Consider the following 113,373-nt stretch of genomic DNA (forward strand, 5'->3'; position numbering starts at 1 on the left):
CCATTATCTTGAACACTGCCCGGAATTTCTCGGAGTGAAAAGCGCTGTAAGGTTCAAGAATATGTCCAACGACCAGGAGTCATATGCACAGGTTACATCGCCGTCAGGCGTGAAGTCGGTGCAGAAGACATCCCGCGTCGACTGGGCGCTGTGTTTTGACTATGACGCGCTTTCCAAAAATTTTGAGATTAACCTGGAGGTCAACGCCGACCCCATCGACGAGCCTGACCCCATCGATATAGACACAACGGATAAAGAGACTCCTTACTGACATGAATGCACGACAGTTCTTTGACCTCGTGGTCGTGATGCGCGACCTGCAGCGCGAATATTCCCGCACAGGATGCCGCGACCGTAAGACTCTCCTTCTTGCCAAGGATGCGGAGCGGAAGGTTGACGAGGAGATTAAGCGCGTCAGGATCATCGAGAATGAGCGACGCGCTCCAAGGCTCGATATATGACCCATTGAAGACTACTATTTAGCATTAACCATAAAACCGAATCAAAAAATGAAACAGCAATCAATTACCCGAATCAACGGTGTCGACATCGTGACCGTTGAAGAGAATGGCGCAATCCTTGTGCCTATCAAGCCGATCTGCACAGCACTTGGCATCAACGCAAAGGCGCAAAGAGACAAGATCCATCAGGATGAAACTTTAGAGTCAGTTGGGGTGCTCAGCACCCCAACTGGAGCTGACGGAAAGCAGTATGAGATGTTCTGTTTGCCGTTGAAATACATTTTCGGATGGCTGTTTACCATACAGCCCGACCGCGTTGCACCTGATGCCCGTGAGGCTGTCATAAATTACCGCAGGGAATGCTATGACGTGCTTTATGATTATTTCTCCGGAGGCGCCAGGCGCCAGCAGGAGATGAACCTCATGGAGCAGGAACTGCTTGGAAGAAAGGAGTCACTGTTTTGTGAAATCAAGGATCATAAGGGGGCAATAGGGGCATGCAATAAGGCGATTGACAAAATTGACATTCAGCTTCGTCAACTGCAATCGGAAAGGCTGAATCCCCAGCCGTCTCTCTTTAATTGAGCATACTTAATACTAAAAAAATTGACATGGATAATTCAGATAAAATCAAGAGTGTAATAATAAGCGACGGCATGGAACAATACGCCGAGCATCTAAGCAATGAGCTGAAGGAAATGGATGGTTTCGTATTTATAGGAAGGCGAAAGGATGACAATCCCAAAGGGCGTTGGATGACTTCTTCCACAATGGCATGGGGACCCCAATTGGCTGAAGCTTTCGCTAATTTCATGTGTCTGTGCCCGCAATTTGCTCAGTCTGTCATTTTTGCCGTTCACAAATATCGCTCTATTCACAACTTAGGAGAAGTAACACTAAAGGGAGAGCGGAAGAAAGCGTATATTTCTTTGCCGATTACCGGCTACGACATAGAGGAGCGTAAGGCGGTTGCTGAAGCAGCCCGGCAGTTCATGAAAGAGGTAGGAGCCGAGGCTGTAACGCCCTTTGACATCTGCGACGACCCAAAACTGAACTATGCTCACTGCATGGGGCGAGACATAGAGGCATTGCTTGGATGCAAGTTTGCGGTGTTCCTGCCCGACTGGAGACAGTCGCGAGGGTGCCGTCTGGAGCACTATGCCGCCAAAATCTACGGCATAGCCACCATGGGCATCAATGACTACAGACTTATTAACCGTTTTTTTACCCGACAAATACAAGAAATCATGAAAGTAGACATCACAATCCAGTTGATTTGTTTTGTAATCAACATTGCCTTGGCAACGGGCGCTCTGATCTTTTTTCGCAAGGCTACAAAGCTAAAAGCACACGCTGAAAGACTTGCGTCAAGAATAAGCGAGCAGTTCAATGCTCTTTTCACGCTGCACGAGCGCACGGAGCGAATCCGGACTTTAAGACTTAGGAGAACGAGTCCCATACCGGAGTGCATTAAATTCGATTCAATTGAAAGGGCGCGTTTTATTGAAGCTGAGGAAATGGGCATGGTAAAGGAGCTCGTATTGGGTATGCGTAACTACGGACTAATAAAAATAGATTCAATCTCCGAAAAGGAAGATCCCTTTAGCAAACGAACCGTGTTAGATATGGAGATTTCAGTACAGGTGTTGCCTCCGGGATCAACATAACTTAATAGACTGCTTAACATAAGGAAACGAATATGAACCGCGAACAAAGACTTCAAAAGCTTATAGAATTAGTACAAGACGCCGTAGCTGAATATGTATATGAAACAAGCGACAGCGAGTTTTCAGCATTGATTTCAGTAAGTGCTTCATCGGGATGGACAAGCAGGCCCGAAATCAAAGAGTATGAAACCTATACAGAAGACAATGAAGAAGAAGAATAGATTAGCCATCATCGCAGCCGTCCTCTGCGCCGTGTGCCTGAGCGGATTTACCTACTCAAATAAAGAAGGCGGCAACATACCGACTGATTCAGAGCAGATGAGAATACTCCACTTTCATGGACACCGGTATGTCTGTTATCGCTTCTACGAAAAAGAAACACATTTTGCGGTAGTAAAGGGACATACTGCGATTGGCGGAGCTTCCATCACCCACGACCCCGACTGCCCGTGCCATAAGGAAGGAGGTGAGAGATGAGAACAATCAAATTCAGAGGCAAACGCATTGACAACGGTGAGTGGGTATATGGCTCACTCGCTGAAACCCACGGCAAACTGTTCATCGGCATTCCTACCGACCCCGGGATGGATTGGCGCAAAGTAGATTCTAAGACAGTAGGCCAATTCACAGGACTGCTCGACAAGAACGGCAAGGAGATCTACGAGGGGGATATTATTACAGCTGACCGCTATCCATTCTTCTCTGACGGCAAGCCTAACTATGTTGCAGTTGTAGAATGGAATGATTGTGGCTACGCAGCATTTTTCGAGTTACACAAAGATAGCGACGCACGAGGTATCAGCGTTGGTTGCCCTGTTATGGATTTTGATAGCGACAATGCTGCTGAATTTGAAATCATCGGCAACATCCACGACAACTCCGAACTGCTAAACGAGAAATAATATGGAAAAAAGAATTTGCTACTTCGGCACAAGAGGTAGAGCCGGACATTTCGCTTACCCGATAGTGGGGAGTTTCACGAGAGAGGAACTCAAATCTATTGACAAAATAGACAACCCGATGTACCATGAAGCGATGAAAGAAGACGGCTTCATTTACGGAACGCTTGATAACTTTATGTACTACGCAATTCCATGTAGTAAAGATGACAAGCGACCTGGGTGTATTTCTGCAATATTCGTAGAATTTGCAACAAGCTCAAACGACATTAGAGAAGCTATATTGAGTGATTGTGAACTCAGATGGCGGTTTGATAAAAGATACCCAAAAGAAGACGAGATATGAAAACCCCGACTGACCGACCGCAGAAAGCGAGGGAGTGTGAGGAGTGCAAGTACTATAAACACTCCGACAAATGCGGACTACATGCAGTGATAAAGGAATACAAGCATTCGTATGGACTTGCCCCTGCCCGATGCCGACTATTCCATGGCTATCATTGCCCCGACTTCACCCCGAAAACAAAAGAGAAATGACGGCATTATGAAAGCTAAACGAAAATCAGACGGCAAGATGATTGAGGTAGTCGAGGTTGACCTGATGGCTACCTATAGTGGAAAATTACTCTATTGGGATTATGAAAACGATGGCTTCTATTCCCCCTCCGAGCTCGACTTCAACGTTGACGAGGAAGAGACCATTGACGGATGGGTGGCGAGAAATAAGAATGGTGATTTATTCATATATACACACAAGCCTGAACGAAATTTCATTAAGTCTTATTGGATGGGCGAAATATCTGATATGACCCCCGACAACAATGTGTTCCCCTCCCTTACATGGGAGTCCGAACCTCTCGAAGTCACCATAACCATTAAACCGAAGAAGAAATGAAACACCTAATAACCATCCTTGCAGCCGTCCTCTGCGCCGTGTGCATGAGCGGATGCGAGGAACAAAGGACACAAGAACGGATTGATGCTGATATGGCATCACATATAACTGAGTTCAACTACAAAGGACATCGGTATATTCGCTATATCAGCGACGGAGTGAATAGTGCGGTTGGTGGCATCACCCACGACTCCGACTGCCCGTGCCATAAAAGGGACTGACGCATGGACAAGACTAAGATTTGCAAGGGATGCGGACAGGAGTTGCCGCTGGACGCTTTTTATTACAAGGGCTATGGGATATATTTCCCGCGCTGTAAGGAGTGCGAGAAAGCGAGACTCAGCAAATATTCCGGAGTAAAGAAGAAACGGAGGCAGGAACCGGAAAGGGAACTGGGATCTGCCTGCATCCGGGGGTATGTCCGCGGCAGCCTCCACCACCTTTACGAGGCGGCAATCATCAAATCCGGAAAACGATGACCGCCCCTGACAAGATACTGACTGCCGTGACCTGTGCCTTCGGTGTCGCCACTGCCGAGATTTCCGGGAAGAGTCGCCTCCGCCACATCACGGAGGCGCGGCAGGCGGCAATGCTGCTCATGCGCGATTTTGCCGGCATGACCCTGATGGAGATTGCCGCAGCGATGAACCGCACCCACCCTACGGTAATACACGGCATCGCCAATGCCCGGTTTCTTATCGGCATTGACATTCCGTTCACTGTTTGTTTCCATAAAGCGAGATGCTTGCTTGTATCCACTAATAAACTGCTTCATGAAAAAGAGATTTAGACTCAAGACCGTTGCCGGCGCATCACCGGTCTATATAGTGCAGGTGCGCCTCTTTTGGTTCTGGGTAGATGTCAAGCCATTCTATGACCCATGGGATCCGGACTATGCCGCCCTTTGTGCCACAGAGTTGCTTGACTTGCTCAGAGAGTAGATATTGTTGTTTCATTTTGACCGGGCGTGGTAGACCTTTCAGTCTGCCGCGCCTGCTTTTTTTGCCCGGAAACAGGGCATTTTTTTTGTTTTTCCGAAATTGCGGTGTTTTTAGAATGGGACATATTTTTAATCTACATTGTCTACATTATCAACATTCTTAATAATCAATAGGTTAAAGTGTAGTTTTGCTGTATACAAAAATCTACACTTGACTACACTTGCCCGGTTTCGGCAAAAAAATCTACAAAACTACTACAAAATCTACGCTATTTCTACACTTTTTCAATAAGTGTAGTTTTGTAAGTGTTTGAAAATCAAGCGTATTTTAAAAGTGTAGTCAGTGTAGACCATGTAGACGCCCACATGTGTGTCAACTTTTCGGAACAGAAAATATTTTTTTTACTGTCCGAAATGGCTAATTTTGTGTATAATCAATTATATATGAGTGACTTTGTTATATACGTGCCTCTTGAAAAGCACATCCGCCAATGGCTGACAGCCACTCTCGGCGACCCCGTCATGTTCCCGGCTTACTCCAATGAGAACGCCGTGATACGCTCTTTCACCATAAAGACACCCCCGGGAGTCACCCCTGTCGACAACCGCTCCGGTATGGTAGCCATCAGGCTCCCTGACTCCAGCTCGAAGCCGCCGGAGACCTACAATCATCTCGGTAAAAAGGGACAGATAGCCTTGCGCGAGGCTATCAAAGACCTTTTCATGCGCGCTCTCTGGAGCGACATCACGCCGCTCTGCGAGTCAAAGGTCGGGGTCAACAAGCTCATCGCTGCATGGTGTGAGTCCAAGGGCATTGACATTGATTCGGTCGAGACCGTGAGACAATGTTTCTATCGCCTCCGTAAACAATATGCCCAAAACGGTATAAACATAAAAAAGTTCAAATAAAAACAACCACAACCCCCTGTCTGATAACGGAATGACAACCAAGACGACACAGACAGACACAACCGCAAACAAATGAAACAGATTTTGCATAACATCATCCGTCTTGAGGCTGTCAGCCCTGATTCGCTGTCATCGGTGGTAATCGTGCCGTCGCGCGCTGCATTTGTGACTTCTGATGCAATACAAGGGACAGAACTCGACCTGGCGCGTCCGGCTTCTATCAGCCACACCACAAAGACAGTCGACCGTACAAAGGTACACTCCGTGAAGCTGTCAGCCTCTCTTACCGAGCATGTCGATGTGGACGGTCACCCGTCATGTTATATCGCCACTTCCGCCGACGGCTCGCAGTGGCTTATCGGCAACGCCTCCATGCCTTACCCGGTAAGCGACATCGAGGATGTCATGCCGTCACGCTACTCCGAGGCATCTGTGTGCAACCTCACTGTGGAGTGGACAGGCACCGTAGGGTTACTGCCTCTTGTATTCAATGGAGAAATCAAGCATATTATTTAGAAATCTATAGTATATATTTGGACTTATCCGATTTTTCACTATATTTGCACTGGTATTGAGCAAAACGCACTACGTAATTTCATCCGTGCATTTTGTAAAATGGTCTATTTTAGTTTAAAGGTGGTGCGCGTGCCGGCGCATCACTTTTTATAAAATCAGGATATTAGGATTATACATATGGCTTTATTGCAAATTATGGAGGCTGCTTGCCGTGAGGCAGGCAGCTCTTGTGTTTTTGTGCAATTTTTCTCCTGATAAATTTGCATATATGGAGCAAAAATGCTACCTTTGTACTGTTGTTAACAACAAGAGAACATTTATTTTTTTATGAAGTATTCTGAATTGGAGGCTGAATTGACAGCCGCAGGATGCAAGGTCGTCAGGAAGGGTGGAAATCACCTTATATGGCTTTCGCCGATAACGGGTAAAAAATTTCCACTTGGACATCACGGTGCTAAAGAAGTGCCGCCCTCGACCGTCAGAAGTGTCCGCCGACTTGCCGGGATTAAGAAGTCCTGACAGTCGCAACCAAGGAGATGAGCCGGGGGATTATCCCCCGCTCATTACTTCATAACTAAACCATGTGTCGATTGTTGTTAAGAATAAAGGAGGATTGCAAGCCTCCTTTTAACAAGACATTAATAATTTCATGACGATGAAAGCAAACATAATTTTCGAGATGGCTAAAGATGGCGGGTGCTCGTGTTTCATGCAGGAGGATGTTCCTGATTTCGGATTGACCGGATACGGGACAACCCCGCAGGAGGCGAAAGTCGACATGCTTCAGGCCTATGAGGAGATTAAAAGTATGCTCAGAGAAGAAGGTAAAACGCCGGTTGAGCTGGAGTTTGTTTATCATTACGACATGAAATCATTCTTCGAGTACTTTGATTTCCTTAATGTGTCCAAGGTTGCGCAACGCGCCGGAATCAATCCATCGCTTATGCGTAAATACACATCCGGAGTCGCCAATGCCGGCGAGGGTCAGTATCTGAAGCTTCAGAAGGCAATTCATTCAATGGCGCAGGAACTTGCTGCTGCAAACTTTTAAGCAAACCCGGCCCGTGAGGGTCTACTTCATAAAATAAATGTTCTGCCGTGTCCCTTGAGGCACGGCTTTTTTTTGCACCGATATATTGCACAATCAAAATCTTTGACGTAGCTTTGCAGTGCGAAAATCATATAAGCGCATGTCGCTTCCGTCGGGCATCGGTCAATTGTCCGGACATAAGTCAGGGCATTTTTTATGCCCTTTCCATACACAGCCATAGCGGCTGTCATATCCTTTACAATTATTTGTCCTTCGGGGCGATGCTTGTATGGTTTTCGCGAACGGGATATGACAGCCGTTTTTCTGTCTGATAACGCGAAAATCATACAAGCAATGAAACAGACGATTTCATTAAAGGCACCGGGCAGAGCCTTAAATCTCCCGAAAGTGACAGTCAGTGGCGCCACCCTGCGCCGGGTATCAACATTCGCAGCCACAGCCGGAACCGCCGGGGCATGGATATGCGCCATCGCCGACCGGCCCGTCGCCACATGTCTCTGCGCACTGCTCGTGACTGTGTGTGCAGCCGTCAATCACTCAAGCAAGGAAGGAGGCGAGATATGAAACTCACAGCGACTACATATCTTGAGCGCATAAACGAGATAGAGGACATGGTCAACGAAGGCAAGCTGCCGGCTCAAATGGGAATCCTTGCCGCCTCTCTCACAAACCACCGGCCCGACCCTAATCCGGAACCCGACAGCGAGAAGCTTTCGTCAGCCGACATTCGCGACCGTCTCGCACTGGTGTGCGACCTCACTCTCAATGAAATCGCGGAGGTCATGACCGCCCTCGGCTACAGGGTATATGTCGACCCCATCTCCGGAGCTGAGTGGGCTGTCAGGGAAAATGCCGGATAACTCTTTTCCAGGGACACATTTTTTTACATTTTTTTATATCACAGGACAGCCGCGCGCGATGCGTGGCTGTCTTTTTTTTGCCGTTTCATGCGCGATAATTTAGCGGTAATCTTAACGAAACGCAATGGATTACCAGCTTATTATCGACTATATGATTGGGCGTTGGGGCTACTCTAAGCAGTTTGTCCGCAACAATCTCGCGCCATTCAAAGGCAAGCACGTCGATGTCTTGATCTCTTCACCGGGAGGTGACCTCGACCATGCCCTCGACATCCGCCAGCAGTTCGCCGACCATGGCGACGTGACTGTACACATCACCGGCTTCACCGCATCTGCAGCTACAGTGATAGCGATGGGCGCGAAGCGTGTGTGCATGTCAAGATATGCGATGTTCAAGGTACACAAGTGTTCCAATTTCATTGACGTCTGGGGCAACTACAACGCCGATGAGATGCAGAAGCTTATCGAGGACCTCACCGAAAACAAGAAGGAAAATGACAAAATCGATGTCGTGCTCGCCAATCTCTATGCCACCCGCTGCAAAAAGAAGGTGTCTGACATCCTCGACATCCTTAAAGCCGACCGATGGCTCACAGCCCAAGAGGCGCTTGACCTCGGCTTTATCGATGAAATCAGGGAAGCCGACGCCAATGAGGTGACCTGGACCTCCTGCAGCGCCGACACCGCGCGAAAGCTTAACGCGCTCGGTCTCGGCGTCGAGGGGATCCCTTCAGCCGCAGTCACCGATGAAGAGAAGGCGTCACTGTGGGAGAAACTGAAGAAGTCGCTTTTCCATAGCGAGGGCAGCAAGGAAAACACAGCCGATAATCAGCAGGGACAATCCGAAACCCTAACCAACACTACCACTGAGATGAAGACAATCAAGCTCACAGCCGCAATGGCTGCCGTTCTTGCCGTGGAATCCATCGAGGCTGACGACAAGGGGACTGTCACCCTTTCCGAGGCTCAGGTCAATGACATCGCCTCAAAGCTTGAGGCCTTGACCGCCGATGTCACCGCAAAGGAAAATTCCATCAAGGAACTTCAAGAAAAAGTGGCTTCCCTGGAGAAGCTTCCCGCTGACAGCACCGATGACGTAAAGGATGACGGCTCGGAAGAAAAGCTTAACGCATCCGACATGTACAATTCCATAAAAGACATTCTCTGATTATGCCGCCTATCAACTGTACCGACCAGGATTTTCTCACCAGTGCGAGAAAATACCGCAAGGAGCTGCTCCGCCTGCCGGTTCTACGACTCCTTGATGTCCTTAAAAACAACTTTACGCTCCGTGCCGGTATCCGATTCGAGGAGAAGCTTTACTCGGTTGACGCCGACATGCAGTTCGGTCCCTACGACCCGAAACGCACCGAGGAACTCGGCGTTGACATCGCGGCCCGCACATTGAAGACTTTCTTCGGATCCGTGCGCCGCGAGTTCGACCCCAACCAGTTCTATAAGACCGTGCTCGGGTCCTCGATCACCAAGGGAGAGGCCCTGAAAAACGTGGAGGTGGCGCGACTTGTGCTGTCTATCCTCTCCGGCAAGCTCGGCGACCACATCGCGCGCGAGATGTTCACTGCGGTGCGCAAGGATGACGGCACAACCACCCATGACCTGTTCAACGGCTTTGACACCATCACCGCCACAGAGATAACCGATGGTAACCTCGCTGTGGAAAAGGGCAACCTTTTTGAGTTTACCGACGCCATCGACTCGACCAATGCGGTGGACCTTGTCAAGGCTTTCCTCCGCTCCGGCGACGACTTCCTGATGTCGCAGGAGGGTCTCAAGCTTTACATGCCGTATAAGGTATGGTATGACTACATGGACGACTACAAGATCACCACCGGAGCCATCTCCTACAACCAGTCTTACCGCCAGATCCATCCCGAGGGCTTTGAGAATGTCACTTTCGTGCCGATGTTCCAGAAGAAGGGCAGCGAGTTCCTTCAGCTCACCGACAAAAACAACATGCTTATCGGTGTCAACCAGACCGGCGAGGAGGAAAGCATCGTGGTCGAAAAGCATGACGTGGTGCTGCTCACTTTCTTCGCCACCATTTTCTTTGGCTGCGACTACGAGTCGATCGACCCCACTCGCCTGCTCGTAGGAAAGCTCAAACAAGTTGAACCCTAAAACACGGACCCGCAATGAAAAAGACTGACTGCTCCGCAAAGAGCCTGTATGAGTCGCTTCGATTCTGCCCCGGCGAGAACACCCTGCCAGGTCTTCGTCCCGAGGCTTACGCGATACCGAAGTCTCAGATACTGAAGTTCCCGAAGCGCAAGACCCCCGCCGATGCCGGTGCAAGCCTCGGCTCGCTCGTGACCTATGACGGTGATTTCACCCTCGCGGCCGACGCCAAGTTCTTTGCCGTCGACATTGTGACCACTGCCTCCAATCTGAAGGCGGAGTCACAGGGCGAATATCCCTCAAGCTCATTCCTCGTCTCCGTCACCCTCAAGTATGCGGGTGTCGATGAAGAGGCGACCGGATTCTGCATGATGGCTAACACTGACGACCTCGTGTATGTCGTGCGTCAGAAAAACGGCAAGTACCGCGTCATCGGCAACGATTTCGAGCGCACCACCACCAAGCCCTCCCAGGACTCCGGCATGGCTGTGACCGACGCCTCCGGAACCAACCTCGAGGTGTCGGTGACCGACAAGTCGCCCGCCCCGTTCTACACCGGAAAGCTCGTGACCGAAGACGGTGTCATCGACTGCTCGACAGGGCTTATCGAGGAAGCCGCCGGTGCCTGACCCTTATTTGACTGATAGTATTAATGTGAATCCGCGCGGCTGGCTGCATCTGACCATGTATGCCGCCGCGCTTTCTTCTTAAAAATGAATTTTATGGCTAATATTGACCAAAAACTCACAGCGGCTATACAGGAATGGCTCAACACGCCGCAGGAGTCGCGCGACATGGCTGCAGGCGCGGAGATGCTGCTGAAGCTTAACCGCAACATGGCGATGTACAACTCGGCAATGAGACGCCCGGAGAAATATGGTGACAAGGTCGCTTACGAGCTCAGGAAGTATCTCAACATACGTCTGCGCGGTATGGCTGTCAGCGACGTGGTGGACCTTGAGCGCCGCGTGATGCCACGCGTGGCTGAGACCCTTGCGGAACCTGCCCCGGACACTGTGCTGCCTGTCGACGCGGAACACCCCGAGGCTAAGGTGGCGCGCGGCAGACGCGCCGACCATGACTCGCTGCCCGCGGAGATACAGGCTCTTTACACCGACAACCTTGACCGTCGCCGTCGCGTCGACCTCCTGTTTAACGAAATCAAGGCTATGAGCCACATGCAGCCGTGTGACCGCTTTGAGAAGCTGCACATGCTCGACGAGACCGAGAGCGAATACCGCAAGGCGTGGGCGGCCTACGACTCTTATGTTGCCGGGGAACCTGTGCCGGTTCCGGACGCGGAGGTGAAAAAGCGCCTTTCGGCGGCACGTAAGACAATATCAAAATATCGCTCCGTTTATGAGAAGAGCGCCGGTGACCGCCGTGAAGCTGCAGTAGCCAAGGTGCGTGACGCGGCGATGACGGTGCTGCAGCTCGGCGGCGACTTCTCTGACGAGACCAGGTTTGCACTCAAGGAGATGGGTGTCTCGCTGTGATGGAGCGCGCCGGTGCCGTGGCGGCGTTGCTCAGACCGCTGTCTTCTGCCGCCTGTCAGACTTATTTCTGCGACTCCCTGCAGCTTGCCGACATCATCGAGTGGACTGTCATGCAGTGCGGGGTCTCAACGCTGTCTGTCTCCTCTTTCTCTGCCGGGGAGGAGTTCCTGCGGCGGCTGTGGCGGCTCCGTGACTCGGGGATGGTCGATGGCTGCACGCTCATCCTCGACGCAAGGGCGATGAAAAAGACCGGGCTGCTCTCTGCCTTTCTGGATGAAGTGACCGACCGCGTCTATGTCGCGCGCAATCACTCCAAGGTGGTGCTTGTCGAGGGCTCGCTGATGTCAGCGGCGATCGTGACCTCGCAGAACCTTACCAGAGGCAACCGCACGGAGGCGGGTATGGTCATTTCTGACCATGACGCCGTAGACGGGATCAGACGCGGCATGACCGAATTAATCAATAAATCAACTCTTATCAATGGAACTAACTCAGGAACAGATTGACCGGATACGTGAATACGCGTCAGACCTTACCCCGGTGCGAGACATCGCCGCGCTCATGGAGCTTGACGAAGACTCGCTGCGCGCCGAAATTGATTTTCCCGGCTCTGAGGTCGGGAAGGTGTATCGCAAGGCTGTGGCTGCTACAGCACTTGCCATACGCCGTCAGGAGATTCAGTTTGCCCGCATGGGGGCGCCGGCGGCGGTGCAGTCGGCTTCTGCCTATGTGGCTTCATTGCTTACCGATGTCTGAGTCATGGCACTGCCGAGAATCGCCGATGTCGCCCTCTCCCACCTGTTCACCCCCTACGAACGCATGCTGCAGGAAGGGGTGCCGGAGGTTACTGCCAACAGGATAATGAGGCTGCGCGCCGCCTATGACCACTGGCTCGCATTTCCGAAGAAGCGTGACCGCGAGATTATCGCGTTTCTCACTTCCCGCTACGGCGTGGCTTCTTCGACTGCCTATGAGGATCTTGCCATAGTCAAGAACCTGCTCGGCAATCTTCAGAAGTCATCCAAGGATTATAACCGTTACCTGGTGATACAGCGCCTTAACACGGCTTATGACCTCGCCTATGCCAAGGGGGACATTAAAAATATGATACTCGCCACCGACCGCCTCGCCAAATACACGCAGCTTGACAAGGAGGACGAGAGGGATGCCGACTGGGATGCAATCGTGCCGCAGCGTTTTATTTTCACCGACAACCCCGAGGTGCTCGGCTTCCGCCGCATGTCAAACGTCAAGGAGCGTAAGGCCGCGCTCATGAAGAAGTATTTCACCGAGGATGTGAAAGAAGTCGATTTTGAGGAGATTGACTTTGACCAGGAGTCCCTGTTTAAGCCTAACCATGTCAATGCCGATGGAACAGCCAAAGACCGACCAGCAGGTATATCTTAACGATGTGCAGCGCGACATCACCACTGTCGTACAGGCGAAAGACACCATACTCGTTGCCGGTCGCGCCTTCGGCAAGGGTCCCGTGCATGCTCTGTGGAACCTTCGCAACTTCCAGCGCATGCCTGGCTCTATCACCGGTATCGTGTCGGCTAACATCAAACGTGCGCTCACCAACACCCTCCCGTCGATGCTCGTGCACTGGGAGAGGTGGGGCTACAAGCGCAACCGCCACTGGTGTATCGGCATCAAGCCCCCTAAGGCTTGGGGATGGGGAAAGCCCATATTTCCGGTGCAGAACTTTGAGAATGTACTGTCGTTTTATAACGGCTCGGTCGGGTATATCATTTCCCAGGACCGGTCCGGCACATCCAATTCCCAAAGCTATGACGCCCTCGACTGCGACGAGGCAAAGTTTATTGACTTCGAGCAGTTCAAGGATGAGACGCTGCCGGCGCTGCGTGGCAACCGCCAGTATTTCGGCAAGCACTTCTTCCATCACTCGATGCTGATCACCTCCGACATGCCGGTGACCCGCAAGGGATCCTGGTTCCTGGACTACCGCGAGAAGTGTGACCCGGAGGTCATAGAGATGATAAGGACGCTCGCCTATGATATAGCACAGATGGAAAGGCGGTGCCGCGAGCTGCGTGCCAAGGGAGTGGAGCCATCCCGCTGCATCAAGGGTGAGCTACGCCGCATGCACCGCGAGCTGTGCCAGTTCCGCTCTGTGGCGGTGGACTACCGGGAGGTGTCATCGATTGAAAACCTGGAGGTGCTGGGCGAGGCGTTTATCAAGCAGCTCAAGCGTGACCTGCCCCCGCTGACGTTCCAGACTTCGGTGCTGTGCAAGCGCATCGGTCTGTCGCGCGACGGGTTCTATTCGTCTATGACCGAGAGCCATAAGTATTCCGCCACCAACTTCTCTTATCTCGACTCCCTGGAATATCAGTTTGACAAGATCAAGGAGCCGTCGTCGCTCATGGACGCCGATGTCGACCCGGCTCAGCCCTTGTGTGTCGCCTTCGACTTCAACGCCAATATCAACTGGCTGGTGACCGGACAGCCGCGCGGCAGGAAACTGCTCGTGCTGAAATCATTCTATGTCAAGTATGAGAGGAAGCTGCGTGAGCTCGTGGCTGACTTCTGCCAGTATTACCGCCACCACAAGAACAAGCGCGTGATTTTCTACTTCGACGCCACGGCAAAGCAGGGTAGCTATGCCGTCGACAACACTACCTTCATGACGGTTATAGCGTCGGCTTTCAGGCTTAACGGCTGGTCGGTGACCCTCAAGGACATCGGAAAGCCCATGATGCAGCCGGTGAAACACCTGCTCATCAACCGCATGTTTGCCGGGCAGGGCAAGCTCATGCCGATGATAAACCGCGAGAACAACGAAGACCTTATACTGTCCATACAGACAGCCGGTATATATAACGGGGGAAAGGACAAACGTGCCGAGAAGCTCGCCGAGTCCGACGAGTCTCCGCTGGAGCTCCGCACTGACGGTAGTGACGCCTTCGACACACTGTGCATCGGGTGTGAGAAGTACCCGGTGTCTAACTCTATGGTGTCGGTGGTCTCTTCTTTCTGACCCCGGAATTTTTATTACTGCCTTTTTTTGATTTGTTTTATTGGTTTATTAAGGTAAGGGGCATCTGCTGTGAAGCATGTGCCCTTTTGTTTTTCGGCAAAATCTTGAATACTCCTTTTTCAGGGCGACTTTTTTTAAAGAGAAAGCCCCTGCATGGCTCGTTATGCAGGGGCGGTGTAATCAAAACTAACGCCTTAATAAGACAGGCGGGTCGAGCCTATTATCCTTGACATGTCGGCAAGGGCATGATTGAATGTCTCAAGCTCTGCTTCGGTAAATCTTGCCTGCTTCCCGTTGACATCATTGCCGTTGATGCGCTGCGACAACCATGCGCGCGACTTATTGAAATAAGTGCGAGCTATATAACTGAGGTTTACCATCTCACATATAGAGCCGAGCTGCAGCTTCAATGTCTCCTCGTGCAGGTCGCTTATCTCGCCGCTTAGCCGCTCGATATTACTTGAGATAAACCTGTCAATGGCAGCGCTGTCTGCTTCAGTAGTTGCTTGTGCTTTTATGTCAGCCATCATCCTGTAGGCTTCCGGAGTTATGCCTTTGTCGATTAATGTCTGTAGTTCGTCAAGTCTCTGCATTATATCCATAGTGGTACTGTTTTATGCCCCGGTCGCCCGGGGCTTGATTAGTATTCATTCCTTTTCGAGTTCATTCAATATGCGCTCTATCTCGTTGATTCTGTCAAGCAGCTTGTCAAGCTCTCTTTGGTGTCTTACCGGCGAGGCTATCTTGAAAAATTCAAGTCTCGCCTTGGCTTCCATCTTCTTGTGGATGAGCATCTGAATTAATTCTCTTTTGTCCATAACGTTAGTTTTTGATTACAATACAAAGATAATAAACATTTCGTTATTGCGCAAGTTTTTGTCTGACTATTTTTGCATCGGGCTTATTTTTTTCTTGCACAATCAAAATCTTTGATGTAGATTTGCAGTGCTAAAACATCAACGGTGTTAGTCACCGCCGAGAGCATCGGTTAACTGCTCGACATAAGTCAGGGCTTTTTTTTATGCCCCTTTACATACGCAGCCTTATCGGCTGTCATATCCACAACTTTATCACGCTCCGGCGTGACCACTGTTGATGTTTTAGCGGACGGGATATGACAGCCGTTTTTCTGTCTAATAACATCTAATTAATCACGCTAAAACATCAACAGTATGAAACAGACGATTTCATTAAAGGCACCGGGCAGAGCCTTCAATCTCCCGAAAGTGACAGTCAGTGGCGCCACCCTGCGCCGGGTATCAACATTCGCAGCCGTAGCCGGAACTGCCGGGGCATGGATATGCGCCATCGCCGACCGACCCGTCGCCACATGTCTCTGCGCACTGCTCGTGACAGTGTGTGCAGCAGTAAATCACTCAAGCAAGGAAGGAGGCGAGATATGAAACTCACAGCGACCACATATCTTGAGCGCATAAACGAGATAGAGGACATGGTCAACGAAGGCAAGCTGCCGGCTCAAATGGGAATCCTTGCCGCCTCTCTCACAAACCATCGACCCGACCCTAATCCGGAACCCGACAGCGAGAAGCTTTCGTCAGCCGACATTCGCGACCGTCTCGCCCTGGTGTGCGACCTCAGCCTCAATGAAATCGCGGAGGTCATGACCGCCCTCGGCTACAGGGTATATGTCGACCCCATCTCCGGAGCTGAGTGGGCAGTCAGGGAAAATGCCGGATAACTCTTTTCCACGGACACATTTTTTTACATTTTTTTTATATCGTAGGACAGCCGCGCGCGATGCGTGGCTGTCTCCCTCTCACACTCACCCTCCATTACCACCTGGGCGGCTCGGATTACCGAGCCGCTTTTTTTTTGTGTCCACCTGTCGATGATGTTGACCGTGGGGCTGTCATATACCGCCTTTTTCGGGGTGGTAATCGGCGGTAATGCGTAGGGCGCCGTGGGGCTGTGCTTCGTCACATTCGGGCTTCGCCCGAAAATTTCGCCGGCTAAATGACTTATTCACAAGCCATTTAGCCGGAATGGAGCGGAAAAGCGTCGGAAAATGCCGCTTTTTGCCCGTAAAAACACAGGCGACATTCTTGTGCATCAGGTTTTTACGGGTCCCGGTGCCTGTTGTCTTTTTTCTCGGCTTCCCGCATGCCTAACTTCGGGCTATCTAATTGAATGATATGGCAACTACGCTCGTGACTAACATTGACAGCCTTGTTTTCCTCTCTGACCTGGAGGTGATACAGATGTCGTCCAACGAGACATCGGTCGCAGTGACCGTGTGTGACTCCCGACGACAGGCACTGTTCAGCACTGTGCTCTATCCCCACTCCAACGGGTCGGTGTCGCTGTTTGACATAGACAGGATTATTAAGAACTCACTGCGTGACTCAGCGACCGGCTCTTTCTCTATATGGGTCAACGGGGAGGCGATATGCTTCATGACCGTAATCCGCTCCGACGTGAAACTGTCACTCCCGGCTACGGAATGGGCACGGCGGAGATTCCTGACTGCGATGACAGGCGAACGTGACACCGCAGTCGGGCGGCTGGAGACGCTTTCCTGCTATAATCCGGACAGGCTGCCGTGTCGCGCCGACTGCCTGTACCTGTCGCCCGCCGGCAGGATTGTCGCCCGACAGGTAGCCATCGGCGCCACGGAGACCACAGGCGACGTGACCGAGTATGACGTGTCGCCGCGCCGATTTGTGCGCGACGGCTACGAGCTGGTGCACTTCACGGTGAGGGTCGGCGACATGGCGCAGGCATACCGCGTGATTGTGTCGCCTCCGCCACTTACCGGCGCTTTCCTTTTCCGGAACAACTTCAACTGCTGGGAGACCCTGCACTGTCATGGAGAGGTCACCGCCGACCCTCAGTATTCAAGGGTGACGGCTATGGTCAACGGCAGTTTTGAGGCTTACGACATCGGCGAGACCGACAAGCACGTGGCTTCGACAGGGGTCATGAGGTTCGGGGCGGAGTCGATAGCCCGCGACCTCGCGCGCTCCGGCTCGGTCTACCTGCTAAACCCCGACGGGACTCCGGGCGAGAGGGTCATCATCACCGACTGTTCTGTCGCCGACAGCAACGCCTATGACTTCACGCCGAGCTTCTCTTTCACCTACCGTCTCGCCCGCCGTGGCGCGTCGGACCTTGACGGTTTCAGGATATTTGACCACACTTTTGACCCGACATATGAATAAGAGACCCATAAAAATGATGCACTGGCTTGACGCCCTCGCCCTGCTGGAGTCGGGCGAGCCATGCGACCTGAAGGTGTGGAAGCTGTCGACCGGCGACATCATCGAATACCGCAGGGCGGTGTGCATCGGCTGGTCGTTCCGCCGCGGCACACACCGCATATTGACCTCGGCAAGCAACCTGCCGAGGGAGTTCCGTGACATAACACTTTTTGAGATAAATGGATACGAAATCATCAGGTAGCGCCGCATCAGGGCGCAGACAGGTCGAGACCGTGATTCTCGACTTCAAGGTAAATGACGCATCTGCCGGCGTGACCGACACCGCCGACGTGTTTGAGGAGGATTACCTGGTCCCGGAGGGGAAGGTGGTGCCCGGCTATCCGTCATTCAGGTACGTGCCTTTTGGAGGCTCCGACGACCTGCCCCACGAGATTCTAAGGCACATCGGCATGGACGAGGTGCTTTCCCAGAACCTCCTGTTTAACGTGCTGACAGCCTACGGCTCCGGCGTGGAATATACCGACCCGGAGACCAATCGTCCGACTAAAGACCCGGAGATATGCGGATTCATGCGAGCCAACTCGCTCAAGAGGTTTTATCTTGAGCAATGCACCGACATGAAGCACTTCTTTTTCTCGGTAGCCGTGATTGTCCTGAACAGGAAACGTGACCGGATTGTGCAGGTAAGGCACAAGGATGCCTGCTTCTGCCGCTTTGAGAAGGCTAACTCGTCGGGGAAGGTGTGCCACCTTTTCTATGCCAACTGGAACAGGACGAGGTCGCTCGGCAAGAAGGACGTGGAGATGCTTGAGTTGCTTGACGAGCGAGACCCGCTGGGCGACCTGCGCGTGAAGCTCGGGCTGGACTACGGTATTGACGGTGTCAGGAAGGTCAGGACGTCGGCTTACAAGTTTGCTGTGGTGATGCGGTTTCCCACACCCGGCAACCGCTATTACCCGATGCCCTACTATACGTCGCTGTTCCGGGGCGACTGGTTTGACATAAAGAGGCTTATCGGGAAGGGTAAAAAGGCGAAGATTCGCAACCATGCCGCCATAAGATACCAGGTGGAGGTGCATGCCGACTACTGGGAGCATATATGCGAGCGTGAGAATATAACCGACCCGGTGGAGAAGGAGGCGCGCATCAAGAAGGAGCAGGAGAACATACGCGACTTCGTGACCGGCATCCACAACTCGGGGAAGGTATGGATAACGGGGTATTATGTCGACGCCTACGGTCATGAGATTCATATGGTGAAAATCAGCGTCATCGACACCGGCAAGGAGGGCGGCGACTGGAGCGAGGACACCCAGGAGGCGTCAAACATGCTCTGCTACGGCACCAACATACATCCTAACCTCGTGGGCGCGGTGCCCGGAAAGTCGCAGAGCAACAACTCGGGTTCCGACAAGCGCGAGCTGTTCACGCTCAAACAGTCGCTTGAGACCGCCTTCCGCGACATGCTGCTCGGCGTGCATGAGCTTATAATATGGTTTAACGGGTGGCAGGATAAAGCGGCGCCGACTGTGCCCATGGTGCTGCTGACCACCCTTGACAAGGGCACTGACGCCAAGAGTGTCAATCCTAAGATTTCTTGAGTATGGATATTTCAATTGATTTTTTTCACAAGGTCTGTCCTGCGGCTGTCGAGCCGTCGGGCAAGATATTCAGGGCTGTCGCCGGCTTTTTTGAGGAGACATCCCGCCGGTGGCTCTCTATGGTGGGCCCGGGGCTGATGGCTGACATCATGTCACAGGAAGAGTATGGGGAGGTCGCAGACCTGATGAAGCGCTTTGTTTGCCTCCATTCGCTGTACCGCGCGGTGCCGCAGCTTGACCTGGTGCTGACCCCTACGGGCTTCGGGGTGGTCAGCAGCGACTCGATGGCGCCTGCAAGCGCGGAGCGTGTGCGCGCACTGAGGGATTCTCTCGCCCTCGAGGCGGGGATGGCGTTTGACGCCACGCTTGAGGCGCTGAGCCGCATCGAGAGGTGGAGGGCCTCCGAAACGGCACAACGCATGGTCTGGACGATGTTCCCCGGATGCCGTGACATCGCCGATATATCAGGCAAGCCGGTAAACATCGCCCTGAGGGGCGAGTGGATGCCGGAGATCAACGGCGCGGAGCGCGCTCTTGCCTGCCGCCTTTCTCCGGAGCTTATGCAGCGCCTCCGCGACGGGGTGAGGTGCGGTGACCTTTCCGATGCCGAGGCGGAGCTGCGGGGAATGATAAAGGGCTTTGTCCGCGCATGGGTGCGCCATGACGGGTCGGCAGACCGGATGGACTACAGGATCCTGGAATTTGTGGAATCGAGAATCGGGGAGTTTCCTGCCTATGCGGGCTCGCAGACTTTCCGGGCTAATCATTTTGAACGGTATGAGAACAAAAAAGATGACTCGTGTTTCTTTTTCGGACGGTGAGGTGCGCATCTCCCTGCCCCGCTGCTGGGAGGAGCTTACGCAGAGTGAGCTGGCGGCTGTGTACCGCGTCAAGGCTGCATGCTCGGAGACCGGGAGTGAGTCGGTGACGGCTCTCGCCTTCGCTGCGATTTCCGGAATGAAGGTGCTTTTCCGCCGTGACGGGAGATTTGCATGCAGGTTCCGGAGCGGCCGCCGCCGTGTCGACATATGGGTCTCGCCGGATCTGCTCGCCGAGCAGCTTGACCCGCTCGAGTTTATCAACGAGCCGGGGGCGGTGCCCGTGAGGCTCGACCGCATGCAGGGACGCGACGCAATCGACGCCCGGCTGCTCGGTGTGACATTTGGCTCCTATCTCAGGCTTGAGAACCTTTATCAGGGCTTCCTCGCCTCAAGGGATGCCGGGGTGCTTGCCGAGATTGCAGCCCTGCTCTACCCCGGAGGGGGATTTGACAGGCTTGAGGGCTACGAGCAGGTGAACGTGCTTAACTGGATGGTGCAGGTCAAAAACATGTTTGCCGCCGAGTTCCGTAACTTCTTCCGTCCCGCCGCCGGCTCTTCCGAGGTGTCGATGCTCGACGTGATGAACTGCGAGATACGCGCCCTCACCGGCGGGGATGTCACCAAGGAGGACATGATCCTGGAGATTGAATGTCGCCGCGCCCTGACGGAGCTTGACTTCCTCGCCCGTGAGGCGGAGGAACGGAAACGCGATCTTAAACGGAGCTGAACATGGACGCAAAAAACTATTTTGACGCGGAGACCTATTTCAGGGAGATGTGCGAGAGCAACCGTCTCGCCTCCGACTCCGGCTTTACCTTCTGTACCTGCTCGGGGCTGACGGCCCTGCAGGGCATGCTCGACGAGTTCCGCACGTCGAAGGCGTTTTTCTGCCTTGACGACACCAACGACGGCAACCTTTTCAGGGGACGCTCCGGCGGATGGTTCAAGAAGCGCACCTTCACGGTGTTTATCATGCACCTGTATGACTACAGCGACATGAGGTCCTATGCCTCGGCGCTGGGACTGTGCCGGACATTGTTCTCTCAGGTGATGTCGCGCCTTATCGTCGACGCCGACGACCCCGCCAACGAGCTCGTCTACCTCCACACGGAGAATGTGCTGTGTCGCGAGCTGGGGAAACATTCGCTTAACGGCTGCACGGGGCTATATTTCATGATAGATGTCTCGGAGCCTGTGGACCTGACTTATGACCGCTCGCTATGGCAGAAAAAGCCCTGATCACCGACCTCCACGCTTATTCGGAGGCGTGGACCGACAAGATGATAGAGATATGGCTGGAGAAGATCGAGCGCCGACGTATCGTCGACACCGGCGCGCTGCATGAGTCGTTCAGCTCTCAGGTGGGCTACCTGTCTACCGGGGCCACTATCGAGATGAAGTTTCTTGAGTACGGGCTGGCGCAGGAGTTCGGTGTCGGCAACGGGTACACCCGTGGCAACGGCGGCGACCTGCAGATACTCGACCCGGACTATCGCGAGGCCCACGGTCTTGACCGCAAGCGCCGCGCCGGGGCACGCTCCCATCCTAACATGACATCGGGAAAGCCGCGCTCCCGCCGCCCGTGGTTTAACGCAAAGTATCTCGCCTCTGTCAGAGCCATGGTCGAGGCTCTCGCCCGTATAGGGGGCGAGCACGCCGCAGCCTCCATCGCCGACTCGCTGTCGTCATCAATCGGGTCAGGCGACCTTTGATGTCTTTTTTCTGATGACTGTCTTTACCGATATTCGCTACTGTTATGGACAAGAATACTTTATACGCAAAGGCACGCAAAATCCGTGACGCGAGCCTGCTGAGAGAGAACACGGCAAGCCGTGTCGGCTCTATGTTTGTGGAAATCATTGACAACATCCCGGAGGTCGACCCCGCTGATGTCGCAGGGAAAGCCGACAAGGCGACGACGCTTGAGGGCTACGGCATCACTGACGCATACACGATGGAGGAGACGGAGATGCTGCTGAGCCTGGAAAGTCGCAGGTTAAGCGACGGACTCTCACCGGGCCTGGTGATGGAGTTTCACGGCTTCATGACCAGGGCGGAGCTGATGGCTGCCACTGCCGGCAAGCTTGACAGCTCCTTGAAATGGGACTTCTCGAAGGATTCAAGGATGAGAGTCTACTGGGTGGCTGACGCGCTTGACTACAGCGCGTCCTATCAGGAGGGCGGACAGTGGGCGCTCCACGACACGGTGAAAGACCTGTGGAACTACGGCAGTATCGGCACATACTGGCATTGCCGCTCCTCAAACCCGTGGACTTACATGCACGGCCCCGACTTCTACCGTCTTGAGAATCTTACCGAGGGGGCTGTCGGTGCCAACCACCGCCATGAGCTAAGATACATCGGCTCGCTTACATCAGGCTCGGGGGTGACGGCGTTTGCAGGGGTGGTGGAATATGACCACCTGTATTATCCCGACACGGAGACTGTCATCTCCGACCCTGACCGTATAATCTTTGTAAAGGACAATCCCGACCCTGACTATGACCCGATGGAGTTTAACGGCGGGTTCCTGGCTGAGAAAGACGGGGCGTGGTACACGCTCTGGGAAGACGCGGGACACGTCGGTGAGGCACAAAACGGGGTGTACCGCCCGGTGCAGGGACGGATTTATCTCGACACGTCGACATGCCGCCTGTATGTCGGTGACAGCGAATCAGGGCTGACGGCGGCTGACGCTTTCGCCCATGACGGGGTCGTGGAGCTGAAGCCCGTGGTCGCGGCAATCCGCTCGAGGGTGATAAACCACGAGCCGTCGCTGCTGCCGCCTGTGGCGGGAATCATGGACACTGTGCCTGACATTACGGAGGGTGAACCCCCGGTCTACGCCGCTATGTCGCCGCCGGAGGTGTGGGTCGTGCGCCCGACTGTGGATGTCAACGGCTATCAGACTGTCGGAACCAAGCCGCCCATGAACAAGATGCTCGCGGTCAAGTATCGCGGCATCAAGATAGGCGACACGGATGAAAAATGGGTCACCGGCGAGGAATGGCTGCGCGAGCGTGGCTACCTTAATGCCGAACGCTATATCATCAACGACTCGGTGTATGTCGTGAGGGCGACAACTGTGTCGGGCGACTCCGGGCTTGGCACGCTCGCAAAGACCCGCTATACATGGACGCTGCTCGGCAGCCTCTATCTTCCCGACGGGGGCGCCGTGGCGGCCCACAGGCTCGCGCCCGATGACTTCGAGACGGCTTTGCGCACTGCGCTCGCCTATGCCAAGGCTAACGGGCTGTCAACGGTGGACTGCACATGGTTCACCGGCGAGTGGCGCTGCAAGGAGCGGTTTATTGTGGATTTTCCGGTCAACATTCGTCTCGGAAACGTGACCGTGACGATGGAGGACACTCTGTTTTTCGACATCCGGAGCAACAACGTGAAGATACAGGGCGTGAACCGACAGACCGACAGGACAGTCAACGACAGCAACGCCACTGTGCTGGTGCTTGAGGGCGTCTCAAACCTTAGCACGGAGGGCTACCATATATATTCGCGTGGCAACAAGAACTGCCAGTACCGGGACATGGTGCTGAGAGGGACGCAGACCTCGTCGGGGCGGCAGTGTAACAACGCGTCATACCCTATCGACGGGACGGGCGGAATTTATATCGAGAAGGGGAATCCCGGCACTACAAGCTCCGGAAACACCATTAACGCCACCATCCTCGACAACCTGCTTATCGACGGGACCAAGGCTCATGCCATATATCTTGACACGCCTATCCTGTCGATGATACGCGACGTGCGTATCTCCTATGCCGGAGGGCACGGGGTGTTTATCTCCGGAGGCACATCGACCACGCTTGAATCGGTCTATGTGGCTTCGGCTCGTTATGCCGGGTTCTGCCTGCAGGGCATCACCTATTGCACCGTGTTCAACTCCGTGGCTGAGAACTGCGGCTGCGGATGGTGGCTGCGCTCGGTATTCAACACCTCGCTTTTCTCGCCGGGCGTCGAGACCACCTACAACTATGGTCTGAACCCCTGGGCTGGCGCCTACCGCGTGTCGAAACGCTACGGGCTCGCCGTGGACACCACCGCTGCCGACGGCACACCGGTTAGGATTACCGACGTGCCCGACGACAGCTGGGCGATGGGGTCGCGCAGCATCCACGCCCGCTCGCTCTTCTGCGGCTACGCATTTGTCATCACAGGAGGACGTAACGTGGACATATACTCGCCCTACTGTATCTCGATCGCAAACGAGCTGAGCCCGGCAAGCCCGCTGCTTGACGCGGTGAAAGACCAGCTCTGCCTGATGATGATACTCGGCAACAGCCGCGCGGTGAAGGTGTCAAACGCAATGTTTCAGGAGCGCAACACCTCGCCGATACCGGCGGCTATACGCCACGAGATAGAAATCGCCGCGGAGGCTTCGGGCATGGACCTGTCGTATAACCCCGACAGCTCGATGATGCCGTCATGGACGGCGATGAGCCCGGTGACCGACGACGAGACCAAGACCGCGCCGGTGCTGTGCCTGTCAAAGTCGGCGCTGGTGCATTGCGGCAACCGCTTTTACACCAACGTCCAGTTTCTGGGTAACATCGAGATTGGCGGGGCGGCGCAGATTGCCGGGCAGATTGTGACCGACACGGGCATCATCACGAAGGGTCCGATAATCAACTATGACGAGGCGGCGCTGAATCTTCAGTATGTCATAAGCCCCGACAGCTCCGAGATTGACTACTCCTACAACGGCACGGAGTTCCGCGTGGTGCCGAAAGCCACGTTTGCGCTCGACAACGTGACAGCCGACACAAGATTCTCCCTGCTTGTCGACGGCGTGGAGCTCGCTTCCACCACCGGCGGAAACGAGATGTCGTTCAAGCTGTCGAGCCCGGGCGCTCACAGTATCGTGCTGCATGCCGCTTACGGTGACAAGACAGCCGATACCGAGCCGCGCATTGTGACCGTCAGGGAACCGGCAAACCTGCCCATCGAGTTCCGGTCCACCACGATGCTGAAAGCGGAGGACAAGGCGGTCACGCTGCATATCACATACCGGGGCACATACCAGGTGACCGAGGCGGGTATCGCGTATTCAAGCAACAACCAGTCGCCCACGACTTCGCAGAACTCGCAGAAGCTCGCGTCGCTCGACCTCATTCAGGATTCGACCGACGGGCTGCTGCATAAATATACTATCGACCTGCCGAGAACCAACGCTTCGACAGTGCGGTACGTGCGCGGCTATGTGAGGGCGAAGGAGGATGCCGACGCGACATCCGCCTATGCCTACTACGACACCGCCGTCTACAAGGTGGTGGGTGACACGATAGAGAAGTTATAACCTTAGACTATACGGTTTATGAGACATTTAAAACAGGAATTTGACAAACTCACCTTTAAGGAGGTGCTTGTCTACACTATGGCTATAGTGTCAATGACGGCGGGGCTTGTGATGCTGTTTCTCTGCGTCTACATCCCGCCCGAGGGGCTGATTCATGAGTCGATTCTGACGGCGTTTGGCATCATATGCGTGTTCTCGGCTTCGCTGCTGGGAATTTCGATGCACTACGCCAGCGAGCTTGATCGGTTTAAAGAACAGGTGGGGCGGCAGATTGCCGAGCTCGCCACAGGGAAAGGAGGTGAACAATGAAGTATTTCTCTTTTCAGGAATTTGAGCGGAGCGAGACAGCCTACCGCCACGGCATCGACAACACGGCGCCGGAGAGCGCACGCAGGAACATCGCGGCGCTTGTCGACATGGTGCTTGACCCTCTGCGCGAGGCGTGGGGCAAGCCGATAACCGTGACATCGGGCTACCGGTGTCCGGAACTGAACAGGAGAGTCGGCGGAGTGTCCGGGTCGATGCACCTTACAGGATGTGCCGCCGACATATCCACCGGAAACGCGGTCGACAACCGCCGCCTGTATCAGCTCGTGCAAGACTTGAACCTGCCATACTTTGAGCTCATCGGCAAGAAGTATGATTTCAGATGGCTGCACATAAGCTACAACCCCGAAAGGGCTAAACGTAATCCGTCATGACGCGGTGCATATTGTTTGCCGCGCTGCTGGCGGCTGTGATATGCGGATGCACCCGCACGGTGTATGAGCCGGTGGAGACTGTCAGGACGGAGAAAGACGTGGTGACGCGATGGCTCACCGACACGGTGATACAGAATGACACCCGTTTTATCTTTGTCAAGGGAGACACGGTGATTGACTGGCGTGACCGATGGCGCGAGCGCACCAAAGAGGTGCATGACACTGTGTACGTCGAGCGCACTGACTCGGTGCCGGTACCCTATCCGGTGGAGCGTGAGCTGTCGCGATGGGAGCGCGTCAAGGTGGATTATGGCGGCTTCGCCCTGGGGCTTGTAGGCTCGGTGCTTGCCGTAGCAGTGATTTGGCTCGCGAAAAAATTTCGCAGATAAAAATTTTACGCCTATCTTTGCTGTCAAGGAGAGAAGGTTGCCCCGGTTGTCGCATGTGAGTGCGTCGCCGGGGCTTTTTCTTTACTGCCATCATTTTTTTGAAAAATAATCGCTTGTTTATTTGCTCACTACGAAAATTCGTAGTATATTTGTATTGTCAAATTAAACAAAGCAATACAATGAAACGACGAAGAAAAGAAAGAATTAGACTCTCTCAAAAAGAAGAAGAGCTGATAAGAGCAATCAGAAATTACCGACTCAGTTATCCCAACGGTTATCCGCAACTGCTCTACTTCATTCAGCAACTGGTCGACGAACTGACCGACCTGCCCTAAAAAATCACCAACCCTCCCTTGAAAAAGGGAGGGTACAAAACAATAAAAGTATGGAAACAATCATGCAAAACAAGACACTCGTCACAGATATGAGACAGAAGATGTCAGATATATTAATCGACATATCTTGGCGTGAAATCGCCCGTAACTATTTCGGAAAGTCAAGCTCATGGCTATACCATAAGCTTGATGGAATCGATGGCAACGGCGGTGTCGGGGGCTTTTCTCCTGAGGAGGCGCAACAGCTCAAAGGGGCGTTGTGCGACCTGTCAGCCCGTATCCGCAAGGCTGCCGACTCAATCTGATATGCCTTGTTTAATTTGACACTGTCCGCATCAAGGCGGCGGACACCGCTCACCCTCGCCATCTCGGCGGGGGTGACTTTTTATGTGTGATTCCGGTTGTCGCATGTGAGTGCGTCGCCGGTTTTTTATGGGCTGTGACATAAAAAATATTTTCCTATCATGTTTTTTGTGTAAATTATTTTGCTAAATAAAAATTTAGCATTATCTTTGTATCGTAAATCAAACGAGAGAACAATGAAATATAAAGAATTGCACAAATTACTCCGCAAGGCAGGATGCCGGGACACGGGTCGACAACGAGGCGGACATCCGCTGTGGTACTCCCCGATTACCGGAAACTACTTCAAGACAAGCAACCACGGCTCGGAAGAAGTCAAGTCAGGCACTTTGAAATCAATTCTCCGCGATGCCGGGATTAAGTAAACGGGAGGGGGTTTAGCCCCTCCCTTCCTGACAGGAAGAGACCAAATTTGTTTAACAATTCAGAGTATAGAGTATATTATATAGTATGAAAACAGTGAGAGTATTTATTGAAAGAGGCAAGGATGGCACTTATGGTGCATACATGCCCGATGACAATCATCTTGGCTGGGGCGTCCACGGCGACGGTGCTACTGCCAGTGACGCTATTGCAGAATTTAAAACCGAGTATGAGGACATGAAGTCTTTCTTCAAGGAAGAGGGAAAGCCTTTTGAAGAAGTGGAGTTTGCTTTCTCCTACGACCTTCCTTCATTCCTTGTCTATTACGCGGATTTAATCTCGTACAAAGGTCTTGCAAAACTCACGGGAATTTCTGCAGCACAGCTCTCGCAGTACATCTCCGGCTACCGTACACCGTCGGCCAGGACAACGGAAAAAATTCAGAATGCACTTCACGCATTCGGTAAAGAGCTAAGCCAGTTGCAGCTTGTTTGATTTACACTTTTACATTGTTCGCACTGGTTACACCCTCGCCATCACGGTGAGGGTGACTTTTTTTATAAAGAGAACGCCCGGCATCGGGGTGATGTCGGGCGTTCTCGGCGTCTTAAACTTAATGAGTTAAATTAATTGAGGTTTGGTGGATGATATTGCTTATCTCCTGAAGGGAGTCGGATAATATCCTGAGTTCTGAGTCGGTGAACGCCACCGGCTTGCCGTTGACCTTAGCCTGATTGATGCGCTGATAGAGCCATGTACGATCTTTGTCGAAATATTGTTTGGCAATCTGGGCGAGGTTAAGATAGGGTGCTGCATCGCCGAGTATAGACTTCACATCCACGTCGTGACGCTTACGTCTACGCAGCCCGTCTCGCAGCCGGGTCATCGCTTCCTTCTTCTCTTCCGGCGTATCTGCGAGGGCAAATGCCTTGTTCATGAGCGTGTCGGTCTCCTCTGCCGAGAGTGTCGGCTGGGCGATAATCTTATCGATGGCGTCTTGCAGTTCCTGTTTCATATCTTGTCGTTTTATATCATCAAAAAAAATGTCTTAATCGTTAGAGTACTTTAAGGAGTCCCGTGTTACCGGGACTCCAAAGCTGTCACTTCTCGGTTAACAGTAACGCGGCATACTCTCTGATGATTTCCTCCACGGTTTCCAAGAAGTCCGACTCGGTCATCCACCCCTCTTCAAGGAGTCTTTGCTCGTTTCGGAGATAGAACCTCAATTGGTTGAGTAATTCTATCCGGTCATTTAAACCTGTTAAAGTACTCATGTCGTTTAAGACAATGCAAATTTAATACTCTTTTGATTATTATGCAAGTTTTTCGACAATAAAAATTCGCTTTTGATTATTTTTTTTGTGCTGCTCTTGCACAATCCGATTCTTTGACGTAGATTTGCAGTGCTAAACTTAAACGAGCGTATATCGCTTCCGTCGGGCATCGGTCAATTGTCCGGACATAAGTCAGGGCTTTTTTTATGCCCTATACATACACAGCCATTACGGCTGTCATATCCAATAACATCTTTGTCCTTCGGGGCGACGCTTGTTTGAGTTTAGCGACGGGATATGACAGCCGTTTTTCTGTCTACAACGCTAAACTCAAACAAGCAATGAAAGCGATTTCATTAAAGGCACCGGGCAGAGCCTTAAATCTCCCGAAAGTGACAGTCAGTGGCGCCACCCTGCGCCGGGTATCAACATTCGCAGCCGCAGCCGGAACCGCCGGGGCATGGATATGCGCCATCGCCGACCGACCCGTCGCCACTTGCCTCTGCGCACTGCTCGTGACTGTGTGTGCAGCAGTCAATCACTCAAGCAAGGAAGGAGGCGAGATATGAAATATTTTGTGACCCTGAATATCCTGAAGTCGACCACCAAGCTCGGGCAGTTGCTTACCGACATCGTGGTCAAGCGCTATGACAACGCCCTAATTCTTGACGAAGAGGCTTCGTCAATCCCCCAATTCCTGGAGGAAAAGATTAAGGAATTGTGTGCCGCAAACCCGCGTCTGAAACCGATGGTGGTGCATGCCACCGGATTTACTGCCGATAAGCGTATGCTGCACCGCTGGGCTTCAGCACAAATTTTTGTATGCACTAAAGACGGGGACAAGGCATGGACCGACAACCGCCCTTTCACCATACAGCTTACCCCTGTATCGCATGACCGAACATCCTCCAAGGGCAACCGCCCCGGTGACTGCGGGGCGGAGGAACCATCATTATATCAATCCTCCGGAAGCGATGTATCGAAGAAGTAATCTATCATTAACACTACTGACACTTTTAAAATATGGAACTTAAAGCAACAACATATACAGAGAGAATCAACGAAATAGTCAATCTTGTCAACGAGGGGAAGCTGCCTGTGCAGATGGGAGTGCTTGCCGCCTCTCTTGTCAACGATCGACCCGACCCTAATCCCGATCCAGACAGTGAAAACCTCTCTTCCGCCGAGCTTCGCAACCGCGTGGGCGAGATGTGTGACATCTCTCTTAATGAAGTAGCCGAGGTGATGATGGCGCTCGGATACAGCCTCTTTATCGACCCTATATCCGGGCCGCTATGGGCGATTACCGGGGAACAAGCCGACTGATAAGCAAAGGACACATTTTTTTTACATTTTTATATCGAGGACAGCCGCGCGCGATGCGTGGCTGTCTTTTCCCTTACAAAATATTTGGATTTTTCACATAAAAGTGTTAAATTTGAACTGAACATAAATATTATCGACATGACACCCTTGATGACAACATTGCATTACGTGTTCCAATCCGACGGCACTCTGTTGTGGATTATAATACTTATGGGGGCAGCTATATTTGCATTTGCCGCAGTCATAATATGTGTGCGTGCAGTCAAATATATGATTATTGAACTATATGAAGGTATAAAATTCACTATAGAATATTGGCGCGATAAGGATGGAAGAAAAAGAGGGATGTATGATTAGCCACATGCACTAAATAGTTAACTTCAGTTTAATTATATTTAAGACAGTCGTGTGACTGTCTTTTTTTGTTTTTAACCGACCGGTAATTTAGCGATGATAAATTATCGTAACCATGTCACAGACAACACAAAGGAGAGCCGAGGTGACCATCGACCTCGACACCTCAGGCTCGGAAAGCAAGATTGACAAGCTGAAGGCGAAGGCGACCGAGCTGCGCAAGGCATTCGCCGACGCGACAAAGGCAGGCGACACCAAGGAGGTGAGCCGGCTTACCCGCGAGATAAACAAGACCAATTCGGAGATACGCCGTCTGCAGACCAATGCCGAACGCGTACGCGACGCCATGGTGTCGCTTGACAAGGCGACGCCGAAGCAGCTCCGGAACACAATCAAGATGATTAACGCGGAGCTTAACTCCGGACGCGTGGCGCGAGGCTCGCGCGAGTGGAACAACTACGTGAAGCAGCTGCAGCGCGCTCAGGCGGAGCTAAAGAAGGTAAATATCGAGATGGGAACAGTGTCCAAGTCGCAAGGGGGCATGCTTTCAAGCGTTGCCGGGGTGTTCACCAAATGGTGGGGAACCTATACAATATTGTCCGATACTATCAATCGCGTCAATACTAAACTTGCCGACCTGAAGAAAAGCTACACCGAGAAAGATGCCTCACAAAAAAATCTCAAGGCATTGACCGGCCTTGATGACGCAGATATCGACTGGCTCACGAAACAGGCTGAAAGGCTTTCCGTCGCCATGGACGAGACCGGGCTTCGTGTCACCCAATCGAGCAAGGAGATACTTGAGGCATACATGCTCGTCGGCTCAAACAAGCCGGAATTGCTCACCGACAAAGAGGCTCTTAACGCCGTCACAGTGGAGACCATGCGCCTGTCATCAGCGGCACAGATGGGGCTCAAACAGGCAGTTGACGCTACAACAACCGCACTTAATCAATATAGTGCCGGAGCCGACCAGGCGGCGAAATATGTGAATGTACTTGCCGCCGGCTCGAAATTCGGAGCTGCTAATGTGGAGCAACAAGCGGCGGCAATTCTTAAATCCGGTACTGCAGCGGCTTCCGCGGATGTGCCTATCGAGGAACTCGTCGGCTCTATAGAGACTCTTGGTGAGTTTGGCGTAAAGGGTGAGATTGCCGGCACGGGATTAAAGAAATTTTTCCTGACGCTCCAGACAGGAGCCGCCGACACCAACCCAAAGGTAGTGGGGCTCATGACCGCAGTCGACAACCTGAAAAAGAAAGTCGACGAGGCGGAGAGCAAGAGTGTCGGAGGGGGCGCGGCATTCCTTAAGAAAATGTTTGGCGAGGAGGGATTTTCCATCGCCTCCATCATCACGGCCAACACTGAGAAGCTGCGTGACTATACCGAGGCGGTGACCGGCACTTCCGTCGCGATGGAACAGGCGGCAATCAACTCCGACTCTCTCGCGGCAAAAAAAGCTCAGCTGAAAAACAAGATGGAGGAAGCAGGGAATGTGCTTATTGAGAAACTCAATCCCGCGCTGGAGATGCTCGTAAGCTGGCAGTCAAAGCTAATCGGGTCTTTGCCCGATGTCATTGATTTCATTGAAAAGAATAAGCGTGCATTGCTGACTTTGGCGGCAGCATATGCAGGCTATATCATCTATGTCAAGGGAGCGGCAGCCGCACATAGTTTACTCAACGGCATCACTAAAATTACCACAGCCCTAACCGCAACAGGGACTGCAGTAGTGAATCTTGCATCGTTTGCATGGAACACCTTTACAGGAAATACAATAAAGGCATCAATAGCAATGAAGGCGTTTAATGCCGCATGTGCATCAAACCCCGTAGGCGCGGTCATCGCGGTATTGACGACAGCTGCTATCGCTTTCGGAATGTATAAAGAGTCAGTCGACAAGACTACAAAAGAGCAGGAAGAACTGCGCCGGAAACAGGGGGAATACCGGCAGTCACTCCGTAAAGTCGCCGAAGACCACGAAAAGGCGGCACGCAAGGAAATCAAGAATATTGATGCTCTTGTCAATGCCGCCAAAGATGAAAACCGGTCTCGCAAGGAAAGGCTTGAAGCTGTCGAGTCCTTGAAAAGGCAGTACCACGACTATTTCGGGAAGCTGTCGACTGAGCAAATTATGGTCGGAGACACCAAGGACGCTTACGACAAGCTCGTGACCTCGATTCTTCAGGCTGCGAGGGTACGAGCCTATGCCGACAAAATCATAGAGAATGAAGATGCCGAATATGACCTCGACAAGAAAATCGCCGAAGCTGAAGCCCGCAGGGAAGAAATCAGGGAGCAGTCCCAGGCGTGGTATAAGACCCTGCAAGACTTGGAGTCTCAGGTAGATTGGGAAGGGTCGAGCATATCGAAAGAGGTGGCAAAAAAACAGGTCGAGGAACTTTCTAAACAAGAAAAGCAGATTCGACAAGAGATATCCGACCTCTATGACCAGCGCGCAGAAATTACCAAGGCTAACGAGGAGTTGAAGGAGCGCGGCGGTCTGTCTGACAAAGCTCTTGAGGACTCTCGCAAAACCAGTCTGACCGCCACGCCGACCGTGACCCCGCAGCTCGGCGAGACTGACAAGCAGCGCAAGGCGCGCGAGAAGGCTGAGCGCGAGGCCGAGCGGAAACGGAAGGAAGAACTAAAGAAGGCTCTCGATGAAGAGAAAGCCATCTATCAGAAGTCGGTGGCAGAGACCACGGCTCTTTACTCCACCGCCGGCATCGACTACCGCGAGTATCTTACACGCATGGCTGCTGCTGATGACGAGTATCTGAAAGGGCGCAAAAAGGTCTACACAGACCGCCATCAGGAAGAGAGTGCCGAATACGCATCACTTCTCCGGGAAGAGGAAGAGACAAAGAGGAAGCATGTCGAGTCGATGCGCAAGCTTGACATAAAGACTCTTGACCGCAACAGGGCTACCGCCGCCGACAACGCCACTTCCGATTTTTTCGACCCGCGCTCTGCGGCGTTTCAAAATCAGAAGGCACTTGACAAGCGTCTGCTCGATGCCGATGTCGAGTATCTTCAGGCAAAACTGAAGCTTTATGAAGAGGGGTCGGAGGAGTATCTGTCGGTAGAGGCGGAGCTTGAAAAACGACTTGCCGATGACCGTAACGCAAAGCGGAGGGAGACCGCCGAGGCTTACATGCAGTTTATCGAGCGTTTCGGCAAGTCGTCGGGGTCATTTCGCGAACAGGCCGAGATCGCCATCCTTGAAGAGCTACATAAACAAGGTCTTATCAGCGAGGAGCAATATCAGAAGGCGCTCGCGGAGATAAAGAAGAAGTATCGGAAGGAGGACAGGGAAAAGGCACGTGCCGAGGCATTTGACGCCAAGCGCAGCGACAAATGGGAGGAACTGCTTGACGGGGCATACACAAGCACCGGGGAGTTTGACCGTATCATCATGGATCTGTATCAGTCGTTTCACGACCTGTTTGACAATGTGACCTATGACAATGATTCTTTCTGGGAGCGTTTCCAAGGTGCCGCCACGTCATCGCTTGCCGCAGTGTCGGCGGGATTGAGCATGGCGACCTCCTACATGCAGGCATGTCAGGACGCGGAACTGGCGAAGATAGAGAGCCGCTATGACCGTGAGATAGAGGCGGCGGGCAACAACACCAGGAAGACCGCGAAACTGGAACGCCAGAAGGAGGAGGAGATTGCCCGAATAAAGAAAAGATACAATGACCGAGCCATGAAGATGGAGCTTGCCCAGGCTATCGCACAGACAGCGACCAATGCCCTCGGGGCTTACGGGGCTATGGTGGAGATCCCGGTAGTGGGGCCCGCACTGGCTGCCGCCGCCGCTGCCATGGCGATTGCCGCCGGAATGGTGCAGGTTGCCACCATCAAGAAGCAGCATGAGGCTCAGGCGGCAGGCTATTTCGCCGGAGGCTTCACCTCGCGTGACCCTGACAACCGCAGGGAGGTGGGCGTTGTGCATGCCAACGAGTTTGTAGCCAATCACAAGGCTGTGGCTAACCCCGCTATAGCGCCTGTGCTGCGGCTCATCGACCGCGCCCAGAGAAGTAACACTGTGGGCTCGCTTACAGCCGATGACGTGAGCCATGCCCTCGGCAGAAGCCCGGGGGTGAGCGCGAGAGGGGGCGGCTCTTCTCCCTCAGAGTCCGGGAATATGGGCGAGGCGCTCTCTAATCTATATGGCGTGACGGCAGCATCAAGGAAAGCTATCGACCGCCTGGCTGACCTGATCAGCGAAGGACTCCCCGCCTACATGGTGATGGATGGCGAGAATGGATTTGACCGCAAATACAGGAATTTTCAAAAGACAATCAAAAGGACAAAGGTATGACAGAACTTTCTATCAACGGGAAGCCGGTGGCGCTTAAAGAGGGACTTTCATTAAAGATTACGGTAGCCAACCCGTTTTTCACCGACTCCGACAGTTTCTCCTATGACTTTGAGATCCCGGTGACCGACGCCCGTAACTCCGACATCTTCGGGCAGCTCAACAGGATGGACTCAAACAAGGAGCCTGACGAATATGCGGCGCGGCTGACTGTGGACAATGTGGTGCTGCTCGACGGCAGCGCCGTTGTCACGGCTGTGACCGACTCTTCGGTCAAGGTGCAGCTGCTTGGCGACCGCACTGCCTATAACTACGAGTCGGCGACCGACGGTATATATGTCGACGAGCTCAGCCTGGGGGCAATACGCACGGAGGATGTCACCGCACCCGGGGCGGGCGGTTCCGGAGGAAACGGGTCATGGGGGTCGACCTCGGGTGACCGTAACCCGGGGTCGACCGGAGACACGGGCACAGACACGGCGCCGGAGGGTGTCACATATCATGACCCCGAGGGCAGATGGGTGCGCTATCCGGTGATGAACACCAACACCGACAGGATTGCCAACGACTACCTGTTTTATCAGGACAAGAGCGGCACGGTGCATTACGGCATGGTCAACGTCAGACCTGACCCGGCAGCTCACGAGACCGACTCCCGCATGTCATACAGGACTATTCAGCCTAAGCTGTGGTGGATATGCCAGCTCGTGGCGGAGGCCACGGGATGCACCCTGAGCAAGGAGGACAACGGGATGTACACCGACACGTTTTTACGCAAGATATTCATAGCAAACACCGTCCCTAACTGCCCCGTAGCATATGTCCTGCCTCACTGGACGGTAGCCGAGTTCTGGCAGTATGTGCGCGAGGCTTTCGGGGTGGTCGCGCATAAGTCGGGCGACACAATGAAGCTCGTGCCGCGGTCGGCATTTTATGCGGATGACTCCACCATCCAGTCCATAGGAAGGGTGATCGACGAGTATTCATGCGACATGGATGACGAGGAGGCTGCAGATGTGTCGACAAGCAATGTCGCTTTCGCCTCGTTCGAGCATGACCCCTGTGACCTGCTTGACAGCTCTGTGACAGAGGTCGCGAATATCGACGAGTCACACGCAAGCCTCATGGAGCTTCGCTTCTGGTGGAGCACGTTGTCAGACCAACAGAAAGCGGGATATAAAGGCACAATATTCAAATGCAGGGACGGAAGGGAATATATCTATTTCTCCGAACGGTTTGAACGCCCCGCCCTCGTGCAGGTCAACCAGTTTGCACCGCGTGTGACCGACTCCGGGCGCGATGCCTCCGAAATATCCCTGAAGTTCGTGCCATGCTCCTACCACGAACATCAGATCGATGTCGCCTGTTATGTCGACCAAAGGGGCGGAGGGTATTACGTATACGCCTCCGAAAAAGCGCCCGGCACTCACGACATCCTCGCGAGACCCGACCGGGACCAGTACAGGTATGTAGCCCCGAGCCTTGAGGACATCATCGACGGCGAGGACAGCGGACCGGAGACAAAGGACGATGTAGCCTACATCGCCCTCGAGGGCGGGATGGTGGCTGCCGTTGCCAAGGCGGGGGATGCCCCGGGGGAATGGCTGACGGTAGACTACCCGGACCCGTCGCTCCGCGAGCGGTGGATATGCTATGAAGGCGGGGATGTGAGCTGCGAACACCGGGGCGACTCACTGGGGCTGCTGCTGCACAAGGGCTCGCATAACCTCGGGGAAAACGCATTGGGAGGGCGTGTCTCCATTTACACCAAGGCGAAGATGTGCGTGAGGTTCATACAGGACACGATACCGGATCCTACGCATCTTTTCAATATCCGCAACAGGCTTTATGCGTGCGAGAGACTGGAGGTCACTGTCGATTCAGAGGGCAGACAGCCGGTGATTACAGGCTACTTCTTCCCGGCGTTCCTATAAGTCGCCGTGAAAGGTCTTGGTCTCTTCGCGTACCGGAAGGTCGCGCCCCTGGAGGTAATGATTTGTCGTGGAGATGTCGGAGTGGCGCGCCTGATCGCGGGCGACGACGATGCCGGCACTGTTGGCGAGGTCTCTGATGCCGGAGTCCTTCAGTGAGTAGAACTGATACTCGTCGCCCCATTTCAGCGCCTTTCGTATCTTCAGCCACCGGCGCCGGAACTGCTCGCTGCTGCCCTTGGTGGGACAGGTGCGCATCTGGTCGCCGAAGAGATACCAATCTCCGGGCTTGGTAAGCACACCAAGGTCGACCATGAGCCTGACGAGGTCGGCATTGAGCCCCACCTTACCGTCTCGCTTGTTCTTGCTGTTGGCGGCGGGGATGAAGACGGTCTGCTCCTTGACAGAGATGTCTTTAATCTTGACCGACACAAGTTCCTGGGGACGGATGAATGTGTAATATTCCATCCTGCACGCGAGCAGCATCATGGGGTCATTTTTCTCAAGATATTCACTCAGCCTCCGGAGCATGCGGCCGTCGAGCGGCTGCCGCTTCTTCGGGTCTTCCGGAATCGGCTTGATTTTCTCGACAGGGTTGCTGCTGCAATAGTCGCGCTCCATGAAGAACGCCATCAGCGATGAACACCATATGCGGTAGTTATTCCTGGTCCTTGCCGAGACCTCCTTGTCATAATAGAGAAAATCAAGGAACTCGGCGAAGAATCCCACGTCCATCTGATAGATGTATTTGGGCTTCAGTAAAAGCCCGTCCATATAGGACATCAGCTGATTAAGAAAAGATGTATAGCTTTTTTGTGTGCTGTATTTGGGGATTTTTTCAAGATATTTCCTGTATCTTTCAACTGCCCGCTCGATGGGGATATAGTTCCTGCTATCGTTTTCACCCACCCATGGCGACCATCCCTGGCGCAGCATCAACGTTATCCGCTCGATTAATTCAGAGGCGCGTCGCCGGCGGTCGGTAATCTTCTTTATGCCGTCAAGGTGATACTTCTTTCGCTTCATCCTACCCTCCGCAGGGTCATAGGAATTAAAATCAACATACCATTTTTTGCCGGTATGGAGCCTCGGGTAAGTGAACGGGAGAACCTCACTTCTAAAAGTCTTTTGTCTGTGTGCCGGGCACATTTTTTTTACATTCTTTAGCTACAAAGAATGTCGGTTCATACTATGCGGCAGCTCGCATTATGTCTACAATCTGTCTACGTCAAAAACATCAAATCCCCGCAACTCGATGAGCTACAGGGACTTGCGTTGTTTTGAGCGGAGAGGACGAGATTCGAACTCGTGGTAGGATTGCTCCTACGTCAGTTTAGCAAACTGGTGGTTTCAGCCACTCACCCACCTCTCCTTCAGCGTGGGTCATTTCTGACTTAGCGGTGCAAAGTTAGACATTACTTTTGATATTTGCAAACTTTTTTGAAACTTTTCTTTTGCAACATATTTTATGTCGGTGTCACGGAATAGGCAGCAACGCTGCGCATGAAGTCATGCAGAATTTACACATGCATGATACTGAATATTTTATATGCAGTTTTGTTTGATTTCAGTTGTGTTTATATACATTTTTCGTAACTTTACGTCATAACTCAAAATTCATCATCATATGCGTGACTATATTCTTATCGAGGACCTTGCCGCCGATGACCGACCGCGTGAAAAGGCGCTCCACAACGGCATCGGGTCGTTAAGCAACGCGGAGCTTATCGCCATTATTTTCGGGAATGGCATGAAGGGGAAGTCGGTACTTACCATGAGCCAGGAACTGATAGCACGCAATAACGGCAGGCTCTCCGACATAGCGCGCAAAAGTATCAGGGAAATCGTGAAAGAGAATCAAGGCATCGGTCCTGCAAAAGCGATATCTCTTGCGGCTGCAATAGAACTCGGGATGCGTTGTCAGGCGGAGCAACCGCCGGAGCGTACACGCATCACCGGAAGCAGCTCTGTCTACGACCTTATGAGAGCCAAGCTACAGCTGCTCAACCATGAGGAGTTCTGGATTGTGTTGCTATCGCGCTCAAATCTTGTCATTGACACTGTAAGGCTCAGTCAGGGCGGAAGTTCCGGCACAGTTGTCGACAACAAGCTGCTGTTCAAGAGGGTCCTTGAACAGGGCGACGTGGTGTCAGGGATAATCCTCGTACACAATCACCCGTCGGGCAACCTGCGTCCAAGCGTTGAGGATGACGCTTTGACCCGACGCATAAAAAGCGGTGGCGAGCTACTCGACATCAGAGTGCTCGACCACCTTATCATAAGCCCTACATCATATTACTCCTACAATGACGAAGGCAGGCTATAGTTCAACACAACACAGGCGCTTGCCATAGTCTTTTTGCGGTATCCATTATCAGTCCGATCTTGTCCCACTGATAATTCTCGGCAAGCGCAGTCATCTCGTCGCTGTGAAATCCACACCGCGGGCCAACACCGATTCTGTCTATATCGACATAATTAGCAGCGGCATAAACGCTTTCAACGAGTTTCTCAAGATTTTCCATCTGAGGATGATGAGAAGCGACAAGCCCGAGCACAACCTCGACACCTTCAGGCAGATACCTGAGCGGAGAGAAGTCATTGTCAAGAGTGATGTCAAACTCCAGTAAAAGCCGGTCAACATGGACGCCTGCAAACAAAAAAGGTGCTATCAGGTTGTAATCACCCGCGGGAACCCACGGGGAATGATGATTGCCACGACAAATATGGGCGGCGACAAACATGTCGCCGGGCAGACTGTCAATGACCCTGTTGTTTATATCAATCAGTCCTGCAATCTCGCTTTCTACATCAATACCGCTTATTATCTTGCGGTCAATGTAGTCGGGGTCGCAAAAGCGCCCCAAGGAATTGTCATCAAACTGCACATGACGACACCCGATGTCATACAGCGTCTTTACTGTCGCCACATAGGCATCCACTATATCGGCAGCCAATTCACTGTCAGATCCGTAATAATGGATTACATTCCCGTTATGAGACTTCAAGGTCACAAACAATTGCGACGGTGAAGGGAGTGTCTGCTTTACTGCTGCACCATGTGCCACTTCTTTCAAAAATCGGAAATGACTAAAAAACGGATGCGCGGGATTATACTTGACCTTACCCGATAAAAGCACTATATCGGTCAACACTTCCTGCGACTGATAAAGATGCCCTCCTCTGATATTTACCTTATCAATTCCGGCTAAACCGCAAAAGAAATCATTTGCCCAGTGCATGCGCCGGTATTCACCGTCAGTCACCACCGAGAGTCCCGCCTTTTTCTGACGGGCTACAAGTTCTGTCACACACTCATTTTCTACGGCACTCAGCTGTTGAGAATCTATTATCCCGGAGGCATGCCGTGCCCGTGCCTCCTTTAATCGTTCAGGCAGAATGAAACTGCCCACTACTTCGGCATGACTTGATGCCGACATGAATTTATGAAAAGCTTTTTCCATGACAAATATATGTGTTTGCCAATTGAAAAATATTTTCGCATCGCGTGCCTAACCCACGAGTTCACGCGACCTTTAAGAGAAGGCAGGTCTTCTGACTTATTCCGGAGCGGCAAACCCTTCCCAAATTGTCAATTCAGTGGATATGTATCACCGTCCTTTGATAGAACTTACAGCAGCGGGACTGTCCGGGATTTTCACCCGATTCCCTATTAATGCCTGTCGGGGCAACCTTTTCTGAGTGCAAAATTATACATTATGACAGAATGCCGAGCCTACAGACTGTAAAATTTAGTTAATGAAGCTTTAGGACTATTTGCCCGACAGGCGATAACAACATAGCCACAGGGGACGACGATCAGCCATCACCCCCTCTGTGACACAATATTACCGGCACGCAGCCGCGGCCGAATGAAGTATTTCAGATAGCGACGGATGGGCATGAATAGCCGAAGCCACATTATCGACAGTGACACCTGCCGACATGGCAAGCGCCGCCTCCTGAACAAGATCGGCGGCATGGCAGCCACATACATGACATCCGAGTATAAGCCGGCTGTCAACATCTACGATGAGCTTCAGCAAGCCGTCAGTGTCGCCCATCGCCTGCGCCTTGCCATTTGCCCGAAACAACGACTTGACAGCCTTATAGTTTAATCCCGACTCCTTGCAACGCTCTTCAGTAAGACCGACCATCGCACATTCAGGCAAAGTAAACGCGACAGCCGGCACAACCGACAGATTTATGTCATCGCCCATAACGGCGGCAGCCTGAGCCGAAGCCACATGGGCAAGCATCATGCGGGCATTCACATCACCGATTGCATAGATACCGGGGACAGTCGTAGCAAAAGTCTCATCAGTGACAATCGCTCCACGCTCCACGTTTATTCCGGCCGCCTCCACCCCTTCAGGTATAACAGGCCGGCGTCCGACAGCCATAAGCACCTCGGCGGCCTCTACCGTCGCAGCATTGCCTTTGACAGTATATTCCACCTTCTTGCCCGGAGCTATAGAAGTCACCTGCGCCCCGGTAATTATCTTCACTCCAAGACGCGACAAGGAACTGCGCAGACGCTTCGCTATGTCTTTGTCAAAGCCCGGCAATATCTCCTTGCAATACTCAATAACTGTCACATCAACTCCAAATGCCGACAGGATGCAGGCAAATTCCATGCCTATCACCCCACCCCCTATTATCACTATCGAAGCGGGAAGCTCCTTTAACTCAAGAATCGCGTCACTGTCTATGGCAAGATCGGCTCCGGGGATGTCAAGTGAGGCCGGAGACGAGCCGGTGGCTATAACGATACGCGGAGCGGCATAGACCTCCCCGTTTACCTCCACATGTCGTGAGTCGGTGAAGCGTGCCTCCCCTTCGACAATATGCGCCTTTGACAGCATCATCGCCACATTATCACGCAGCCCGTTAACAACCTGCTCTTTACGGTCTAAAACACGGTTATAGTCCAGCGAAAACGAACTCACATCAACCCCGAGGTCAGAGGCCGAACCTATAGCGCGCATAAGTGAGGCAGAGCTGCATAAAGCCTTTGTCGGTATGCAGCCACGGTTCAGGCATGTTCCTCCAAGGCGCTCCCGCTCAATAAGAGTGACCGAGAGACCGCGGCGCAGAGCCCCGGCGGCAACCTCCATGCCGCCGGGTCCGCTGCCTATCACTATTATATCACTGTTGTACATTATCAATCAACTCTTTATATGTCACTACCGGATGTAATGCCGCATTAGTGTCATCGGGATGACCTACCGGCGTATTGTGCGGCGCACTTTTCACCACGTCAGGCGACTCCGCAGCTTCACGCGCGATATCGTGCATCACTCTGATAAAATCGTCAAGCGTCTCCTTGCTCTCCGTTTCGGTCGGCTCAATCATGAGCGATTCATGAAACAGCAACGGGAAATATATAGTCGGCGCATGATAGCCGTGGTCAAGCAACCGCTTGGCTACATTCAACGTTGTCACTCCGCCGGACTTGTCGATAAGACCGTCAAACACAAATTCATGCTTGCACACTCCATCAACAGGAAGCAGATAGGCATCGCGCAATGACTCCTTGACATAATTGGCATTCAGCGTTGCGAGACGCCCCACCATGTCCAGTCCATCGCAGCCAAGCGAAAGAATATAGCTCAAAGCACGCACAGCCACTGCAAAATTGCCAAGCGTGCCCGTAACCTGACCGAGAGAACAATCGGAATAGCTGATGTCAAATGTCCCGTCATCTTTCTTGACCACTCGCGGATTTGGAAGCAGATGTTCAAGACCCTTCCTGACACCCACGGGACCGGCACCGGGACCGCCTCCGCCATGAGGCGTGGAGAAGGTCTTATGCAGATTTATATGCATCACGTCAAATCCCATGTCGCCCGGACGCGCCACGCCCACAAGCGGATTAAGATTGGCTCCGTCATAATACAGCAAAGCCCCTGCTTCATGCACAAGCGATGCAATCTCGGGTATATTGCGCTCAAAAATGCCAAGTGTGTTGGGATTGGTCATCATGACCGCAGCCACCGTATCGTCAAGCAAAGGGCGCAGGTCTTCGACATCGACAGTCCCGTCTTCACGGCTTTTCACCTCCACCACCTTCAGCCCGGCGACAGCCGCACTTGCCGGATTTGTGCCGTGGGCGGAATCAGGTACAATCACCTTCACACGCCGGTCATCGCCACGTCCGGCATGATAGGCACGTATCACCATCAGTCCCGTCAATTCACCATGAGCACCCGCGTAAGTATTCAGCGTAAACTCGCTCATGCCGCCAATCTCCGAAAGCGTCTGCTGAAGAGTATAATACAATTCCAGCACGCCCTGTACCGTAGCCGAAGGCTGATAAGGATGCAGCGAAGCGATTGTCTCGTCGGCAGCCATCTCCTCGTTAATCTTCGGATTATATTTCATCGTGCATGATCCGAGAGGATAAAAACCGGTGTCAACGCCAAAATTATTGGTACTCATGTTATTGTAATGCCTCACCACTGTAGGCTCGTCTACCTCGGGAAGTTCCGGTGCGGTCCGGCGCAACAGCACCTCCGGCAACTCATCGACCGAAGGAGTGCAGCCATTGGATGGCAAGCGGTAGCCTCCGCGTCCTTTTCGCGAAAGCTCAAATATCAATTTGCCGTAACATTCTCTATTCATAACAACCAGTTTACAATGATGACACAATCTCGATATAACGGTCAATATCACGGCGCGACTGCATCTCGGTCACCGCAATCATTATCTCATGTTCGCCAAGCTTCACCCCGGGGAGTATCCCTTCTGCCACGCAAGCCGCCATCACATCGTCAACCTTGTCGACGGTAGTCATGACAAACTCATTGAGATAAGGAGCGTCAGGATAACTTAGCGACATCTTGCCTGTAGCCTCAAGCTCTTTAGCAAGATAATGGGCGCCGGCATATCCCACCCTGTTTACCTCATCAAGCCCGCGCGCACCGAGCAAAGAGAGATAGACACTCACAAAGAGCGCCATCAGCCCCTGGTTGGAACAGATGTTGCTCGTCGCTTTCTCGCGCCTGATATGCTGTTCGCGCGCCTGCAGGGTCAGGACAAAGACTCTCTGTCCGCGGTCGTCGACGGTAGCGCCGACAATACGTCCCGGCATCTTGCGCATCAATGCCTTTGTCGCACACAGATAGCCCAGATAAGGACCTCCGAAATCAAGAGGCATTCCGAGCGACTGTGCATCGCCGGCTGCGATGTCGGCACCCCACTCTCCCGGCGATTTTATCGAGCCCAGAGCCGATGCAGGGGCGTTCATCACAAGAAGAGCCTTTGACTTGTGGACAGTGTCGGCAAGACCGGTGTAGTCTTCAAGAATACCGAGACGGTTTGGCGTGGCGACAATCACCCCTGCCACATCGCCTTCGGCAAGCATACGGTCAAGATGGTCACGCGATGTCACCCCGCCCGCCTCCGGCACCACGTCAAGGCGAATGCCGTGGTAACGCGCATAGGTGGCAAGCACAGCTTTCACCTGAGGAAGCACTGTGTCGGAGACAAGCACCCTGTCACGCTTGCGCGACGCAGCGACACACATGAGCATAGCCTCGGCTGTCGCCGTGGCACCGTCATACATTGACGCGTTTGAGACGTCAAGTCCGGTCAGCGATGTCATCATTGACTGGTATTCAAAGATATATTGCAGTGTCCCCTGAGAAATCTCCGGCTGATAAGGAGTGTAGGCGGTGAGAAATTCCGACCTTGACAATACGGATTTCACCACCGCCGGCGTATAATGGTCATAATATCCGGCTCCGGCAAAACATATCAGACGGCGATTGTTGTCGCTCAACGACTTGAAAAAGTCGCGCACCTCTTTCTCACTCATCTGCTCCGGAAGCTCATACCTGCGCTTGAGCAGCAATTCATCGGGGACATCAGCACACAGCTCGTCAAGCGACTTCAAGCCGCAAGCAGCGAGCATCTCCGCTATATCCTCCGGTGTATGGGGCAAATAACGATGTAGCATAGGCTGTCAGAATAAAGCGTTTATCCCTCACCTATCAATGACACAGCTCGCTGTAAGCGGCTTCATCAAGCAGGGCGTCAAGCTCGGCGGGGTCATCAATGCTCACCTTGATAATCCAGTTGACCATAGGATCCTTGTTCACAAGCCCTGGCTCGTCGACAAGCGCGGAGTTGACCTCTTCCACCTTTCCGGTCACAGGCGAGATAAGGTCGCTCGCCGCCTTCACGCTCTCGATTGCTCCGAAATCCTCACCTGCCGCCACATCGTCATCGACCTCGGGCATGTCAACATATACTACATTTCCAAGCTGTTTCTGGGCATACTCGGTGATGCCTATATAGCCTGATGTTCCTTCTACTCTTATATATTCGTGACTGGGAGAATAATAAATCTTGCTCATAGTTTAATATGAATTTAGGTTATTAATATTTTTTTACGCAGTTAACCGCGCATTAGTTTTTATAGCTCTTCTTATAGAATTTTTTATTCACGACGACGGCAGGAAACGTCTTGCGGCGTATTCTCACCAACAATGGAGTCCCGACAGCCGCATGTCCGGCGTCAATCAGGGCAAGCGCAAGGCTCTTGTCGATGGAAATCGCATGATAGCCCGTAGTGACGACCCCTACAGCCTCACCCGATTCATCGAGCACTTCATAGCCGTGGCGCGGAATCGCACGGTCAAGCAACTCTATACCGACAAGCTTACGGCTTACACCGGCAGCCTTCAGTGACTCGGTGGCATCCTTGCCTATAAACTCCTCTTTGTCAAGTTTCACAAAAACACCGAGTCCTGACTCAAGCGGCGAAATGTCATCGGCAAGCTCATTGCCATAAAGCGGCAATCCCACCTCAAATCGAAGAGTGTCACGACAACCAAGCCCACACGGCTCCACCTTTCCGCTGTCAATAAGCTTGTCCCAAAGACGGTTGATCAGGTCATGGGAGGCATATACCTCAAAACCGTCCTCACCCGTGTAACCGGTGCGGCTGACGATAACGCTCTCTCCGTCGATGTCAATAGTCTTAAACGTGTAAAACGCCAGTTCCCCGCAGTCGATGCCGAGTACTTCCGTCATCACCTCTTCTGACAGCGGACCCTGCACGGCAATCTCTCCGAGACAGTCGCTCATGTCGTCAATCATCACGTCGTAGCCTGCAGCGCAATCCTTTATCCACGCCACATCCTTGTCAATGTTGGAGGCATTGATCACGAGAAAGAAATCATCGTCATCGCGCTTGTAGACAAGAAGGTCGTCGACCACCCCGCCTACAGGATTGAGCATCATTCCATAAAAGCACTTTCCGGGAGCGCCTGTCGTGACATCATTTGTAAATATGTGATTGACAAACTTCTCCGCATCGGCTCCGGTCACCGAGACCTCACCCATGTGAGACACATCAAACACTCCGCAGGCATTGCGCACGGCATTATGCTCTTCTACAATCCCTTTATACTGTATCGGCATGACAAATCCGCCGAAAGGACTCATCTGTGCGCCGAGAGCCACATGCTTGTCATAGAGACATGTCCTTTTCTCATTATCCATTGTTATCAGGTATTATTAGGTTTATAAGTTGGTCACGGTCAATCGAGGCTATTACTTCAGGAGGATTGATGTCGCCAAGCGCCTCGTCAACTGCGTCGCGCGAATATCTAACTCCACGCAACGGCTCTATTATCTTCAGGTCGATATCGCCTACCGGGAAATAATCGCCGGCTATGTTAAGGTCAAGTATGCAGTCGCCTTTAAGCTCAATCTCAACAAGAAACTCACCGACACCCTCAAGCCTCACCGCGTGACGGCGTGAGTAGCGGGGATTCTTGCCATAAATCCAGCGGTCAGTATAATATTGCCTCGACATCTCCTCTATCCGCTCCACGTCATCGGCGCCGAGCGCGATTTCTCCGTCACATAATGTAGCCCTCACATATTGTTTGAACTCATCTATCGACATGTCGGTATATTCACGCAACACTGTTATATGGCTTTTCACCGAGTCCACTCCCTTCGACCTCAGTTTTGCACCCGACGGCGAGATTGCCGCCGACATGTGGGCAATATCCGTGTCATAAAGCATGGTACCGTGGACGATACTACGTCCCGGTATGTGGTAAAAAGCGTTTCCCGACACTTTACGTCCGCCAATGGTGACATCATTCCTGCCGCTGCTTCGGGCGTCAATTCCAAGTCCGCGAAGCATCTCCGCCACCCTGCCGGTATAGTCAGAGAAAGTAGTCACCACGTCATCGCCCGACACTATATAGCTGAACATTATATTATCCATGTCGGCATAGACACACCCGCCACCGCTCTTACGCCGGTAAAACTCTATACCGTGGTCGCGGCAGTATGACAGGTTCACTTCATTATCGATAAGCTGGTTTCGTCCAAAAATCACAGTGGGATTCACCTGCCACATGAAAAAAATCTCATCAGAGAAACGGCGGGCAACATATTCCTCCATCGTAAGATAAAACGGAAGAGGACGCACGTCATTATCCGGTAAGGAAACGTACTTCATTGAATCGTGTTTTCGTGGTTAATGTTAACTTTCCAAAGTTATATAATGTTTTTGACATTTTCAATTTTATCCGCCTGATTTTTCACCTCGATTTCAGCCGGCGCTTACTTAATGTTTTCATCGGTGACGGAATCTCTATATCCACCGATTTCATCGGCATCGGTAACGATTACGCCAAAAGTAACCATCAGGTGTCTTTTCAATTATTCAACCCATGATGTTATCGGCTCTGGTCGCCTTATAAATTTACCGTCTTCTTTCACATACCATATTACATCGCCGGTCCACCAGCTTGTCCTTCTCATTACTGCGATTAAATTGTCAGCATAGTGAATATTGGTAATAATCGGAAACGAGGTAAACCACCAATAACCACCCCAATGACCATAATCCACCGGAATATACTTCTTTAGTTTATTGACATTCTTCTTATTGATATTTCCTATCTTATCACCATTCTTTAATCCGCCTGCAAATGACGACAGTTTCTTGTTTATGTCCGGTGTCAGATACAGACCTCGCCACGGCAGAACAGGCGTCACGCTGTCAACATCATATTGTTCGTCTCTCAAATCTTCTATAAATTCCGGAAAACCATGGCAAAGTTTCGCCATCACGGTATCGACATCGAGGTAATACCTTTCAATTTCAATTGTCCGGGGTATTTATTCAGATTAGATGGCTTATTTATTATCAGTCAGTTTCATTTCTTTTTTGTGCTTCAACAAATTCCTGTTTGCCTGGAAAAGTCTGTGCTCCTAATACTCCGGGACTAAACTCGAAGACAGTTGAGTCATTATATACTATCAGGCATGGATCGGCGTTTATGCTGTCCTGCTGGTCATACGAGAGAGGGTGATTATAAAGACGATATGAGTACATTCCCATATTCATACGTCGGAATCGGATAGTTGAATACTCTGAATTGGGATAATTGTTGACATCTATCCCTATACAACCTAAGTAGTCCAAACGTTCTTTTAGTTTCTTCATTTCAAACTCGCCTAAAATATCGGATTGTGACACTTCGTCGTTATCAAATTCAAAAACCAGTCGTGTGCTGTCAGGCAGCATGTCGCGATAACGATCTACTGTATTCCACATCCAGAAAACAGGCTCTCCGTTGTAACATTCAGCCATAATGAAAGCATCGCATTTCATAGGTGGTCTATTAAGTAGATAAACTATACCCCCAAGCAGTAACAAATCGGCGATATGGAACCATAAAAGAATCTTGTCTGTTTTTGTGCGTCGCCTTACGGCCTTGACAAAAGAGTAAATCCAAAATCCGATAAGAGGAACTGTTACAAGGAATACGAAAATCAAGAACACAATGACACCGACCGCCCGAAAATCTTCTTTATCGGCAGATGCAATCAAAAACGCAAGCAACCAAACCGTGACAACTGCCACTGAAAGATACCGCATAAATCGGATGAATCGTTGTCGTTTATTTATCGGCTTACTTATTTCTTTATTCTCCATACTCAATGTTGCGGTTTAATGCGTATTCTTTGGCTTTCTCTTTATCAAACGAATCGTCAAGGGGGAGTATTGCCACGCCATCCTCTGTTGTTCCGCCATTATAGAAATCTCCGTAAATCACAATCGCCCCGATTGAGTCCAACGGGGTGAAGGATTTTGGATGAACAAACTTATATCGCTGTTTCTCTACTTCAAGCAGACCCTTCTTTTCATAAAGAATGGCACTGTCAAAGCCTATTATCTCTGACGGCTCCTTCATGATATATTTATCCGTTTCGCAATACACTTTATCAAATGTCAGGAATGTAAAGATTAAGCCTGCAACCGAGAGAAGCACCCAACCAATAGCATATATCCGAGAAATAGTATTATACATTGATTTGCCACTCCGCATGAAATATATCGCAATGCCCGACAGAGCGGTTATCCAAAACAGCACATAGCCTAACCGCCAACGCAACTGCAAACTGTTCAACACCACAAAGAGGAACAGAGCCAGCATCATGTCATGAAAAGCCACCAACAATATCTTATGCCACTTATTCATAACACCTGTGTTTCATCTGTTCAGTACGAATTTTTTCGGCAACCATAATGCTGTCTTTTTCCCGGGCTGAAAGCGGACCAACATATTTATCTCCATAACTCAACCGATTATCAACTGCTGTGACTATCCACCAATAATCATTGTTTTGCTCAATGATTATTGTAGAATCATTCCACCATACTTGTCGGACATTTGCAATGAATGGCGGTGCATCTTTATAACCGAGTTTTGAAACGAATACAGGGTAATCTTCCTCACTTTCTCCATATAATCCTTCACCATAAGTGAATACAGAGTAATTCTCAGTCAGGTCATGACGATTGTTGCAGGACAAGAGTGCGAATAGTACAAACAAACCAATAGCGAATAGGATTATCCTGCCGAGATACATGTTTTGTGCATGTGATGATTGGCTATCATAAACTTCTGAGCCGCCGAATTGCTCAATGGCGTTGATGACATTTTTGTTGCGACAGTACATCCCGGATAGTCTGACCGAAATTCCATTGGCATCAATTCTAAGGTAGTCACGACCGAATCGGGAATATTTGAAGACATACACCAATGTGAATATTCCGAAAAACGATGTACCAACGATTGCTCCAACAGGCCAAACGTCAGAGCAAACACAATAGATGTTGAATGCCAAACAGACAAGGCATAAAAGAGGAAACGTAAACGCCTCTTTCGCCGTATAGCAATAATATCGTTTCTTTCGTAAAAGCAACCACCATAAAGCGGCGAGTCCGAGAATGAACATGGCTGAAAATAATATTTTCACATCAAATTTCTTCAAATCAATAATATCTGTAACATCAGCCAAAATCATTACAAAACCGATTATCCCCAAAATCGGACATAGGACACTGAACACAGCTAACAGAGGAACGAAGAATCCATCCTGTTCCTGTCGCATCTGTAACCAATAATATTGGTAGAATAAGGTCCTTAGCCGTTTCATGTGAGTCTATTATCTGTAATATCGCAAATATAAGAAGAATAATCGACATTGGATGTGACAGATGTCACAAATGTGCGTGAAAATCAGCATTTAAACGGCATTTTTTATGATTTGTCAAATTTAGGTGTCGGCAAAGGCATTTCTGGCACTCATTTCGTCATAAATGTTCGGAAGTATATCCATGAGATGATAAGAAAAGGTATAAATGAAGCAATTAATAACATAAATCCAAACAATAAGATATATCCCTGTATAGCAGCTTGTTTGCCAATGGACAAAAGAAGTAACCCTCCGGTAAGTATAATGTTGTAACTTAACCAGACAGCAAAGGACATTTTTAATACTGATGTGTGTCCTATTTTGAAGCCTATAAGTCCGCTCATTGCACCGGAAATTAGAAATGTTGCGATAAGCTCAACATCTTCTCCCCATATCCAGATTCCTAAAAGGCAGGATATAATCGCTATAAGCAATTCAAAAATCCAAAATCGTTTATCGTTCAGTTTCATTTTCAATTTCAAGTCTATTGCCCATTTTGTCAATCCAATACCAGTTGTCGCTCACCCAGTAATGATATTCTCCGTCACTGCCTTTTACTTCTTCAAGATGCCCGCTGTCGGTCACTTTTGCACGCCCATTCTTAAACGGAAATCCAAATGCAAAGCGAGGCGATATTATCACCGCATTGTTTGCTGTGGCATATCCTATTTTACCATCGCAATCTACAATTCTATAGCGACCGTCGGACACGTAATCATCGCCATTATCATATTGATATGGTTTGAATCCCGCTCTTGACACTGATGGATAATGTCGGTCGGTGGTGACGACAAGCATTTTTTTTGCTTTTCCGCATGAAGTAGGTAAGATTTTCTCGCGGTCAAGTGCGACGGCATCTATTACACTGTCAATCCGTAGTGTATTAGAGGCATAGTTTATTGCTCCGTCTTTCCCTGCAAACAGTCCGGGACGTTCTGTTATGATACCGCGATTTTCACCATCAACTATTACCTGCACGGTGGTCGGTTTTGTATCTACCCGACATAATCCGGTGTATAGAATGTTGCCAAAGCAAATGGTTGAGTCTATAAAATCTACTTTTTCGATATCATATTCTCGCAACACAGGCATCGCTTCACAGACTAATGATTCCAATGTGACATCACCAAATGGCGATTGATACCATATATCCGGGTAATTCACGTCAGCGATTAAACTGTCTACAATCCACAATGGATTTTTCCACTCTCCACCATCTGCCAGCTCAATTAGTAGGTTTGACTTTGCGAGAGCAAATGTATCCTTGTAACCCATATATTGAAATCGTAATAGCTTATTCTCCGGAACTGACACCGTGAACAATCCCACAGTATCCGCTACTGCCATTAGACTGTCTTTTTTATCGGTATAAGCGGCATATACGCAAGCCCCTATCAGCGGCTCGCCATTATATTTGTCAACCACACGTCCGCAGACACTGACATTACGGGCATAAATACCTATACACACCGACAGCATCACCCCACAGATAATCACATATTTTGTATCAGTCAGTTTCATAGTTCATTGGTCCTTATGTAGATGAATGAATCAAGTTTATCAAGTTCCGATATTGGAACATTTGAGAACTCGCAAATCTCTGTTGTTCTCGGAATCTTATCAGGAGGGCAATCTGATATTATCTCTCCGGCAATATCGCTCAACAGTTCTTTATCCTGTTCGGATGGGAAAGAATCAAGATAGCATTTCAGCGTGAGGCGATTATATCTATAACCTATGGCAATGGCTCTGACATTCGACTGGAGATTTCCTTGTATTGCTCTGCTTGCGGAATCAACAATCCACCCATGTCCTTGATTATCTTTTATAATCCATCGCTTTGAAAGATACGATGTAAATACTACCGGAATAATGAGTGACATCGCCCATCCGACACAAATGATAACAGCAAATTCATTATCTGTAAAGAATGTGCCTTCATCAATAGGTATATTTTCCGGTCGCATATTTGCAGTAGCCGGATTCCAGTCATACATGAATGTCATTATTGGCGCAATCACCAACAAAGAGGAAATAAAATACAAATATCCGGCAAGTTTCATCCATGAACCTCCGTTATATAGCAGCCAAGTAGGAATGCCACAGATCGCAAAGTAAAGCAGAAAAATTGGGAATAGCAGTATTAGAATTATGCCACTGCCCGAATCAATTTCCGCACCGTTACATATAAGAGCACTGCATAACAGGCAGAACAACAATACTCCGCAGAGTAGCATCATTGCCTCGAATTTCCAAAATCGTCTATGGGTCAGCTTCATAGTTGTTGAGGAGTTTTGGGGTTATATTTCATTATCATAATGGCTGACACCGTGAACACAATCACAGCACCGATAACGGCACAAAGACTTGCAACAGCCATAGTTTCTAAATCACCGGACTTATTACGGAACCATAGGAAACCTTGATATTGATTAGCCCATATAGTCGAAAACATCAGATTTGAGCAGCCAGTAAATAAAGAAACAATGTCGTTGGAATACCTAAATATCGCATATCCCAATATCAGTTGGAATATTGGCAAAGTCATACAGACGGAGGCTCCCCAGCTATAGAAGGCTGCACAATACAGAATTTGAATATATGTAGCGACACAAACTATGAAGATTGGAATTATAGCCTTATAATTGCCTTGGTTGCCTTTTACCAACAATGCCAAACTTACAAGTATGGCTAAAAATAACGCGATTACCAACGATATTTTCATATTGATTTCATCAGCATTGGCTTTGGGAACTGCGTATAGCATTATTATTGCTTCTATAAGAAACAATCCGACCATATATAGGTTAATTTGCCACCGCTTCATATTACTTTCTATAAAACTGTGAATTTATAAATATCTGAATCAAATAAACTAATAAGAAAACCAAAACTACATCAAAAATGGCTATGACGTAAATCTCTCCTGCTCCACTAAATAGATACAGTGAAATAAAATATGGTATAAAGTTTATGGGATTCTCTGTATGGAACATCACATACAATAAGAAAGGGTAAAGAAAGAGAGTCAACGAAGAATATATCTTATAAGCAATAGGACGAGTTCTGATAGCTTTATAATAAAATATCAGTATCATTATCGCAAAAATAATCCGACCATTGAAATAGGAAATATGAAGAACATTATGAGATATATCATCAATACCCGCATCCGGCAGTATTGGGGATAGAAAAAGCATCAATAAAAATACCACTACGATTAAGTATGGCATATATTTGAGTATATCGGAGCAATTGTTCATAAATGAAATATTTTTAGACTTTTACCTATCATTTAATTGGCTATTAAAATCAGAAAAATCGCAAAAACAAGAAAGCCGAGAAAGCCATTTGCAAGGTTGTTGTCGGCATGGTCTATGTTGCTGAAATCGTCCGAACCATAACGTATTTGCTTGTATGATACTTTACGCCCTCGACGGAACAGTCGCAGACATCCATACCGAAGCCCGGCTCCGATATGCAGAATTGCCGCTCCGAACCATGAACGGATAAACATCGCTATAAATTCCATCATAAGTTCCATTATTTCAATCCATGTTGTGACTTGAAGACTTCCTCCTCGATAAAATTTTCAAGCAAGGCTCGGCAAGCATCATTCTCGGTAAGATGATTGCTTAAAGTTTTGCCGGCACCTCTATCATCTATATAGATCAGTTTGTAACGGTCGCCATCGCGCATCACCACCATACAATCCGGTTTACTTGTCGTATCGAAGTCAAAACACCATGGTTCGATACCCATCGTCAAGAGATACTTTGTTACAAACGCTCTGTTCAATGGCTGTGATAACATTGGTTGTGACCAAAATTTTTCTAACCGCTCGTTGAGCATATCACACACTTTTCCGACAGGGACAAGAGTATTCACTATCCCTGTATTTTTACTGACTCCGGTCAGGTAGTCGGCTCTTATGAGTTTTGCGCCCACTTTTACTGTCACAAACATTTCGACATATAGAAACGGAATAATCTCATACTTCATTTTTGCCGGTATCAGATATTCGAGCCTGTTGTCATATATCCTTGCAAGCGGCTTTCGCATTGCGCTCAATATCAGCCAGACAAATCCAATAATAACAACTAACGAAAAGAAGACAATTCCGAAATAGCCGATGAGTTTATCTATACCTGCACGAGGATGTATAGTCCTGAGATAACAACCCACGACAAACAATGAGCCGGCAAGTATAATGCCAATTATTCGCCAGATACTCGGATATATGTCAATTCGATTTTTCATTCAAAACCAGTTGTTAATGCGTTAACCGTATAATTCCAACATGACATATAGTTTCATCGCTTGCCTCCTTTCAGTTGAGATATGAATTGTTGGACTTGGGTCGGTGACATATGGGGTACGGAATCGTTATGTAATCTGATTTCTTTCCATTGGGGATGATAGAAGATAACAGATACGCTATCCGGTTGACCATACTCAATCTTACATGATATCGAGTCGGTCAGCAGAACATTGCCATGAGTATAGTCTATACGTGTGAAACATTCGGGAAGAATAAACGTAGCCTCATCATTGTCAATCCATTCTCCATGCGTGAAATAAAGACTGTCAATCAAATGATAGACATATTCCTTGTTTTTTGCATATTTCCCGTAATGAACCGGAACCACCCATGTTCGCGAGCCATTTTGACGGATATTATATATCTTAGACCCGTAAAATACTCCTCTTTCATTATCTATTCGATAGTCGCTATCTTTCAGTCGCCTCCCCTCATAAGGAGATAAATCATAGATTGTTTCCATCAATAATCCTGATTTACGCGCAAGATAAGCGCTTCTGTTTGCCACAATACCATCAGAGTGATAAATGATGTATTCATCATTCTCTGCAATAGTGGCAGGAATAAATGCCGAAAAGAAATAAAGTACAGGCAGCATCAAGATTACAGTGAACGTAAAGTCGACACGTAGCCACCATTTAAGCAGTCGCGGTTTGTCAAGATCTCCACCAAGAGGAAGCGCCACGACTCCAAGCATAAAACCTGCTATGAAAACCCATGCGTCAATTCCCCATCGCCACGACTGACTATGGCTGACAAGATATACCATACATAACCATACCGGCAGCAGTGCAATCTGCACCCATACCGACCCGAGCAGTATTTTATATCGGAGAGAATCTGACATTGCGGTTTAAGTTAGGGTTAGCTGTACTGTCGTTCCGTTCAAATTTCTCTAATATACGAATAATAATTGAATTTCAGTAGAACGACATCATAAACTGCCATTAAAATGTCATAAGAAAGACGTTTCAATCATAGTCAAAAATTATAGGATAGCGACAGATAGGCTCCCTGCATAAATGGTTTACGAGGATAAAAGTCTCTGAAGGAAATTCCATTATAGGATAAATGCCGATATTGGCTATATACATCATGGTTAGACATCAAATATCCGGCACTTACACCGCAAGGTCCACACTCAAGGCTTACACCTACGCGCAAATCCCAAGCAAGCCATTGACCTTGTGATGTGCTGACGTAATCATATTCTACATAAGGAAAATTTGATGTTGATTCAATGCCGACACGCTGATAGAGAATATTCAACATGACTCCTGACTCCGCGAAAAGCGACCATGAGCAACCACTGTAATTCAAGGCGGGCGTTTTTAAAATGACCGACGGACGGATATAAAAATTACACGGCTTGTTGTCATCCTCGTCTATATTCCAGTTTTTGCCGGATGCCCAACCTTCTTCATACCAGACTTTCCATGAACCGACAGAGCCGCCCAAACCAATGTAGTCGTTGAACATATAATGATAAGAGAACTCAAGCAGCCAGGAATAGGAAGAGGTCAACGCTCCGTTGAACCCCACCCTATGGTGTGTCTTATTTTCATCATTATCAGCAGGAAGTATCAACGGATTGACAAGTAAAACCAATAATAGCAATTTTCTCATGACACATTACGATGAGTGACTGACAGATTATTTCATGATGGCTGAATTTGCGCCGGATTGTACGCCAACTTCATTGCCGCGCTGTACTTTTTTACCGTAGTCAAATGTATAAGTCACAGATAAATTTATGCGCGGATGATAGTAATTGCCATAGTTGGTCCGCACTTCGGAGTATAGAGGTGTAGCGAGCTCCCACGTGGAAGTCTCCCAACCTTTGTTAAGCACATTATATGCCGAAATGCTTATATTCCAGTCTGAGTTTGACCACCCGGCAGTGAGGCTGTAAAAATTCCGGTTCTTATATAAAGTATTGCTATTGTAGCGTACTCCCTTTTGCGGAGTTTCGTAATATGCTTTGAAATAGAACTGTCTTAGGAAATAGACAGCCTGTATAATAAGCGCAAAAGGATTATAGCTCAACGGACAAGAACCTGTTATCTTGTTGAATCTCATTTCCGGATTTGCATAGAATTGCAAATCCCCATTCAGTAGTTTCCAGTTGAAAGCCAAGCCCGCCGACCCTGACAGATAATCGCCATCGTTTACCCAGTTTCTTATCAAAGCCGTCCCTCCGTTATAAAGAGAGTAAGTACGGAACATCCGGTCATACAGTCCAAAGAACTGTCCATAAGCACTCAATCCAAAACTATTTGAAGGCATCCATGTATAGGCAAGATTAAAGGTAGTATGACGGCTGTTCTTCAGGTTTGGATTACCCGATATATACATCAGCTCATTTTCCTGAAAAATATCTGACGCTTTCTCCATAATTCCGGCAGTGTTGCTTGCATATTGAAAATATACGGAAAACATATTTTTGTTGTCAAGTGAATACCTCACGTTGATGTGGGTAAACGGATACCAGTCATCATTCTTTAATCCATTGATATCACTGTTTTCCCAGGCAATTCCGCCATCGACATTGACTGCTATTTTCTGTGTTCGGTAATTGTAGCCCACCAGTCCTGCGGCAAAAGCATTGCTGAATTTGTCGTGATACGTATTGGAGCCTGTATAATGAAGGTTATTGCTCCATTGACCTCCGTTGACTCCCGCCATGAATGAATGATTTTGACCGACCTGCTTCCTAAGATAACCGTCTATCCGGTAATTGTAAGCATCTTCCCGTGCCTTGCGAATGATATTGATGGAATTACCTGCCGAGTAGTCAGTGACGGCATTCGTATGTGTGTAATTGAAAACCGGTGAAACATCAAAAGAGAAGTTTCGGGGAAAGGAGAAGAAGAATGAGCCTGAATATGACGCCGAGTTGTTACACTGTGGAGCATTCTGCTCGTAAGAGTAGTTGCCTGATGACTCTGATCCGTAGTCAAGCCTGCCGCTTCTGTAAATCTGCGGATTGGCAATGTGCTGAAACGAGACAGTGTTGCGAATCTGTATCTTATCAGAGCTATAGGTTGCGCGCAAAGTCACGGGATATTGATTCTGCTTGAATTTCGAGCTTTCGAGAATCTCGTTTCTATCCAGATTGTAAGGCTCGCCGTCCTTGATTAAAGAGCAAATGCTTTTGGTTGTGCCGCCATCGTGATTATGCTTCCAATTATTGGCGGCAACGTAGAAGTCGTAGGTCATCCTCTTATCTGACAACCTGGAATATACATTTGCCTGACTTGACAATCCTAAAAGAAAGTTTTCATCAACTGACATTTTAGTATATCCTCCATACAAATATTCCTGCACAATAATGTTCACCACTTTCTGCTGACCGCGAAAACGGGGATCTGTGGGAAACTCAAGATATTCCACTTTTCTGACGTCGGCGGTACGCAACCCATCCATTTCCTCCTTTGATGCCTGAAGGTAGTTGATGAATATGGCGACATCACCTCCAAAGTTATCAATGACTTTCTCCTCTATAGGATCAATCCTGAGCTGAGGTATTGCCATTACTTGCAGAAGGCTTATGACATTATTGGCGGCACTCTTCTGCTTTCCTGTCGGTATAAAGGAAGTAGAAACCGTTGAAAGCTGTTGCATCTGAGCTTCCACCACCACCTCGTTTAGCTCCTGAGTCTTGATGGAATCCGGCTCGGCTGATTGCGCCGTTGCAATCAATGGCATAACGGCGAGAGCCGGAAGCAGAATAATGTACTTTACTATTCCCATATCGAGTATAATTTAGCTGTCTCTATTATCTATAATTAGCCTCGACAAGAAGGTAATATCCCTCAGGCGCAGTTTCTGACGGCAATTCGTGAAGCAATGCAATCCTTGTTGTCTTGTTTTCCCAGACCAGTTCAGCCTCTATTCCTTCCGGAATACACTTGAACACATCCGTTTTTCCTTGAGCCGACATGCCATCTCCTATGTTTTCTTTCATCAGTTTTATAAGCGCCTCCTTTGAAAATGAAAGAAAGTTATCGTCAGACAGATATTTATGATTCCAGACATGAATCTCACAATATCGTGTGTCGTTAATTTCCTGAACATCTACAACATTATATTCACGTCTCTTATCAAGCAAGCAATAAATCCCGGTCGTGTAAGGATTTATCAGCGCGACACTTCCCCGCGCCCAGTCGAAGCAAAGAAAATCACGTTCATAAGTGTAAATCCTCAACGAATCGGAATATATCACCTTGCCCTCACTGTAACCTTTGGCATAACTCATCAGCCCGCTGCCTGAAGTGAAAAAATGCGTTGACCACCGAGATGTAAACTTCTCCTCCAGGCTATTTTCATCGGAATTCCGCTCATAGATACGGTATGTATCGGGCATCCCTTTGGCGCTCCAAACTATGGAATCATAGGGTTCCACAAACTCCGGAATTCCTAACGGGCTATATCGGTCAAGATAATCAAGTAATCTGAACGACAGATTGTCAAATGGTGCCGGGACCTGGAAATCATCATTCATAAATGGCATGAACCCGGCTTTTGCAAGTCTGAACCGATATTTGTCGGGAATACCTTCAAGCTTGTCGGTCGAGAGTTCGCCAAACGACCGCGTTACCCACAGGAGTGTATTGCACACTGCCGGTTTGCCGTCTGCATTGGTTACTGTAATAAGGTCGGTTTCTTCCGGTTTTCCGGAAGCATTCTCATCAAAATGGACCCTGAGAGTGTTATTGTCCACCATTGAGATTGCGAAACCCATATCAGGATTGGTGTAAGAATCGTTAGCACCTGCTAAAAGTCGGCTGATCGGATGGTTTACACAACGAAGTTCAATATCGCCGGATTTGTAGCCGGCATGCACCCGAATGTTGGCGGATGATGAAAAACTGTCATCCGTGTCAATAGATACTACTATCATATCGGCATCCGAGTTGGAAACGAGTTCCCACACCACATTACCATTCTCTTCCTCATCGTTACAACCGCTGAAAGCAAGTGCAATCAAAGTGAATAATGCTATTACCGGATATTTTTTCATGTCAATTACTATATTTTATTGAGTTACATATTTTGAGTAACCAAGCTATGTAATAGCGATTTATGAAGAAGCCCGCTCTCTATCGGCAGTTGACGGTCAGCTTCATTGACAACATAGCCCCAAAGCACTCGATAAGCATAACGTTTCTTACTATTTCATACGCATTTGCAAACCTTTGGCTTGCAATGGCGAAGTTATCAATTATTTCGGAATTACATACACATGAATCCAAAAAATATGCAATTTCAACACTTATCTCATGGGCTTTGGTCAATATTGAGAACCCCAAATGACGGCAGGTAAAGGTGGCTCAGGGATAAAATAAAATCCGGATACGCTCGCGCGCCGCCGGATTTCAAACCTATGATTCACTTATTTGTTGTTGCTTTGTATTCTCAGTTAAATATCACTTTTCCAGTCGCCGTCAGGTAACTGTTAAAACTTCGTTAATGTTAAATAGAAAGTCTTTCTCCAGTATCTGATAGGCATTGGCAAATATAGCCTTTGTGAGCAAACAATGCAAACACAAAGGCTATATTTAATAAATTTTAACTAAATATTTATTTAGTACCCAGCTCTTTTATCGCACCTGTGACAGGATTGAGAAGCAGATAGGCAGGCGACTTCTTGTCGGTAAACATCTTCGGGTCGAGACCGAAAGTTATGCCATACTGCGAGGCATCAATGCTGCCCTCCCAATATGTCTTGCCATTATAGTCAATCTCCAGCGATGCTGTGCCGGGAATACAATAAGCCACCCCACCCTTGGGAAACGCCTTCTCTTCTCCTTTTTCATTTACAGGTATCTCTCCGCGCGAAGTCACTTTAAGAGTCAGCATAACCGGGTCGCCTGAAAGATCAGACGCGTCAACAATGCCGTCAAACGCGGATATTCTGGCAATGACATGATTCTTCACGGCATCACCGGGAACATAGGTAAACGTGCGCACAGCCGTCGAATGTTGCTCCGTGCCGACAAACATCGCGGTAAGCGCTGCCTCCTGGGCGGCAATCTGGTCCATCACAAGCTGCATGGCGGCACCGTCGGGCGGCATCTGGTCAGCCTGACCAGTGATAAGGTCGTTACGGCTCTGACGCAGCTCGTAGATGCGCTGCGCGGCAAGTTCCGCACGCTTTGCCGATGACTGGCTCTGCAACATCTCTTCGCTCACGACCTGACGCGCAGCCGAAGTCTCAAGCGGAGTTGGCGCAGCCTTTACCGGCTCGGGAAGCACAGGCGAATCAGGCACCTCCACATCCTCATAGTTTATGGCAAGCGGGAGATTATTCTCATCCATTATAAGGAAAGGCGAAAAGCCTCCCTTGAATTCCATCAGATAGCGATTGTCATTGTCAGCGACGCCACGCGCGTTTACTATCACCTGCTTTACCGACCATGACTCCGACGGCTCCGCGACAGGATTGTCGACATTAAGATATTTTTTGGCATATTTATAAAATTCGCCCGGCTTCTTCACCACTCGCTCAGCCTCGACCGTGATGTCGAGCACAGTGACCGGAAGCGAATACACGAGTCCGTAGTCATTAGCCTTTGTGGCGGTGAACTTCTGAGTGGTCTGCGCCGACAGTCCACCGGCGATACCCACAGAGCAAGCAAGCGCAATTACAGTCTTCTTCATAATCTCATATTTATTATTGCTGTATTATTGTTAATGTTACCTTCATCTCATTATATCACGTATCGCTGTCCCGACATAATCGGCAATATCCGAGGCAAGCACCCCATACTCCCCATGTTCCTCAGCGGCAAGAGTCCCGGCATAACCGTGGATATAAGCGCCGAGCGTCGCGGCAAGGTCGGGCGAATAGCCCTGGGCAAGCAATCCGGCTATAACACCGGTCAGCACGTCGCCGCTTCCGGGAGTGGCAAGTGCCGGAGAGCCGCTTGCCGTAAAAAAGATGCGATGATCGGGTCTCACGATAGTAGTGTAATGACCTTTCAGCAGAATCACGATATTGTAAGTCTGAGCTTTCTGCATTGCTGTCATTATACGTGCCTCGTCAGACATATGCTCGCCGAAAAGACGGTCAAACTCGCCTGCGTGGGGAGTGATGACCGACATAGGTGGTATCGTGTCGAGTATCATCGGTCGCTGCGCTATACAGTTGAGTCCGTCGGCATCAATAAGAAGCGGCTTGGTAGAGTGGTTTATGAAAGTCTCGACGGCGCGCACTGTAAGGTCATGTGTTCCCATGCCGGGACCCATGGCTATCGCGTCATATTCATGACGCAGGTTAATCTCCGTTATACCGCTGTCATTATGGTCGACCTGCACCATAGCCTCCGGTACAGCTGTCTGCATTACGGTAAATCCACATCGCGGCACATGCACCGTAAGCTTCCCTACTCCGGCGCGCAAGGCACCGCGGGCGGCAAGCTGCGCAGCTCCGAGCATGCCGAAACTTCCGCCTACGATAAGCGCCGACCCGTAGTCGGCTTTGGATGAGAACTCGCCGCGCTGATGAAGCACCCTGCGGGCGTCATGCTTTTCAAGCAGGAAAAACTGCGTGGTCGTATTTTTTATCTCAGTCGAGCTAAGCCCTATGTCAAGCACCTTCCACTCGCCCAGAAATTCAGCGTTGTCGGAGATGAAAAACGACAACCGTGGAAACTGGATGGCAAGCGTGAGATCGGCATGTATAATGTTTCGCCGCAGGTTATCCTCATTCCACTCGGCAAAAAGTCCGGAAGGCACATCGATTGACACAATCTTAGCCTTTGAATTGTTGATATAGTCGACAAGCGAGCGGAACCCGCCGGTAAGCGATTCCCTGAGTCCGGAGCCAAACAGCCCGTCAATCACAACGGCACCCTGAGTAATCACCGGTGGAGTGAAGTCGCCCGTAACCTCGATAAAATTGGCGGCACCCGACTCAAGCAGACGCTTGCGGGCATAGGCACATCCTTCGCTCAAGCGATTGAACACATTGAAGAGAAGCACCTCCACCTCATATCCCTGCTCGATAAGCAGACGCGCCACGACAAGGGCGTCGGCGCCATTATTACCGTGTCCGGCAAACACCCACACTTTCTTATCGACACCCCACCGAGCCACAATCTCCGCGGTTATCGCAGAAGCCGCACGCTCGATCAGCGCAATAGATGACACACCCTCTTTCTCTATAGTATATTGCTCGATAGCTCTTATCTGTTCGTTAGTAAATATTTTCATCTTTGATAAAGAATATTTATACGCCTCACATGAAGGCAGCCACAAATTTACAAAAATATATGGCGAGAAATGACAAAAAATGCGTAAATTTGCGCAAACAAAAAGAACAATGGATAAAGTGACCTACAACGGCTTGACTTTCGAGCCATATATCACTCATGAAACTATACAAAGCCGCATCAGCGAGATAGCGGCTCAGATTGACAAAGACTACGCAGGCAAGCAGCCTCTGTTTCTGTGTGTGCTTACCGGTGCATTCCCGTTTGCCGCCGACCTTTTCAGGGCGGTTGACATTGACGCCGAGATTTCCTTCATACGCCTGAAAAGCTATGAGGGCACGTCCACTTCAGGAAAGGTAAAGGAAGTGATGGGGCTGACAGAAGACCTTACCGGCAGGGACATAATCATTGTCGAGGACATAATCGACACAGGAGCCACAATCAAAAAGCTTGTCGAAGACCTCGAAAAGAAAAATCCCGCATCGGTCAAGGTAGCGACACTGCTGTTGAAGCCGGAATCGCTCCAACACAAGCTTAACCCCGACTATGTAGGCTTCACCATCGACCCCAGATTCATAATCGGATTCGGACTTGACCTCGACGGACTCGCACGCAACCTGCGCGACATCTATCAACTGAAACAGGAATCATAAGAATTCCCTGACAAATAAAAAAACCTATGTTTTCTCAATAAATGACATTGAGATTATCTATTCAATATATTTTAAATTCTTGTCATGTTTAATATTGTTATTTTCGGTGCCCCCGGGAGTGGAAAAGGCACCCAAAGTGAGCGCCTGATTGATGAGTACGGGCTATATCACATTTCAACAGGAGAAGTGCTCCGCGACCATATCGCACGCGGCACCGACCTCGGAAAAGTTGCGGAAACCTATATTTCACAGGGTCAGCTCATACCCGACGACCTAATGGTTGACATCCTCGCTCATGTGCTTGACAACAACCCCGAGACATCCAAGGGAGTGATTTTTGACGGATTTCCCCGCACGATTCCTCAGGCAAAAGCCCTGAAAAAGATGCTTGCCGACCGTAATTCAAAGGTGCATGCGGTAGTAGGACTTGAGGTTGACGACAAAGAACTTGTAGACCGTCTTATAAAGCGCGGTCAGGAGTCAGGCCGCAGCGACGACAATCTTGACACAATCAACCGCCGCCTTGAAGTGTACCACAACCAGACCTCGCCTTTGCGCGAATACTACCAGGGCGAAGGAAAATATCACGCCATCCCCGGCAGCGGAAAGGTCGACGAGATTTTTGAGACCATCAAGGATTCATTGAAGAAAGTACAGGAATAACCACCAATCAATCATGGAAGAAAGCCCTATCAACAACGCGATATCAGATATTTATTCCGCCCTGTCAGGCAACAGCCTTGTCGAGGCGTCGATGCTCGCTGAAGAGGTGTTGGGCGACATCTTCCGTCAATGGCAAAAGCATAAGGGCGACAACGAGGCGTGTGAACTCGTTGCCGCCACTTGTGCCTATGTCGCTGTCATGACAGCCATGCAACGCCAGCAGGAAGCATATGCCGCGTGCATGACCGCATTTGCCTACACTGTTCCTTATAAAGTAGACCCCGCCGGGCTGCTGTCGTTAAGCCTGATGACATGGAACATACTTGAACAGACACTCAACGCTACACAACCTGCCGACAGCACAGCGGCACGCGAGCATGTAGCGGCAATCACCTCGGCGATCGGCAGCCTGATGTATAAATATTACTATGCCACCGGAAATGACAATCCCGATGACCCTGCGCTTTCCGATGCCTATCAGGCACTGCGCTTAATCACCGGGCTTGTCGACATAAATCCATCGCTTGCCGACACAAAAAGCACCATAAGCGACCTGTTGCGTCACAGCGAAGCGATAGGACTTATTCAATAACAGCTCTATTTTTTCAGATTATCCATTATCCACCGGTAGTGGCCGCGCTCGGTCTCTTCCGATGTCCAGTGTTCATTAACCGGAGTCAGCAGCGACTCTTTGGGCGACGATATAAGATTATACACGATATAGCTCGTCGAGGGAGGGCATGTATTGTCATTGAATCCCCACGTCATCCTTACGGGACACTTGAGATTGCGCGCAAAATTGACCACATCATAATAGCTGTACGTGCGCAACAGTTCCGGAGTGGCAAGCGAAGGGTCTTTCCTTATATGGTGAGGATAGCCGCCACCCTTACCGTCAACATAGCGTGACATGTCGGACAAAGCGGGATGATTTGCCACACAGCCGGTCACGCGCGGGTCAAGCATGGCTGTGGTAATCGCGAGCGCACCGCCCTGACTACCTCCCTGCGTAAACAGATTCTGCCCGTCCCAGCAAGGCAACGACGTTAGCAAGTCAAGAAAACGACGGCATCCGAGATACACATCCTTCATATAATAAGTGTCACGGTCATCAACGCCGGTCAGCATGTATTCGCCGATCTCTTTGCGATGGGCGGCAAACTGCCCTTCAGTCAATCCGGGATGAAGCCCGTGAATCTCTATCTCAAGGCGTATCACCCCACCCTCGCCATAGTAACGGTGACGCATCGGATCCTTGATGGTCTTTACTCCGGCACCGGGAGGTGTAAGCACGGCAGGGTATCTGCCATCGCCCTTGGGAACAAACAGATAGCCATACATGGCACGTCCCTCCGGATTGAGTTGAAGCTTCACGAGGCTACACGACATCTTGTCGGTCGAATATTCCTCTACCGGCTCTGAGGTGTAAGTGAGAGGAAACTCCTTGTCCTTTTCCACGGCAGCCCGCCAATAGTCAAGGAAGTCGTCAGGCTGACGCGTATAAGGCTCCAGCAATTCAGGAGAAAACCCCACCTTGACGTGATGAGAGCTCTTTACGCCGTCAATCATCGCAGTAAGACGCAAGTCACGGAAACCGGGCTCATCCATTGTCCCCATGTCAACAGTGGCGCGCCCGTTTCTTATCAGGAGCTTCCCTTCTGTATCGGAAGGCATCTCGTCATCACCTACAGCGTAGTCTACGACAAGCGAGTCAACAGGCATCCCGTAATGATACAACTGAACGTCAACGACTGCATTTTCCCCGGTCTTGTAAAGCCAGTCGGCATGGTCGGGCACAGTGACCCAAAGCATGTCGTCACGATAAGGATAATTTTCAGCCACCGCACCCACAGAGACAGTCACGGCAGCAGAGATTAAAATACACTTGGTTAGATTCATGGTTAAAAGACGATAAAAAAACAGATGAGGACACTTCAACCTAATGAGTGTCCTCATGCTTATAACACAATTATACGGTTTTAAAACAGATAAGCGGCTGTAATGGTCCAGAAACGGTCCTTACCCTTTACATCGGTAGTAGTGACGCCTGAATCTACATATTTTACAGCATTGTTGATTCCGAAGCCATAGCTTGCAGCAACCTGCACATGCTTCAGAAGCTCTACACCAAGACCGAAGTTCCATGAAACATCACATTTCTTGCGCTTCATGTCTTCTATCGTCTGCTTGCTGCAAAGGAAATCAAACTCAGGACCGGTTGTCAGGAACGGGGTCACGATATGACCGACGGCTGGAATACCGATTTTCCACTTCAAGTTGATAGGCACACCGATATAGTTACGGTTATTCTTATCAACGATAACTTCTCCGGCCTCAACATACTTGTTGACGCCTTCACGACGCACATACATCACCGACGCATCAAGACCGATACCAATGATGGGCACTGTAAATTCAGCCATAAGACCGCCTGTAAAGCCGGTGCGGTTTTCAGCGTCAAACACCTTGTCGTTCAAATGCAGCTGGTTGACTGTGATACCTACACGCGGACCGATGTGGAACTGAGCGGCAGCCGGAACTGAAAAACCTGCTACCATAACGATAGCCAATAAAAGAGTTTTAATAGTCTTCATAATTTAATTATATTAATGATTATGATAAGTGTCACTTTTAAACAATGACACGACCGCCCACTTTTACGAGAGCGATCGCGCAATGATAAGTCAAAACGATTTCCAACGACCCACTTGCAGGTCACTCACAATTAGTTGAGCTTATTGGAAATCTCGGCACCCGGCTTAAATTTAACGACCTTGCGGGCAGGAATGTCGATAGTTTCTTTTGTACGGGGATTGATACCTGTACGGGCAGCTTTTTCTGTTACAGAGAATGTTCCAAATCCGATAAGTGCCACCTTGTCATTATTTTCCAACGCACCGGTAATAGCTTCAAGGCATGCGTCAAGAGCGTTTTTTGCATCTACTTTGGTCAGGTTTGCCTTTTCAGCAATCGCATTGACGAGGTCTGTTTTATTCATAACTGTGTTTTTAAAATAGATTTACGTTGTGTTATTTGTCACAAATATAGATGTAAAATTTTAAATAAAAGTATTTTTCTTAAAAAAAATGCGAAAATTCTTTTCAAAATTGGTCAAAATGAAGCATCGAGGTCAAAAAACGGGATATTTTGCCTAAATTTGCAGCCAATAAATAACCAAACAGGATAGTTAAATGATACGAAACAGCGGCTCATTTTTCAGCGCGATTCCGCCGGTGACAAAAAATCTCATCATTATCAATTTCATCATATGGTTGGCAATGATGCTCATCCCCGGCACTATCGGAGCCAATTTCACGGAATACGGCGGTCTGCACTATATAGGCGCATCGGATTTCAACATCGCACAGATTGTAACCTACATGTTCATCCACTCGACAGGCGGCATAGCCCACTTGTTTTTCAACATGTTCACCCTGTTCATGTTTGGAATCACCCTCGAGCGTGTACTTGGCGGCAAGCGCTTTTTGTTCTATTACCTGTCATGTGGCATCGGAGCGGCGATAATCCAGGAAGCCACATGGGCGCTCATGATTGACTCCTTTGTAAACAACAATCTTGAGATGACCATTGCCAATTTCGCCCATGCCAACCACCTCAGCATGGAACAGGCTTATCAATATGTCACCCCCTCACAGCTTGCCACATTGCGCGCCTCTATCGAAAACGCGCTTGTCACCGTAGGAGCCTCGGGAGCGATTTACGGTGTGCTTCTTGCATTCGGCATGATTTTCCCCAATCGCCCGCTTTACCTGATGTTTGTACCGGTGCCAATCAAGGCAAAATGGATGGTGCTCGGCTATGGTCTTATCGAGCTTGCTCTCGGTCTTGGCGCGGCAAAAGACGGCGTGGCTCATTTCGCTCATCTTGGCGGAATGATATTTGGAGTATTCATGATTCTTTACTGGAAGCACAAAGGCATAATAAGCAAAAATGGGTATTATTGATCAGTTAAAATACCGATGGACAACAGGCTCGATGCTGGTGAAGCTTATCTTCATCAACATCGCCGTGTTTATAATCCTACATCTCATCACCCTCATCCTCTTGCTCGCAGGCATAAGCGCCGACACTGTACTTGCAGAAGTCGAACTCCCCTCCCGGATTGACTTGATGCTGACACGTCCGTGGACGCTTTTCACATACATGTTTGCCCAGTATGACCTGTTCCACATTCTGTTCAACATGCTGTGGCTATACTGGTTTGGAGTGATTTTCCTGCTTGCCGACACGTCCAAGCGCATGCTTGCCCTCTACATCTATTGCGGACTTGGCGGCGCCCTACTCTTCATGGCCTATTACAACGCCATGGACATGTATGGACTGCTTATCGGATCGTCGGCATCGGTAATCGGCATAGTTACCGCAACTGCGATAAGGCATCCCGACTACAAGATGGGGCTCATGTTCATAGGCGAGATTTCATTGAAATGGCTCGCCGTGATCACAATTGCAATCGACATGTTCAGCATAGGCGGAAGTAACGCCGGAGGACATGTGGCTCACATAGGTGGTGCCATAACCGGTGCGCTTTACGCTGTCTCGCAGAAAAAGGGCGTGGACATCACGCGTCCGTTCAGCGCGTGTGTCGACGGGTGTGTCAACATATGGCGACGCATCACCACCCCCCGCAAGAAGTCGGCTGAACGTAACCCATCGGCAGGACAGGCAAAACATGCTACGGGCAAAGACATGGAGTCTTCTCTCGACGAGATACTTGACAAAGTTAAAAAGTCAGGCTATGGCGCCTTGACAAAAGAGGAAAAGCAAAGACTGTTTGACGTTAGCAAAAGGATTAAATAATGAACAAGGTGGTTCACATCGGCAAAAAGACGTTCAAGAGCCTCTGGATGTCGGGCAACGTGGTTTTGGCGGTCATCACCGTCTTCTCAGCCTATTGCGGTTACATAAATCCCGACTCTTTTGCACTTGCCCAGGCTATAAACATGCTTTATCCCGGATTTGTGGCGCTGTCAGTGTTGATGATTATCGCCGACATTTTGCTTTACCGCAAGAGCGCATTGGTAGCGGCGGCGGGCATAATTGCAGGTACAGGACCGCTGCTTGACATATTCCCGCTCAACATAAAAAGCGGAAAACTGACGCCGGCAGAGGAAGAACGCTCTTTCACCGTAATGACCTACAACGCTTATAATTTCGTTGACAATCAAGGGATAAAACCAGAATGGGGCAACCGCACCTTATCCAATATACTTGCAAGCGACGCCGACATAGTGTGCATCCAGGAAGGAGCCGACATAACAGGACGACGCCACGGCGCAGGCTCCCGCGAACAGCGTGACTCCATACGCCAACGCTATCCCTATATAATAAACACCCCGGAGCTTGCAAGCGAGATATTGCTGTCCAAATTTCCGGCAAAACAGATACCGACTCCACAGCCCGACTGGGGCACAGGGAAATATGCCGCCTATATGCTTGACGTCGAAGGAAACGAACTGCTTGTAATAAATTGCCATCTGCAGTCTATAGGCCTGAGTCCCGGCGACAAAGAGACCTATCGGGATCTTACCGACAAAGAGCTTCGTCCAACCCGCAAGGAACTGTCGCAGGTAAAAAGCGACCTGATGCCAAAGCTACTGAGCGCATTCCGCATCCGTGCCCAGCAGGCTCGCCACATAAAGGCGTTCATCGACAGCATGAACGTAAAAAACGTGGTGCTTACAGGCGATTTCAACGACGTTGCAGGGAGCTATGCCTACCGCACCATAAGACGTTGCGGACTGAAAGACGCATATGCGCAATCGGCGTTCGGACCGACTATCACATACAATACAAGCCGCTTTTACTTCCACATCGACCAGATATTTTACCGAGGCGACCTGCGCTCGGTATCGGTTAAAGTCGGGAAGTCACGCAGCTCCGACCATTACCCGGTGTTTGCCACATTTCTATGGGAAAAGCCGGGTCCCGGATAAATGCCAATCAATTTAATCACATCACAATATCTTAAACCTCAATGAACCATCATTTTCTAAAAATCGCTGCTGCCGCGTTGCTTATTACCGGCACGACAGCAATCCAGTCTTGCAAAATGGAAAAAGAGCATCAGAACCCATTTGTCAGCGAGTATGACACCCCGTATGGCATACCGCCGTTTGACAAAATTACTTACGATGACTACATCCCCGCGTTGAAAGCGGGTATCGAGCAGCAGAAAGAAGCTGTTGAAGCAATCGTCAACAACCCTGCCGCACCGACTCTCGAAAACACAATCGTGGCGCTCGACCACAGCGCCCCGATTCTTGAAAAGGTGTGCAATGTATTTTTCAATCTCGATGAGTCCAACTCCACTCCGGAGATGACTAAAATCGGAGAAGAGTTTTATCCCCTATACTCGGCTCATGTCGATGAAATCTCCATGAATCCGAAGCTTTTCGAGCGAGTAAAGTCACTCTATGACAACCGCGAGAATATGCAGTACACCACAGCGCAGCGCCTTATGATTGAGAAATCATATGAAAGCTTTGTGCGCAACGGTGCGCTTCTTGACGACACGAAAAAAGAGGAACTTAAAAACATAAACGGCAAGCTCGCCGACCTCTATCAGAAATTCAACAAAAACCTTCTTAACGCCACTAACGCTTTTGAGCTCGTGGTCGACGACAAGTCACAGCTTTCAGGCCTACCCGCTACAAGCATTGCCGTCGCTGCTGAAGAGGCTAAAAACCGTGGCAAGGAAGGCAAATGGGTGTTCACGCTTCATGCGCCGAGCCGTCTGCCGCTGCTACAGTATGCCGACAACCGCGACCTCCGCGAGAAAATGTACAAAGGCTATACAACACTTGCCTCATCGGGCGAATACAACAACTACCCCGTAATCGCCGAAATCCTTAAAGCAAGGGTCGAGAAAGCCAAGCTTCTCGGATATGACAACTATGCAGCCTACATGACTGCCAATGTAATGGCGAAAAACGTAGACAACGCAGAAGAACTGCTCATGCAGATATGGAAGCCGGCAATCAACCGTGTCGGTGAAGAGGTCGCAGAGATGCAGGCTCTCAGCAACAAGGAAGGCAACTCATTCACTATCGAGCCCTGGGACTATTATTACTATGCCGAAAAGGTGCGCAAAGACAAGTACAACCTTGACGAAGACGAGGTGCGCCAGTATTTCCATGTCGACAGCGTACGCAACGGAGTGTTTGAGATGGCTCGCCGTCTGTATGGCGTCACTTTCACCGAAATGCCCGACGCGCCCAAATATGACCCGGAAGTGACTGTTTATGATGTCAAAGACGAGACCGGCAATCATGTTGCTGTATTCATGACCGACTACTTTACCCGCGCAAGCAAGCGTCAGGGCGCATGGATGAGCGAATTCAAGGGCTCCGGCTCCGATTATGAGAAAGTAGAGCGTCCGGTGATATTCAACGTTTGCAATTTCACCCACCCCACTCCCGACAGCCCGTCGCTGCTCAGCCTTGATGAAGTGGAGACAATGTTCCACGAGTTCGGTCACGGTCTTCACGGTATGCTCAGCCGCGCCAAGTACAAGAGCCAGGCAGGCACTAATGTGGACCGCGACTTCGTAGAACTTCCGTCGCAGATTCACGAACACTGGGCCATGGAGCCGGAAATGCTCAAAATGTTTGCCCATCACTACAAGACCGGCGAGGCGATGCCCGACTCTCTTATAGCAAAACTTCAGGCGGCATCAACCCATAATCAAGGTTTCACCACCACCGAACTTGTAGGCGCGGCGTTGCTTGACCTTCAGTGGGGACAGCTTACCGACACCACCGACATCGATGTGGAAAAATTTGAGAAAGCCGTTGCTGCAAAGCTTAACATGCCCAAGGAAGTGCAGTACCGCTATCGCAGCCCCTACTTCAAGCACATATTCGGAAGTGACGGTTACGCATCAGGTTATTATACCTATCTATGGGCTGAAGTGCTTGATGCCGACGGATTTGAGCTGTTCAAGGAGAAAGGAATCTTTGACCCCGCCACTGCAAAATCATTCAAGGAGAATGTACTTGAAATGGGTGGCAGCGATGACCCGATGGAGCTTTACGTAAAGTTCCGTGGCAGAAAACCGACACCCGAAGCTCTGCTCCGTAACCGCGGACTTATCAACCAGCCTGCAAAACCGGGAAAAATCAATACTCCCGAGAGCATCTGAAACTTCGGCTTATGACTGCACAACAACCTGAACGCTATCTCCGACAGATTATGCTGCCGGAGATAGCCGGCGAGGGACAGAAAAAAATCAGCGAGGGAAAAGTCCTCGTAATCGGGACCGGGGGGCTTGGCTCCCCGGCTCTGTTATACCTCGCCGCCGCTGGCATAGGCTCTATCGGGCTTATCGACGACGACACAGTCAGTGAGAGCAACCTCAACAGGCAGATTCTGCACTTCACTCCCGACCTTGGCAGAAAGAAGACTGAATCGGCGGCTGAGAAGCTTGGTCGACTGAACCCGGAAATCTCATTGACCACCTACCCCTTCAGGCTCACTGCCGAAAACGGGGAAAGCATACTGGCTCAGTATGACTTCATAATCGATGCAACCGATAATACACGTACAAAATATCTGATCAATGACCTTTGTGTCAAGACAGGTAAAGCTTACTCCCACGGGGCGGTACGTGGCATGCAAGGGCACACCTTCACCTATACTCCGGGCAATCCGTGTTGCCGATGCCTGTTTGGATTTGACATGGAAATTCCCGACATTCCGGCCAACACTCCGGTAGGTGTCATCGGTAGCATCGCCGGCATTATCGGGACTATTCAGGCGACTGAAGCAATAAAGTACATTACAGGCGCAGGAAATCTTCTGACCGGCCGACTGCTCCAGTTCAACGCCCTGACAATGGAGAGCTGCGTTACAAGATTCGCCACGCTGTCCACTTGCCGATGTGCCGCGAGCGAGAAGTAGAACTGTTATCCACTAACGACAAGAGGCGGACCACTCGATATAGTCCGCCTCTTGTCGTATCATAAAATTAACCTACTTTTTCACGGGAGTCTCCAGCATAACAAGATATGGAGTGCCTTCCACGGAAACCGTGTCGGCATCTGCATATGCAGAATAAGTCACTTCAGGTGTGTCCACCGTTTTTAAAGCATCAAGTGCGTTTGTGTGTGCGAGCACAGCCAACACCCCGGGGAGCATATAAACCAGGCTCACCAAAACAATAGAAATTCTTTTCATAAAGATATCGGTTGATTATTTTTCACCAGTTAAATAAATGTTTGAGAGATTTTGCTATTGAACCACAACAAAACATCAACGAATATATAAACATCCATAAGACATAAATTGTTCGCTGACCAAGTCAGGCATCACTAAAAAATACTTAGCCTCTGCCTTGTGATAATTCAATAACTCCATATCCGTATATAATAATTAGTGTGTGTATAATGCGTGTGTGTCCGACTGTCTTTCCCATTAAATGAAATGGCAGTCGTTGCAAATTTAAGTTTTTTTGGTGAAAGTACAAAAAAATCGATGGCATAATAAAAAATAATTAAATATTATGCCATCGACTAAGATCTCAGTCTGCAATCATATTGAGGCAGTGTCAATTTATGGTCACTTCTGCGCGTCGGTCAAGCGCGTCGGAAGCGAAAGCGTGGGTTGCGCCCTTGCCTATAGTGGTTACATTTTCAGCCGGTACACCGTGGGCAATCATGTAATCACCTACCGCCTTGGCACGCTCTTCGCTAAGACGTTGGTTGTAAGCGTCGCTTCCTTTACTGTCAGTGTATGCCACGACAGTAACGTCACTGTCATTCTTCTTTGCCTTGTCGGCAAGACGGTTCATAGGAGCATTGTCACGCACTCCCTCGCTGTCAAAATTGAAGAGATATATAACCTTGTTGACCGGATCAACTACCGCAAGTGTACCGGCAGCCGATGAAACCGGAGCCACTGCTGTCTCGCCTACAGAGGCGTTTACGTCACCTGCATTATTTGCCACAACCGATGCAGGGTCACGTCCCGGAGCACCTGCGTCAGCGTCAAGCGTAACGGCATCAGGCATCATACCGGCAAGACGCACGGGAGATACGACAGTTGCACTTCCATCGGGAGAAGTAGTCACTATACGATAGCCGGCAGCATCATAGACAGTGTGAGGTTTTTCGTTATTATATGCAGTCAACGATGTCGCCTTGTCAGAATCATGCCTGCCCCATATAAAGAAGCCGGCAAATACCAATGCTATACCAAGCAGAGCCGCAAGCAGTCCCCAGCGGAATGAACCTGTAGCCTCATCAGCGTCAGCCGTAGTCACAGTCGCGGCAGGAGGCACAGCTGCTGACGCAGCCGCTGTAGCCTTCCTCGATATAGCCGCCCTTACCTTGTGGGCGGGGAGTTCCAACGGTTCCTTGTGAGCCGGGAGCTCTTTCTGAGTCAAATCATACTTAGCCATAGTCTTAAAATTTATGGTTGCTATCTGATATAATAACCACAGGTCAGCTTTTTAAGTTTCAGAACTATCGTTAAGAATCACGTTTAAATTACTAATTAAAACTAACGAGGGGACTGTCTCGCAAGACAGTCCCCTCGTATATCAGGACTCTACCTAAAGGCAGATTATTCAGCGTATTTCTTTACGATAATGCTCGCGTTGTGACCGCCGAAACCAAATGTATTGGAAAGAGCGGCGTTGACAGTGCGCTTCTGAGCCTTATCAAATGTAAAGTTAAGATTATAGTCAATCTCTTCGTCCATGTCTTCAGGGTCGTGATTGATTGTAGGAGGCACGATGTCATCCTGCACTGCTTTCACGCAGAAGAGGGCTTCAAGAGCTCCGGTAGCACCGAGAAGGTGACCGGTCATTGACTTGGTTGAGCTGATGTTAAGATCGTAAGCATGGTCTCCAAATACTTCCTTGATTGCCTTGACCTCAGAAAGGTCACCGACAGGGGTTGAAGTACCGTGGGCGTTGATATAATCAACTTCCTCGGGCTTCATGCCTGCATCTTCAAGGGCATTCTTCATCACCAGTTTTGCGCCCAGACCCTCGGGATGAGTGGCAGTAAGATGGTAAGCGTCGGCAGACATGCCACCGCCTACAACCTCTGCATAAATCTTGGCGCCGCGAGCCTTCGCATGCTCAAGCTCTTCGAGCACGAGCACCGATGAACCCTCGCCTATCACAAATCCGTCGCGTGACTTGCTGAACGGACGTGACGCGGTTGAGGGGCTGTCATTACGGGTAGAGAGAGCGTGCATGGAGTTGAATCCACCCACACCTGCGGGGAATACCGCAGCCTCCGCACCACCGGTAACGATAGCGTCAGCCTTTCCGAGACGGATAAGGTTGAAGGCGTCGATAAGGGCGTTGGTAGATGACGCGCAAGCTGACACGACACCATAGTTGGGTCCGTGATAGCCATACTGCATAGATACGTGACCTGATGCGATGTCGGCAATCATCTTAGGGATGAAGAAAGGATTGTATTTTGGCCCCATTTCCTCATGATGCAACGCGTAGTAGCCGGCTTCCTCCTCAAAGGTGTGAAGTCCGCCTATACCGGCTGCAATAATAACCCCGACACGATTTTTATCAATGTCCTCGCCATCGAGTTTAGCATCAGCAACCGCCTGCTCTGCCGCAACGAGTGCATACTGAGCATAGAGGTCGAGCTGACGGAGCTTCTTGCGGTCAAAATGATCCGCGGGATTGAAGTCCTTTACCTCGCAAGCAAACTGGGTCTTGAATTTAGAGGCGTCAAAATGAGTAATAGGTCCGGCTCCGCTCTTTCCCTCAAGCGCGTTCTGCCAGGTTGTGGCAACATCGTTACCGAGGGGATTGACGGTTCCAAGACCCGTTACAACAACTCTCTTTAATTCCATTTAAAAGCGGGAAATAGAGTTATACGTTTTTTTAGTTCTTTGCTGCTTCGATGTAGTCGATAGCATCCTTTACAGTAGTGATGCCTTCAGCTTTGTCATCGGGAATAGTGATGCCAAATTCTTTCTCAAACTCCATGATGAGCTCTACAGTATCAAGGCTATCAGCACCAAGATCCTTAGTGAATTCTGCATTTTCAGTTACTTCGTTTTCATCAACGCTGAGCTTGTCAGCAATAATAGCCTTTACACGAGATGCAATTTCTGACATAATTATAAAATTTAATTAGTAATGATTTTCAATTTTGCAGTGCAAAGTAAGTAATTTTAATTGAATTACTAAAACTTTTCATTGCACAAATGTCCGATTTTTGCGCAATGCAATACAAAACACCTATTTATTGTCCTATTTTACGCCACTTTACGCACTATTTTATATGAATCGATAGGTAATACAATATTACAATCGGGTTACAAATGCACTATTTCACCCAACTGTTATCAAACTTTTTCACACCGTCACACGAGCAATTCCCGCCCTCCGGACGTTATATTATCATATAATTTATACACCAATAATCAGTTTTTAGACATGAGACCATTAAGCGGAACAGTAGCGGCGATAGCGCTCGTTATGGCAGCCTGTAGCGGCGGCAACACAGACAACACCGTAAAAGACTCTTCTGACGGCATCACCGACTTCGAGATAAAGCAGACTGTAAAATCGCTCGAACGAAACTACATATGTGAAGGGGCCGAGGCTTATTACAATGACTCCACTGAAGTGTACAGCACTGTAAGGATAGCGATTGAATGGCCTGAAAAAATGAACGGCTACAATCTGAAGTCGCTCCAGGACTCCCTTCTTGCAGCGATATTTGACAAGCCGGCCGCCACAATCAACGAGTCTATGCTTGCAGCGGCGGCACAGCCTGAAGGCGCCGACCTGTTCAAGATGAAAGAAATCGACTCGATTCCCACTGCCGAGCCGGCAATGGTATATTCAAAAGACATGATAGCATCGGTAATCACTTTCAGCCCCAAATTCATATCTTACCAGATAATGACAGCGACCTACAACGGGGGAGCTCACGGCATGACGGAGTCAAGCTACATTAATTACGACTTCAACACCGGAAAAGTGCTGACCTACGACAAGGCCTTCAGGCCCGACAGTGAGCCGGCTCTCCTGCAGGCTGTAAAGGACAATCTTATGACACGCTACAACGTGTCGTCGATGAAAGAGCTCGACAAGCGCGGCATATTCACCGACCAGATTTATGTAAGCAAGAATTTTTATATCCAGGGATATGAAATTGTCTTTCATTACAACCCCTATGAGATTGCACCTTACAGCGAAGGCAGCATAAACGTAAGGGTGCCTTATTTCCAGATAGAAGACTGTCTTACACCTGAAATCATGACGCTGCTTACCGACAATGATTTCTAAAACTCAAAGGGATAAGTAATATCCTGTAGAAACAAAGGATGTGGGGGCATGGAAGTACCGGCGGCACAGCGGTCTTTTGCCTCCACTACTTTTTTAAAGTCGTCAATATTCATCTTGCCTCTTCCCACCTCGACAAGAGTACCCACTACAGCCCTGACCATATTGCGCAGGAAGCGGTCGGCGGTGATGACAAAAAGATGCCGTCCCGGAGCGATCTCACGCCATTCGGCCTGAGTCACCCTGCATATGTTGGTTTTGGCATCGGAATGTAGCTTGGCAAAAGAAGTGAAGTCGCTTGTCGCCATAAGGATCCGGCAACACTCGTTCATCGCGTCAAAGTCGAGTCCGGGAGGCTCCTGCCAGCTGTGGGTGTAAAGAAAGGGCGACTTGCTGTCGTGGGTATAATAATAATATGTGCGCGAAGTGGCGTCAAACCGCGCATGTGCCTCGGCATGCACCGGCACGATAGAATGAATAGCGATGTCCCTGCCCACAAGCGAATTGATTCCGGCAAGCACCCTGCGGTCAACCGTCACAGGCGACTCCAGGTCAAAGTGCGCCACCATGAGGGCGGCGTTGACACCGGTGTCGGTGCGTCCCGCCCCGGTAATCTTGACCGGGGCGCGAAACACACGTGACAGTGACTCTTCAATGACCGACTGGACGCTGACAGCATTGGGCTGCGACTGCCAGCCGTGAAAAGGAGCGCCATTGTAAGACAGGCGCATGAAATAGCGTTGAGCCATCCCCGTCAGTCTTTTTCGAGATAGGTGTAGCCGTAAAGACCCGAGCGGTAGTTGCTAAGAAATTCCCTACCCTCCTCAGGCGTGATTTTGCCCGATTTCATGGACGAGGTAACCCATGTCTCCACATTCCTCACAAGACGCTTGGGATTGTATTGCACATAGTCAAGCACCTCGTCAACGGTCTCGCCATAGATAATCTGGTCAATCTCATAACGGTCTTTGTAGACGCTTATATGCACTGCATTGGTGTCGCCAAAGAGGTTGTGCATGTCACCGAGTATCTCCTGATATGCCCCGACAAGAAAAACACCTATATAATAAGGCTCGCGCTCGCGGAGCGAATGTACCGGCAGCGAGCTTGACGTTCCGTTATTGGAGATATAGTTGGAAATTTTTCCGTCAGAGTCGCAGGTGATATCCTGAAGCACGGCTGTGCGTGTAGGCTTCTCGTCAAGACGCGATATAGGCATTATCGGAAACACCTGGTCAATAGCCCAGGAGTCAGGAAGCGACTGGAATAGTGAGAAATTACAGAAATACTTGTCGGGAAGCATTTTCGCAATTTTGCGAAGTTCCTCCGGTGCATGTTTCAGTGTCCCTGCAATATCGCCGACTTCACGCGCCACTGACCAGAAGAGCTTTTCTATCTGAGAGCGCGTCTTTATGTCAAGCAACCCGAGGCTGAACAGGTCAAGAGCCTCCTCGCGTATCTGCAACGCGTCATGCCAGCTTTCAAATAGCCTCGGCTGGCTAAGCTTGTCCCATATATCATATAGCTCACGGGCAAGTTCATGGTCGTCGGGACCTATTTCCTGCCTGCTGTTCCATTCAGGAAGAGATGTAGTGGCAAGCACGTCAAATATCAGCACCGAGTGGTGAGCCGTCAGCGACCTTCCGCTCTCGGTAATGATATTAGGCTGCTTCAGGTTATTCTTCTCGCAGGCATCTACGATAGCCGAGATCGAGTCGTTGGCATACTCCTGTATGGAATAATTCATCGAGCTTTCGCTTGAAGAACTCCTTGTGCCGTCATAATCCACACCAAGACCTCCGCCTATGTCCATGAAGTCGATGTCAAATCCCATTTTCGTAAGCTGCACATAAAACTGAGTCGCCTCACGAAGGGCATTCTTGATACGTCGTATCTTGGTTATCTGGCTTCCGATATGGAAATGTATAAGCTTCAGGCAATCGGTCATCTTGTTTTTGGTAAGAAAGTCAAGAGCCTCCAGCAATTCGCTTGAGTTAAGTCCGAATTTTGACTGGTCGCCCCCCGACTCTTCCCATTTGCCCGAGCCGGAGCTGGAAAGCTTGATGCGGATGCCGATATTGGGCTTTATGCCGAGACGCTTAGCCGACTCTGCGATCATGGAAAGCTCGTTCAGCTTTTCCACCACGAGATATATGCGCCGCCCCATCTTCTGAGCAAGAAGGGCAAGCTCGATATAATCCATATCTTTATATCCGTTGCATATAATCAAGGCGTTCTCGGCAATGTTGGTGGCAAGCACGGCATGAAGCTCCGGCTTGGAACCCGCCTCAAGGCCTATGTTAAACTTCTTGCCGTGGGACACGATTTCTTCCACGACCTGACGCATCTGGTTGACCTTGATGGGATAGATTATAAAATTTTCAGCCTGATAATTATACTCTTTTGCCGCAGCCTTGAAACAACGTGATATTTTTTCAACTCGGTTGTCAAGAATGTCGGGAAATCGTAAAAGCACCGGCGCGGCGACATCACGCACCTGCAACTCATCAAGCACCTCCTTGAGGTCAACTGAGGCATGACCTTCACGGGGAGTGACGACCACATGCCCCTTCTCGTTGATGGAGAAGTATTTAAGTCCCCATCCATTGATATTGTACAGCTCCGCGCTGTCATCAATACGCCATTTTCTCATCGGCTGAAAAATTCTATAATTATACAGTTTTTATTAAAATCGGTCACAAAGATAGCTACTTTCGGTAAAACTGCGAAATTACACGCCGCCAATCATCATAAATCAACGATAGAAATCTCGCTCATGCCGGGCTTGAATATCTTTCCTTTCTTAACACTGGGCGTGCCATATTGTTTCCACTCGATATTGTCCCAGTCAATACGGTCGGTCGACTGCGCAGGCGCGACATGAGGTATCACGGCTCCGTCGCGCACAAGAATTATGCAGCGTAACTCGCCGTCAGCCTTGATGTCATGCCAGCCGGGAGCATATGACTTGCCTGTCTGATAATCTATCCAGTTGTTGCCGCCGGGCAGATACACGTCGCGTGACCCTACATTCTCAAACAGCGGAGCCACCATAATCTGCGAGCCAAACATATACTGGTCCTCTACCGACCACGCGCCTCGGTCGTCGGGAAACTCGACCAGAAGAGCCCTGAACATAGGAAGCCCGGTCTCGGTACACTCCTTTGCCTCGGTATAGATATAAGGCATCAGGGAGTATTTAAGCTCGGCACACTTACGGAAATAGTCGGTAAACTCCTTATTGTCATAGAGCCAGGGCTCGGTAGGAGGCGCACCGTGGGCACGGCTGTGGGAAGTCAGGAATCCCATAGGCAGCCAGCGGCGATAAAGCTCTTCAGGGGTGCTTGTGACAAAACCGCCTATGTCATGGCTCCAGAAGCTGAATCCGGAAAGTCCGAGCGAAAGGCCGCTCCTTACCGTACCTTCCATGCCGGTATCGGTCGAGGCGGCGTCGCCACCCCAGTGAAGAGGATAGCGCTGGCTGCCCGACCAGGCTGAACGCGCCCATATTATGTTTTCGCCATTGACCTTGCGCGTCACGTCGGCAACCGCCTTGTTATAGCGCACCGGATATATGTTGTGTTCATACCATCCTGTCCTGCCATTGTTGTAGACCGCCTCTATCGGCGCAGCCTCTCCAAAGTCGACCTTGATGGCGCCGACACCCATGGCAAGAAGCTTACCCAGTTTATCCTGATACCACTCCACCGTAGCCGGATTGGTAAAGTCAAGCACAGCATCCTCGTAGGGCAATGTCCCGTTGCCGTTTTTCACGGCAAGCCCCTTCTCCACAAGCTCGGGGAAATACTTGTTGCCCGGCACAAAATAAGGCAACTGCCAGAGGCTTATATGAAACCCGTCTTTCTTCAGGTCGGAAATCATCTTTGCAGGATTACGGAAACGCTCCGGTGAAAACTCGTAGTCACACTGCCAGTCGACATCAAACCATCCGGTGTCAAAATGAATCACATCACTCGGAATCTTGTTGGCTCTCAACTTGCGTGCCACTTCCCTGCCCTCATCCTCGGTGAAGTAAGATATACGGCTCATCCATGTACCAAACGACCACAGGGGCGGCATCTCCGGACGACCTGACAAAGCGGTGTAAGCACCAAGTATATCTTTCGGCGAACCGAAGAACACAAACAGGTCCATCATCTCGTCGGCCATAAACAGCTTGTTGGCGCCTATGTAGCTGCGCCCGACATCGGCTGTGACAGGCGCCGAGGTGTGCATAAACATTCCATACCCCCTGTCGCTGAAGAAAAACGGCACCGGCTTGTACATGTCGGGGGTCTCGGGTCCCTGCGGGTCGGTGACAAAAAGGTTAAGCTGCTGTCCGGTCTTATTGAGCGGGGTAGCCGACTCTCCGAAGCCGTAAACGCGTTCACCGGGAGCGAGCGACCACACGGGATTGATGCTGCGTGAATTGTCACTTCCGCGCTTGATGAAACTGAACGGCGCCACCTTCACCTGCGTGCTGTCATTGTCGCTCCACACCCTCGTGTGGGTAAGCTCCTTGCCGCTTCCGTCGCGGAGTATGAGACGCCATGGATATCCCTCGATTTCAAGTTCACCGTAAGGCGACTTATAATATATGTCATCACCGTCGCGTGACACAGTCCACGCCGAGCCGTCATACTGCGGCTGTCCGGCAAGCATCACCGACTCATAATCGTTTTCCTTTGGAGTTACGGGCGAAGTGTAGACCCTTATGCGCAACGTGCGGTCATTTACCGGGACTACCGTAAACTTCAGTTGCGGGTCCTGCGGATAGGCTGTGTCGGGAAAGTCGAGCGACTTCAACGGCTGGTGAAGATAGGTGTTGGCGTTAAAAGCCTGACGCGGCATAAGCTGCTGGCGTTTCCACTCCACTACACCGGTGCCGTCGGCTGTGTTAAACGATACAAGACTGTCGGCAAAAAAGTAAGTGTTACTCAGGTCTGAAAAATCACGGCTCATATCCTTTGTCTGTGACAGAAGATATGCCGAGCCGGCATTGGTTTTGGTCTCACCGCTCATGGTAACGGCGACCGAGCAGGCGGCAAGCAAAGTGACGCCGCTCTTGAAAAATCGGTTGATAGTCATTGCAAATATGATATTTCCACAAATATAGACATCTTTTTCCGAAAAGAGTGCAAACGAGTGTCTAAAATGTCGTATATTTGTCGTTACGAAATATTCCAACAACTAAAGTTATATAACTAATTAAACATCATGAACAGCAAGTTATGCTATTCGGTAGTATTGGGAACAGCGGTGCTTCTCACCGGCTGCGGAAAGAAGATGAATCAGTTTAAGGCTGACTACTTCACCGTCAACCCCAATCCCCTTGAAGTGGTAGGCGACAAGGTACCCGCCACAGTGACCGGAAACATTCCCGGCAAATTTTTTGTAAAGAACGCGGAAGTCACCGTGACTCCCTACCTTGAGTTTAACGGGACAGAAGTGGCCTCGGCTCCCTACACCTTCCAGGGCGAGAAAGTACGCGGCAACAACCCCGTGGTTAATTTTGAATATGGCGGCACAGTCACCATCCCCGTGCAGTATGTCTACAACCCCGACATGCGCAAGAGCGACCTCTCCCTCGGATTTACAGTAAAGCAGGGCGGAAAGCAGTATGTATTGCCGCGAGTGAAAGTCGCCACAGGCGTAGTGGCAACAGCGGCGCTTGCCGATGTAGGCACAGTGACCCCCGCCATCGCTGCCGACAAGTTCCAGCGTGTCATCAACGAGAAGTTTGACGCCGACATAAAGTTCCTCATCAACCAGGCAAATATCCGCGACGGCGAGCTGCGCTCTTCAGAGATGCAGAATCTCCATCAGGAAATCGTCAAGGCTAACGACGACGGACGCCGCGAAATCAAGGAAATCAACGTGACATCCTACGCCTCTCCCGACGGTGGTCTAAAGCTCAACACCAAGCTCGCCGAAAACCGCGAGAAAAACACCGTCAACTACATGGAAGGCAAACTGAAAAAAGACCACATCAGCGACTTCGGTGAACTGACAGCCGACTTCACCCCCCAGGACTGGGAAGGCTTCAAGAAACTCGTCGCCCAGAGCAACATCCAGGACAAGGAGCTAATCCTCAGCGTGCTCTCGATGTATAAAGACCCCGAACAGCGCGAGCGCGAGATACGCAATCTCTCGTCAGTATTTGACCAGCTTGCCGAGGAAATCCTCCCGCAGCTCCGTTACTCTCGCATCACTGCGTCTATCGACGTAATCGGAAAGAGCGACGAAGAGATAATGAACATCTACAAGCTCAACCCCAAAGGACTTACTGTCGATGAGCTCCTATATGCAGCTACCCTTACCGACGACAATGAGCAGCGCATCCAGATATATGACACAGCCGCGAGCATCTACCCCAACGACTATCGCGCGTTTAACAACCTCGGTATGTGCCAGTACATAGACCAGGACTACGACGCCGCACAGGCTTGCTTCGAGCAGGCTGCCAAGATGGCTCCGGAAAGCGGCGAGGCGCAGATGAACCTCGGACTCGTGTCGCTGCTTAACAACAACTACAAGGACGCTACCGCACGCTTCGGCAACGCGGCAGGAGTGCCGGCACTCGCCGACGCACTGGGCGTATATTACATGAAGCAGGGCGACTACAACTCGGCGATCAGAGCCTTTGGCGACAGCAAGAGCAACAATGCCGCACTTGCTCAGATTCTTAACAAGGACTACAGCAAGGCAAAGACCACACTCGGCGGCATCGACTATCCCGATGCAACCACCTACTACATCGCTGCAGTGCTCGGTGCGCGCACCAACAACAGCGACATGGTCTACAACAACCTCCGCGAGGCAATCAAGCTTGACAAGTCACTTGCCGACCAGGCTAAGAGCGACCTTGAATTTTCTCGCTTCAACCTCAACAGCCTCTACTAAGAAACCTCCGCTACACATTAATTAATATAGCGGTGTAGCTGCGGCTCAACAAAAAGCGTGTGTGTGGTGACCGTCGTGTCATCACACACACTTTTTTATTGCCGTTTCCAATAATTATAGTTATCTTTGCAATCACAAACCATCCACTTGCGGTAGTAGCTCAGTTGGTAGAGCATCAGCTTCCCAAGCTGAGGGTCGCGAGTTCGAGCCTCGTCTACCGCTCCAGCGCAAAGGATTGAACAGCAATAAATTAGCTAAGTTCAATCCTTTCTTTTTACCAATTCACAGTAAAAAAATACGGTATTTCAGGAGCGAAATATGCCGAAAAATGACAAATTTGGGCTAAAATGTTTCGCAAAATATTATGTTGACATCCCAACACACCAAATTATCAAACAAATCATCAAAGTAAATCAAAATCCAACGGAATCTAATATGAATTATATCTATTTTTTGTAAATTTGCATATGGATTGATGGATTGATTTTTTATCCAGGACATAAGTTGTAACTATGGCTTTACTTATCATTTTAGGATTGTGTATCATTGCTGTAACAATTATTGTCATAACAGCAAAACGTCTAATGCTAATAAAGGAGTCAGAAAAGCTATCCTTACGTTTAGAGAATATTACACCTTATCAAATATCACATAAATACAGAAAGGAAAACCAGCACCAATATGAGGTAATCCGTTTTAGTGATATCGAAACTGTTCTGGAACACAGTTTCGACGGGCAGTTCATAACTTCTCGAGAGTCCAAACTATTTGCGGACTATTATTCCGAGTTGTATAATGAAGTAAACGACTATCTAAAACGCTTTGAAATCTTAAATATCAAGCCTACAGAGATAATTGAAAAATTTGCATCTGATTTTGAGAACATACAATGGCTTGTAAAAAGTCACAATGAACGATATCTAAAAGATGAATTGGACAGATATTCTGATTTCTTCGACCATTGCTTAAAATACCCGTTGGATAATCAGCAAAGACGTTCTATTGTTTCTGGTGAAGACAATTGTTTGGTTGTAAGCAGCGCAGGAAGCGGAAAGACATCGTCCATTATAGGGAAAGTTAAATATTTAATTGAAGTAAAACACATAGAACCTCAAAACATACTTCTGATAAGCTACACCAACAAAGCTGCATCTGAACTTACTGAAAGAATGAATATTGAAGGATTAAAAGGTTACACATTCCATAAACTTGCCATTGATATCATAGGACAAAATACGGGCAAAAAGCCCTCAATCTGTAGTAATACAGATGCACTCTTTTTGAAAATTTACCAAGAATTATTAAATATTGCACCGTTCAAAGAAAGTGTAGTTAAATACATTATTGACTTTCAAACACAAGAATCAGATTGGGAACAGCGAAAAGATGAACGCAGACAACAACTGTCAGAGCAAAAAATCGCGCACATCAAATCAAAGGTTCCAGACATGGATGGAAAGACAGTTTATGTAAAAAGCGAACAGGAACAAAAAATATGCCTTGAATTATCCTCTCTTGGCATAAAATATCGATACGAGGAGCCATATGAGTATTCCTTAGCTGATGAAATGCACTCTCAATACAAGCCTGATTTCTCCATTTATTTTGAAAAAGATGGGAAAACAAAGCGCATATATTTAGAACATTTTGGCGTGGATGAACACAGCCTTGTCCCATTATGGTTTGCTAAAGAAAAAGGTATCAGTTATGACGAAGCCAATAAGACATATAATGATAGCATAGCCTGGAAAAAGGCAGCTCATGAAAAGTTTGGCACGAAATTAATAACGACCTCAAGCGCAGACTTCTATCATTACGACATAAGAAGCAGATTGAAAATTTTGTTAAAAGGAGCGGGAGTTCCTATTCAAGAAAAAACCGATGTTGAATTATATAATATGGTTCTTCCGCCCAATAGCAAACAGGAAAAATCGTTTATCCGCCTTATTGTAACGTTTGTGACATTAGTAAAATCAGCTTGCAAATCTATAGATGACATATTAAAACAAGCCATAGAAGCAAGAGACGAACGTAGTGAATTTATTATCAGAAACATTTTCCTACCGGTTTATCAACTTTATATTGAAGAATTAAAAAGACAAAATCAGATAGACTTCACAGATGCGATTTTGCAAGCGACAGACATCTGCCGTTTCTCTAATAATACTAAATATGACTATATTATAGTCGATGAATTTCAAGACATATCGCTTGACCGCTACAATTTCTTGAAAGCTCTGCGACGAGGAACTCCACCAGCCAAATTATATTGCGTCGGAGATGACTGGCAATCTATATATCGCTTTTCCGGAAGCGATATGGCTCTCTTTAATCAGTTTCAAAAATACTTTGGACCAACAGACATTAACATGATTGAAACAACATACCGATTTGGGGAACCGCTAATTAACCTGTCCTCACATTTTATTCAACAAAACACTGTTCAATTAAAAAAAGATATACATCCTTTTAATCAACAGAATAGAACTGATCTAAAATTCTGCGCATATGATCGAAACAACTATTGCAATATTATCGAACAGTTGGTTGAACATATCCCTTTAGATAAATCAATATTCCTGTTAGGTCGCTATTCTTTTGACGATTATTACTTATCTTTCAGATATAAATCGGCAAAAGAAGGAAACAGATTCTTTTACTTTATAGGAAATAGAAAAATAGAATTCCTAACTGCCCATAAGTCTAAAGGACTTGAAGCAGACTATGTAATAATTCTTCAATGCAACAAAGATACATATGGTTTCCCTTCCCTTTTAAGTGATGACCCGGTACTTAATTATGCTTTAATAAAAAGTGACCCATATCCTTATGGCGAGGAACGAAGATTATTTTATGTAGCAATAACAAGAGCAAAGATAGAGACGATAGTTCTATACGACAAACGATTTCCTTCAGTATTTGTCAATGAATTTTTAAATCCCGAAAAAATCACCAACGAAAGCTATTTGAAGCATCCCAATGCTAATAAAAAATGGACCAAGAGTGCTGATCAATTTTTATTAAAGCTTTATAACGAAGGCAAAAGCATAAAATATATCTCAGGAAAAATGGGCAGAAGTCAAACTTCAATTGTAATGAGATTAAACAAACTAACCCAATAACATATTTTTCGATTATAGAAACATCACAAGCAAACACCAATCATTCAATCAGCCAATATCATTTATAGAAAACGGCTAAGCAAACAGCTAAGCAGCATCCCATATGCCATCAGAATATCGCTCCGGGAATTGCGGGAAAGGGTTTATAGTGTTATCTTTGCCGTATAAATTACTATGTTATGAATATAAAGTTTTTTTCAGCGATTCTTTTGATGAACCGATTGACTTGAATAACGATTTCATTTAGGCAGGGCTACTGATTCTAACTTGGCTATTTATTCTAAAGCAGATAATGTGATGAATTTTTTAGGCGTTGAGAGGTACTAATGAAAGCTATTTATATCATATGTTTTGTTGTTGGTTTATGTGGGTGTGTGGATAGCGTTTCTCATACTCGGGAAAAAGTAGACCAATCTAATATTATTGTTGATGAGGATCTGTATCACAGCGACTCAATATATTTGATAGTGAAAGATAAGGACAAATTATCTTCATCTGACACTGTTAAAATTGAAATAATCAACAATAAAGATACAATTTGTTCAACAGGACAATATTACAAGATCGAACAACTGGTTGGTGACCATTGGGTCGCAGTCCCTTTGGGTCCTGGAATATTCTATGATATTGGTTATGAGATTCAAGCTCATAATTCGAGAAAATTTGAAATAGATTTAAACGGAACTAAGGACGTTCTTCGGAACGGTGTTTATAGAATAAGTAAAATTGTTAAATTTAGGGGAGAAGAATTAGTCATTTCAGATGAAGTTACCATACATGAATAAAAAATAGAGGGCTAAGCCCTCTATTTTTTATTCATGCTGTTTCAGGGATTGGACCTGCATTAGTTCTTCCGCCCAATAGCAAACAGAAAAAATCGTTTATCCGCCTTATTGTTCGCAAATTTCATCACCAATACATTGAGTGCTATCGCCGCTTACTGCTTTTTCCCAAAGAAACCGTCGATCTCTTTGGAGTTTGTGACAGATAACCAGCTAACTTTGTTCTGTTTGCTTATATCGAACTCACGTTCTTTATCTACTCTATATCAGTTAATTACAAGTAACGGTTCAAAAACTGACAAATATTAATGTTACATTAGTGCCCCGACAATAACTTTTTTTGTAAATTTGCAATTGATTCACCATATGTCATAGAGTTGACATTGTGAGTCAACATTTTTATGAAAAGGTGTTATTGAAATTTTATCTTCGGTTCTCAAACTTGGTCGTCTGAAAACTGCATGAAGATGAGATTGGCAATAGCACCTGCATCGGTAGCTTGTATCCTGCCATTATTGGCAGACTATATAGCTATATCGGTGTGGGGCTATTGTTTTATCCATGCAGTTAGGTAGACCAAGACCTGAGACCGGATAAAACAAAATACAATCCTCACACCTTTTTTGTGTTCAACAACAAAGACGTTTCAATGGAGGATGAGAAACACAGTACAATAAAATGAAAACATTTAAGTTTTTCGCATTGGCTGTTTCAGCAATGCTGGTTAGCCCGTCAATCACATCTTGCAGTAATGATGACGACAAAGACAATGGAGGTTCAATCACCCAACAAGGCATAGGGCTGCCGCGTCATCTTGAAAAAGTGAATTACAGCGGTTCATATAATAATGGCGCTGTATACGACAATTTTACCTATGATGACCAAAACAGAATCACCTCCTTCACCGACGCAAGTAATGAGACCATAAAATGCACCTACTCAACCTCATCAATCACACTTGGCGGATTGAATTGCACTTTAACCGGAAACCGTATAACAGAGATAAAGGATAACTATGGTGGAATATTTAGATTTGAATACAACAGTAACAATCAGCTGATTCACGCGACCGAGACCATTTCAAACTCTTTCTTGAACATCTCTTCTGAGATTAATTACAAATGGGAGGGAGGAAATCTGATACAATATACTTCTACTGAAAAAGAACATGGAGAGGAGTCGCAATCATATGATGTAAAATTTACGTATGACGGCACAAAATCATCAGCACCGATATTGATGATGCTTAATGCCTCTTGGCTTAATCCTTTATATTTTGAAATCAACAGCGATGTTTGTCTACTTGGTATGATGGGCTATTTTGGAAATATGATAACCGAACTACCTGTCAGAGTTGAAATCACACAAACCAACGACAAACGAAACTTCATTTATGAACTTGAATATGAACTTGATTCATCCAACTATCCTAAAAGTGCCCATTATATAAGAACAGGCAGCGAAGGACAAGCAAGCGGCACATACACTTATGTCTGGAAATAGTTTAATTCCAGATTGACATAAACACACACTCTGGAACCGGCGCCGACACATCCTCACAGGTGCCGGTTCAATATATCTAAAAACAAAGAATAAACACACATCGGAATTGCGGGAAAGGGTTTATAGTGTTATCTTTGCCGTATAAATTACTATGTTATGAATATAAAGTTTTTTTCAGCAATAGCCGTTACGGCGGCACTATTCTCATGCTCAGGCAATAAAACCGCCTCTGACTCGACAAATACCGGTTCTCAGGAGCCGACAGCCGACATCAAAGGCAAATGGTTATTGGAAAATATCGTGGTAAACGATTCGGTTAACGTGCGTCCGGCAGAGGAGATAGAAGACCCGCGCCAGTATATCGAGTTTGACGACAGCACATATTTTATCTCCACCAACTGCAACTCAATATCCGGCTGGTACAAGATAAACGGCGACTCAATCATCCTTGGCGACGGCGCCATGACAGAAATGGCATGTGAAAACATGGCTACAGAAGACATGCTCCGTCAGGTGCTGCCCTATATCTCGACGATAGACGTAATCAACGACAGCATCACGCGCCTCAACAGCGCGGAGGGACCGCAATATATTGTGCTTCACAAAATCGCGGAATAATCACAAAACAGCGCGTCGGCATGAATGTGGAGGAGTTCAGGGATTACTGCCTGTCACTCGGTGAAGTGACCGAGAAGATGCCGTTTGGTAAGTTTGCCCGGCGCTATGACTCCGTGCTTGCATTTTATACGCTCGACCACATGTTTTGCTTCGTTGACATAGACGACTTCAACTATGTAAATGTCAAGTCGACACCCGGGGAGATTGCGGCAATACGCGCCTCACGCACATCGGTCAGCGACCCGCTCAACCGGAGTCTGCGCTACTGGATACAGCTCAACCTCAACGGAGACATCCCTGACTGCGAAATCAGCGCCTGCGTCAGGCGCGCCTACGACATTGTAAGAGAAAAATATCAGAAGAAAACGGCAAGCCGCCCCAAAAACAATCCGTCAAACGGCAAGCCATAACAAGGGTCTTATCATGAACAGCAACCACGAAACAAGGATTGACGTGACAAAGCAGACGCCTGAAGAACTGGCACTTGCCTCCAAGCAGGCGCAACTCATATTCAGGTTTAACAACACCATGCCCGGCACAGCCGAGTATGAAGAACTCATGCACAGTATTTTCCCATCAATGGGAGAAGGCAGCAGAGTCAGCCAGCCACTTACAGCCGTCAGACCCCACATGGTAAATATAGGCAAAAATGTAGTTGTGATGCCCGGATGTCTTATGATGTCGGCAGGGGGCATTACGATTGAAGATGGCGCCATGATAGCCGCCAATGTGCAACTCATATCAAACAACCATGACCTTTACGAGCGGCAGGTAATCACCTGCAAGCCCGTCCACATAGGCAAAAACGCATGGATTGGCGCGGGAGCCACCATACTGCCGGGAGTCACCGTAGGCGACAACGCTGTAGTAGGCGCGGCAAGCGTAGTCACAAAAGATGTCGCCGCCGACACTGTCGTAGCCGGCAATCCGGCAAGATTCATCAAGCGCATACCGCCCCTGCAGGAGTGTTCAATGAGAAACGAGGATGACGAAATGATTCAGCTCGGGCTTGACAGCTGCGGCGACTGAAAGCGACCACCCCGCCGATTTTCGCCATAAGCTCAAAGCTCGTCGGAATCATCACCCGATTTTGGAGTCGCAAGACACAATATCCATAAGAATAACGCGCTGCCTGCCGCCGCCGCGACAAGCGACAACGTCTGCATGGTGGATGTGGTGCCGACAAGCAGCATAAGCCATCCGCCAAGAAGCGCACCGCATATGCCGACACACACAGCAAACGCCGTGCTTCTTACCTTGTGGACCAGACGTCCGACCATAAAACCGCCTATTATACCGATGATTGTCCAAACAATCCAAAGTGAGCCTGCCATAATACACTACCGTTTAAAGATTAAAATAAAAAGTTCACCGTGCGCGGACCATTAGGTCCATGCACGGTCATGAGTTCCAGTATTCAAAGATTGTAAGCCACAATAACAGCAATGCTATCAATACCGTAACTCCTATCCACAACCAAGTGGTCACTCGCTGTTGTCTCTCTCTCTTCATAAGATTCCAAAAATAAGATAGTCGATATAATTTTACTTATACAACAATCTTCCACAGCAATAGTTTGTGTCACCCGGCTACGGCTCAAGCCACAATATGTCGCCTCAACATCCGAGAACCCTGCGCAAGGTGTCGACCTGCGTCTCCCAGAGTCCTTTCGCGTCGTCAGCTTCGTCGGGCTCGGCAAAATCCACGACAGTAAGCGTCGTATGTTCCGTCAGTTCATTGACCGAGATGCGCATCTCAAAATAGCTGCGCCCCTCGGTGTCGTCCCAGCGAAACCTGACCGACTGCTCGTTGCGCATGCCGAGCAATGTCGCCGTCTGCTGATGACCGTCCCACTCAAATATGTACTTCTTTCCCGACACGCTTACCCGGTCGGCAAACCATTCCTTCAGTCCTGACGCCGTCGAGATATAGCTCCACAAAAGCGGCACAGGCACACTTCTCATCGAGAACTCCAACTGATACTTTTGCATTTCCATCGTTAAAAAAATTACTGTAATGCGAAATAAGCACATTTCACCGATACGCCCAAATATTTTCGTGGCAAATCTTGAACCTAATTATTTTTTGAGGAGTTATGAAAAATGCTTATATTTGCATGCGTAAAATAACAGTCATAGGACAAGTAAAAAAGATTTTTTTCACTAAATACTAAAATTCATGGTAAGTTACAAAGACCTCGGCTTGGTCAACACTCGCGAGATGTTTGCCAAAGCTATCAAGGGCGGCTATGCAGTACCCGCTTTCAACTTTAACAACATGGAGCAGCTTCAGGCTATCATCAAGGCTGCAGCAGAAGACCGTTCACCCGTGATCCTTCAGGTATCAAAGGGCGCGCGCAACTATGCCAACTCCATCCTTCTCCGCTATATGGCACAGGGTGCTGTTGAATATGCAAAGAGCCTCGGCTGGGAAAATCCTCAGATCTGCCTTCACCTCGACCACGGTGACAGCTTCGAGCTTTGCAAGGATTGCATCGACAACGGTTTCTCTTCAGTGATGATCGACGGTTCTCACCTCCCCTACGAGGAAAACGTTGCTCTCACCAAGAAAGTCGTAGAGTATGCTCATCAGTTTGACGTGACTGTAGAAGGTGAGCTTGGTGTACTCGCAGGCGTTGAGGATGAAGTTTCATCTGACCACCACACCTACACCGATCCCGAGGAAGTAATCGACTTCGCTACCCGCACCGGCTGCGACAGCCTCGCTATCTCAATCGGTACTTCTCACGGTGCCTACAAGTTCACTCCCGAGCAGTGCACCCGCAATGCAGAAGGCAAGCTCGTTCCCCCGCCATTGGCATTCGACGTGCTTGACGCCGTAATGGAGAAGCTTCCCGGATTCCCCATCGTGCTCCACGGTTCTTCTTCAGTGCCCCAGGAGTATGTTGACATGATCAACAACTACGGCGGCAAGTTGCCCGATGCTATCGGTATCCCCGAAGAAGAGCTCCGCAAGGCTGCAAAGAGCGCCGTTTGCAAGATCAACATCGACTCTGACAGCCGTCTTGCAATGACTGCTGCCGTTCGCAAGGTTCTCGCTGAGAAGCCCGCAGAGTTTGACCCCCGCAAGTATCTCGGTCCGGCTCGTGACGAAATGGAGAAGCTTTACAAGCACAAGATTGAGAACGTTCTTGGCAGCAAGGACAAAGCTTAATCCACGCTCGTCAACCATTACGATATTGTTTCCGGAAGAATCATCTTTTGCATGTAATAGATGATTCCTTCGGAAACATTTTTTATATACATATCTTTCCGGGGATATCGCTCCGCTCAATCCCCGGCTAAACAAAGACAATCCCCTTCGGGGAAACCATGCGGCATCGCGCCCCTTCCCAGATGGGCGATAAGGTCGCGAAGATTGCGGTAAAAAATTTCCCTGCAGGGTCGCGGCATGGTTGTTTCCCCGAAGGGGATAATCCATGTGTAGCCGTGGGTTGAGCGAAGCGATACCCCCGGTAGCCCGTGCCCCATTATGATGTTTCCGAAGGAATCATCTTTTGCATGTAATTGATGATTCCTTACGGAAACATCCGCCTTTTGTGCATCTTTCCGGGGGTATCGCTCCGCTCAACCCCCGGCTAAACAAAGACAATCCCCTTCGGGGAAAATGCGCCCATAACCCGCATAACCCGCAAAAACGGGCTGCAATTTTCCGGTTATTCGTTTTGTTGCTCAAAATTTATTTATAACTTTGCGGTTGCATACCGTATCGTGAAGCCACGCCTGTTGGGAGAGGTTCAGCCGAGCCGACCCCGGTCAGGGGGTTCAGCGGCGCGGGATGTAGTGAAAATACATAAGAAAGCGTTTATCCGCGCTGATTCTTGACCATCTGGAATTCTCGCAAAATTTCATAACAAAGTCAAGGGTTGAGCAACGGTAGATGCCCGTGGATATGTAATTATCTTGCTTTCGGCATGATATTTCGTGAGAAATACAGCCGGACGCTTTGATTGCATATACAGGCGTGGGCTTCTGCGTTGCCGTCCGACTTTGTTAGGGCAATGCGAGAAGCCTCAGATGGTAGGGACGGTAACAGATACAGATTCCTACGCTTTTCCATTTATAAACCAATCGCGCCGACAAGAGGAGTCCATAAGGCAAACATACTGCTTTACCCTTAAAAACACAGATTGAAATAATATCCTAAAATTTAGCTTGATAAACCACCAGAATCATACTAATATTATAATTTACGGACAAAATGAAAAAATTTTTACTTACAATGCTTTTGGGGCTGTTAACATTCCCCTCATTCGCGCAGGTATTTGATTTTACCTACGAAGGAAAAACATTGCGCTATTATGTAATTGATGAAGACTCCAATGAGGTTGAGGTTGAGAAAAGTTCTACGTTGCTATCAGGTGACCTCATCATTCCTTCCTTAGTAAATTACGACAATTGCAATTATATAGTCACCCACATTGCCAACAAGGCGTTCTATAAATGCAGTAGCCTCACTTCTGTGAAAATTCCCAATTCTGTCGAAACTATTGGCGAATCTGCGTTTATGTATTGCGATAACCTTACTTCTATAGAGATTCCCAATTCAGTCAAGACAATTGGTGAATCGGCGTTCATTGCTTGCAGCAGTCTTGTTTCTATTGATGTAGATCATGAAAATATACATTATAAATCTATCGAGGGTGTGCTTTATACAGAAAACGCAACAACCCTAATTCAGTATCCTATGGGGAATAATAATACATCATATACAATTCCCAATTCAGTTGTATCAATTGGTGCGGGTGCATTCCACGCTTGCAGCAGCCTCACTTCGGTGGAGATTCCCAATTCTGTCGAAACTATTGGCAAATATGCGTTTATGTATTGCAATAACCTTACTTCTATAGAGATTCCCAATTCAGTCAAGACAATTGGTGAATCGGCGTTTAAGCAATGTAATAGTCTTGCTTCAATAGTAATTCCCAATTCTGTCGAGACTATTGGCGAATCTGCGTTTATGTATTGCCGAGGTCTTGCCTCTGTTGAGATTTCCAATTCAGTTGAGACTATTTGTAAAAAGATGTTCTATGGTTGCAAGAGCCTTGCCTCTGTGGAAATCCCCAATTCAGTCAAGACAATTGGTGAATCTGCATTCAGTTATTGCCATAGTTTTATTTCAGTTGTAATACCAGATAATGTCACGATTATCGGAACTGAGGCTTTTTACTATTGTGAGGCTCTTAGAGATGTAACTCTCCCAGCTAACCTTGATGAGTTGGGGTATAATGCATTTGGCAACTGCTCACGCATCAAGAAAATTAAGTATCGCGGAAGAACACTTGTTTGGACAGACGCAATCATGTTCGCGGATAATATTTACAAAGAAGCTACTTTGTGTGTCCCCAAAGGAACTACTTCACTCTTTCAGACTGTAGCTCCATGGAAAAATTTTGTTAATATCATAGAGGTAGAATATGAATATTCGGGGATTGACGCAGTGGAAGCTGATGCTTGCGAGACGGTGGAGATTTACAATCTCAACGGCGTGTATGTAGGCAGCGACAAGAGCAATCTTTCTACTGGCGTCTATATTATCCGTCGGGGCGATAAGGTCGAGAAGATTGCGGTAAAATAATCCGCATGGTTGCGGCATGGTCGTTTCCCCGCAGGGGATAATCCATGTTTAGGTCCCACCAAGATATTGTTTCCGGAAGAATCATCTTTTGCATGTAATAGATGATTCCTTCGGAAACATTTTTTATATACATATCTTTCCGGGGGTATCGCTCCGCTCAATCCCCGGCTAAACAAAGACAATCCCCTTCGGGGAAACCATGCGGCATCGCGCCCCGCGCACCTTCGGGGAAACCATGCGGACCCGCCCGCCCAATGCCGCTTGCCGTTTTTGGTCAAGCGAGTGCACCTCGGTGCGCCCATATCCCGCCATGCAGCAATGCTGCCGCCCCAAAGCGGCGGGGATATTGCGCTCAACACTTTCGTATGTCGCTTTTATTGAGTAACTTTGTGGCGCTAAATCAGCTTTATCAACATTAAAACTTATTCAATAACATAGATTCATGGCTCTTCAATGCGGCATAGTAGGACTTCCCAATGTAGGCAAGTCAACTCTTTTCAACTGTTTATCAAACGCTAAGGCTCAGTCAGCCAACTTTCCCTTCTGTACAATCGAGCCTAATGTAGGCGTAATCACCGTGCCCGACGAGCGTCTCAACAAGCTTGTCGAGATGTGTCAGCCCAAAAGCGTGGTGCCGGCGACAGTCGAGATAGTCGACATAGCCGGACTGGTAAAGGGCGCAAGCAAGGGCGAAGGTCTCGGCAACAAGTTTCTTGCCAACATCCGCGAGACCGACGCCATAATACATGTGCTCCGCTGCTTCGACGACGACAATATAACTCACGTCGACGGCACAGTCGACCCGGTGCGCGACAAGGAGATTATCGACTACGAACTGCAACTGAAGGACCTTGAGACAGTAGAGGCGCGCATAGCTAAGACCCAAAAGCAGGCGCAGACCGGCGGCGACAAGGTGGCAAAGTTGCAATATGATGTGCTATGCCGCTTCAAAGAGGCGCTTGACCAAGGCAAGCCCGCACGCTCAGTGACATTTGACAGCGTTGACGAGCAGCGTTTTGCCCGCGACCTCTTCCTTCTCACCAATAAGCCGGTGCTGTATGTATGCAATGTCGATGACTCATCGGCGGTAAACGGCAACAAACATGTCGATGCCGTAAGAGAGGCTATCAAGGATGAAAACGCCCAGATGCTTATCGTGGCGGCACAGACCGAAGCCGACATCGCAGAACTTGACACCTGGGAGGAACGTCAGGAATTTCTCAACGAGATAGGGCTTGAGGAGTCTGGTGTAAGCCGCCTTATCCGCTCGGCATATGCGCTGCTCAATCTCCAGACCTACTTCACGGCAGGGCCCGATGAAGTAAGGGCATGGACATTCATGCGCGGCTCCAAGGCTCCGCAGTGTGCCGGAATAATCCACACCGATTTCGAGAAAGGATTTATCCGCGCCGAGGTCATAAAATATGACGACTACGTAAATCTCGGCGGAGAGACCGGAGTGAAAGAAGCCGGAAAACTCGGCATTGAAGGCAAGGAATATGTAGTGCAGGACGGCGACATCATGCACTTCCGCTTCAACGTATAAACGACACGTGGCTGCCCCGCAAAAGATAGACAGGCGCAACAACATGGATGTCGTGAGATACTATCTCGCGCTAAGTGTCGTGATTGCCCATTACAATCTGCTCACGGGGCACTCCATACCCTGGATTACATCCTCCTACACTGCCGTAGGAGGATTTTTCGCATTAAGCGGATTTCTCATTTTCGGGAGCTACATCAGACACACCGACCTTAAATCCTACATTACAAGCCGCATGCGCAGGCTTCTCCCGCCCTATATATTTATAGTGACTGCATGCGCCATAGGTCTTGTTGCGGTAAGCTCGCTTTGCGCCTCTCAATATTTCAGTGACAGCGGCTTAATCAAATATCTTGCCGCCAACCTGTCATTTCTGAATTTCCTGCATCCGGGACTTCCGGGCGTCTTTGAAGGCGACAATTTTGTCAACACCGCCGTAAACGGCTCTCTGTGGACGATGAAAATCGAGTGGGCTCTATACCTGTCGGTCCCTTTGGTGTACTTTCTCTACAAGCGATTTCGCTGGAACAACACCATGACCTTTGTGGTTATAATCCTGCTGTCGGTCGCCTACAGGCTTCTGTTTTATCATCTCTATGCCACCACCGGCAACAACATCTATTTCATCCTGTCACGCCAGTTTTTCGGACAGATGTGCTACTTTTATACCGGCGTGCTTATATACTTTCATTTTGACAGGTTCATGAGATATAAATGGCACATCATCATCGCGTGTCTCATCATAATCCTGTCGCTCAACGGATTACCATATTACAACATTACTATTCAGCCATTTGTCGACGCCACACTCGTTCTCTGGGTGTCACTTGTCGGCAGCTGGGGCTACCGGTTGAGCCGCCACGACAACATATCCTACGACATCTATCTTTTTCATTATCCTGTAATCCAAGTATGCGTATGGGCAGGCGCGGGAACTCTTCCTGAGGAGGCGTCACTTGCCATTGTCCTTCTCTCGACCGTATTATTGTCTGTAATATCATGGAATCTTGTCGGCAGACCGTTTATGAACTCACGGAAAAAGCGCCTGTCATAAACTTTTTTTCATCCACTTCCGTTATAGATATAAACGTATTCTTCTATTTATCTATGAACGGGAAACTTAAAATGTTTCTGGCGATACTTTCGGTCTATCCCCTGGGAATCCAAGCCCAAGGGATAGACGATGTTATATCGTCATTGAAAACGACAGGACATTTTGATGCCACAGTCGACTACTCGGTGCTGATGTCACTGCAGGATGATGTTGACTACACGTTGCACCTGCAATCATGGGAAGCACCCGGCGACACCCTCTCTCCATGTGACTATCTTATCGACTGGAAGGTAGCCACACCCTCAGGCGATGCGACAGGCTTCTCGGCTTATTACGACGGACACGCCTACAATTTCCGCGGCGACCGACTCCTTGAATATCACTTTGACCGCGACAGCACCCTGTTCAAGACTCGCGGCACAGGCGCGGCGTCACTGCCGGGAGTACAGCGCAGGGCGCAGTTTTCAGAACTCCTTCCTCAGTTTATTGCTGAGCAGCTTGCCGAGATAAAGGACAACCCCGACTACACCTGCACCGTGCATCCCGACACTGTTATAAACGGGAAAAAATGTATTGCGGTTGATGGCGTGATGGACATGTCAGGTCAGATTCTAAAAGAATTCCTGTATGTCTTCGACGCCTCCGGAAAAATGCCGCTCATGGTAAATCTCGAAAATAATCCCGGCGCACTCGCCGAGCAGTCAATAAACGCGACCTACACCTATAAGCCTGCGACGTCAGGCTCTACCGAAAGCATAAGCGAGGAGAAACTCCTTACTCTATATCCGGAGATTTTTGACCGATACCGCGAAAGCAATTTCGCCATCGAGAAGCTTCCCGGTCAAAGATTGCCGGGATTTGCACTGCCCACGACGACAGGCGAGCGCTATTCGCGTATGCTCGGCGACCGATTCCGAGCAACAACGATCATCGCGCTTCTCGACCCTAAGGCAGCGTTTTCCGAAGCAACAGTAGGGGCTGTGCGCGACGCTGTAGACAAGCTGCCGTTTAACAGCGACGTGATATGGGCGTTCACGGGCAACAATGTCGATGAAATCGAGCACATTATTCCATCTATCCGCGTAGGCGAACATCTGCTGATGAGCGCCAAACCGCTTGCCCGTGATTGCGGCGCCACTTCCTTCCCCACTCTGATAATATGTCGCCCCGACGGCACAGTGTCAGATGTAATACTCGGTTACAACAATGACCTGTCGTCAGTTGTTATACAGAAAGCGGCATCGTCCGTGAAATGACTAACTCAAAATAAATTTATAATTATGGAAACCGTATATTTCAAGGGGGATGCGTGTCACACAGCAGGCGTGCTGCCCTCTGTAGGGGAAAAAGCTCCCGACTTCACCCTCGTTGACGCCGACCTTAAAGAATTGCATCCGGCTGATTTTCCCGGCAAAAAAATCGTGTTAAACATATTTCCGAGTCTTGACACAGCAGTGTGTGCGATGAGCGTAAGGAAGTTCAACGAAAAGGCTGCGTCTAAAAAAGATGCCGTAGTGCTTTGTGTGTCTATGGACCTCCCCTTCGCGGCAAAACGTTTTTGCACGCTTGAAAACATCAACAACGTATATCCCGCCTCGGCATTCCGCTCTCCGGAGTTCACCAAGGAATATGGCGTCGAGCTTGTCGACGGTCCGTTGAAAGGATTGCTGACCCGCGCCGTCATCATCATCGATGAAAACGGCAAGGTAATCTATCGCGACCTTGTAAGCGAAATCACAGAAGAGCCCGATTATGAGGCTGCACTGAAAATGCTCTAAGAGCTGACTCTAAACTTTCGACTTCATAAAATCTTCATAGAGGCGGATATAATCCGCCTCTATGTATTTGTCGGAGGCAAGAACAAGACACACTGCACCGGAGGAAAAGTCATCAAGCGTGCGCCATATTCCCGGCACGATATGAAGCCCGCGGTCAGGGCGGTTGAGCATGTAAGTGTGCTTCTCGGTCCCGTCATCCACAGTGACGGTGAAACTTCCGCTCGCCGCCACGATGAGCTCGTGGAGCGCCTTGTGGGAATGACCGCCACGGCTTTCTCCGCCCGGCACATCATAAAGATAATAAGTGCGCTTTATCTCAAACGGAAATTCACCGTTATTCTGAACAACCGTAAGGTTTCCTTCCCGCTTGCCGGAATGGGTCTCAAGCATCACTATCCCGCAATCCGATATACGGGAGTCCTTCATATCACTCATAATCGTAATTGTTTACTATTTCTGAAATCTCACGCGCATCGTCAAGCGAAGTGCATGCCGGATTCACAGGCAGGCTCACCACCTCTGCCGCGAGCCTGTCGGCTATAGGCAGCGACAGCCCCGAATACTCCATGTAACACGGTTGCCTGTGAGGAGGCAACGGATAGTTCACGTCGGTGCCTACACCGCAGTCATTCATATAGGCACGGAAACGCTCGCGGTCCGACACCCTCACGACATACTGGTGCCATACATGCCGCCCTGTCAGTTCACGCGGCAATATGACTCCGGGATTGGATATGCACTCTCCGTAGACCGACGCAATCGCGCGCCGCCCCTCTGTCTCCTCGTCAAGATGGGCAAGGCGCACCTTCAGCATCGCCGCCTGCAAAGTGTCAAGCCGGCTGTTATAACCCTGATATATATTATGGTATCGTCGCGAACTGCCATAATTGGCAAGTGCCCTTACAGCCGAGGCAAGTTCGCGGTCATCGGTTGTCACCGCACCGGCATCACCGATCGCACCTATATTTTTTGTAGGATAAAAACTGAACGCCGCGGCATTGCCGAGATGCCCCGTACTGATTCCGTCAACACTCGCCCCGATAGCCTGGGCATTGTCCTCGATCAGTTTCAGCCCGTGACGCTGCGCCACGTCAGCCATAATCGTCGAGTAGGCAGGCTGCCCGTAAAGATGCACAGTCATTATCGCCCGTGTCTTTGGCGTGACCGCCGCTTCAATCAGAGTGTCGTCAATATTCATTGTGGCAAGCGACGGCTCCACAAACACAGGCTTCAGCCCCATATCGGTGACGGCAAGCACCGTAGCTATATAGGTATTGGACGGGACGATGACTTCATCGCCCGGACTCATGACGCCAAGCTCGATATAGCCTCTGAGTATCAGGCGCAACGCGTCAAGACCGTTTGCAACCCCGACGGCATATCCGGCGCCGCATGAATCGGCAAGCAGGCGTTCAAACGATTCCACCTCATCACCGCCCACATATCTGCCGCTGTCTATAACGCGGCAACAAGCCTCTTTAAGTTCCGATGCATAGGGGCGGGTCACTTTTGACAAGTCGAGAAAAGGATATTTAATCATCAGTCATGTCTTTTATTTGTCACCCTGCGCCACAAGACGGCAAAACTCATCGTAATCCCTTATATAGTCAGCCTCGTCGTAAAGCGTCGACGACAGCACGTAAGCGAGCGAATTGGTAGAAAAATTATCGATATAACGCCATGTCATCGGGGGCACATAAAGCCCGTAGTAAGAGCGCGACAGGTGATAGCGGCGCTCGTCGTTACCATCTGACAACACTACATCAAATGACCCCGACAAGGCTACAATGACCTCCTCCTGGGCATGAAACGCATGCCCCCACCGCTTTTTGCCACCCGGCACATCATAAATCCAGTAAGCGCGGCAAAGCTTGAACGGCAACTGTTCAGGCGCCTGTATAAACGAAAGATTTCCTCTCGGGTCCTCGATCTTAGGGAAATCGATTGTATGCACTTTACTCAACGCCATTTTCCGCAAGCTGTATAAGATAAGCACCATATTCATTTTTAGCCATCGGCGCCGCGAGCGCCAACAACTGCTCCGCATCTATATATCCCTTGCGGAAAGCTATCTCTTCAAGAGCCGCCACTTTGAAGCCCTGACGCTTCTCGATAGTCTCGATAAAGCTTGAAGCCTCCATCAGCGAGTCGGTAGTGCCGGTGTCAAGCCATGCAAATCCTCTGCCGAAGCGCTTTACCGCGAGCTTCTGACGTCCGAGATAGTTCAGGTTGACCGAGGTGATTTCAAGCTCACCTCGCGCCGACGGCTTTATCTCTTTCGCCACCTTCACCACATCGTTAGGATAAAAATACAACCCCACGACAGCATAGTCAGAGACAGGAAACTCAGGCTTTTCTTCTATCGACAGCGCCTTGCCCGTCTCATCAAACGCAACAACACCGTAACGCTGCGGGTCATGAACCTTATAGGCAAACACCACCGCCTCATCACGCTCTGAAGTCACTTTCACCGCATCGAGCAACATTCCGGTAAATCCCTGACCGTAAAAGATATTGTCACCGAGCACAAGACACACATCGTCATCTCCGATAAACTCCTCGCCGATTATAAACGCCTGGGCAAGTCCCTCGGGACGAGGCTGTTCAGCATAGCTGAAGTTGACGCCCAGCGACTTGCCGTCGCCGAGAAGGCGCTTGAAGCCGGGAAGATCGTCGGGGGTCGATATGATCAATATGTCACGTATGCCGGCGAGCATCAACACCGAGATGGGGTAATATACCATCGGCTTGTCATATATCGGGATGAGCTGCTTGGAGACCCCCTTTGTAATCGGATATAAACGCGTGCCGGAACCTCCGGCGAGTACTATTCCTTTCATTGTATCATCAGTTTAATAAATGACTCCTGTCAAAAAGTCAGGTAATATTGTGCAATTTACAAAAATTCCATGATATTGTATCTCTATCAACATATAAAAAAGGAAAAGCTGCCTTATAAAAATATAAGACAGCCTTTTCATTAGGTTAAGCATGCATCAAATTCCTGGGTAGTTATGTCAGCACAGACCTTTGTCCTGCCCATGCTTTATAACAGCCTCACAGATAAAATCAGTGATGCTGTCAACCTGTTCGAGAACCGCATGCACTGTCGCCGGTGCATTAAAGCCATAACGCTTTACGGTCGATTTTTTGCGGCCTGCACCGGGGCGGCGTCCGCCTCTTTTCTTTGCAGATTCTTCCATAATTCGCCTAAACTAATTGCACAAAAAACTTAATGTTGATAAAACAGAGTCGCCTCTGAAAACATTTGCAAATCTACAAAAAAAGTAACATCAAACCTCAATTATTAATGATTTTTTGGTTGCTTTGTGTTTAAAATATGAATATAGTAACACACAATCTATCAATATTTAAAACACATTAACAGTGTTGAGCAACCTCTACACCCTTTTGCTTAAAATTCGTTAGAACACTGATTAGGGATTATACCGGTTCTTGTCGTAAAAGTTCATTATCTCCATTGCCTGAGCCAATGCCCCCTTTGCCGGCGACGACGGATCAAGGCTCAACGATGTCGTGTAGTCGTTGATTGCCTTGCGCCGACATTCCATGCGCCAATAAAGCCGCCCGCGCTCATAATATAGCGACGCATCATCCGGAGCCGACTCCATAAGCTTGCCGATGGCAACAATTGCCGCTTCAATATCGTTATTATCAATAAGATGTGCTACTTCGGTAGGTAATGTCATATTTTTTTACTATTTTTGAAATTACAAATTTACAAACAATGAAAAGGATAACAGCACTTCTTTCAATAATTATTTCGGTCCACTGTCTATATGCAGCGTCGCCGGCAGCCGCAACCTACAATTCAATCCAGTGTGAGGGTAGCGCCATGCCTTACCCTACCCCCAAAGAATCGGCAAGTTATCCTGACTCCCTTACTCCGGTCATGATCAACCATGTCGGCAGACACGGTGCGCGTTACCCGTCATCGGCTTCGCGCCCTCTCGCCATGAAACGGGCTCTCCAACATGCCGACTCGCTTGGGACCATAACCCCGCTCGGCAGGGAACTGCTTGCAGTAACTGAAAATGTCATAACCCGCAGCAACGGAAAGTGGGGTGCGCTCGATTCACTCGGCATGGCGGAGCAGCGTGGTATAGCGGCAAGAATGTTTGCCAACTACCCCAACCTCTTTGCCAACGGAAAAGTATCGGCGCTGTCATCGTTTGCCCCGAGATGCATCATGAGCATGTATTCTTTCACCCATCAGCTTGCAAGGATGAACAACCGGCTGGAGATATTCACCTCCTCCGGACGTCAGAACTCCCCGCTCATGCGCCCCTTTGACATAGACCAGGATTATATCGACTATCGCAATGACAAGCCTTACGACGATGTACTGAAATCTTATATCGCGGAGACAGCTCCCGTAGCGCCGGTAAAGCGTGTGCTGGGAGAGGGATACCCTCTTGATGAAGAGCACATGCGCGACCTTGCAATAACCGAATACGGACTGCTTGCCGGACTTAGCGCGATGGGCTACGATGTCGATGTATTGAAATTTCTTACTATCGATGAATACAACAGCCTATGGTCGTGCAATAACCTCCGGCAATACCTCGAACGCACAGCCAATACAATATCGACCGTGCCAGCCGACATCGCCGCCGACCTTCTTATGAATCTTATAAACACCACCGACGAGGTAGCCGAACGACGCAGCGACACGCGTGTAATGCTGCGGTTCGGTCATGCCGAGACTCTGATGCCGCTATTGTCGCTCATGCACATACCCGGCTGCTATTATATGACCAACTATTTCGACACCGTAGACTCCCACTGGCGCAACTTCTATGTCGTGCCGATGGCTTCCAACCTACAGATAATACTGTTTCGCGCTAAAAGCGGCAGGCTATATGCAAGATTTGACCTCAACGAAGTGCCTGTCACTCTGATTCCCGGCAACGACTCTGTATATATCCCCTGGTCGACAGCACGCCAATACCTCCGACGCTGCCTGCCCGCCCACATGCAGATTTAACCGCCACCTCGCCCATCGAGTTTACATTGTCAGGAATTTCTGTAGCTTAATAAAGGTATTTCTTAGCAACGCGGTTAACCGTTGGAAACCAAACAAGGGCTATTCTCTTTTATGGAGAATAGCCCTTGTTGATGATGTTTCTTGAAAGAATTATTTATAACGCTCCCAAGTCCAAAGGTCATAGTAGCCAAAAGCATCGTGTCCATCCCATTCATCCTCTGACGGATCATAGTCTTCAGAGGGGATAGCGTATCTTTGCCATACGATTTTATTCTGTGAGACTGATTTGACTCTCATTTTTTCAATTTGAGTCTCACCATAGAAGTCGATAGTAATATTAACCCAACCATCTTTATAAGACCAGTTGAATTTATATCCTTCATGATTGTTTTGATAATCGGTCAAATTTTCATAACCGACTCCAGTCCCGTTAGCATTGACAACTAAAATGTCATTGTCGCCATCTTGCGCCCATGACCCCACAATAATAGAGGTTAATTCATCGCCTGCTGGTTCATCGTCATCATCGCTACAGCTTGTAAAAGCCATTGACATAATGACACACAGAGCTACAGCGACCAGTGACTGTAGATGTAAAAGTTTGTGTTTCATTGCAAAACAATGTTTTAATGCTTCACAATCCCTACAAAGCGGTTAAGATTTGGATAAAGAAAAGGTGTGGGATTGTACTCTGCATATCCCTTTTAGTAGGCTTCTCGCATTGCCTTAGATAGAAGATAGACAGCAAACCCACACCGAGAAGCTATATAGATACCCGATAAGGGGTAAGTATAAGCAACCGATGCAGGTGCTATTCTCGTTATCTTTCTATCTATTAGCGAATTTTGCGAGAATTTACTAAAAGAAGATAATTCAAATAACACCTTTTCAGATGTAATGAGCCAACTCTTCGGCTCTATTTCCAACCGCAAAATTACATTTTTTTTACGGTTTATGTCAATAGTTTGTGCAAAAATAAGTTTGGGTTAGGACATATACATTGATATTGAACCAAAACAATGGATATATGCCGAGCAAAAGGATAGCACTAAAAGTTTCTGCCATCTACCTCTGTAATGGTAATCATGATAAAAAAGTCGTCCGGACTACCGACAACGGCAGCCCGGACAGAATCATATATATATTCCAACAAAACAGATTAATAGTTATTTTTCTTGCGCTCGAAATAGCCTTGCTCTTTTCCGCAAACGGGACACTTGCCGGGAGCCGACTTTCCGCGATGGATATAACCGCAATAACGACACTGCCACTCTTCTTCCTCTTCATCCTTGAACACGGATTCGCTTTGCAGACGCTCAAGCAACTTCAGATAGCGAGCCTCATGACCTTGCTCTACCGATGCTACAAGCTTGAAATGAGATGCAATGCGAGGAAATCCTTCCTCCTGTGCCACGCGGGCAAAATCGAGATATAGGTCAGCCCACTCTTCATGCTCGCCGGCTGCGGCTTCCTGAAGATTGCGCTTGGTGTCACCGACCGGACCCGCAGGATAAGAAGCGGTAATCTCAAGCATTCCTTCGTCAAGGAAGCTGAAGAAACTCTTAGCGTGGGCATACTCCTGCTCGGCAGTCTCAAGGAAGATGGCGGCTATCTGCTCGTAACCCTCCTCTTTTGCGACCTCGGCAAAAATTGTATAACGACCGCGAGCCTGCGACTCACCGGCAAATGATTTCAGAAGATTCTTCTCTGTCTGTGTTCCCTTTATGCTTTTTTTGTCCATAAGATTTGATTTAAATAAATTACACTATCTTAACGCTTGCAGCGTCATAATTGTTCAAAAGACCGACTTTATAAATATTTTTAAAACTTTTCTTGCAAATTATTTGTATTTTCAACAAAACCACGTATATTTGCAACGAAAAGAAACAACAACATGAATATCTCAATTATCCATACAATTTATTGGTGGCACATCGGCAATAATTATCGATGGCGTCATTATTATGGATAGTCTTAATCAGAAAAAATCTATCTTATTATTATTTTATTATAGCATGCCATCGAAAAGTCAATTTCGATGGCTTCTTCTTTTATTACCTATTTATTACTACTATTTTATGAACACTGTTTTCAATCATATCCTCCCGGTAGATGATGCCGGCTATTACGGAAAGTTTGGAGGGGCTTACATCCCGGAAATCCTGTATCGAAGCGTCGACAGGCTCAAAGAGGCGTTTTACCGTTACGCGACCGACGATGAATTTAACCGCGAATACCGTGACCTTCTGCGTGACTATGTGGGACGTCCGTCACCGCTCTATCGCGCCGACCGTCTCAGCAGCCATTATGACACCAACATATATCTTAAACGCGAAGACCTCAACCACACCGGCGCCCACAAGATAAACAATGCCATCGGCTCGGTGCTTCTTGCAAAGCGCATGGGCAAGACACGAATTATCGCCGAGACCGGCGCCGGACAACACGGAGTCGCGACAGCCACAGTATGCGCCCTGATGAATCTTGACTGCACAGTCTACATGGGGGCTACCGACATTGAACGCCAGCAGCCCAATGTGCAGCGCATGAAGATGCTCGGCGCAAAAGTGGAGCCTGTACACTCCGGCAACAAGACCCTGAAAGATGCCACAAATGAAGCGATACGCGACTGGTGTTGCCACCCCGACAGTTTTTATGTGATCGGGAGCACCGTAGGTCCCCACCCTTACCCGGAGATGGTGGCCTATTTTCAGTCAGTGATAAGCGAGGAAATCAAGAAGCAGCTTCTTCAGCACATAGGCAAGGAAGACCCTGACTATGTGATAGCCTGCATCGGGGGTGGCAGCAACGCCGCCGGCGCGTTCTATCATTTCATCGACAATCCTGCCGTAAAGCTTATCGCGGCGGAAGCGGCAGGAAAAGGTGTCGACACTGACATGACGGCCGCGACAATGTATGCCGGAAGTGAGGGCATTATCCACGGGTCAAAGACAATGGTGATGCAGACCCCCGACGGGCAGATTATCGAGCCATATTCCGTGTCGGCAGGTCTGGACTATCCCGGTGTAGGACCCCTGCACGCCTTTCTTGCCACTTCGGGAAGAAGCGAAGTGATTCCCGTGACCGACGACGAGGCTCTCGCAGCCGCTTTCCGACTGACCCGTACCGAGGGCATAATACCGGCACTGGAATCGGCTCACGCACTTGGCGTGCTTGACAAAAAGCAGTTTGATAAAGATGACATAGTTGTCATTAATCTGTCGGGAAGAGGCGACAAGGACATGCACACCTACATGTCACTGATGACCGGCAATCAATATAATCTCGAAAACTAACCACCCGAATAATCATGACGTATAATCTTAGTGTAATATCACGCATAATCCCTGCCGACCTTGAGACTCCTGTAGGCATATATCTGAAAATACGTGACCTATATCCCGAGTCGGCGCTGCTTGAAAGCTCCGACTACCACACGTCCCAAAACTCCATAAGCTACATCGGCGTAAACCCGGTGGCGTCATTCACGGTAATCGACGGGACCACCGTCGCCGAATATCCCGACGGCACCTCGGTCGTCACTCCGGTGACAGGCAGGGGCGAGGTGACACAACGCCTTAAAGAGTATGTCGAGTCGTTCCACTCGACAGGTCATAAATGGAATGATGCCAACGGATTGTTTGGTTTTACGGCATATGATTGCGTGCGCTATTTTGATAAAGTCGATATAAGCCGACGCGATGAATGTTTTGAGGGAATACCCGACATGAAATATGTGCTTTACAGGTTTGTAATCTGCGTAAACCACTATAAAAACCAGATGACTGTCTACGAGCATCTCTCTCCCGGCGAAGAGTCGCGCATAGACGAACTTGTAAGCATCATGCGCAATAACAATGTGGCGCAATACCCTTTCAAAGCCACAGGCGAGGCAGTATCTACAATCACCGACAGCCGGTATATGGACATGGTAAGGGAAGGCATACGCCACGCGATGCGGGGCGACGTGTTTCAGATTGTACTGTCACGGCGTTTCAGCCAGGCATTTGAAGGCGATGAGTTCAATGTCTACAGGGCTTTAAGATGTGTCAACCCGTCGCCTTATCTGTTTTACTTCGACTTCGGGAGTTTCCGGATATTCGGCTCGTCGCCTGAAACCCATCTGCGCGTGGAGGGCAACCGGGCATATATCGACCCCATAGCCGGTACTTTCAGGCGCACAGGCGATGATGCACGTGACCGCGAGCTCGCACAGGCACTACTTGCCGACGCCAAGGAAAACGCCGAACACATAATGCTTGTCGACCTTGCACGCAACGACCTGTCGCGTAGCGGAGGCACTGTGGATATAGAGTTTTTAAAACAGATTCAATATTACTCCCATGTCATCCACATGGTGTCAAGGGTCAGCGCCACACTTCCCGACGATGCCGACATCTACAGCCTGTATGCAGCGACATTTCCCGCCGGCACTCTCAGCGGTGCGCCTAAAGTAAGGGCGATGCAGCTCATCGACGAAATAGAGCCTCACAACCGCATGACCTACGGAGGCTGTATCGGGTTCATCGGCTTTGGCGGCAGCCTTAACCAGGCGATAACGATACGCAGCTTCCTGAGCTGTGGCGGCAAGCTTTACTCGCAGGCCGGCGCGGGGATTGTGGCACGCTCATGCCCGGAGACAGAATTACAGGAAACCAACAATAAACTCGGTGCGCTGGTAAATGCGGTAAAATATGCCGAGACATTCGGACACTAACACCCCACTATGACAATGAGACTTCTTATACTTGACAATTACGACTCCTTCACCTACAATATCGTACACGCTGCGCGTCAGCTTGGATTCACTCCGGAAGTATATCGCAACGATGAGATTTCCATCGATGACATAGACCGATATGACAAGATTATCCTTTCCCCGGGGCCCGGCATACCTGAAGAGGCAGGTATAATGCCTGATTTAATTAAACGATATGCCGACACAAAATCAATTCTCGGCATATGCCTCGGCGAACAAGCTATAGGCGAATGTTTCGGGGCGAAACTGCGCAATCTCGCTGACGTGTACCACGGCATCCAGTCAGAAATCACCGTCATCGGAGATGACTATATCTTCAGCGGATTGCCCGAGCGCATTAAAGTGGGGCGCTACCATTCATGGGTCGTGGACGGCAATTCGCTACCCGACACCCTTGAGGTTACAGCAGTAAGCGACGACGGGGAAATAATGGCTATACGACATAAGACATTGGATGTAAGGGGTGTGCAGTTTCACCCTGAATCGGTGCTGACTCCCGAGGGTACAAAAATTTTATCTAACTGGCTAAGCAAGTAAAGAGCAATGAAAAATATATTACAGAAAATGTTTGAACACAAGAGCCTGTCGCGCGATGAAGCGCGTGACATACTCCTGAATATCGCCGATGGAAAGTATAATGACTCCCAGTTGTCGGCATTCATGACCGTATATCTCATGCGCAGCATCACCCTTGACGAGCTGAGCGGATTTCGCGACGCCTTGCTTGAACGCCGGTTGCAGCCCGACCTCGGCGATACAGACGCAATCGACATCGTTGGCACCGGCGGTGACGGCAAAAACACGTTCAACATATCCACGGCATCATGTTTCGTTGTCGCCGGAGCGGGCGAAAAAGTGGTAAAGCATGGCAATTACGGTGCAAGCTCAATATCAGGGGCGTCAAATGTGCTTGAACAGCATGGCGTCAAATTCACCTCCGACAGCGACCGCCTGCGCCGGTCGCTCGACGAATGTGGCGTCGCCTACCTGCATGCCCCATTTTTCAGCCCGGCACTGAAAAGCGTGGCGGCGGCACGGAAATCTCTCGGTGTACGCACATTTTTCAATATGCTCGGACCGCTTGTCAACCCCACTCTACCACGATTCCGTCTTTTAGGTGTCTATAATCTGAAGCTTATGAGACTGTATAAGTATATCTCGCAGCAGGAAGGCGTTCAGTGTACGGTAGTTCACTCGCTTGACGGCTATGACGAAGTGTCGCTGACATCTCCGTTCAAGGTGTCAAAAGGCGACGAGGAACAGATGTACACTCCTGAATCGCTCGGATTTTCCCGTGCAAGGGAGGAAGACCTTTCCGGTGGCGACACCCCTGAAGAAGCAGCCGTGATATTTGACAATGTTCTTAAAGGCGAGGCGACAAAAGCTCAACATGACTGCGTGGTTGCAAATGCCGCATTTGCCCTTGCCACTCTCGATCAGTCACTATCGATTGATGACGCGATAAAACGTGCCGACGAGTCAATCTGGAGCGGCAGCGCACTTAAATGTTTCAACCGGTTTGTAACCCTTAATAGCTGAAAAGAAGCCATCAACCACAATAAAGCGTATTCTTATGAACGACATATTAAGACTTATCGTAGAAAACAAACGCCGCGAGGTGGCGGCTCTCAACACCCGCGGAGGCAACAGATTTACGGAGCTGATGCCCCACATGTTTCTGAATCCGCCCGTATCAATGAGCCGTGCCATAAAAGAGAGCGCCACCGGCATTATCGCAGAATTCAAGCGCAGGTCGCCGTCAAAGGGAGAAATCCATCCGCTCGCACTCGTCAATGAAATCGTCCCGGCATATGAGGACGCCGGCGCAGCGGCTTGTTCAATGCTGACCGACACAGTATATTTCGGCGGTGCGCTGAGCGATCTATCGCTCGCAAGCACGCTTACGCGTCTACCCCTGCTGAGGAAAGACTTTATCGTAGACGAGCGTCAGATTTATGAAGCCAGGATATTTGGCGCATCGGCGATTCTGCTCATAGCCGCCGTGCTTTCTTTTGACGAGATTGTCAGGTTTACTTCGCTTGCCCACAGCCTCGGCATGGAAGTGCTGCTTGAGATTCACTCTGTCGACGAACTTGACCGGCTGTCGCCTGATGTCGACATGCTAGGAGTAAACAACCGCGACCTCACATCATTTAACACCGACACAGCCACTTCGCTTGACCTTATTTCATCACTGCCGGCAGGCATAGTAAAGATAGCGGAAAGCGGCATTTCATCACCTGCCCAGCTTAGATCTCTGCGCGAAGCAGGCTATGACGGATTTCTTATAGGTGAACGGTTTATGAGACATGACAATCCCGGAAATGCACTTAAAGAATTTATCAATGAAATCTAAACCTGTTACATCCCGGCCACGCCATGCCGACATGATGATTAAAGTGTGTGGCATGCGTGAGCCTGACAATATCGCAGCTGTCGCGGCGCTCACCCCGATGCTGATGGGATTCATATTCCACGGCGGGTCACCGCGTGACGCCACAGGGCTTTCACCCGATGCAGTCAAGGCGCTGCCCCACTTTATCCGCCCGGTCGGAGTCTTTGTAGACCGGTCGGTCGATGAGATAACCGACACCTGCAGCCGCTATGGAATAAAAATCGTGCAACTTCATGGCTCGGAGACTCCCGCGACATGCCGCAGTCTTAAAGATGAAGGCTTTACTGTGTTCAAGGCTATCGGCATCAGCGACCGCCGCGACCTGGAAAATGCTGCTGTCTATGACGAGTCAATCGACATGTTTGTATTTGACACCAAGAGCCGCAATCATGGAGGCACGGGAAAAAAATTTGACTGGCAGGTGCTTGACAGCTATCCGCTCCTTACCCCCTATCTGCTCAGTGGCGGGATAGGTCCGGATGACATTGATAACATAATCGGGGCAATGAGTCCCGGAATGGCGGGAATAGACATAA

General features: G+C 49.1%; 129 protein-coding genes, 2 tRNA genes, 1 pseudogene and 1 riboswitch (2 of these 133 running past the window's edge). Of the genes and pseudogenes, 83 read left to right on the top strand and 49 right to left on the bottom strand.

What is annotated here, in order from left to right:
• From dnaG to E4T81_RS05075, 28 genes are all read left to right on the top strand, one after another.
• Positions 1–271: the final stretch of a DNA primase gene (dnaG, locus tag E4T81_RS04945; RefSeq protein ID WP_135042006.1), read on the top strand. The gene continues 2,957 nt to the left of window position 1, outside the view; only the last 271 of its 3,228 coding nucleotides appear in the window; its start codon lies beyond the left edge, outside the window; the stop codon is at positions 269–271.
• Between the two features lies 1 nt (position 272).
• Positions 273–461 carry a hypothetical protein gene (locus E4T81_RS04950; RefSeq protein ID WP_135042008.1) on the top strand — a complete coding sequence of 63 codons (189 nt, stop codon included), beginning with the start codon at positions 273–275 and terminating at the stop codon, positions 459–461.
• 48 nt (positions 462–509) lie between these two features.
• The gene (locus E4T81_RS04955; RefSeq protein WP_135042010.1) at positions 510–1,046 is read left to right on the top strand and encodes a phage antirepressor N-terminal domain-containing protein; all 537 of its coding nucleotides are present in this window, start codon (positions 510–512) and stop codon (positions 1,044–1,046) included.
• 26 nt (positions 1,047–1,072) lie between these two features.
• On the top strand, positions 1,073–2,128 hold the full coding sequence (locus E4T81_RS04960) for a DUF4406 domain-containing protein (protein ID WP_135042012.1): 1,056 nt from the start codon (positions 1,073–1,075) through the stop codon (positions 2,126–2,128).
• A 32-nt stretch (positions 2,129–2,160) separates the two neighbouring features.
• Positions 2,161–2,349, top strand: coding sequence for a hypothetical protein (locus tag E4T81_RS04965; RefSeq protein ID WP_135042014.1), 189 nt, complete (start codon positions 2,161–2,163; stop codon positions 2,347–2,349).
• Positions 2,333–2,605 (top strand): hypothetical protein, encoded by a 273-nt coding sequence (locus E4T81_RS04970; protein WP_167761711.1) that lies wholly within the window; start codon positions 2,333–2,335, stop codon positions 2,603–2,605. The genes E4T81_RS04965 and E4T81_RS04970 overlap by 17 nt, the downstream gene beginning before the upstream one ends.
• Positions 2,602–3,030, top strand: coding sequence for a YopX family protein (locus tag E4T81_RS04975; protein WP_135042018.1), 429 nt, complete (start codon positions 2,602–2,604; stop codon positions 3,028–3,030). The genes E4T81_RS04970 and E4T81_RS04975 overlap by 4 nt, the downstream gene beginning before the upstream one ends.
• Position 3,031: 1 nt before the next feature.
• Positions 3,032–3,373, top strand: a complete 342-nt coding sequence (locus E4T81_RS04980; RefSeq protein WP_135042020.1) for a hypothetical protein — start codon at positions 3,032–3,034, stop codon at positions 3,371–3,373.
• A complete protein-coding gene (locus tag E4T81_RS04985; protein WP_135042022.1) occupies positions 3,370–3,564 on the top strand; it encodes a hypothetical protein in 195 nt (64 codons plus the stop codon). Before E4T81_RS04980 ends, E4T81_RS04985 begins: the two co-directional genes overlap by 4 nt.
• Positions 3,565–3,571: 7 nt before the next feature.
• A complete protein-coding gene (locus E4T81_RS04990; protein ID WP_135042024.1) occupies positions 3,572–3,922 on the top strand; it encodes a hypothetical protein in 351 nt (116 codons plus the stop codon).
• Positions 3,919–4,143 (top strand): hypothetical protein, encoded by a 225-nt coding sequence (locus E4T81_RS04995; RefSeq protein ID WP_135042026.1) that lies wholly within the window; start codon positions 3,919–3,921, stop codon positions 4,141–4,143. Before E4T81_RS04990 ends, E4T81_RS04995 begins: the two co-directional genes overlap by 4 nt.
• A 3-nt stretch (positions 4,144–4,146) precedes the next feature.
• Complete coding sequence (locus E4T81_RS05000) at positions 4,147–4,401, top strand: hypothetical protein (RefSeq protein ID WP_135042028.1); 255 nt, start codon at positions 4,147–4,149, stop codon at positions 4,399–4,401.
• Entirely contained in the window at positions 4,398–4,712 is a 315-nt protein-coding gene (locus E4T81_RS05005; protein ID WP_135042030.1) for a helix-turn-helix domain-containing protein, read from the top strand. The genes E4T81_RS05000 and E4T81_RS05005 overlap by 4 nt, the downstream gene beginning before the upstream one ends.
• Positions 4,696–4,863, top strand: a complete 168-nt coding sequence (locus E4T81_RS15585) for a hypothetical protein (RefSeq protein ID WP_167761713.1) — start codon at positions 4,696–4,698, stop codon at positions 4,861–4,863. Before E4T81_RS05005 ends, E4T81_RS15585 begins: the two co-directional genes overlap by 17 nt.
• A gap of 443 nt (positions 4,864–5,306) precedes the next feature.
• On the top strand, positions 5,307–5,771 hold the full coding sequence (locus tag E4T81_RS05010; RefSeq protein WP_135042032.1) for a hypothetical protein: 465 nt from the start codon (positions 5,307–5,309) through the stop codon (positions 5,769–5,771).
• Between the two features lie 72 nt (positions 5,772–5,843).
• Positions 5,844–6,287, top strand: a complete 444-nt coding sequence (locus tag E4T81_RS05015) for a hypothetical protein (protein ID WP_135042034.1) — start codon at positions 5,844–5,846, stop codon at positions 6,285–6,287.
• A 327-nt stretch (positions 6,288–6,614) separates the two neighbouring features.
• A complete protein-coding gene (locus E4T81_RS05020) occupies positions 6,615–6,806 on the top strand; it encodes a type II toxin-antitoxin system HicA family toxin (protein ID WP_135042036.1) in 192 nt (63 codons plus the stop codon).
• 136 nt (positions 6,807–6,942) lie between these two features.
• Complete coding sequence (locus tag E4T81_RS05025; protein ID WP_135042038.1) at positions 6,943–7,338, top strand: pilus assembly protein HicB; 396 nt, start codon at positions 6,943–6,945, stop codon at positions 7,336–7,338.
• A gap of 333 nt (positions 7,339–7,671) precedes the next feature.
• Positions 7,672–7,902 (top strand): hypothetical protein, encoded by a 231-nt coding sequence (locus E4T81_RS05030; protein ID WP_135042040.1) that lies wholly within the window; start codon positions 7,672–7,674, stop codon positions 7,900–7,902.
• Positions 7,899–8,198, top strand: a complete 300-nt coding sequence (locus E4T81_RS05035; RefSeq protein ID WP_135042042.1) for a hypothetical protein — start codon at positions 7,899–7,901, stop codon at positions 8,196–8,198. Before E4T81_RS05030 ends, E4T81_RS05035 begins: the two co-directional genes overlap by 4 nt.
• A 124-nt stretch (positions 8,199–8,322) precedes the next feature.
• Positions 8,323–9,366, top strand: a complete 1,044-nt coding sequence (locus E4T81_RS05040) for an ATP-dependent Clp protease proteolytic subunit (RefSeq protein WP_135042043.1) — start codon at positions 8,323–8,325, stop codon at positions 9,364–9,366.
• 2 nt (positions 9,367–9,368) lie between these two features.
• Positions 9,369–10,337, top strand: a complete 969-nt coding sequence (locus E4T81_RS05045; RefSeq protein WP_135042045.1) for a hypothetical protein — start codon at positions 9,369–9,371, stop codon at positions 10,335–10,337.
• 14 nt (positions 10,338–10,351) lie between these two features.
• Positions 10,352–10,963 (top strand): hypothetical protein, encoded by a 612-nt coding sequence (locus tag E4T81_RS05050; RefSeq protein WP_135042047.1) that lies wholly within the window; start codon positions 10,352–10,354, stop codon positions 10,961–10,963.
• 93 nt (positions 10,964–11,056) lie between these two features.
• The gene (locus E4T81_RS05055) at positions 11,057–11,830 is read left to right on the top strand and encodes a hypothetical protein (protein ID WP_135042049.1); all 774 of its coding nucleotides are present in this window, start codon (positions 11,057–11,059) and stop codon (positions 11,828–11,830) included.
• A 26-nt stretch (positions 11,831–11,856) separates the two neighbouring features.
• Positions 11,857–12,336: a hypothetical protein gene (locus E4T81_RS05060; protein WP_135042051.1), complete on the top strand. Its 480-nt coding sequence runs from the start codon at positions 11,857–11,859 to the stop codon at positions 12,334–12,336.
• Positions 12,311–12,586, top strand: coding sequence for a hypothetical protein (locus E4T81_RS05065; protein WP_135042053.1), 276 nt, complete (start codon positions 12,311–12,313; stop codon positions 12,584–12,586). The genes E4T81_RS05060 and E4T81_RS05065 overlap by 26 nt, the downstream gene beginning before the upstream one ends.
• 3 nt (positions 12,587–12,589) lie before the next feature.
• Positions 12,590–13,237: a hypothetical protein gene (locus E4T81_RS05070; RefSeq protein ID WP_135042055.1), complete on the top strand. Its 648-nt coding sequence runs from the start codon at positions 12,590–12,592 to the stop codon at positions 13,235–13,237.
• Positions 13,200–14,831: a hypothetical protein gene (locus tag E4T81_RS05075; protein ID WP_135042057.1), complete on the top strand. Its 1,632-nt coding sequence runs from the start codon at positions 13,200–13,202 to the stop codon at positions 14,829–14,831. The genes E4T81_RS05070 and E4T81_RS05075 overlap by 38 nt, the downstream gene beginning before the upstream one ends.
• Positions 14,832–15,025: 194 nt before the next feature.
• On the opposite strand, the gene E4T81_RS05080 is transcribed toward E4T81_RS05075, so the two are convergent.
• Positions 15,026–15,433 (bottom strand): DUF5053 domain-containing protein, encoded by a 408-nt coding sequence (locus tag E4T81_RS05080; protein WP_245207013.1) that lies wholly within the window; start codon positions 15,431–15,433, stop codon positions 15,026–15,028.
• Between the two features lie 45 nt (positions 15,434–15,478).
• Positions 15,479–15,649 carry a hypothetical protein gene (locus tag E4T81_RS15590; protein WP_167761715.1) on the bottom strand — a complete coding sequence of 57 codons (171 nt, stop codon included), beginning with the start codon at positions 15,647–15,649 and terminating at the stop codon, positions 15,479–15,481.
• A gap of 354 nt (positions 15,650–16,003) precedes the next feature.
• Here E4T81_RS15590 and E4T81_RS05085 point away from each other — a divergent pair, with 354 nt between their 5' ends.
• Together E4T81_RS05085 and E4T81_RS05090 are read left to right on the top strand one after the other, a co-directional pair.
• Complete coding sequence (locus tag E4T81_RS05085) at positions 16,004–16,234, top strand: hypothetical protein (protein ID WP_135042059.1); 231 nt, start codon at positions 16,004–16,006, stop codon at positions 16,232–16,234.
• Positions 16,231–16,530: a hypothetical protein gene (locus tag E4T81_RS05090; protein ID WP_135042061.1), complete on the top strand. Its 300-nt coding sequence runs from the start codon at positions 16,231–16,233 to the stop codon at positions 16,528–16,530. Before E4T81_RS05085 ends, E4T81_RS05090 begins: the two co-directional genes overlap by 4 nt.
• Positions 16,531–16,553: 23 nt before the next feature.
• Here the strand turns inward: E4T81_RS05090 and E4T81_RS05095 are convergent, their stop codons facing one another.
• A complete protein-coding gene (locus tag E4T81_RS05095; protein WP_135042063.1) occupies positions 16,554–16,772 on the bottom strand; it encodes a hypothetical protein in 219 nt (72 codons plus the stop codon).
• 212 nt (positions 16,773–16,984) lie between these two features.
• Between E4T81_RS05095 and E4T81_RS05100 the strand changes: the two genes are divergently transcribed.
• From E4T81_RS05100 to E4T81_RS05165, 15 genes are all read left to right on the top strand, one after another.
• Positions 16,985–18,010 carry a hypothetical protein gene (locus E4T81_RS05100; protein ID WP_135042065.1) on the top strand — a complete coding sequence of 342 codons (1,026 nt, stop codon included), beginning with the start codon at positions 16,985–16,987 and terminating at the stop codon, positions 18,008–18,010.
• On the top strand, positions 18,003–18,251 hold the full coding sequence (locus tag E4T81_RS05105; RefSeq protein ID WP_135042067.1) for a maintenance system killer protein: 249 nt from the start codon (positions 18,003–18,005) through the stop codon (positions 18,249–18,251). Before E4T81_RS05100 ends, E4T81_RS05105 begins: the two co-directional genes overlap by 8 nt.
• Complete coding sequence (locus tag E4T81_RS05110; RefSeq protein WP_135042069.1) at positions 18,229–19,611, top strand: hypothetical protein; 1,383 nt, start codon at positions 18,229–18,231, stop codon at positions 19,609–19,611. Before E4T81_RS05105 ends, E4T81_RS05110 begins: the two co-directional genes overlap by 23 nt.
• Positions 19,612–19,613: 2 nt before the next feature.
• The gene (locus E4T81_RS05115; protein WP_135042071.1) at positions 19,614–20,432 is read left to right on the top strand and encodes a DUF6712 family protein; all 819 of its coding nucleotides are present in this window, start codon (positions 19,614–19,616) and stop codon (positions 20,430–20,432) included.
• Positions 20,389–21,159 (top strand): hypothetical protein, encoded by a 771-nt coding sequence (locus E4T81_RS05120; RefSeq protein ID WP_135042073.1) that lies wholly within the window; start codon positions 20,389–20,391, stop codon positions 21,157–21,159. Before E4T81_RS05115 ends, E4T81_RS05120 begins: the two co-directional genes overlap by 44 nt.
• 2 nt (positions 21,160–21,161) lie before the next feature.
• Positions 21,162–21,671, top strand: coding sequence for a hypothetical protein (locus E4T81_RS05125; protein WP_135042075.1), 510 nt, complete (start codon positions 21,162–21,164; stop codon positions 21,669–21,671).
• A complete protein-coding gene (locus E4T81_RS05130) occupies positions 21,653–22,144 on the top strand; it encodes a hypothetical protein (RefSeq protein ID WP_135042077.1) in 492 nt (163 codons plus the stop codon). The genes E4T81_RS05125 and E4T81_RS05130 overlap by 19 nt, the downstream gene beginning before the upstream one ends.
• A 44-nt stretch (positions 22,145–22,188) precedes the next feature.
• On the top strand, positions 22,189–25,746 hold the full coding sequence (locus E4T81_RS05135; protein WP_135042079.1) for a right-handed parallel beta-helix repeat-containing protein: 3,558 nt from the start codon (positions 22,189–22,191) through the stop codon (positions 25,744–25,746).
• 18 nt (positions 25,747–25,764) lie between these two features.
• Positions 25,765–26,055 (top strand): hypothetical protein, encoded by a 291-nt coding sequence (locus E4T81_RS05140; RefSeq protein WP_135042081.1) that lies wholly within the window; start codon positions 25,765–25,767, stop codon positions 26,053–26,055.
• Positions 26,052–26,447 (top strand): D-Ala-D-Ala carboxypeptidase family metallohydrolase, encoded by a 396-nt coding sequence (locus E4T81_RS05145; protein WP_135042083.1) that lies wholly within the window; start codon positions 26,052–26,054, stop codon positions 26,445–26,447. Before E4T81_RS05140 ends, E4T81_RS05145 begins: the two co-directional genes overlap by 4 nt.
• Positions 26,444–26,836: a hypothetical protein gene (locus E4T81_RS05150; protein WP_135042085.1), complete on the top strand. Its 393-nt coding sequence runs from the start codon at positions 26,444–26,446 to the stop codon at positions 26,834–26,836. Before E4T81_RS05145 ends, E4T81_RS05150 begins: the two co-directional genes overlap by 4 nt.
• Before the next feature lie 179 nt (positions 26,837–27,015).
• Positions 27,016–27,171 (top strand): hypothetical protein, encoded by a 156-nt coding sequence (locus E4T81_RS15595; protein ID WP_167761718.1) that lies wholly within the window; start codon positions 27,016–27,018, stop codon positions 27,169–27,171.
• Positions 27,172–27,221: 50 nt separating this feature from the next.
• Positions 27,222–27,476, top strand: coding sequence for a DUF5053 domain-containing protein (locus tag E4T81_RS05155; protein WP_135042087.1), 255 nt, complete (start codon positions 27,222–27,224; stop codon positions 27,474–27,476).
• Between the two features lie 234 nt (positions 27,477–27,710).
• Positions 27,711–27,899, top strand: a complete 189-nt coding sequence (locus E4T81_RS05160) for a type II toxin-antitoxin system HicA family toxin (RefSeq protein ID WP_135042089.1) — start codon at positions 27,711–27,713, stop codon at positions 27,897–27,899.
• A gap of 85 nt (positions 27,900–27,984) precedes the next feature.
• Complete coding sequence (locus tag E4T81_RS05165; protein WP_135042091.1) at positions 27,985–28,392, top strand: type II toxin-antitoxin system HicB family antitoxin; 408 nt, start codon at positions 27,985–27,987, stop codon at positions 28,390–28,392.
• 118 nt (positions 28,393–28,510) lie between these two features.
• Here E4T81_RS05165 and E4T81_RS05170 read toward each other — a convergent pair whose 3' ends face one another.
• Positions 28,511–28,912, bottom strand: coding sequence for a DUF5053 domain-containing protein (locus E4T81_RS05170; RefSeq protein WP_135042093.1), 402 nt, complete (start codon positions 28,910–28,912; stop codon positions 28,511–28,513).
• A gap of 600 nt (positions 28,913–29,512) precedes the next feature.
• On the opposite strand from E4T81_RS05170, the gene E4T81_RS05175 reads away from it, so the two are divergent.
• The 6 genes from E4T81_RS05175 (at position 29,513) to E4T81_RS05200 (ending at position 37,112) form a co-directional block, all read left to right on the top strand.
• Positions 29,513–29,740: a hypothetical protein gene (locus E4T81_RS05175; RefSeq protein ID WP_135042095.1), complete on the top strand. Its 228-nt coding sequence runs from the start codon at positions 29,513–29,515 to the stop codon at positions 29,738–29,740.
• Positions 29,737–30,162, top strand: coding sequence for a hypothetical protein (locus E4T81_RS05180; RefSeq protein WP_135042097.1), 426 nt, complete (start codon positions 29,737–29,739; stop codon positions 30,160–30,162). Before E4T81_RS05175 ends, E4T81_RS05180 begins: the two co-directional genes overlap by 4 nt.
• Positions 30,163–30,194: 32 nt before the next feature.
• Positions 30,195–30,497, top strand: a complete 303-nt coding sequence (locus E4T81_RS05185) for a hypothetical protein (protein WP_135042099.1) — start codon at positions 30,195–30,197, stop codon at positions 30,495–30,497.
• Between the two features lie 138 nt (positions 30,498–30,635).
• On the top strand, positions 30,636–30,854 hold the full coding sequence (locus E4T81_RS05190) for a hypothetical protein (RefSeq protein WP_135042101.1): 219 nt from the start codon (positions 30,636–30,638) through the stop codon (positions 30,852–30,854).
• A 112-nt stretch (positions 30,855–30,966) separates the two neighbouring features.
• Positions 30,967–35,181, top strand: a complete 4,215-nt coding sequence (locus E4T81_RS05195; RefSeq protein ID WP_135042103.1) for a phage tail tape measure protein — start codon at positions 30,967–30,969, stop codon at positions 35,179–35,181.
• Positions 35,178–37,112, top strand: coding sequence for a hypothetical protein (locus E4T81_RS05200; RefSeq protein WP_135042106.1), 1,935 nt, complete (start codon positions 35,178–35,180; stop codon positions 37,110–37,112). The genes E4T81_RS05195 and E4T81_RS05200 overlap by 4 nt, the downstream gene beginning before the upstream one ends.
• Here the strand turns inward: E4T81_RS05200 and E4T81_RS05205 are convergent.
• Positions 37,107–38,135 (bottom strand): tyrosine-type recombinase/integrase, encoded by a 1,029-nt coding sequence (locus E4T81_RS05205; protein ID WP_245207014.1) that lies wholly within the window; start codon positions 38,133–38,135, stop codon positions 37,107–37,109. The genes E4T81_RS05200 and E4T81_RS05205 overlap by 6 nt on opposite strands.
• A 259-nt stretch (positions 38,136–38,394) precedes the next feature.
• A tRNA-Ser gene (locus tag E4T81_RS05210) sits at positions 38,395–38,481 on the bottom strand.
• A 255-nt stretch (positions 38,482–38,736) separates the two neighbouring features.
• Between E4T81_RS05210 and radC the strand changes: the two genes are divergently transcribed.
• On the top strand, positions 38,737–39,435 hold the full coding sequence (gene radC / locus E4T81_RS05215) for a DNA repair protein RadC (RefSeq protein WP_245207015.1): 699 nt from the start codon (positions 38,737–38,739) through the stop codon (positions 39,433–39,435).
• 1 nt (position 39,436) lies between these two features.
• Here the strand turns inward: radC and E4T81_RS05220 are convergent, their stop codons facing one another.
• The 23 genes from E4T81_RS05220 to E4T81_RS05330 form a co-directional block, all read right to left on the bottom strand.
• Positions 39,437–40,573, bottom strand: coding sequence for a 5-methyltetrahydropteroyltriglutamate--homocysteine methyltransferase (locus E4T81_RS05220; RefSeq protein ID WP_135042110.1), 1,137 nt, complete (start codon positions 40,571–40,573; stop codon positions 39,437–39,439).
• Between the two features lie 63 nt (positions 40,574–40,636).
• Positions 40,637–40,821: riboswitch (cobalamin riboswitch) on the bottom strand.
• Positions 40,822–40,957: 136 nt separating this feature from the next.
• The gene (lpdA, locus tag E4T81_RS05225; RefSeq protein WP_135042112.1) at positions 40,958–42,271 is read right to left on the bottom strand and encodes a dihydrolipoyl dehydrogenase; all 1,314 of its coding nucleotides are present in this window, start codon (positions 42,269–42,271) and stop codon (positions 40,958–40,960) included.
• Positions 42,258–43,733, bottom strand: a complete 1,476-nt coding sequence (gene gcvPB, locus E4T81_RS05230) for an aminomethyl-transferring glycine dehydrogenase subunit GcvPB (protein WP_135042114.1) — start codon at positions 43,731–43,733, stop codon at positions 42,258–42,260. The genes lpdA and gcvPB overlap by 14 nt, the downstream gene beginning before the upstream one ends.
• 10 nt (positions 43,734–43,743) lie before the next feature.
• Positions 43,744–45,069, bottom strand: coding sequence for an aminomethyl-transferring glycine dehydrogenase subunit GcvPA (gcvPA, locus tag E4T81_RS05235; protein ID WP_135042116.1), 1,326 nt, complete (start codon positions 45,067–45,069; stop codon positions 43,744–43,746).
• 34 nt (positions 45,070–45,103) lie between these two features.
• Positions 45,104–45,469, bottom strand: coding sequence for a glycine cleavage system protein GcvH (gene gcvH, locus E4T81_RS05240; RefSeq protein WP_135042118.1), 366 nt, complete (start codon positions 45,467–45,469; stop codon positions 45,104–45,106).
• Positions 45,470–45,521: 52 nt separating this feature from the next.
• On the bottom strand, positions 45,522–46,619 hold the full coding sequence (gene gcvT, locus E4T81_RS05245; protein ID WP_135042120.1) for a glycine cleavage system aminomethyltransferase GcvT: 1,098 nt from the start codon (positions 46,617–46,619) through the stop codon (positions 45,522–45,524).
• Positions 46,612–47,595: a lipoate--protein ligase gene (locus E4T81_RS05250; RefSeq protein WP_135042122.1), complete on the bottom strand. Its 984-nt coding sequence runs from the start codon at positions 47,593–47,595 to the stop codon at positions 46,612–46,614. Before E4T81_RS05250 ends, gcvT begins: the two co-directional genes overlap by 8 nt.
• Positions 47,596–47,798: 203 nt before the next feature.
• Positions 47,799–48,167, bottom strand: a complete 369-nt coding sequence (locus tag E4T81_RS05255) for a hypothetical protein (RefSeq protein ID WP_135042124.1) — start codon at positions 48,165–48,167, stop codon at positions 47,799–47,801.
• A 121-nt stretch (positions 48,168–48,288) separates the two neighbouring features.
• Complete coding sequence (locus E4T81_RS05260; RefSeq protein ID WP_135042126.1) at positions 48,289–49,080, bottom strand: hypothetical protein; 792 nt, start codon at positions 49,078–49,080, stop codon at positions 48,289–48,291.
• Positions 49,070–49,627: a hypothetical protein gene (locus E4T81_RS05265; protein ID WP_135042128.1), complete on the bottom strand. Its 558-nt coding sequence runs from the start codon at positions 49,625–49,627 to the stop codon at positions 49,070–49,072. The genes E4T81_RS05260 and E4T81_RS05265 overlap by 11 nt, the downstream gene beginning before the upstream one ends.
• Complete coding sequence (locus E4T81_RS05270; RefSeq protein WP_135042130.1) at positions 49,620–50,543, bottom strand: hypothetical protein; 924 nt, start codon at positions 50,541–50,543, stop codon at positions 49,620–49,622. The genes E4T81_RS05265 and E4T81_RS05270 overlap by 8 nt, the downstream gene beginning before the upstream one ends.
• A 194-nt stretch (positions 50,544–50,737) precedes the next feature.
• Positions 50,738–51,097, bottom strand: coding sequence for a hypothetical protein (locus E4T81_RS05275; protein WP_135042132.1), 360 nt, complete (start codon positions 51,095–51,097; stop codon positions 50,738–50,740).
• Positions 51,081–52,148 carry a hypothetical protein gene (locus E4T81_RS15750; protein WP_209308159.1) on the bottom strand — a complete coding sequence of 356 codons (1,068 nt, stop codon included), beginning with the start codon at positions 52,146–52,148 and terminating at the stop codon, positions 51,081–51,083. Before E4T81_RS15750 ends, E4T81_RS05275 begins: the two co-directional genes overlap by 17 nt.
• On the bottom strand, positions 52,145–52,906 hold the full coding sequence (locus E4T81_RS05285) for a hypothetical protein (RefSeq protein WP_135042134.1): 762 nt from the start codon (positions 52,904–52,906) through the stop codon (positions 52,145–52,147). The genes E4T81_RS15750 and E4T81_RS05285 overlap by 4 nt, the downstream gene beginning before the upstream one ends.
• On the bottom strand, positions 52,903–53,427 hold the full coding sequence (locus E4T81_RS05290; RefSeq protein WP_135042136.1) for a hypothetical protein: 525 nt from the start codon (positions 53,425–53,427) through the stop codon (positions 52,903–52,905). Before E4T81_RS05290 ends, E4T81_RS05285 begins: the two co-directional genes overlap by 4 nt.
• A 495-nt stretch (positions 53,428–53,922) precedes the next feature.
• The gene (locus E4T81_RS05295) at positions 53,923–54,162 is read right to left on the bottom strand and encodes a hypothetical protein (protein WP_135042138.1); all 240 of its coding nucleotides are present in this window, start codon (positions 54,160–54,162) and stop codon (positions 53,923–53,925) included.
• 8 nt (positions 54,163–54,170) lie between these two features.
• The gene (locus E4T81_RS05300) at positions 54,171–54,887 is read right to left on the bottom strand and encodes a hypothetical protein (RefSeq protein WP_135042140.1); all 717 of its coding nucleotides are present in this window, start codon (positions 54,885–54,887) and stop codon (positions 54,171–54,173) included.
• A gap of 53 nt (positions 54,888–54,940) precedes the next feature.
• Complete coding sequence (locus E4T81_RS05305; RefSeq protein ID WP_135042142.1) at positions 54,941–55,795, bottom strand: hypothetical protein; 855 nt, start codon at positions 55,793–55,795, stop codon at positions 54,941–54,943.
• Positions 55,796–55,929: 134 nt separating this feature from the next.
• Positions 55,930–56,574, bottom strand: coding sequence for a hypothetical protein (locus E4T81_RS05310; RefSeq protein WP_135042144.1), 645 nt, complete (start codon positions 56,572–56,574; stop codon positions 55,930–55,932).
• 27 nt (positions 56,575–56,601) lie between these two features.
• Positions 56,602–58,701 carry a hypothetical protein gene (locus E4T81_RS05315; RefSeq protein ID WP_135042146.1) on the bottom strand — a complete coding sequence of 700 codons (2,100 nt, stop codon included), beginning with the start codon at positions 58,699–58,701 and terminating at the stop codon, positions 56,602–56,604.
• A 25-nt stretch (positions 58,702–58,726) separates the two neighbouring features.
• Positions 58,727–59,971, bottom strand: a complete 1,245-nt coding sequence (locus E4T81_RS05320) for a hypothetical protein (protein WP_135042148.1) — start codon at positions 59,969–59,971, stop codon at positions 58,727–58,729.
• 560 nt (positions 59,972–60,531) lie between these two features.
• Positions 60,532–61,611, bottom strand: coding sequence for a DUF4831 family protein (locus E4T81_RS05325; RefSeq protein WP_135042150.1), 1,080 nt, complete (start codon positions 61,609–61,611; stop codon positions 60,532–60,534).
• Positions 61,612–61,653: 42 nt separating this feature from the next.
• Positions 61,654–63,165: an NAD(P)H-hydrate dehydratase gene (locus E4T81_RS05330; RefSeq protein ID WP_135042152.1), complete on the bottom strand. Its 1,512-nt coding sequence runs from the start codon at positions 63,163–63,165 to the stop codon at positions 61,654–61,656.
• Between the two features lie 109 nt (positions 63,166–63,274).
• Here E4T81_RS05330 and hpt point away from each other — a divergent pair, with 109 nt between their 5' ends.
• The 3 genes from hpt (at position 63,275) to E4T81_RS05345 (ending at position 65,072) form a co-directional block, all read left to right on the top strand.
• Positions 63,275–63,817, top strand: a complete 543-nt coding sequence (gene hpt / locus E4T81_RS05335; RefSeq protein WP_135042154.1) for a hypoxanthine phosphoribosyltransferase — start codon at positions 63,275–63,277, stop codon at positions 63,815–63,817.
• An 84-nt stretch (positions 63,818–63,901) separates the two neighbouring features.
• Positions 63,902–64,480 (top strand): adenylate kinase, encoded by a 579-nt coding sequence (locus tag E4T81_RS05340; RefSeq protein WP_135042155.1) that lies wholly within the window; start codon positions 63,902–63,904, stop codon positions 64,478–64,480.
• Between the two features lie 13 nt (positions 64,481–64,493).
• Positions 64,494–65,072, top strand: a complete 579-nt coding sequence (locus tag E4T81_RS05345; RefSeq protein WP_135042157.1) for a hypothetical protein — start codon at positions 64,494–64,496, stop codon at positions 65,070–65,072.
• Between the two features lie 5 nt (positions 65,073–65,077).
• Here E4T81_RS05345 and E4T81_RS05350 read toward each other — a convergent pair whose 3' ends face one another.
• From E4T81_RS05350 to E4T81_RS05360, 3 genes are all read right to left on the bottom strand, one after another.
• Positions 65,078–66,379: an acetylxylan esterase gene (locus E4T81_RS05350; protein WP_135042159.1), complete on the bottom strand. Its 1,302-nt coding sequence runs from the start codon at positions 66,377–66,379 to the stop codon at positions 65,078–65,080.
• Positions 66,380–66,459: 80 nt separating this feature from the next.
• Positions 66,460–67,074, bottom strand: a complete 615-nt coding sequence (locus E4T81_RS05355; protein ID WP_135042161.1) for a porin family protein — start codon at positions 67,072–67,074, stop codon at positions 66,460–66,462.
• 131 nt (positions 67,075–67,205) lie between these two features.
• A complete protein-coding gene (locus E4T81_RS05360; protein ID WP_135042163.1) occupies positions 67,206–67,478 on the bottom strand; it encodes an HU family DNA-binding protein in 273 nt (90 codons plus the stop codon).
• Between the two features lie 193 nt (positions 67,479–67,671).
• Here E4T81_RS05360 and E4T81_RS05365 point away from each other — a divergent pair, with 193 nt between their 5' ends.
• The 5 genes from E4T81_RS05365 to E4T81_RS05385 are packed head-to-tail and all read left to right on the top strand — an operon-like array spanning position 67,672 to position 73,402.
• Entirely contained in the window at positions 67,672–68,445 is a 774-nt protein-coding gene (locus E4T81_RS05365; RefSeq protein ID WP_135042165.1) for a rhomboid family intramembrane serine protease, read from the top strand.
• Positions 68,432–69,301: a rhomboid family intramembrane serine protease gene (locus tag E4T81_RS05370; RefSeq protein WP_135042167.1), complete on the top strand. Its 870-nt coding sequence runs from the start codon at positions 68,432–68,434 to the stop codon at positions 69,299–69,301. The genes E4T81_RS05365 and E4T81_RS05370 overlap by 14 nt, the downstream gene beginning before the upstream one ends.
• A complete protein-coding gene (locus tag E4T81_RS05375; protein ID WP_135042169.1) occupies positions 69,301–70,437 on the top strand; it encodes an endonuclease/exonuclease/phosphatase family protein in 1,137 nt (378 codons plus the stop codon). Before E4T81_RS05370 ends, E4T81_RS05375 begins: the two co-directional genes overlap by 1 nt.
• Before the next feature lie 41 nt (positions 70,438–70,478).
• Positions 70,479–72,644 carry a M3 family metallopeptidase gene (locus E4T81_RS05380; protein WP_135042171.1) on the top strand — a complete coding sequence of 722 codons (2,166 nt, stop codon included), beginning with the start codon at positions 70,479–70,481 and terminating at the stop codon, positions 72,642–72,644.
• Between the two features lie 11 nt (positions 72,645–72,655).
• A complete protein-coding gene (locus tag E4T81_RS05385) occupies positions 72,656–73,402 on the top strand; it encodes a HesA/MoeB/ThiF family protein (protein WP_135042173.1) in 747 nt (248 codons plus the stop codon).
• Positions 73,403–73,474: 72 nt separating this feature from the next.
• Here the strand turns inward: E4T81_RS05385 and E4T81_RS05390 are convergent, their stop codons facing one another.
• The 4 genes from E4T81_RS05390 to E4T81_RS05405 form a co-directional block, all read right to left on the bottom strand.
• Positions 73,475–73,678: a hypothetical protein gene (locus tag E4T81_RS05390; RefSeq protein ID WP_135042176.1), complete on the bottom strand. Its 204-nt coding sequence runs from the start codon at positions 73,676–73,678 to the stop codon at positions 73,475–73,477.
• A gap of 370 nt (positions 73,679–74,048) precedes the next feature.
• The gene (locus E4T81_RS05395) at positions 74,049–74,900 is read right to left on the bottom strand and encodes an OmpA family protein (protein WP_135042178.1); all 852 of its coding nucleotides are present in this window, start codon (positions 74,898–74,900) and stop codon (positions 74,049–74,051) included.
• A gap of 164 nt (positions 74,901–75,064) precedes the next feature.
• Positions 75,065–76,330: a beta-ketoacyl-ACP synthase II gene (gene fabF, locus E4T81_RS05400; protein WP_135042180.1), complete on the bottom strand. Its 1,266-nt coding sequence runs from the start codon at positions 76,328–76,330 to the stop codon at positions 75,065–75,067.
• Positions 76,331–76,361: 31 nt separating this feature from the next.
• The gene (locus tag E4T81_RS05405) at positions 76,362–76,598 is read right to left on the bottom strand and encodes an acyl carrier protein (RefSeq protein WP_135042182.1); all 237 of its coding nucleotides are present in this window, start codon (positions 76,596–76,598) and stop codon (positions 76,362–76,364) included.
• A 321-nt stretch (positions 76,599–76,919) separates the two neighbouring features.
• On the opposite strand from E4T81_RS05405, the gene E4T81_RS05410 reads away from it, so the two are divergent.
• On the top strand, positions 76,920–77,777 hold the full coding sequence (locus E4T81_RS05410; RefSeq protein ID WP_135042184.1) for an RsiV family protein: 858 nt from the start codon (positions 76,920–76,922) through the stop codon (positions 77,775–77,777).
• On the opposite strand, the gene truA is transcribed toward E4T81_RS05410, so the two are convergent.
• From truA to E4T81_RS05425, 3 genes are all read right to left on the bottom strand, one after another.
• Positions 77,774–78,523: a tRNA pseudouridine(38-40) synthase TruA gene (gene truA / locus E4T81_RS05415; protein ID WP_135042186.1), complete on the bottom strand. Its 750-nt coding sequence runs from the start codon at positions 78,521–78,523 to the stop codon at positions 77,774–77,776. The two genes, E4T81_RS05410 and truA, sit on opposite strands and share 4 nt — an antisense overlap.
• Before the next feature lie 5 nt (positions 78,524–78,528).
• Positions 78,529–80,427: a biosynthetic arginine decarboxylase gene (gene speA, locus E4T81_RS05420; RefSeq protein ID WP_135042188.1), complete on the bottom strand. Its 1,899-nt coding sequence runs from the start codon at positions 80,425–80,427 to the stop codon at positions 78,529–78,531.
• Positions 80,428–80,522: 95 nt separating this feature from the next.
• A complete protein-coding gene (locus E4T81_RS05425) occupies positions 80,523–82,796 on the bottom strand; it encodes an alpha-xylosidase (protein ID WP_245207020.1) in 2,274 nt (757 codons plus the stop codon).
• Between the two features lie 195 nt (positions 82,797–82,991).
• Between E4T81_RS05425 and E4T81_RS05430 the strand changes: the two genes are divergently transcribed.
• The 9 genes and pseudogenes from E4T81_RS05430 (at position 82,992) to E4T81_RS05470 (ending at position 91,731) form a co-directional block, all read left to right on the top strand.
• Entirely contained in the window at positions 82,992–84,677 is a 1,686-nt protein-coding gene (locus E4T81_RS05430; protein ID WP_135042190.1) for a tetratricopeptide repeat protein, read from the top strand.
• A gap of 149 nt (positions 84,678–84,826) precedes the next feature.
• A tRNA-Gly gene (locus tag E4T81_RS05435) sits at positions 84,827–84,902 on the top strand.
• Between the two features lie 287 nt (positions 84,903–85,189).
• Positions 85,190–87,799 carry a UvrD-helicase domain-containing protein gene (locus E4T81_RS05440; protein ID WP_135042192.1) on the top strand — a complete coding sequence of 870 codons (2,610 nt, stop codon included), beginning with the start codon at positions 85,190–85,192 and terminating at the stop codon, positions 87,797–87,799.
• 326 nt (positions 87,800–88,125) lie between these two features.
• Positions 88,126–88,584, top strand: a complete 459-nt coding sequence (locus E4T81_RS05445; RefSeq protein WP_135042194.1) for an immunoglobulin-like domain-containing protein — start codon at positions 88,126–88,128, stop codon at positions 88,582–88,584.
• Between the two features lie 111 nt (positions 88,585–88,695).
• Positions 88,696–88,806: pseudogene (locus E4T81_RS15860) on the top strand (IS982 family transposase); the annotation flags it as partial.
• A gap of 453 nt (positions 88,807–89,259) precedes the next feature.
• The gene (locus tag E4T81_RS05455; protein ID WP_135042196.1) at positions 89,260–90,084 is read left to right on the top strand and encodes a DUF4595 domain-containing protein; all 825 of its coding nucleotides are present in this window, start codon (positions 89,260–89,262) and stop codon (positions 90,082–90,084) included.
• A 156-nt stretch (positions 90,085–90,240) separates the two neighbouring features.
• Complete coding sequence (locus E4T81_RS05460; protein WP_135042198.1) at positions 90,241–90,702, top strand: META domain-containing protein; 462 nt, start codon at positions 90,241–90,243, stop codon at positions 90,700–90,702.
• A 20-nt stretch (positions 90,703–90,722) separates the two neighbouring features.
• Positions 90,723–91,112, top strand: coding sequence for an MmcQ/YjbR family DNA-binding protein (locus E4T81_RS05465; RefSeq protein ID WP_135042200.1), 390 nt, complete (start codon positions 90,723–90,725; stop codon positions 91,110–91,112).
• Between the two features lie 13 nt (positions 91,113–91,125).
• Positions 91,126–91,731: a DapH/DapD/GlmU-related protein gene (locus tag E4T81_RS05470; RefSeq protein WP_135042202.1), complete on the top strand. Its 606-nt coding sequence runs from the start codon at positions 91,126–91,128 to the stop codon at positions 91,729–91,731.
• 32 nt (positions 91,732–91,763) lie between these two features.
• Here the strand turns inward: E4T81_RS05470 and E4T81_RS05475 are convergent, their stop codons facing one another.
• Positions 91,764–92,036, bottom strand: coding sequence for a GlsB/YeaQ/YmgE family stress response membrane protein (locus E4T81_RS05475; RefSeq protein ID WP_135042203.1), 273 nt, complete (start codon positions 92,034–92,036; stop codon positions 91,764–91,766).
• 282 nt (positions 92,037–92,318) lie between these two features.
• A complete protein-coding gene (locus E4T81_RS05480; protein ID WP_135042205.1) occupies positions 92,319–92,699 on the bottom strand; it encodes an START-like domain-containing protein in 381 nt (126 codons plus the stop codon).
• Positions 92,700–92,880: 181 nt separating this feature from the next.
• On the opposite strand from E4T81_RS05480, the gene E4T81_RS05485 reads away from it, so the two are divergent.
• The 6 genes from E4T81_RS05485 (at position 92,881) to tpx (ending at position 100,675) form a co-directional block, all read left to right on the top strand.
• Positions 92,881–93,876, top strand: coding sequence for a class II fructose-bisphosphate aldolase (locus tag E4T81_RS05485; RefSeq protein WP_135042207.1), 996 nt, complete (start codon positions 92,881–92,883; stop codon positions 93,874–93,876).
• A 1,047-nt stretch (positions 93,877–94,923) separates the two neighbouring features.
• Positions 94,924–96,300, top strand: a complete 1,377-nt coding sequence (locus E4T81_RS05490) for a leucine-rich repeat domain-containing protein (protein ID WP_135042209.1) — start codon at positions 94,924–94,926, stop codon at positions 96,298–96,300.
• Positions 96,301–96,742: 442 nt separating this feature from the next.
• Complete coding sequence (gene ychF / locus E4T81_RS05495) at positions 96,743–97,846, top strand: redox-regulated ATPase YchF (RefSeq protein ID WP_135042211.1); 1,104 nt, start codon at positions 96,743–96,745, stop codon at positions 97,844–97,846.
• Positions 97,847–97,853: 7 nt separating this feature from the next.
• Positions 97,854–98,897 (top strand): acyltransferase, encoded by a 1,044-nt coding sequence (locus tag E4T81_RS05500; protein ID WP_135042212.1) that lies wholly within the window; start codon positions 97,854–97,856, stop codon positions 98,895–98,897.
• A 53-nt stretch (positions 98,898–98,950) separates the two neighbouring features.
• Positions 98,951–100,153, top strand: a complete 1,203-nt coding sequence (locus E4T81_RS05505) for a hypothetical protein (protein ID WP_135042214.1) — start codon at positions 98,951–98,953, stop codon at positions 100,151–100,153.
• Between the two features lie 24 nt (positions 100,154–100,177).
• Entirely contained in the window at positions 100,178–100,675 is a 498-nt protein-coding gene (gene tpx, locus E4T81_RS05510; protein WP_135042216.1) for a thiol peroxidase, read from the top strand.
• Between the two features lie 9 nt (positions 100,676–100,684).
• Here tpx and E4T81_RS05515 read toward each other — a convergent pair whose 3' ends face one another.
• The 6 genes from E4T81_RS05515 to E4T81_RS05540 form a co-directional block, all read right to left on the bottom strand.
• Positions 100,685–101,101, bottom strand: coding sequence for an FdtA/QdtA family cupin domain-containing protein (locus tag E4T81_RS05515; RefSeq protein WP_135042451.1), 417 nt, complete (start codon positions 101,099–101,101; stop codon positions 100,685–100,687).
• A gap of 1 nt (position 101,102) precedes the next feature.
• On the bottom strand, positions 101,103–102,215 hold the full coding sequence (locus E4T81_RS05520) for a DegT/DnrJ/EryC1/StrS aminotransferase family protein (RefSeq protein WP_135042218.1): 1,113 nt from the start codon (positions 102,213–102,215) through the stop codon (positions 101,103–101,105).
• A 12-nt stretch (positions 102,216–102,227) separates the two neighbouring features.
• Positions 102,228–102,644: an FdtA/QdtA family cupin domain-containing protein gene (locus E4T81_RS05525; protein WP_135042220.1), complete on the bottom strand. Its 417-nt coding sequence runs from the start codon at positions 102,642–102,644 to the stop codon at positions 102,228–102,230.
• On the bottom strand, positions 102,631–103,515 hold the full coding sequence (gene rfbA, locus E4T81_RS05530) for a glucose-1-phosphate thymidylyltransferase RfbA (RefSeq protein WP_135042222.1): 885 nt from the start codon (positions 103,513–103,515) through the stop codon (positions 102,631–102,633). Before rfbA ends, E4T81_RS05525 begins: the two co-directional genes overlap by 14 nt.
• Positions 103,516–103,692: 177 nt before the next feature.
• The gene (locus E4T81_RS05535) at positions 103,693–103,878 is read right to left on the bottom strand and encodes a hypothetical protein (RefSeq protein ID WP_135042224.1); all 186 of its coding nucleotides are present in this window, start codon (positions 103,876–103,878) and stop codon (positions 103,693–103,695) included.
• A gap of 234 nt (positions 103,879–104,112) precedes the next feature.
• Positions 104,113–104,385: a tetratricopeptide repeat protein gene (locus tag E4T81_RS05540; protein ID WP_135042226.1), complete on the bottom strand. Its 273-nt coding sequence runs from the start codon at positions 104,383–104,385 to the stop codon at positions 104,113–104,115.
• Positions 104,386–104,423: 38 nt separating this feature from the next.
• Here E4T81_RS05540 and E4T81_RS05545 point away from each other — a divergent pair, with 38 nt between their 5' ends.
• Positions 104,424–105,683: a histidine-type phosphatase gene (locus tag E4T81_RS05545; RefSeq protein WP_135042228.1), complete on the top strand. Its 1,260-nt coding sequence runs from the start codon at positions 104,424–104,426 to the stop codon at positions 105,681–105,683.
• A 150-nt stretch (positions 105,684–105,833) separates the two neighbouring features.
• Here E4T81_RS05545 and E4T81_RS05550 read toward each other — a convergent pair whose 3' ends face one another.
• On the bottom strand, positions 105,834–106,295 hold the full coding sequence (locus tag E4T81_RS05550; RefSeq protein ID WP_135042230.1) for a hypothetical protein: 462 nt from the start codon (positions 106,293–106,295) through the stop codon (positions 105,834–105,836).
• 547 nt (positions 106,296–106,842) lie between these two features.
• Positions 106,843–107,424, bottom strand: a complete 582-nt coding sequence (gene rbr / locus E4T81_RS05560; RefSeq protein ID WP_135042232.1) for a rubrerythrin — start codon at positions 107,422–107,424, stop codon at positions 106,843–106,845.
• 337 nt (positions 107,425–107,761) lie between these two features.
• Here rbr and trpB point away from each other — a divergent pair, with 337 nt between their 5' ends.
• The 6 genes in view from trpB to E4T81_RS05590 are tightly spaced (at most 34 nt apart) and all read left to right on the top strand, a layout consistent with a single transcriptional unit that may run on beyond the window.
• Complete coding sequence (gene trpB, locus E4T81_RS05565; RefSeq protein WP_135042234.1) at positions 107,762–108,979, top strand: tryptophan synthase subunit beta; 1,218 nt, start codon at positions 107,762–107,764, stop codon at positions 108,977–108,979.
• Positions 108,980–108,993: 14 nt separating this feature from the next.
• Positions 108,994–110,400, top strand: coding sequence for an anthranilate synthase component I family protein (locus tag E4T81_RS05570; protein ID WP_135042236.1), 1,407 nt, complete (start codon positions 108,994–108,996; stop codon positions 110,398–110,400).
• Positions 110,401–110,415: 15 nt separating this feature from the next.
• Positions 110,416–110,979: an aminodeoxychorismate/anthranilate synthase component II gene (locus tag E4T81_RS05575; RefSeq protein ID WP_135042238.1), complete on the top strand. Its 564-nt coding sequence runs from the start codon at positions 110,416–110,418 to the stop codon at positions 110,977–110,979.
• A gap of 6 nt (positions 110,980–110,985) precedes the next feature.
• A complete protein-coding gene (gene trpD / locus E4T81_RS05580; RefSeq protein ID WP_135042240.1) occupies positions 110,986–111,981 on the top strand; it encodes an anthranilate phosphoribosyltransferase in 996 nt (331 codons plus the stop codon).
• 34 nt (positions 111,982–112,015) lie between these two features.
• Positions 112,016–112,798 (top strand): indole-3-glycerol phosphate synthase TrpC, encoded by a 783-nt coding sequence (gene trpC / locus E4T81_RS05585; protein ID WP_135042242.1) that lies wholly within the window; start codon positions 112,016–112,018, stop codon positions 112,796–112,798.
• A protein-coding gene (locus E4T81_RS05590) for a phosphoribosylanthranilate isomerase (protein ID WP_167761723.1) crosses the window boundary here: on the top strand, positions 112,788–113,373 show its 5' portion. It continues 125 nt past the right edge of the window; the window shows 586 of its 711 coding nt (coding positions 1–586); the start codon lies at positions 112,788–112,790; its stop codon lies beyond the right edge, outside the window. Before trpC ends, E4T81_RS05590 begins: the two co-directional genes overlap by 11 nt.

The sequence above is a fragment of the Barnesiella sp. WM24 genome (genome assembly GCF_004570975.1).
Taxonomy (GTDB): Bacteria; Bacteroidota; Bacteroidia; order Bacteroidales; family Muribaculaceae; genus Muribaculum.

Excerpts from the sequence above, each read along its gene's own strand:
- E4T81_RS05360 (WP_135042163.1), bottom strand. The coding sequence starts at position 67,478 with ATGAATAAAACAGACCTCGTCAATGCGATTGCTGAAAAGGCAAACCTG.
- E4T81_RS05345 (WP_135042157.1), top strand. The coding sequence starts at position 64,494 with ATGGAAGAAAGCCCTATCAACAACGCGATATCAGATATTTATTCCGCC.
- E4T81_RS05270 (WP_135042130.1), bottom strand. The coding sequence starts at position 50,543 with ATGCGACAGGAACAGGATGGATTCTTCGTTCCTCTGTTAGCTGTGTTC.
- gcvH (WP_135042118.1), bottom strand. The coding sequence starts at position 45,469 with ATGAGCAAGATTTATTATTCTCCCAGTCACGAATATATAAGAGTAGAA.
- E4T81_RS05315 (WP_135042146.1), bottom strand. The coding sequence starts at position 58,701 with ATGGGAATAGTAAAGTACATTATTCTGCTTCCGGCTCTCGCCGTTATG.
- E4T81_RS15750 (WP_209308159.1), bottom strand. The coding sequence starts at position 52,148 with ATGAAACTGACTGATACAAAATATGTGATTATCTGTGGGGTGATGCTG.
- E4T81_RS05570 (WP_135042236.1), top strand. The coding sequence starts at position 108,994 with ATGACGTATAATCTTAGTGTAATATCACGCATAATCCCTGCCGACCTT.
- E4T81_RS05425 (WP_245207020.1), bottom strand. The coding sequence starts at position 82,796 with ATGAGCGGTGAGACCAAAACCAATGCCGGCTCGGCATATCTTCTGTCA.
- E4T81_RS05200 (WP_135042106.1), top strand. The coding sequence starts at position 35,178 with ATGACAGAACTTTCTATCAACGGGAAGCCGGTGGCGCTTAAAGAGGGA.
- E4T81_RS05320 (WP_135042148.1), bottom strand. The coding sequence starts at position 59,971 with ATGAAAAAATATCCGGTAATAGCATTATTCACTTTGATTGCACTTGCT.
- gcvT (WP_135042120.1), bottom strand. The coding sequence starts at position 46,619 with ATGGATAATGAGAAAAGGACATGTCTCTATGACAAGCATGTGGCTCTC.
- radC (WP_245207015.1), top strand. The coding sequence starts at position 38,737 with ATGCGTGACTATATTCTTATCGAGGACCTTGCCGCCGATGACCGACCG.
- E4T81_RS05305 (WP_135042142.1), bottom strand. The coding sequence starts at position 55,795 with ATGTCAGATTCTCTCCGATATAAAATACTGCTCGGGTCGGTATGGGTG.
- E4T81_RS05365 (WP_135042165.1), top strand. The coding sequence starts at position 67,672 with ATGATACGAAACAGCGGCTCATTTTTCAGCGCGATTCCGCCGGTGACA.
- E4T81_RS05545 (WP_135042228.1), top strand. The coding sequence starts at position 104,424 with ATGAAAAGGATAACAGCACTTCTTTCAATAATTATTTCGGTCCACTGT.
- E4T81_RS05405 (WP_135042182.1), bottom strand. The coding sequence starts at position 76,598 with ATGTCAGAAATTGCATCTCGTGTAAAGGCTATTATTGCTGACAAGCTC.
- E4T81_RS05140 (WP_135042081.1), top strand. The coding sequence starts at position 25,765 with ATGAGACATTTAAAACAGGAATTTGACAAACTCACCTTTAAGGAGGTG.
- E4T81_RS04990 (WP_135042024.1), top strand. The coding sequence starts at position 3,572 with ATGAAAGCTAAACGAAAATCAGACGGCAAGATGATTGAGGTAGTCGAG.
- rbr (WP_135042232.1), bottom strand. The coding sequence starts at position 107,424 with ATGGACAAAAAAAGCATAAAGGGAACACAGACAGAGAAGAATCTTCTG.
- E4T81_RS05170 (WP_135042093.1), bottom strand. The coding sequence starts at position 28,912 with ATGAAACAGGAACTGCAAGACGCCATCGATAAGATTATCGCCCAGCCG.
- E4T81_RS05035 (WP_135042042.1), top strand. The coding sequence starts at position 7,899 with ATGAAACTCACAGCGACTACATATCTTGAGCGCATAAACGAGATAGAG.
- E4T81_RS04985 (WP_135042022.1), top strand. The coding sequence starts at position 3,370 with ATGAAAACCCCGACTGACCGACCGCAGAAAGCGAGGGAGTGTGAGGAG.
- E4T81_RS05065 (WP_135042053.1), top strand. The coding sequence starts at position 12,311 with ATGGAACTAACTCAGGAACAGATTGACCGGATACGTGAATACGCGTCA.
- E4T81_RS05075 (WP_135042057.1), top strand. The coding sequence starts at position 13,200 with ATGGAACAGCCAAAGACCGACCAGCAGGTATATCTTAACGATGTGCAG.
- E4T81_RS05195 (WP_135042103.1), top strand. The coding sequence starts at position 30,967 with ATGTCACAGACAACACAAAGGAGAGCCGAGGTGACCATCGACCTCGAC.
- E4T81_RS05025 (WP_135042038.1), top strand. The coding sequence starts at position 6,943 with ATGAAAGCAAACATAATTTTCGAGATGGCTAAAGATGGCGGGTGCTCG.
- lpdA (WP_135042112.1), bottom strand. The coding sequence starts at position 42,271 with ATGTACAACAGTGATATAATAGTGATAGGCAGCGGACCCGGCGGCATG.
- E4T81_RS05250 (WP_135042122.1), bottom strand. The coding sequence starts at position 47,595 with ATGAAGTACGTTTCCTTACCGGATAATGACGTGCGTCCTCTTCCGTTT.
- E4T81_RS05265 (WP_135042128.1), bottom strand. The coding sequence starts at position 49,627 with ATGAATAAGTGGCATAAGATATTGTTGGTGGCTTTTCATGACATGATG.
- E4T81_RS05185 (WP_135042099.1), top strand. The coding sequence starts at position 30,195 with ATGGAACTTAAAGCAACAACATATACAGAGAGAATCAACGAAATAGTC.
- rfbA (WP_135042222.1), bottom strand. The coding sequence starts at position 103,515 with ATGAAAGGAATAGTACTCGCCGGAGGTTCCGGCACGCGTTTATATCCG.
- tpx (WP_135042216.1), top strand. The coding sequence starts at position 100,178 with ATGGAAACCGTATATTTCAAGGGGGATGCGTGTCACACAGCAGGCGTG.
- E4T81_RS05445 (WP_135042194.1), top strand. The coding sequence starts at position 88,126 with ATGAAAGCTATTTATATCATATGTTTTGTTGTTGGTTTATGTGGGTGT.
- E4T81_RS05340 (WP_135042155.1), top strand. The coding sequence starts at position 63,902 with ATGTTTAATATTGTTATTTTCGGTGCCCCCGGGAGTGGAAAAGGCACC.
- E4T81_RS05440 (WP_135042192.1), top strand. The coding sequence starts at position 85,190 with ATGGCTTTACTTATCATTTTAGGATTGTGTATCATTGCTGTAACAATT.
- E4T81_RS05485 (WP_135042207.1), top strand. The coding sequence starts at position 92,881 with ATGGTAAGTTACAAAGACCTCGGCTTGGTCAACACTCGCGAGATGTTT.
- ychF (WP_135042211.1), top strand. The coding sequence starts at position 96,743 with ATGGCTCTTCAATGCGGCATAGTAGGACTTCCCAATGTAGGCAAGTCA.
- E4T81_RS04965 (WP_135042014.1), top strand. The coding sequence starts at position 2,161 with ATGAACCGCGAACAAAGACTTCAAAAGCTTATAGAATTAGTACAAGAC.
- E4T81_RS05080 (WP_245207013.1), bottom strand. The coding sequence starts at position 15,433 with ATGGATATAATGCAGAGACTTGACGAACTACAGACATTAATCGACAAA.
- E4T81_RS05520 (WP_135042218.1), bottom strand. The coding sequence starts at position 102,215 with ATGATTAAATATCCTTTTCTCGACTTGTCAAAAGTGACCCGCCCCTAT.
- E4T81_RS05135 (WP_135042079.1), top strand. The coding sequence starts at position 22,189 with ATGGACAAGAATACTTTATACGCAAAGGCACGCAAAATCCGTGACGCG.
- E4T81_RS05020 (WP_135042036.1), top strand. The coding sequence starts at position 6,615 with ATGAAGTATTCTGAATTGGAGGCTGAATTGACAGCCGCAGGATGCAAG.
- E4T81_RS05370 (WP_135042167.1), top strand. The coding sequence starts at position 68,432 with ATGGGTATTATTGATCAGTTAAAATACCGATGGACAACAGGCTCGATG.
- E4T81_RS05090 (WP_135042061.1), top strand. The coding sequence starts at position 16,231 with ATGAAACTCACAGCGACCACATATCTTGAGCGCATAAACGAGATAGAG.
- E4T81_RS05385 (WP_135042173.1), top strand. The coding sequence starts at position 72,656 with ATGACTGCACAACAACCTGAACGCTATCTCCGACAGATTATGCTGCCG.
- E4T81_RS15585 (WP_167761713.1), top strand. The coding sequence starts at position 4,696 with ATGAAAAAGAGATTTAGACTCAAGACCGTTGCCGGCGCATCACCGGTC.
- E4T81_RS05330 (WP_135042152.1), bottom strand. The coding sequence starts at position 63,165 with ATGAAAATATTTACTAACGAACAGATAAGAGCTATCGAGCAATATACT.
- E4T81_RS05540 (WP_135042226.1), bottom strand. The coding sequence starts at position 104,385 with ATGACATTACCTACCGAAGTAGCACATCTTATTGATAATAACGATATT.
- E4T81_RS05180 (WP_135042097.1), top strand. The coding sequence starts at position 29,737 with ATGAAATATTTTGTGACCCTGAATATCCTGAAGTCGACCACCAAGCTC.
- E4T81_RS05355 (WP_135042161.1), bottom strand. The coding sequence starts at position 67,074 with ATGAAGACTATTAAAACTCTTTTATTGGCTATCGTTATGGTAGCAGGT.
- E4T81_RS05310 (WP_135042144.1), bottom strand. The coding sequence starts at position 56,574 with ATGAGAAAATTGCTATTATTGGTTTTACTTGTCAATCCGTTGATACTT.
- E4T81_RS15590 (WP_167761715.1), bottom strand. The coding sequence starts at position 15,649 with ATGGACAAAAGAGAATTAATTCAGATGCTCATCCACAAGAAGATGGAA.
- E4T81_RS04995 (WP_135042026.1), top strand. The coding sequence starts at position 3,919 with ATGAAACACCTAATAACCATCCTTGCAGCCGTCCTCTGCGCCGTGTGC.
- E4T81_RS05505 (WP_135042214.1), top strand. The coding sequence starts at position 98,951 with ATGAACGGGAAACTTAAAATGTTTCTGGCGATACTTTCGGTCTATCCC.
- E4T81_RS04955 (WP_135042010.1), top strand. The coding sequence starts at position 510 with ATGAAACAGCAATCAATTACCCGAATCAACGGTGTCGACATCGTGACC.
- E4T81_RS05460 (WP_135042198.1), top strand. The coding sequence starts at position 90,241 with ATGAATATAAAGTTTTTTTCAGCAATAGCCGTTACGGCGGCACTATTC.
- E4T81_RS05145 (WP_135042083.1), top strand. The coding sequence starts at position 26,052 with ATGAAGTATTTCTCTTTTCAGGAATTTGAGCGGAGCGAGACAGCCTAC.
- E4T81_RS05290 (WP_135042136.1), bottom strand. The coding sequence starts at position 53,427 with ATGGTCGGATTGTTTCTTATAGAAGCAATAATAATGCTATACGCAGTT.
- E4T81_RS05050 (WP_135042047.1), top strand. The coding sequence starts at position 10,352 with ATGAAAAAGACTGACTGCTCCGCAAAGAGCCTGTATGAGTCGCTTCGA.
- E4T81_RS05125 (WP_135042075.1), top strand. The coding sequence starts at position 21,162 with ATGGACGCAAAAAACTATTTTGACGCGGAGACCTATTTCAGGGAGATG.
- E4T81_RS04970 (WP_167761711.1), top strand. The coding sequence starts at position 2,333 with ATGAAGAAGAAGAATAGATTAGCCATCATCGCAGCCGTCCTCTGCGCC.
- E4T81_RS05410 (WP_135042184.1), top strand. The coding sequence starts at position 76,920 with ATGAGACCATTAAGCGGAACAGTAGCGGCGATAGCGCTCGTTATGGCA.
- E4T81_RS05000 (WP_135042028.1), top strand. The coding sequence starts at position 4,147 with ATGGACAAGACTAAGATTTGCAAGGGATGCGGACAGGAGTTGCCGCTG.
- E4T81_RS05575 (WP_135042238.1), top strand. The coding sequence starts at position 110,416 with ATGAGACTTCTTATACTTGACAATTACGACTCCTTCACCTACAATATC.
- trpB (WP_135042234.1), top strand. The coding sequence starts at position 107,762 with ATGAACACTGTTTTCAATCATATCCTCCCGGTAGATGATGCCGGCTAT.
- E4T81_RS04960 (WP_135042012.1), top strand. The coding sequence starts at position 1,073 with ATGGATAATTCAGATAAAATCAAGAGTGTAATAATAAGCGACGGCATG.
- E4T81_RS05490 (WP_135042209.1), top strand. The coding sequence starts at position 94,924 with ATGAAAAAATTTTTACTTACAATGCTTTTGGGGCTGTTAACATTCCCC.
- E4T81_RS05475 (WP_135042203.1), bottom strand. The coding sequence starts at position 92,036 with ATGGCAGGCTCACTTTGGATTGTTTGGACAATCATCGGTATAATAGGC.
- E4T81_RS05100 (WP_135042065.1), top strand. The coding sequence starts at position 16,985 with ATGGCAACTACGCTCGTGACTAACATTGACAGCCTTGTTTTCCTCTCT.
- E4T81_RS05130 (WP_135042077.1), top strand. The coding sequence starts at position 21,653 with ATGGCAGAAAAAGCCCTGATCACCGACCTCCACGCTTATTCGGAGGCG.
- E4T81_RS05525 (WP_135042220.1), bottom strand. The coding sequence starts at position 102,644 with ATGGCGTTGAGTAAAGTGCATACAATCGATTTCCCTAAGATCGAGGAC.
- trpC (WP_135042242.1), top strand. The coding sequence starts at position 112,016 with ATGAACGACATATTAAGACTTATCGTAGAAAACAAACGCCGCGAGGTG.
- E4T81_RS05550 (WP_135042230.1), bottom strand. The coding sequence starts at position 106,295 with ATGAAACACAAACTTTTACATCTACAGTCACTGGTCGCTGTAGCTCTG.
- speA (WP_135042188.1), bottom strand. The coding sequence starts at position 80,427 with ATGAGAAAATGGCGTATTGATGACAGCGCGGAGCTGTACAATATCAAT.
- E4T81_RS05515 (WP_135042451.1), bottom strand. The coding sequence starts at position 101,101 with ATGAAGGACTCCCGTATATCGGATTGCGGGATAGTGATGCTTGAGACC.
- E4T81_RS05005 (WP_135042030.1), top strand. The coding sequence starts at position 4,398 with ATGACCGCCCCTGACAAGATACTGACTGCCGTGACCTGTGCCTTCGGT.
- E4T81_RS05275 (WP_135042132.1), bottom strand. The coding sequence starts at position 51,097 with ATGAAACTGAACGATAAACGATTTTGGATTTTTGAATTGCTTATAGCG.
- E4T81_RS04950 (WP_135042008.1), top strand. The coding sequence starts at position 273 with ATGAATGCACGACAGTTCTTTGACCTCGTGGTCGTGATGCGCGACCTG.
- E4T81_RS05390 (WP_135042176.1), bottom strand. The coding sequence starts at position 73,678 with ATGAAAAGAATTTCTATTGTTTTGGTGAGCCTGGTTTATATGCTCCCC.
- E4T81_RS05015 (WP_135042034.1), top strand. The coding sequence starts at position 5,844 with ATGAAACAGATTTTGCATAACATCATCCGTCTTGAGGCTGTCAGCCCT.
- E4T81_RS05070 (WP_135042055.1), top strand. The coding sequence starts at position 12,590 with ATGGCACTGCCGAGAATCGCCGATGTCGCCCTCTCCCACCTGTTCACC.
- E4T81_RS05285 (WP_135042134.1), bottom strand. The coding sequence starts at position 52,906 with ATGAAGCTGACCCATAGACGATTTTGGAAATTCGAGGCAATGATGCTA.
- E4T81_RS05010 (WP_135042032.1), top strand. The coding sequence starts at position 5,307 with ATGAGTGACTTTGTTATATACGTGCCTCTTGAAAAGCACATCCGCCAA.
- E4T81_RS05085 (WP_135042059.1), top strand. The coding sequence starts at position 16,004 with ATGAAACAGACGATTTCATTAAAGGCACCGGGCAGAGCCTTCAATCTC.
- gcvPB (WP_135042114.1), bottom strand. The coding sequence starts at position 43,733 with ATGAATAGAGAATGTTACGGCAAATTGATATTTGAGCTTTCGCGAAAA.
- gcvPA (WP_135042116.1), bottom strand. The coding sequence starts at position 45,069 with ATGCTACATCGTTATTTGCCCCATACACCGGAGGATATAGCGGAGATG.
- E4T81_RS05375 (WP_135042169.1), top strand. The coding sequence starts at position 69,301 with ATGAACAAGGTGGTTCACATCGGCAAAAAGACGTTCAAGAGCCTCTGG.
- E4T81_RS05120 (WP_135042073.1), top strand. The coding sequence starts at position 20,389 with ATGAGAACAAAAAAGATGACTCGTGTTTCTTTTTCGGACGGTGAGGTG.
- E4T81_RS05465 (WP_135042200.1), top strand. The coding sequence starts at position 90,723 with ATGAATGTGGAGGAGTTCAGGGATTACTGCCTGTCACTCGGTGAAGTG.
- E4T81_RS05430 (WP_135042190.1), top strand. The coding sequence starts at position 82,992 with ATGAACAGCAAGTTATGCTATTCGGTAGTATTGGGAACAGCGGTGCTT.
- E4T81_RS05155 (WP_135042087.1), top strand. The coding sequence starts at position 27,222 with ATGGAAACAATCATGCAAAACAAGACACTCGTCACAGATATGAGACAG.
- E4T81_RS05535 (WP_135042224.1), bottom strand. The coding sequence starts at position 103,878 with ATGGAAGAATCTGCAAAGAAAAGAGGCGGACGCCGCCCCGGTGCAGGC.
- E4T81_RS05480 (WP_135042205.1), bottom strand. The coding sequence starts at position 92,699 with ATGGAAATGCAAAAGTATCAGTTGGAGTTCTCGATGAGAAGTGTGCCT.
- E4T81_RS05030 (WP_135042040.1), top strand. The coding sequence starts at position 7,672 with ATGAAACAGACGATTTCATTAAAGGCACCGGGCAGAGCCTTAAATCTC.
- E4T81_RS05055 (WP_135042049.1), top strand. The coding sequence starts at position 11,057 with ATGGCTAATATTGACCAAAAACTCACAGCGGCTATACAGGAATGGCTC.
- E4T81_RS05110 (WP_135042069.1), top strand. The coding sequence starts at position 18,229 with ATGGATACGAAATCATCAGGTAGCGCCGCATCAGGGCGCAGACAGGTC.
- E4T81_RS05045 (WP_135042045.1), top strand. The coding sequence starts at position 9,369 with ATGCCGCCTATCAACTGTACCGACCAGGATTTTCTCACCAGTGCGAGA.
- E4T81_RS05395 (WP_135042178.1), bottom strand. The coding sequence starts at position 74,900 with ATGGCTAAGTATGATTTGACTCAGAAAGAGCTCCCGGCTCACAAGGAA.
- fabF (WP_135042180.1), bottom strand. The coding sequence starts at position 76,330 with ATGGAATTAAAGAGAGTTGTTGTAACGGGTCTTGGAACCGTCAATCCC.
- E4T81_RS05165 (WP_135042091.1), top strand. The coding sequence starts at position 27,985 with ATGAAAACAGTGAGAGTATTTATTGAAAGAGGCAAGGATGGCACTTAT.
- E4T81_RS05300 (WP_135042140.1), bottom strand. The coding sequence starts at position 54,887 with ATGAAAAATCGAATTGACATATATCCGAGTATCTGGCGAATAATTGGC.
- truA (WP_135042186.1), bottom strand. The coding sequence starts at position 78,523 with ATGGCTCAACGCTATTTCATGCGCCTGTCTTACAATGGCGCTCCTTTT.
- E4T81_RS05295 (WP_135042138.1), bottom strand. The coding sequence starts at position 54,162 with ATGATGGAATTTATAGCGATGTTTATCCGTTCATGGTTCGGAGCGGCA.
- E4T81_RS05160 (WP_135042089.1), top strand. The coding sequence starts at position 27,711 with ATGAAATATAAAGAATTGCACAAATTACTCCGCAAGGCAGGATGCCGG.
- E4T81_RS15595 (WP_167761718.1), top strand. The coding sequence starts at position 27,016 with ATGAAACGACGAAGAAAAGAAAGAATTAGACTCTCTCAAAAAGAAGAA.
- E4T81_RS04975 (WP_135042018.1), top strand. The coding sequence starts at position 2,602 with ATGAGAACAATCAAATTCAGAGGCAAACGCATTGACAACGGTGAGTGG.
- E4T81_RS04980 (WP_135042020.1), top strand. The coding sequence starts at position 3,032 with ATGGAAAAAAGAATTTGCTACTTCGGCACAAGAGGTAGAGCCGGACAT.
- E4T81_RS05470 (WP_135042202.1), top strand. The coding sequence starts at position 91,126 with ATGAACAGCAACCACGAAACAAGGATTGACGTGACAAAGCAGACGCCT.
- E4T81_RS05175 (WP_135042095.1), top strand. The coding sequence starts at position 29,513 with ATGAAAGCGATTTCATTAAAGGCACCGGGCAGAGCCTTAAATCTCCCG.
- E4T81_RS05205 (WP_245207014.1), bottom strand. The coding sequence starts at position 38,135 with ATGAAGCGAAAGAAGTATCACCTTGACGGCATAAAGAAGATTACCGAC.
- E4T81_RS05115 (WP_135042071.1), top strand. The coding sequence starts at position 19,614 with ATGGATATTTCAATTGATTTTTTTCACAAGGTCTGTCCTGCGGCTGTC.
- hpt (WP_135042154.1), top strand. The coding sequence starts at position 63,275 with ATGGATAAAGTGACCTACAACGGCTTGACTTTCGAGCCATATATCACT.
- E4T81_RS05150 (WP_135042085.1), top strand. The coding sequence starts at position 26,444 with ATGACGCGGTGCATATTGTTTGCCGCGCTGCTGGCGGCTGTGATATGC.
- E4T81_RS05350 (WP_135042159.1), bottom strand. The coding sequence starts at position 66,379 with ATGAATCTAACCAAGTGTATTTTAATCTCTGCTGCCGTGACTGTCTCT.
- E4T81_RS05455 (WP_135042196.1), top strand. The coding sequence starts at position 89,260 with ATGAAAACATTTAAGTTTTTCGCATTGGCTGTTTCAGCAATGCTGGTT.
- E4T81_RS05325 (WP_135042150.1), bottom strand. The coding sequence starts at position 61,611 with ATGAAGAAGACTGTAATTGCGCTTGCTTGCTCTGTGGGTATCGCCGGT.
- E4T81_RS05105 (WP_135042067.1), top strand. The coding sequence starts at position 18,003 with ATGAATAAGAGACCCATAAAAATGATGCACTGGCTTGACGCCCTCGCC.
- E4T81_RS05220 (WP_135042110.1), bottom strand. The coding sequence starts at position 40,573 with ATGGAAAAAGCTTTTCATAAATTCATGTCGGCATCAAGTCATGCCGAA.
- trpD (WP_135042240.1), top strand. The coding sequence starts at position 110,986 with ATGAAAAATATATTACAGAAAATGTTTGAACACAAGAGCCTGTCGCGC.
- E4T81_RS05260 (WP_135042126.1), bottom strand. The coding sequence starts at position 49,080 with ATGGAGAATAAAGAAATAAGTAAGCCGATAAATAAACGACAACGATTC.
- E4T81_RS05040 (WP_135042043.1), top strand. The coding sequence starts at position 8,323 with ATGGATTACCAGCTTATTATCGACTATATGATTGGGCGTTGGGGCTAC.
- E4T81_RS05380 (WP_135042171.1), top strand. The coding sequence starts at position 70,479 with ATGAACCATCATTTTCTAAAAATCGCTGCTGCCGCGTTGCTTATTACC.
- E4T81_RS05190 (WP_135042101.1), top strand. The coding sequence starts at position 30,636 with ATGACACCCTTGATGACAACATTGCATTACGTGTTCCAATCCGACGGC.